This window comes from Methylobacterium sp. R2-1 (assembly GCF_014191355.1).
Classification (GTDB): Bacteria; Pseudomonadota; Alphaproteobacteria; order Rhizobiales; family Beijerinckiaceae; genus Methylobacterium.
This window is the reverse complement of sequence record NZ_JACHWM010000008.1, coordinates 1-113,683: the sequence shown is the minus strand read 5'-3', so window position 1 is coordinate 113,683 and position 113,683 is coordinate 1. Positions and strand designations below refer to the sequence as shown.

The following is a 113,683-nucleotide window of genomic DNA, read 5'->3' as shown; positions in this document are numbered from 1 at the left end:
GGCCAAAATCGGTTACCTGTTCGCGCGCCAAGCCTTCGCGGCTTTGCGCGAGAAGATGAACCCGAGCCGGGCCAATGGCGGCGTGTTCCTCGGGCTTGAGGGCATCGTCATCAAGAGTCACGGCTCGGAGAACGCGCAAGGGTTCGCGGCGGCGGTCGATCTTGCCCACGACATGGCGCGCTACGACCTGATGCGAACGATTCGTGACATGCTGGAGCAGACGCCGGCGGTCGCCACCGGTGTGAGCGCCGGGCTCGATGCCAGCTTGGCCCAGAAGTGAGCCCGGCACAGAAGTGAGAAAGGGACGGTTCTGATGGCGCATCGGCGCTCCGTCGTGGTCGGCTGCGGGGCGTACCTGCCCGAAACCGTCGTCACGAACACAGACCTCGCCGAGCGCGGGATCGAGACTTCCGACGAGTGGATCGTCCAGCGCACCGGCATCCGCCAGCGCCATATCGCGCGCGCCGACGAGACGACCTCGGTGCTCGGCACGCGGGCGGCGCTCGCGGCGCTCGACGACGCCGGGCTTTCGCCCGCCGACATCGATCTCGTGATCTGCGCGACCTCGACGCCCGACCACACTTTCCCCTCTTCCGCCACCCAGATCCAGGCAGCCCTCGGGATCGAGGGCGGCTTCGCCTTCGACCTCCAGGCGGTCTGCGCCGGGTTCGTCTATGCGGTGGCCACTGCCGACCGCTTCCTGACGACGGGGGGCGCCAAGCGCGCCCTGGTGATCGGCGCCGAGACCTTTTCGCGGCTGCTCGACTGGGAGGACCGCACCACCTGCGTCCTGTTCGGCGACGGCGCGGGCGCCATCGTGCTGGAGGCTTGCGACGGCCAGGGTACGAGTGCGGATCGCGGCGTGCTGTCGAGCTGCCTGCGCTCGGACGGGCGCCACCGCGCCAAGCTCTACGTCGATGGCGGCCCCGGCTCGACCGGTACCACCGGCAAGCTGCGCATGGAGGGTCGCGAGGTGTTCCGTTTCGCCGTCGGCTCGGTGACCGACGTGATCGAGGAGGCGTTCCGCGCCTCCGGCACCACGGCGGACGACCTCGCGTGGTTCGTGCCGCATCAGGCCAACCGGCGGATCATCGAGGCGTCGGCCGACAAGCTCGGCATCGCCCGCGAGAAGGTGGTGCTCACCGTCGATCGCCACGGCAACACCTCGGCCGCGTCGATCCCGCTGGCGCTGGACGCTGCCCGCCGCGACGGGCGCATCCGTGAGGGCGATCTCGTGATGATCGAGGCAATTGGCGGCGGCTTCACCTGGGGCGCCGCGCTCCTGCGCTGGTAGTCGAGGCTCCCCGCACAGGCTCGGGTTTTATGTCAACCGCAAGGTTCTGTTGACCGTCGTCCTTCTGCCGATTAGCCTGTGCGATCATAGAGATACACGGCGAGATCCCGTTTCGGGGGACTCACGCGACGTTTGAGCGGAGACAGCGTCCGCACGTCCCGAAAAGGACGGTGCGGAGGCGAAAAACTCGGCCAGAAGGGGGAGCGCATGGCAGGCAAGACGGTCACACGCGCGGATTTGAGCGAGGCCGTTTACCAGCAGGTCGGCCTGTCGCGAGCCGAATCGGCCGCCCTGGTCGAGACGGTGCTCGGTGAGATCTGCAACTGCCTGTCCTCGGGCGAGACGGTGAAGCTGTCCTCGTTCGGCTCCTTCGTGGTGCGCTCGAAGGGCAAGCGCATAGGCCGCAATCCGAAGACCGGCGTCGAGGTCGAGATCGAGCCGCGGCAGGTCATGGTGTTCAAGCCGTCGAACGTGCTCAAGGCGCGCATCAACGGCGGCCACGTCAACGGGCTCGACGCGGACGAGGATGAGTGATCCGGCCGGGCCTTCCCGGTTCGCTCCCGCACAGATCGGTTTGAGGCGCTGCCATGGGGCTGCCGATGGGTTTACCGCTGGAATCCCCCACCCTTGACTCCGTCGCCGGCGAGGAGCGGAGCGAGAAGAGCCCCGGCGCCTTCCGCACCATTACAGAAGTGTCCGAGGAACTCGGCGTACCCCAGCACGTCCTGCGCTTCTGGGAGAGCCGGTTCAGCCAGATCAAGCCGATCAAGCGGGCGGGCGGGCGGCGCTACTACCGGCCGGAGGATATCGACCTTCTCCGGGGCGTGAGCTGTCTGCTGCGCGGAAAAGGCTACACCATCCGCGGGGCGCAGCGCGTCCTCAAGGAGAACGGCGTGCGCTTCGTCCAGGCGCTCGGCCGCGGCGAGGCGGAGGTCGGCGCGCCGACCGGCTCCGATCGGGACGAGGAGAGCGTCGAGGCCGCCGCCTCGGATCGCCGGGCTCTGGAGGGGGCGCTCGCCGAACTGCGCGCCTGCCGGGCCCTGCTCGCGGGCCTCGACGAGGCGGATCACGAGGCCGCCTAAGACCTACCGCAACTCGCTTGCGCGCAAGGCATTGACTCGCCTCACGGATTTCCGCGCGCTCCGGCCTCGCCATGCGCAGATGTAGGCTGAACTTTACCGGCGGACCGGCGTTGAGGCGCCATGGCCCCCCCTCGCTCCCGGATGTCTCCGACCCAGGAACTCATCGCCCGCGTGATGCGGATCGTGCGCGCTTGCCCGGAGGCCGCCAACGAGGTTCTGGAATTGATGTTTCTCGTCAGCCAGATCGAGGCCTCGACCACGGTGGATCGCGAGTATCGCGACGCGCGGCGGGTCATCAGCCGGCTGCGCGCACCGCTCTGGGACATGGGGCCGGCCGATCGGGAGACCCTGCTCAAGGCTGCCGACACCATCCGCCGGGTCTGCGACCTCGCCGATGGTGACATCCCGTCCGCGCCCTTCGCCGATCTCGGCGAGCGTGAGCGCGTCGAGAAGGCACTGACCCAGGCGTTGGCGGGCCAGCTCGATGAGGCCCAGATCGCCCGCGTGGCCGGCACGGTTGCTGCTGCGCTGCAGCACTGAGCGGGCATCGCATCCGACAAGATTCGAGGCGGCAAGCCTCGACGCGGGCCTCCGACCTCCCCACATCCTCGCTTGCGCCCTGCGGCGCCGAGGCCGGATCGCCCGGCCGCTCGCCGACAGGGCGCGCGACGACGCTCAAGGAAACGCCGATGGATCTGCCGACCTCTGCCGCGAAACCGATTGCGGCCCTGCCCGCCGCCCTCGCCACCGCCGTTGCAGCCTCCTGGCTCTGCCTCGCCGGGCCGGCCCTTGCGCAGACCACCGTCACCCGCAGCGAGACCGTGCCCGCCGGCAAGCAGGCCCGCCTCGTCATCGTGCCGAACCTGAAGAAGGACTGCTCGCTCGGCCCAATGCCCGAGATCAAGGTGGTGACGCCGCCGACATCCGGCTCGCTCATCACCAAGGCCGGCAAGCTGAAGACCCCGTCCAAATACCGTTGCCCGAACAAGGACGCCGAGGTCCAGGCGATCTTCTACCAGCCCAACAGCGGCTATACCGGCTCCGATGGGGTCGTTGTCGAGATCAAGAATGCCGATGGCGAGGTCGAGAAGCGCGATATCCGCATCACCGTCGACAAGGGCGACAAGTCCAAGGACGAGAAGAAGAGCGGCACCGATCTCTGATCAGAGAGACAGTCGTAAACGCGGTCACGCTGCATCGCAGCAATTTCGACTGATTTTAGAAGCCTCCGACATCGAGCCGGAGGCCGCCGTCCCATATCGGACGCCGGTTAAGCTCGCGCTAAATCCCGGCCAACTTTGAGTGTGTCCCGTTTCACACGCAGGACGGCCCTCCTGTGGGCGGTGCGACAAAACCCGCAATGTCGGTTGCGTTCGACCCGAGACAGGATGAAGCTGTCATCAGCCTGAAGGGGGTGTTCGAATGCCGCTGCACTCGACGAACGACCTGTTCCAGAGCTTCGCTCGCGGCTATGAAGCGCGCCGCGATACGGAGATGACCCTCTCCGAATATCTTGAGGCGTGCCGCGACAACCCGCTGATGTACGCCTCGGCCGCCGAGCGCATCCTTGATGCGATCGGCCAGCCGGAGATGGTGGACACCGCCCGTGACGCGCGCCTCGGCCGCGTGTTCATGAACCGCACGATCCGGGTCTATCCGGCCTTTGCCGAGTTCTACGGCATGGAGGAGACGATCGAGCGGATCGTCTCGTTCTTCCGCCATGCCGCTCAAGGGTTGGAGGAGCGCAAGCAGATCCTCTACCTGCTCGGCCCCGTCGGCGGCGGAAAGTCGTCGCTCGCCGAGCGACTCAAGGCGCTGATGGAGGTCCACCCGATCTACGTGCTGAAGGCGGGCGACGAGGTCTCGCCGGTCTTCGAGAGCCCGCTCGGCCTGTTCGACCCCGAAATCATGGGCCGGGAGATCGAAGAGCGCTTCGGCATTCCGCGCCGCCGCCTCACCGGCCTGATGAGCCCCTGGGCCTTGAAGCGCCTCGACGAGTTCGACGGCGACATCTCCCGCTTCAAGGTGATCAAGGTGCGGCCCTCGCGCCTGCGCCAGATCGCCATCGCCAAGACCGAACCGGGCGACGAGAACAACCAGGACATCTCCTCGCTCGTCGGCAAGGTCGATATCCGCCGGCTCGAGACGCTTTCCCAGGCCGATCCGGATGCCTACTCCTACTCGGGCGGGCTCAACCGGGCGAACCAGGGCGTTCTCGAATTCGTCGAGATGTTCAAGGCGCCGATCAAGATGCTGCATCCCCTGCTCACGGCGACGCAGGAGGGCAACTATGTCGGCACCGAAAATATCGGCGCGATCCCTTTCACCGGTGTGATCCTGGCGCACTCGAACGAGGCCGAGTGGCAGTCGTTCAAGACCAACAAGAACAACGAAGCCTTCATCGACCGCATCTACGTCATCAAGGTGCCCTACTGCCTCCGGGTCACGGAGGAGCAGCGCATCTACGAGAAGCTGATCTCGGGCTCGGAGCTGTCCACGGCGGCCTGCGCCCCGGGCACGCTGGAGATGTTGGCCCGCTTCTCGGTGCTGTCGCGGCTCCGCGAGCACGCCAACTCCAACCTGTTCTCGAAGATGCGGGTCTACGACGGCGAGAGCCTTCGTGAGGTCGATCCCCGCGCCCGCTCGATGCAGGAGTACAAGGACACGGCCGGCGTCGACGAGGGCATGGACGGGATCTCGACCCGCTTCGCCTTCAAGGTGCTGGCGGCGACCTTCAACCATGACACGACGGAAGTCTCTGCAGACCCGGTTCACCTGATGTACGTGCTGGAACAGGCGATCCGGCGCGAGCAACTGCCGCCGGAGATCGAAAAGCGCTACATCGAGTTCATCAAGACCGAACTCGCGCCGCGCTACGCCGAGTTCATCGGCCACGAGATCCAGAAGGCCTATCTCGAATCCTACCACGATTACGGCCAGAACCTGTTCGACCGCTACATCGACTACGCCGACGCCTGGATCGAGGATCAGGACTTCAAGGACGCGGAGACCGGCCAGCTTCTCAATCGCGAGCTCCTGAACCAGGAGCTGACCAAGATCGAGAAACCCGCCGGCATCGCCAATCCGAAGGATTTCCGCAACGAGGTGGTGAAGTTCGCGCTGCGCTCGCGGGCGCAGCACGGCGGCCGCAACCCGTCCTGGACGTCTTACGAAAAACTGCGCGAGGTGATCGAGCGGCGGATGTTCTCCCAGGTCGAGGAACTGCTGCCCGTGATCTCGTTTGGCTCAAAGAAGGACAGTGAGACCGAGAAGAAGCACGGCGAGTTCGTCGACCGGATGACCGACCGGGGCTACACCGAGCGGCAGGTCCGGCGGCTGGTGGAATGGTACATGCGCGTGAAGCAGGCGGGGTGAGGCGGGCTCCGGCCCTCCGGCATCCGCCGCACTTTCGCACCTTTGTCCCTCGACCAGGGACGTGAAACTAGGCGCTGAGCGACCCCGGATGCACATCGTCGACCGTCGGCTCAATCCAGGTGGGAAGAGCCTCCCGAACCGCCAGCGCTTCCTGCGCCGGGTCAAGGACGTCGCGCAGCGCGCGGTTCGGGAGTCCGCCCGAGAGAAGGACATCAAGAACCTCGGCAAGGACGGGCGCATCTCCGTGCCCGGCGACGGGGTGCGCGAGCCGCGCTTCTCGCGCCAGCCGGGTACGGGGCATCAGGACTATATCCTGCCCGGCAACAAGACCTACGTGGAGGGCGACCGCATCGAGCGCCCGCCGGGCGGCGGGGGCGGGGGCGGCTCCGGGGAAGGTGGCGACGGAGGCGAGAACAGCGAGGACGCTTTCCACTTCGTCCTGACGCGGGAAGAATTCCTCGACCTCTTCCTCGAGGACCTCGAACTGCCCGATCTCGCCAAGCGCCGCCTCGCGGTGGTGGAGACGGAAGGCTTGCGCCGGGCCGGCTACACCGTCTCGGGCTCGCCGGCGAACCTCGCGCTGTCGCGGACGCTGCGCAACTCGATGTCCCGGCGCATCGCCCTCAAGCGCCCCAAGCTCGAGGAGGTCGCGGCGCTTGAGGCGGAGATCGCCGAGGCCGAAGCCGCGAACGATCCGCGCCTGCCCGACCTGGAGCTCAAGCTGCTCGGCTTGCGCGAGCGCTCCAAGCGCATCCCCTACGTCGACCCGATCGACCTGCGCTTCCGCCGCTTCGAGCCCTATCCGAAGCCGATCGCGCAAGCCGTGATGTTCTGCCTGATGGACGTCTCGGGCTCGATGACCGAGCACATGAAGGATCTGGCCAAGCGCTTCTACATCCTGCTGCACATCTTCCTGACGCGCCGCTACAAGCACGTCGAGATCGTCTTCATCCGCCACACCGACAAGGCGACGGAGGTGGACGAGGAGACCTTCTTCGGCTCCCGCGAGACCGGCGGCACGCTGGTCTCCTCCGCGCTCATGGAGATGAAGCGCATCGTCACCGAGCGCTACTCGCCCGACGACTGGAACATCTACGCGGCGCAAGCCTCGGACGGTGACAACGTCTCCTCCGACGGGCCGACCTCGACCGAACTGTTGCGCGCGCACATTCTGCCGGCCTGCCAGCACTTCGCCTATCTGGAAGTCGGCGATGAGAATGGCCCGCGCGCCGGCTTCGTTGAGCACCGCACCACCCTGTGGCGCACCTACGAGGCGCTCGCCAAGGCCGGCGAGCCGCTCGCCATGCGCAAAGTGAATCACCGCCGCGACATCTACCCCGTGTTCCGCGAGCTGTTCGGCCGCAAGGACGCGCGGGCGGAGGCGTAGCGATCGGCCTCCCCGCGAGGGGAGGAGAGACAGCGTCGAAGAGAAGGGCCGACATGGTCGCGAGCCTGAGCCGCACGAAGTCCACAGCCCCGAAGCCGGGCGAGTTGCTGTTCTCCGGCAATGACTGGGATTTCGAGACGATCCGGCGCATCCACGACGCCTGTGAGGCCGTGGCCGGGCCGGAACTCGGCCTGTCGTGGTACCCGAACCAGATCGAGATCATCACTGCCGAGCAGATGCTCGACGCCTATGCATCGATCGGCATGCCGCTGTTCTACAAGCACTGGTCCTTCGGCAAGCATTTCGCTCAGCAGGAGGCGAGCTACCGCCGCGGCCTGATGGGGCTCGCCTACGAAATCGTCATCAACTCCGATCCGTGCATCTCCTACGTCATGGAGGAGAACACGGCGACGATGCAGACGCTGGTGATCGCCCATGCCGCCTTCGGGCATAACCACTTCTTCAAGAACAACTATCTGTTCCGCCAGTGGACGGATGCGGAGGGCATCCTCGACTATCTCGATTTCGCCAAGGGCTACATCGCCCGTTGCGAGGAACGCTACGGGCATGAGGCGGTCGAGCACGTACTCGACGCCGCCCATGCCCTGATGAGCCAGGGCGTCCACCGCTATCCCCGCAAGAAGCGTCCGGATCTGGCGAGCGAGCAGCGGCGCGAGCGCGAGCGCGAGGAGCACGGCGAGCAGATCTACAACGACCTCTGGCGCACCCTGCCGGCCAAGGCCGGCGGGCAGAAGGGCGACCCGGCGCTGGAGCGCCGCCGGGCGCTGTTGGAGTTGCCCCAGGAAAACATCCTCTACTTCCTGGAGAAGGTTGCGCCGCGGCTGCGGCCCTGGCAGCGCGAGATTCTTCGGATCGTCCGGCTGGTCGCGCAGTACTTCTACCCGCAGCGCCAGACCAAGGTGATGAACGAGGGCTGCGCCACCTACTGCCACTACCGGATCATGAACGCGCTCTCGCAGAAAGGTCAGCTGAGCGAGGCGGCTTATCTCGAATTCCTGACCTCGCACACCAACGTCATCCGCCAGCCGAACTTCGACGACCGCTCCTTCGGCGGGCACAATCCCTACGCCCTGGGGTTTGCCATGATGCAGGACATCGCCCGCATCGTGGAGCAGCCGACGCAGGAGGATCGCGAGTGGTTCCCCGACATCGCCGGCCGCGGTGACGCCATGGGGGTGCTCCGCGATTGCTGGGAGAACTACCGCGACGAGAGCTTCATCGCGCAGTTCCTGAGCCCGAAATTGATGCGCGGCATGCGCCTGTTTCACGTCGTGGACGATCCCGACGAGCCGGAGATGCGCGTCGAGGCGATCCACGACGAGCGCGGCTACCGCAAGATGCGCCGCTCCTTCGCCCGGCAGTACGACGTGGCGTGGCTCGACCCCGATATCGAGGTGGTGGATGTCGATCTGGAGGGCGACCGCCGGCTCATCCTCCACCACAAGGCGCTGAACCGCATCACCCTGCAGCGGGACGACGCACGACGGGTGCTCCAGCACCTCGCCGACCTCTGGGGCTACGACGCCGTGCTCAAGGAAGTCGATCCGTCGACCGGCGCGGTGCTGGTCGAGCATTCCGCAAGCGCGCGGCCGATTTTCTTCTGATTTTCAGCGGCCTGCTCGGCTGCTCCCATCCGCATCCTGATCCTGAGGTGGCGGCGCGTCGCGTCGCACTCGAAGGATCTTCAGGGATCACGCGAGAGCCGGGGCACCCTTCGAGACCGCTTTGCGGCACCTCAGGATGAGGTTGCGGGATGGAGCAGGCCGATCGGATTGGTGTTCAGAGCGACAGGATTGCCGCCCCCGTGTCGCGCTCCTGCGCCGAGAAGCGTACGCGGCCCCCGTCCAACGCGGCGCCGCCGCCCGCGATCAGGGCGAGCGCCGCCGGGTAGAGCCGGTGCTCCTGAACGATCACCCGGGCGCTCAGCGTATCGGCATCATCGCCCGGCAGCACGGGCACGGCGGCTTGCGCCACGATCGGCCCGGCATCGAGCTCCGGCACGACGTAGTGCACGGTGCAGCCGTGCAGGCGCACCCCCGCTTCCAGGGCCCGCTCGTGGGTGTGGGTGCCCTTGAACAGCGGCAGCAGTGAGGGATGGATGTTGATCATCCGGCCCGCCCAGGCTTCCACGAAGGCATCGGTGAGGATGCGCATGAAGCCGGCGAGCACGATCAGCTCGATCCCGGCGCCGTCCAGTTCCGCCTGAAGCGCCGCATCGAAGCGGGCCCGGTCCGGAAATGCCTTGTGGTCGATGGCGCGGGCCGGGATGCCCGCCTCCCGCGCGCGGTCGAGACCGGCGGCGTCGGGACGGTTCGAGAGCACGAGCACGATCTCGGCCGGATAGTCCGGCGCGCGCCCCGCCTCGATCAGCGAGACCATGTTCGAGCCGCGGCCCGAGATCAGGATCGCGACGCGCTTCTTCGTGACCGGCGTGCTCACAGGGCAAGTTGCCCCGTGAAGGTCACCGGCTCCGCGCCCCGCTCGGTGATGTGCCCGAGCCGGACCGGCGCCTCGCCGGCCTCGGTCAGCGCGTCCGCCACGGCATCCGCCGCGTCGGCGGCGGCGACCACCACCATGCCGATGCCGCAGTTGAAGGTGCGCAGCATCTCGGATTCGGCGACGCCGCCCTCGCGCGCCAGCCAGCCGAAGACTGGCGGCACGGCAATCGCCGAGAGGTCGATCTCGATGCCGACGCCGTCGGGCAGGACGCGGGGGAGGTTGTCGGGAAAGCCGCCGCCGGTGATGTGGGCGAGCGCCCGGATGCCGCCGGCCCGCTTCAGGGCGGCGAGCAGCGGCTTCACGTAGATCCGGGTCGGCTCCAGCAGTGCCTCGCCGAGGCTGCGGCCGGGGGCGAAGGGCGCGTCGGCGTCGTAAGCGAGGCCGGTCTTGGCCACGATCCTCCGCACCAGCGAGAAGCCGTTCGAGTGGACGCCCGAGGAGGGCAGGCCGAGCACGACGTCGCCGGGTAGGATGCCGGGCCGCGGCAGCAGCGTGCCGCGCTCGGCTGCGCCCACGGAGAAGCCGGCCAGATCGTAGTCGGAGCCGTCGTAGAGGCCCGGCATCTCGGCGGTCTCGCCACCGATCAGCGCGCAGCCCGCCTGCCGGCAACCCTCGGCGATGCCGCGCACGATGTCGGCACCGACACCGGGCACAAGCTTTCCGGTGGCGTAGTAGTCGAGAAAGAACAGGGGCTCGGCGCCCTGCACGATGATGTCGTTGACGCACATCGCCACGAGGTCGATGCCGATCGTGTGGTGGCGTCCGGTCTCGATGGCAATCTTCACCTTGGTGCCGACGCCGTCGTTGGCGGCCACCAGGATCGCGTCCTTGAAGCCCGCCGCCTTGAGATCGAACAGGCCGCCGAAGCCGCCGATCTCGGCATCGGCGCCCGGCCGGCGCGTGGCGCGCACCAGCGGCTTGATCGTCTCGACGAGCGCGTTGCCGGCGTCGATGTCGACGCCGGCCTGCGCGTAGGTGAGTCCGTTCTCGTCCTGCGCCGTCATCGCCGCCCCGTCGTCCGGTATTCGCTGATCATGCGGAAACCCGCTGCCACATCGCGGCGCGATTGACCACCGTCACCGGTGCGGGGCGGCGGGTTCGGCACAGCATCATGTTTCGCCGGGCGCGAAAAGGGCCGGGCACGAGGCCGGCGGGTTCCTTGTAAACCTCGCCTTGACCCGGATCGCCACGCTTCCCACTGTCCGTGCCGGACCGGGGGAAGGAAGGAAGCCTTGATGCGCAGCAGAGCAATCATCGGGCTCTCGATCCTCGCGGTTCTCATCTTCCTGCTCTACGAGCTGCGCGAGGTGATGCTGCCCTTCGTGGCGGGGCTGGCGCTGGCCTACCTGCTCGATCCGCTGGCAGACCGGTTGGAGCGGCTCGGTCTCGGCAGGCTCGCCGCGACCCTGCTGATCCTGGCCGGCTTCGTTATCGGGCTGGTGGTGGTGCTCATCATTGCCGTGCCGCTGGCCGCCGGGCAGATTGCCTCCCTCGTCAATTCCCTGCCGACCATGGTCGGACGGCTGCAAAGCATCCTCGTGGAGCGGGCCGGGCCGCTGCTCCAGCGGATCGGCGGCACGGAGGTGGTCAACGAACTGCAATCTTCCGTCGGCACGCTGGTGGGACAGGGCGGTGCGTGGTTCCTGGCCTTCCTCAAGTCGCTCTGGACGGGGAGCCAAGCCCTCATTTCCATCGCCTCGCTGCTCGTCGTGACGCCGGTCGTCGCCTTTTACGTGCTGCACGACTGGGACCGGATGATCGCCGCCCTCGACGGCTGGGTGCCCCCGCGCCACCGCCCGACGGCACGGCGGCTCGCGGGCGAGATCGACGGGGCGGTGACCGGCTTCGTGCGCGGCCAGAGTCTCGTCTGCCTGATCCTCGGCTCGTTCTACGCGGTCGGCCTGTTTCTCGTCGGGCTGAACTTCGGCGTGTTGATCGGGATGATCTCCGGCTTCCTCACCTTCATCCCCTATGTCGGCACCCTCACCGGCTTCATGCTCTCGGTCGGCGTCGCCCTGGTGCAGTGGTGGCCCACCGGCGATTGGCTGCATATCGGGCTGACCGTCGGCGTGTTCCTCGTCGGACAGTTCCTTGAGGGCAACGTGATCTCGCCCAAGCTCGTGGGTGACTCAGTCGGCCTCCACCCGGTCTGGCTGATGTTCGCGCTGCTCGCCTTCGGCTCGCTGTTCGGCTTCCTCGGGCTTCTCCTCGCCGTGCCGGTCGCCGCGTCCATCGGCGTCGTCGTGCGCTTCGGCATCGAGCGCTACCTGGAGAGCAAGATCTACCGGGGCGACGGTCCGGTGCTGATCGGGGATTCCGGGAGCCCCTCGCTGCCCCCCCGCGATTGATCGCGCGCGTCGGTGTATGGTGTCCCGATGCGCGACAACGCCCCCCCGAAGCAGCTCGCCTTCGATCTGCCGCTCGATCCGCGCTACGGCGCCGAGGATTTTCTGGTCAGCCCCTCGAACGAGGAAGCCTATGCCCTGATCGAGGCGTGGCCCGACTGGCCGGACACCGTATTCCTGCTCCGTGGTCCGCCCGGAAGCGGCAAGAGCCATCTCGCCTCGATCTGGGCGACGCGGGCGCAAGCCTGGACGGTCTCCGCCTCGGACGTCTCTATGGAGCGGGTCTCCCACCTCATCTCCAACGGCGCCCTCGTGGTCGAGGATGTCGAACGCGAGGCTGGCCGCGACGAGGCGGCTCTGTTCCACCTGCTCAACCTCGCCCGCGAGCGGCGCTTTCCGGTGCTGCTCACGGCCTGCGGACCGGTGGACGGTTTCGGATTGAGGGTCCCCGATCTGCGCTCACGGCTGCGGCTCGCGCCCGGCGCCGAGATCGGCTCGCCGGACGACGCGCTCCTGAAGGCGGTCATCGTCAAGCTGTTCGCCGACCGGCAGCTCGGCATCGATACCTCGGTGGTCGATGCTCTGGCCCTGCGCATCGACCGCTCCCTCGCCCGCGTCCGCGAGGTCGTGGCCGAACTCGACCGCGATGCACTGGGCCGCCGCCGCCGCATCACCCGGCCGCTGGCGCTCGCCGTCCTCGAGCGGATGGCGGCCGATGACGGTCCGAGGGAGACGGAGGAGGGGGACGAGGCTGACGCCGATACGGGAGCGTCGTGAACCGCCATTCGTTGTCATGAAACCGTCAAACGGGTCCGGCCGACCCGTGCTAGAGCGCTTTCCGATGCAGTGGATGCCGGTTCATTGAACGAAAGCGCGTCACCACGAAAACCTTGAGCCGGGCCGGATCGGAACCGAAGGGAGCCATCGCGTTGTCGGAAGTGGAGTCGGATGTCGTCGCCCGGGACGCGGAGGCGACCGAGGCCGAAGAGACGAGTCTCGCCACCGAGCGGGGCGTGCGCAGCGAATCCGCCCGCGCCCGCACCGCCCGCGCCGCCCGCATCCTCGCCGCGGAGAAGGCCGCCGAGAAGCCGGCCGAGCCCGATGCGGAGAGGGAAGGCGCCGCGGCCGAGGCCGCCCGCGAGCCGGTGCTGGAGGCCGGCCGGTCGCTGCGCCACTCGCCCGAGCGCTTCGTGAACCGCGAGCTGTCCTGGCTCCAGTTCAACCGCCGGGTGCTGGAGGAATCCGCCAACCCGAACCATCCGCTCTTGGAGCAGCTGCGCTTCCTCTCGATCTCGGCCAACAACCTCGACGAATTCTTCATGGTGCGCGTGGCCGGCCTGCACGATCAGGTCCGCGCCGGCCTCGTCGTGCCCTCGCAGGATGGTCTGACCCCCTCGGAGCAGTTGTCGCGCATCGGCAACGAAGTCTCGCGCCTCGCCCTCGACCAGCAGGACCGCTGGCGGGCCTTGCGAGAGGAGCTGAACGCAAACGGCATCCACCTCGCGGAGCCGGCAGAGCTGTCGGACGAGCACCTCGCCTGGCTCGACGACTACTTCCTGTCCTACATCTTCCCGGTGCTGACGCCGCTCGCCATCGATCCGGCCCACCCCTTCCCGTTCATCCCGAATCTCGGCTTCACCGTCGCGCTGATGATGGTGCGGCCCCGCGACGGGCGTACCCTCCGCGCACTGATCCGCTTGCCGGCTCTGCTCGACCGCTTCGTGCGACTGCCCGACGTGGCCGGCGACGGCACGGCCCGTTTCATCGCCATCGAGCAGGTGATCGCGAAATACGCGAGCCGGCTCTTCCCCGGCTACTCTCTCAAAGGGCAGGGCGCCTTCCGCGTCGTGCGCGACTCCGATCTGGAGATCGAGGAGGAGGCGGAGGATCTCGTCCTGCACTTCGAATCGGCGATCAAGCGCCGCCGCCGCGGCGTCGTCATCCGCCTGGAGATCGAGGCGGGCATGACGGAGGAGCTGCGCGCCTTCGTCGCCGACGAACTGGAGATCGCTCCCGATTCCATCTTCGTGGTCGAGGGCATGCTGGCGCTCAACGAGCTGTCGCAGATCGTCGGGATCGACCGGCCCGACCTCAAGTTCAAGCCCTACAACCCACGTTTCCCCGAGCGCATCCGCGAATCGGGCGGCGACGTCTTTGCTGCGATCCGGCAGAAGGACTTCATCGTCCACCACCCCTACGAATCGTTCGACTCGGTGGTGCAGTTTCTGGCCCAGGCCGCCCGCGACCCGAACGTAGTGGCGATCAAGCAGACGCTCTACCGCACCTCGTCGAACTCGCCGATCGTCGCCGCGCTCGCGGAAGCGGCGGAGGCCGGCAAGTCGGTCACGGCGCTCGTCGAGCTGAAGGCCCGGTTCGACGAAGAGGCCAATATCCGCTGGGCGCGCAACCTTGAGAAGGCGGGCGCGCAGGTGGTGTTCGGCTTCGTCGAGCTGAAGACCCATGCCAAGCTGTCGATGGTGGTGCGCCGCGAGGGCGATCGCCTCGTCACCTACTGCCACGTCGGCACCGGCAACTATCACCCGATCACAGCGCGCATCTACACGGACCTGTCCTTCTTTACCGCCGACCCGGCCATCGCCCGGGACGTTTCGCGCATCTTCAACTTCATCACCGGCTACGCCGAGCCGGCGGAGCTGGAGCGCATGGCCGTGTCGCCGCTGACCCTGAAGCCGCGTCTGCTCCAGCACATCGAGGAGGAGATCGCCCACGCCAAGGCCGGGCGTCCGGCGGCGATCTGGATCAAGTGCAACTCGCTGGTCGATCCGCAGATCATCGACGCGCTCTACGACGCGAGCCAGGAGGGCGTGCAGATCGACTGCATCGTGCGTGGCATCTGCTGCCTGCGGCCGGGCATTCCGGGCCTGTCCGACACGATCCGGGTGAAATCGATCGTCGGGCGCTTCCTCGAGCACGAGCGCGTCTACGCCTTCGGCAACGGCGCCGGGCTGCCGCACCCGAAGGCCACCGTCTACATCTCCTCGGCCGACCTGATGCAGCGCAATCTCGACCGGCGTGTCGAGTCCCTGCTGCCGATCACCAACCCGACTGTGCATCAGCAGGTGCTCGACCAGATCATGCTGGCCAACCTCCTCGACAACCGGCAGAGCTGGCGTGTACTGGCATCGGGTGCGAGCGAGCGGATCAGCCCCGCGGAAGGGGAGGAGCCGTTCAACGCGCACAAGTACTTCATGACGAATCCGAGCCTATCCGGGCGCGGCAAGTCGTCGAAGAAATCGAGCCCGCGGGCGCTCAGCCGACGCGCCCAGCGGTCCTGATCGCAGGGTCGGCCTCTCGGCCCCACTTCATCGTGAGCGTCCCGTCCGCGGGGCGCCTCCCTGACACGGGGGCTACATGGGTCCGACACGTCCTCACCTGACGCTCGCCCACTCCGTCGAACGGCCGGCTCCGATGATCACTGGCATGGCGTTCGAACCCGTCGCGATCATCGATATCGGCTCGAATTCCGTGCGGCTCGTCGCCTATGACGGGCTCCAGCGCGCCTCGACGCCGCTCTACAACGAGAAAGTCTTGTGCGGGCTCGGCCGCAGCGTCTTCTCCACGGGCCGCCTCAACGAGGATTCCGTGCAGCGGGCGCTCACGGCCCTGCGCCGCTTCCGCATCCTGTGCGAAACGATGAAGGTTTCGCGCATCTTCGTTCTGGCCACCGCCGCCGCGCGGGACGCTGCCAACGGCCCGGCTTTTCTGGAGTCGGCGCGCGAGGCGCTCGGTCAGGACATCCAACTTCTCTCCGGTCGGCGCGAGGCGGAACTGTCGGCGCTCGGTGTGGTCTCCGGCTTCTACGCGCCCGACGGGGTGGTCGGCGACCTCGGCGGCGGCTCGCTCGAACTGGTCGACGTCAACGGCACCATGACGGGTCAGGGCGTGACCATGCCGCTCGGCGGGCTGGCGCTGCAGGATCTCTCCGAAGGCTCGCTCAAGAAGGCGCGCAAGATCGCCCGCGAGCATCTGAAGAAGGCCGAGCCGCAGCTCGATACCTTACGCGGGCGCACCTTCTATGCGGTCGGCGGCACGTGGCGGGCGCTCGCCCGGCTGCATCAGGCTGCTCGGGACTATCCGCTCCACGTCATGCACGGCTACACGGTGGAGCCCTCCGACGAACTGAGCTTCCTCGAAATGGTCGAGGCGAGCGACGCCGCGACCTTGCAGGAGGTCGAGAGCATCTCCGAGGCGCGCCGGCCGCTTCTGGCCTTCGGCGCAGTCGTGCTCGAAGAGATCATCCGGCTGGGCCGGCCCCGCGAGATCGCCATTTCCGCCTTCGGTGTGCGCGAGGGCCTGCTGTTCGAGCAGCTCGATCGCGAGACCCGTCTCACCGACCCGCTGATCGTCTCGGCCCAGGAACTGAATGTGCAGCGTGCCCGCTCGCCCGCTCACGGCGAGGAGCTGCGCGACTGGACCGACCACTTCATCACCACCCTCGACGGCCCCGAGACCGCGGGCGAGCGGCGGTTACGGCACGCCGCCTGCCTGCTCTCGGATATCGGCTGGCGGGCCCATCCCGACTATCGTGGCGAGCAGAGCCTCAACGTGCTCGCCAACGCGGCCTTCGCCGGCATCGACCATCCGGGTCGCGCCTATCTCGCTCTCTCGGGCTATTTCCGTCACGAGGGCGTGGCCCCGGAGAAGGCCAGCCCGACTCTGCGCATGCTCGCCGGTCCGCGCCTGTTCGATCGCGCCCGCCTCGTCGGCGCGCTGATGCGCGTCGCCTTTCCGGTCTCGGCCGGCATGGCCGGGCCACTCACGCGGATGCCGATCGCGGTGGAGGACGGCAAGGTGGTGCTGCGTCTGCCCGCCGATCGAGCCGACCTCAACGGCGAGCGCCTCCTGAGCCGCGTGCGTGGGCTTGGCCGAGTGGTCGGGCTGGACGGGCGGGTCGAGGTCGTCTGATCTGGCCGTTTCGAGGCACCGCTGCAGCTGGTTCCTGAAACGGGGGCATGTGGCGCGCAATGCCCTTATCAACCGATTCAGCCCGACAGGCGGGTATGAGCGATCGCGATCTCGCGCTCCGCATCAGCCATGAGATAGGCGATGCGCGGCCCGTCGAGCTTGGCGTCGGCAAGGCGTTGGCGCAGCTCGACCTCGTATTTCTTCTCCTCGGCACGCCGGGGCGGCGGGAGCAGGCGCAGCAGCATCGGACTGGCGATCTCGCCGCGGACGAGACCGCGGTGATTGGCGAGACGCCGCAGGCTGCTCGCGAGGTCTTCCAGCTTCGATTCCGGCAGGTACTGACGGGCGGAAACGCGGGCTCTGCCGGATTGAGACATGGCGTAACCTCTCTGCGACGACGGGCCGGGAGATTGCACGCTGCCGGTTCGTTTTCCCTTGCGAAAGACCGTTAACGGTTCCCGCACGAGCCCTGAAAGACCATCCCCGATCCGGGGTCGACCCGGGCCGGGGAGAAATCGGGGATTCGGGTGGGCCATGCGCCGGAATCGCGGTTCCTGTTCCCCGCGCTCCCGACGCACCTGCAGCCGCTCGGCCCACTGAGCGTCACAGGAACGGCGCAGAGAACTGGTCCGCACCGCCCCGTCACTGCCGGCCCCGCCGCCACGCAGGCCCGAGAGGGCTCGCGAAACCGTCAGGCGCATCGGCCGCGGGGAGGGCCGATGTAGAGGTCCGCGCCGCCGCGGGCAACCGCGCCGTGACGCCGCTGCCCTTCCGGCAATGCATTGCGCGAAGCGCCGCTTACCGCAGCGAGCCGCAGAAACGCTGGATCCGCCGGCAGGCCTCCTCCAGGGTCTTGTTGGAGGTGGCGTACGAGATGCGCAGGTTCGGACCCAGACCGAAGGCCGAGCCGTGGACCGCGGCGACGCCCTCGGCCTGGAGCAGCTCGGTGACGAAGTCCTCGTCCGAGCCGATGGTCTTGCCGGTCTCGGTGGTCTTGCCGATCAGCTCGGCGCAGGACGGGTAGACGTAGAACGCGCCCTCCGGCACCGGGCACTTCAGGCCCTTCGACTGGTTCAGCATCGAGACCACGAGATCGCGTCGCTCCTGGAAGGCGGCCTTGAAGCGGGCGAGGTGCTCCTGCGTGCCGTCGAGTGCCGCCACCGCCGCCCATTGCGAGATCGAGGATGCGCCCGAGGTCTGCTGGCCCTGTACGAAGTCCATCGCCTTGATGAGCGGCTCCGGGCCCGCGGCGTAGCCGATGCGCCAGCCGGTCATGGCATAGGCCTTCGAGACGCCGTTCATGGTGAGCGTGCGCTCGTAGAGGCCGGGCTCGACCTGGGCCGGGGTGACGAACTCGAAGTCGCCGTAGGTCAGGTGCTCGTACATGTCGTCGGTGAGCACCCAGACATGCGGATGGCGCATCAGAACGTCGGTGATCTTCTTCATCTCGTCGCGGGTGTAGGCGGCGCCCGACGGGTTCGACGGCGAGTTGAGGATGATCCACTTCGTCTTCGGGGTGATGACGCGCTCGAGATCCTCCGGCTGGAGCTTGAAGTCGTGCGCCATGTCGGTGTCCGCGAAGACCGGTGTGCCGCCGCACAGAATCACCATTTCAGGATAGGAGACCCAGTACGGGCGCGGGATCACGACTTCGTCGCCGGGGTTCAGGGTGGCGAGCAGGGCGTTGTAGATGACGTGCTTGCCGCCGGTGCCGACGATGGTCTGCGAGACCTTGTAGTCGAGCCCGTTCTCGCGCTTGAACTTCTTGACGATCGCCTCGCGCAGAGGGTTGATGCCGGAGACCGGCGGATACTTCGTCTCGCCGCGGCGGATCGCATCGATCGCCGCCTCCTTGATGTGATCGGGCGTATCGAAGTCCGGCTCTCCCACAGAGAGGCTGATGACGTCGACGCCCGAGGCTTTCAGCTCGCGCGCCTTCTGGGTCATCGCGATGGTCGCGGACGGCTTCACCCGTGAGAGGGCGTCGGCGAGAAAGCCCATGGGAGATCTCCGAAAAGTCTTCGAGTGTCGGGCGGCCCGAAAGGTGTTCCGGGCATCGGGGCCCTCGTAATCATGCGCCGCGGCACGGGCAAGCGCAGTGAGTGGGAGGCTGCCTCCCGGTGCGCGACCTCGGTGAACGACGCGCGGTGGCGCCCCAGGCGGCCAGCCGACGACGAAAGATCTGCAATTTTTCTCAAGCGGGAAGGAAGAGTTTTTCAGGCGTGCGCGGCTGAGGGTTTCGGGTATTGTATCAAGCAAGACAGGCAGTTTCTTGCGGTGCATCAGCATAACTGTGCACTGCAATGACAAATGCATGCAGAATTCAATCGGCTCAGCGACGCGGAAACCTTTCCGGTGTTGCCGGGCCGGATGACGGCATGGTCAATAACGGCGGCGAGAGGCGGGCGACACCGCCCCGGCCAAGCAAGCGGAGGACGGCGGCGCCCATGAAAAAGAACAAGGTCATCTCGGCGGACGAAGCGATCGCACTGATCCGCGAGAACGACGTTCTGACCACCACCGGCTTTGTTCAGAGCTGCATTCCGGAGGCGCTGCACGCGGCGCTGGAGAAGCGCTTCGTCGAGACCGGCTCGCCGCGCGGCCTCACCCTGATCATGACCGCGGGCGCGGGCGACTCGAAGGGGCTCGGCACCGGCCGCCTGCACCATGACGGGCTGCTCACGCGGGTCATCGCCGCCAATTTCGGGCGCATGCCGAAGGTGGCGCAGGCCGCGCAGGCCAACCTGATCCGCGGCTACAACCTGCCCCAGGGCGTGATCTCGCAGCTCTACCGCGCCTGTGCCGCCGGCCAGCCGGGTCTGTTCTCGAAGGTGGGTCTGAAGACCTACGTCGATCCGCGCCACGGCGGGGCCAAGGTCAATGAGCTGACCACCGAGGATATCGTCAAGCTCGTCGAAGTCGATGGCGAGGAGTGGCTGTTCTACACCGCCACCAAGATCGACGTGGCCTTCATCCGCGCCACCTCCGCCGATCCATCGGGCAACCTCTCCTTCGAGAAGGAAGCGTTGACCCTCGACTGCCTCGCCCAGGCCATGGCCGCCCGCAACAACGGCGGCATCGTCATCGCCCAGGTCGAGCGCATCGTCGACGACGGCTACCTGCTGCCCAAGGACGTGCGCGTACCCGGCATCCTCGTCGATTGCGTCGTGGTCGCCGAGCCCGAGATGCACCGCATGAATTACGGCGTGATGTACGACGCCGCGCTCGCGGGCGAGATCCGCGTGCCGGTCACCGGCATCAAGCGGATGGCGCTCAACGAGCGCAAGATCATCGCGCGGCGCGCCGCCTTCGAACTGCCGCCCAACGGCGTGGTCAATCTCGGCGTCGGTGCGCCCGAGGGGATTTCCTCCGTCGCGAACGAGGAGAAGATCACCCCCTACATCACCCTGACCACGGAAGCCGGAGCGGTCGGCGGCGTGCTGGCCTCGGGCTCGAGCTTCGGTGCGGCGACGAATGCCGACTGCATCATCGATCAGAACCAGATGTTCGACTTCTACGACGGCGGCGGCCTCGACATGACCTGCCTCGGCATGGCCGAGTGCGACGCGGCCGGCAACGTCAACACCTCGAAGTTCGGGGGCAAGCTCAACGGCTGCGGCGGCTTCATCAACATCTCGCAGAACGCCCGCTCGGTGGTCTTTGCGGGCACCTTCACCGCGGGCGGCCTGGAGATCGCCGTGCAGGACGGGCAGGTGAAGATCGTCACCGAGGGCCGGGCCCGCAAATTCGTGACGGAGGTCCAGCAGAACACGTTCTCCGGCCCCTACGCCGTCGAGCGCTCGCAGCCCGTGATCTACGTGACCGAGCGCTGCGTCTTCCAACTCACCAAGGAGGGGCTCGAACTGATCGAGGTGGCGCCCGGCATCGACATCGAGCGCGACATCCTCGCTCACATGGATTTCGCGCCCGTCGTGCGCAATCCGGTGCCGATGGATGCGCGCATCTTCCGCGAGGAGCCGATGGATCTGATCTCGGATCTGCTCAACCTCGACCTGAAGTCGCGCGTCAGCCTGGATGCCGAGCGCAACATCCTCTTCATCAACCTGGAAGGCTGGTACTGCCGGGTGAAGAGCGACATGGACGAGCTGCGGATGACCATCGTCGAGGCCTGCCGCCAAGCCGGCCAGCGGGTCAACGCCGTGATCAATCACGACGGCTTCCGGCTCAACGAGAACCTCTACGACGATTATGCCGGGATGATCCAATATCTCCAGGCCAACTACTACGCGACGACGACCCGCTACGCGACCAGCGCCTTCCTCCGCCTGAAGATGGAGGAGGCCCTGACCAAGCGCGGTGTCGCCCCCCACGTCTTCGAGCGCAAGGAGGAGGCCCAGGCCTTCCTCGGCAGCACCGAGGACAAGAAGGCCCGGAAAATGATCTCGCCGGCGGTGGCCTCGGCGGCGTGAGGAGCTCTGGGGCGAAGAAGCGTTTCGCGTCTCGGTCTTGAGGGCCGAGATGCGAGGTCGGCTGCTCAAAGCCATATCAAACGGCTCAGACGCCACTGCCCATAGCGGCCCTGAAATCTTTGCCTAAATTCGGGGAATTGATAACCGAGTTCATCACCGTCTCGCCGAGCCGGCGATAGGATTCGAAATCGCTTTCCGTGAAGAACTGATTGCCCGTTGACTCGTGTGGAAAGCTAGGTTTGCGAACCTGAAACGCTGTCACTTCGAGCGGTGTCTCTTCGGTGATCATCCAGGGCTTCACGTAGAGCAGGCGCCCTGTCGCCCGCTGCTTCTGCTCGTCCGTGGCGTCGGGAGGGGTGGGATAGCTGATCGTCGCCCAGGCGCCCTCGGTACGGAGCTCCTTCGCCGCGATGCGGATCATGGGATCGAAGACGATTTCCAGGCCCGCCATATCGATCCGGGCATTCTGGATCGTGCGGCTGAGGTCCTCGTAGCCATAATCTTTATCTTGGCTGGCATCGATGACGAGGATGAAGCGGCACCGTCGCCGCAGCATCTCGTAGAGGCCGAGATTGTCGAAATGGCCGCCATCTGAGAGATAGACATAGTCGCTGTCGCGATCTGAGCGGCCCAACATTTCAAGCAGGAGAGCGGGCAGGCTGTTGACCGGGCCGGAGCTTTTGAGCTGCTTGTGCGTCAGACGTCTCGCGCCGGGATTAGGAAGCCATGCGCCGAGGCGGACATTGAAGAGCGTCATCACGAAGGCGACGAGCGGCGAGGAATGATAGCCCATGTTCGGGCTCGCCGCCGCTCCGGAGATCGTTATCGCCGTTCCCAGGCTGATGCCGTTCGGCCCCTCGCCAGGGCCGGTCTGTCTCTCGTCGCCGGCGTAGTCGGCCGTCGCGATGAAGGCGCCGGCCGGTTCCTGCCCTGCAAAGCCGTCGGAGGCGCGAAGATCCAGCGTCGCCGCCCCGCAGCGAAGGGGCGTGATCGTGAAGGATTCCGCCTTGCGCTCGGCCCGCGCGGTATCCTTTCCGCTCGTGCGGTTGAGGGCGACGTTGATGACGGGGAACAGGACTTTCGGCGACCGGTCCTTGAAGGCGTCCGCCATCCTCACATTGTCGAAGACGTCGAAGCTCGTGGCATGGTCCGGGTGGCTGTCGGCCTCACGCCGCGCTGAGCCGAGGAATCCGCGCACGATACGGTTGCGATAGACCGCGTGCATGGAGAAGCGGTTGATGTTGATCAGGCTTCCGAGCCACCATGCCAAGATGACCGCACCGAGGCCGATCAGGGCCACGAGGAGCGCGATCGTGAGGAACGGCGGCTCCGCCCGACTGTCGGTGAATCCGACGGCGAGCGCTCCGGCCAGAACCGCGATGAGGCGCCCGATCAGGGCCAGGAGGATCGCGCCGAACAGCACGATGCCGACCTGGATCAGGAGGGTGACGGGGATGTGTGCCAGAAGGGCGAGAGGTGAGCTGCCGGAAGCGGGGGCGGGTCGATACTGCGTCTGGGCGCTCTTGCCGAGTTGGGTCGCGAGCCAGCCCGCGGCGAGCCCGCCGGATGTCAGCCCTGACAGTTCCAGCCCCTCGAGGCGGCCGACCAAAACGCCCCCGAGCACGACCACCGCGCCTGTCGCGGCGAGTGTCAGGATGACGAGGACCTTGATCGCGTTCAGGCGTGCCAGCCATTCCCGGTCGAGATCGGCGCGGATGCCCTTCCGCCGGAACGCGACGTAGAGGGTACTGCGCAGGACTTCCGAGAGCGCGACCCAGGCAGGTCCGGCGAGAGCGAGCCAGAAGACATCGAGATCCCGTACGAGCCAGGTTCCGTACCAGATCAGCGCAGCCGAGGCCGCGCAACTGGCCAGCCAAGCCAGGGTGCTGTTCCGGAACGGTGCGAGGTGAGCCTTGCGGTTCTCCTCCGTGGGGTAGGCACGGCGCTTGAGGTTCAGGTAGGCGGCGCCGTAGGCCAGGAGCGAGGCAACGAAGCTAGCTGCCGCCAGAACCCAGAGATTGGACGGCGACCAGAACGGATTGTCATCGCTCGCCGGTCCCGACTCGATGGCGGCCGTGATCACGCAGGGCGCCTCGACGAGCGGGCATGATTTCGAGCGGTTGGTCGCGGCATCGCTGGCCGGGATGAAGACGGCGCGGCCTTCCTCCATTCCGTCCGCACGGCTCAGGCCGCCCGTGACGGCCAGAGGCGACAGGAGGCACCAGAGCAGCATCGGCAACACGATGCGATAGGCCGCTTGGCGGCCGGTCCAGCCCACCTTCGCCCCCGGACCCAACCTTTGCAACTTTTGGATGTCATCTTCATGGCTATGGCTCGGCAGGCCGAGGATGGTCTGATAGCAGGCGACGGAGAGGCCCAGCACGGCGATGACACCCGCGAGAATATCGAAGTCCATGCGGATCTCGGACGCAACGAGCGCACTGCTCAGGGCGAAGTAGAACAGCGGTACGGCGACCACCGCCGTGAAGGCGGGAAGGAGCAGCAGCCAATTGATGAGCGTGTTCCGAACCCATAGGACGATGCCGGCCCAGGTATCCAGGGAGGCGAAGCCGGGATGAGGAGTGAGGAAGTTGCTGAAGCGGCGCAGCCGCCGCACCGCCTCGGCCTCCCGGGTGCCGTCACGGCTGGCGATCAGACTCTCGGTCGCCCCGATATGGATGGGTTTCTCCCCCCGATCCGCTTGGCTGCTGATCAGGCGGGTGAGCCAACCGCCGATATATCCCCCGCCTGAGACCGTCGAGAGATAGTGGAACTCCTTGAGCAGCCCGTGCTTGGCTAAGGCTTGGATGGCTCCCAGGCAGAACGTGGCGCTACGGATTCCGCCTCCCGACAGGCAGAGTGCCGTCGGTTGCTCGTTCTCGGCGAGCCCGAGACATTTCCATTCCTCCTCCAGCGCCGCCTGGGTGTCGATGACGGACACGTCGTCCTTTCGGGCCCCCGATGTGACCTTCGCTTCGGCATTGGTGTCGTCACGTGTACCGGTCATGGCGTGCTTCCCCCGCCGATCCGTTTCTGCAGTTCCATCGGTCCGTTGGCTCGGTCCTTGGCGTTTCGCGCAGACACCGAACGCGGTCAGGTATGCGTGTCAGGCGCCCTTCAGGGCGTAGCGCAGGCCGTTTTCGAGCACGCGCTTGCAGAAGCGGAGATCGAGGATCTCATTGTCGCTGTAGGGAAGCCGCGTGCGGTCGTGGCGGCTGATGCAGGCGACGAGCATGGCCGAGAGCGTGGCGCGGCGTCCGGCATCGGCCGTCGCCGCCGCGGTCGGCGTCTTGCCGACCAGGGCAACCAGCAGCGTGCCGTACTGGCTCAGGATCATCGCGTAGGCGTCATGGCCGATGACGCCGTTGGCGTAGCTCTGGCAGGCGGCGTAGAGGCCGTCGCGGAGCGCCAGCACCGCCGCCTCGCGCCCGGTCTGAGTCGTGACCGTTTCCGTCTGCGAGAAATCGCCCGCGCCATCGACGGTCGGTCCCTGCGGGACGACGATATTGGCACGGACGCTCTGCTTGCCGGCGAAAGCAATCGCGTAATCCGGGCTGGGCTCGGTGCAGACGATGGGCATCAGCGATCCGTCCTCGCCCGGTCTTGGCCGCTCGGTCACCAAGCGAAGACTTCCCGTCGTCGCGAGCGTCCGTGACGTGCCGAACTGCGACTGCGTTGTTCTGAAGCTTGGTGAGTCGCAGGCCGAGAGGGCACAGGCCAAGAGGCAGGCAAAGACAACGCGCATGATGTGCCCCCCCCCCCGCGCAGCATCTCCCGGCCATGACACGTTTCGTGCCAGACTCAAGGCAAATCGCTGATATGTGTTCTGTCGGATTTGCCAGAATCGTTTCTTCTAAGTTGCAGTAATGCACCGGATACTGATTTTGAAAAGAGGGGTTCCGAAAATAATCTGTGTCTGATCCGTTTGCGCCGAGGGCGAGGAGCGGTCCCGCGGCGGCGGGCGCGCTTGGCCTTGCCATCCCACCCCGTCTCTGCTAACGCCCCGCCCATCCCACACGCGGAGCCGGCCTCATGCCTGAATGAGGCGTTTCCGGTGGCTGGCTGATTGGCCGGCTACTTCTTCCGCGGCGGTATCAACCGGAGAGAACAAAAGTCATGGCCGTCGATTTCTCTATGCGCCAGCTCCTCGAGGCCGGCGCCCATTTCGGGCACCAGTCGCACCGCTGGAACCCGAAGATGCAGCCCTACATCTTCGGCACCCGTAACAACATCCACATCATCGACCTCGCCCAGACCGTGCCGGCGCTGCGCGCTGCCCTCCAGGCGGTGAGCGACACCGTGGCCCGCGGCGGCCGCGTGCTGTTCGTCGGCACCAAGCGCCAGGCGGCGGACGCCATCGCCGAGGCGGCCAAGCGTTCAGCCCAGTACTACGTCAACTCCCGCTGGCTCGGCGGCATGCTGACCAACTGGAAGACCATCTCCGGCTCGATCCAGCGCCTGCGCAAGGTCGACGAGACGCTCGAGGGCGGGGCCGTCGGCCTCACCAAGAAGGAGCGTCTCATGCTGACCCGTGAGAAGGACAAGCTCGAGAAGGCGCTCGGCGGCATCAAGGACATGGGCGGCGTGCCCGACCTGCTGTTCGTGATCGACACCAACAAGGAGCAGTTGGCGATCAAGGAGGCCCAGCGCCTCGGCATCCCGGTCGCCGCCATCGTCGACACGAACTGCAACCCGGACGGCATCTCCTACATCGTCCCGGCCAACGATGACGCCGGCCGCGCCATCGCGCTGTATTGCGACCTGATCGCCCGCGCGGCGATCGAGGGCATCGGCCGCGGCCAGGGCGCGCTCGGCATCGATGTCGGCGCCTCCGAGGAGCCCACCGCCGAGGAGCTGCCGGCCAACGACGACGTCGTGGCCTCCGTTGCCTCCGATGCGATCGCCCCGGCCGACGTCGCGGCGCTGGCCGAGTCGACCGAGCACTTCGAGCAGCTCGTGGCGCCCCGCGGCGCGCCCGACGACCTGACCAAGCTCAATGGCGTCGGCCCGCAGCTCGTGCAGAAGCTCAACGATGCCGGCGTATGGCACTACTGGCAGATCGCCGCCATGCAGCCCGACGACGTGGCCAAGCTCGACGCCGACCTGAAGCTCAACGGCCGCATCGGCCGCGACGGCTGGATCGAGCAGTCCCGCGCCTTCGTCGAAGCCGCCGCGGCCTAAGTCGCACATCCGCCGCCGGGATTTTTGCCCGGCGGCCCGATTGTCATCACCCTGCAAAGCCCGGTGCTTTCAACGAGCGCCGGGCTCGTTCACTTCAAGACCTGCACTTCAAGCCCTGCACTTCAGCCTCAAGAGGATCGCCATGGCCAACATCACCGCCGCACTCGTGAAGGAGCTTCGCGAAAAGACCGGCGCCGGCATGATGGATTGCAAGGGCGCGCTCAACGAGACCAATGGCGACCTCGAGGCGGCGGTGGACTGGCTGCGCAAGAAGGGCCTCGCCAAGGCTGCCAAGAAGGCCGGCCGCGTCGCCGCCGAGGGCCTCGTCGCCGTCGAGTCCGCCGGCCACCACGCTGCCATCGTCGAGGTGAACTCCGAGACCGACTTCGTCGCCCGCAACGACAGCTTCCAGGCGTTTGCCCGCGAGGCCGCCAAACTCGCGCTCAACACCGACGGCACCCTGGAGGGTCTCCAGGCCGCCACCTTCCCCGGCTCGTCCGAGACGGTCCAGGAGAAGCTCTCGAACCTGATTGCCACCATCGGCGAGAACATGACTCTGCGCCGCGTCACCAAGCTCGACGTGAGCAAGGGCGTGATCGCCTCCTACGTCCACGGCCAGATCAGCGAAGGCCTGGGCAAGATCGGCGTGCTCGTCGCGCTCGAATCCGAGGGTGACGTCGAGGTCCTGTCGGCGCTCGGCCGTCAGATCGCCATGCACATCGCCGCCACCAGCCCGGTGGCTCTGGACGCCTCCGGCGTCGACCCGGCCGTGGTCGAACGCGAGTCGAACATCCTGCGCGAGAAGAACGCCGGCAAGCCGGACCACGTGATGGCCAAGATCGTCGAGAGCGGTCTGAAGAGCTACTACAAGGAGGTCACCCTCCTGGAGCAGCCCTTCGTCCATGACGGCTCCAAGACCATCACCCAGGTGCTCAAGGAAGCCGCGGGCAAGGCCGGCGGCGAGGTCGCGATCAAGGGCTTCGTCCGCTACGCGCTGGGCGAGGGCATCGAGAAGGAAGAGGGCCCGGACTTCGCCGCTGAAGTGGCGAGCATGTCGCGCTGATCTTCACCGATCATCACAGGGTACCCAGCGAGGGGCGGCGGCAGCGATGCCGTCGCCCCTCGACGTTCCGGCCCCCGTATTGCTAGAAGCCGCGGCGCTATCAGCCCGAGCCGACGAGGATCCGATGCCGGAGACGACGCCCTACCGCCGAGTCCTCGTGAAGCTGTCCGGCGAGGCTCTGGCCGCTCCCGACGGATTTTGGCTCCACCCGCCGATGCTGGCGGCTTTGGCCGAAGACATCGCCGCCACGATCTCCCATGGGACTCAGATTGCGGTGGTGGTCGGCGGTGGTAACCTGATCCGCGGTGCGCGCATCTCCCAGGCCGGCTGGATCGACCGGGCGACGGGCGACTCGCTCGGCATGATGGCGACTGTGATGAACTCGCTCGCGATCGAGACCGCGCTCAACGCCGCGGGCGTGCAGGCGCGGACCATGTCGGCGGTCTCGATGCCGACGATCTGCGAGACCTATGCCCGCCAGCCGGCGCTGCACCATCTCGACAAGGGGCAGGTCGTGGTGCTCGCGGGCGGCACCGGCAATCCGTACTTCACCACCGACACGGCCGCGGTCCTGCGGGCGGCGGAGCTGCGCTGTGACGCCGTGCTGAAGGCGACGCAGGTGGACGGCGTCTACTCGGCCGACCCGAAGCGCGATCCGGAGGCGATCCGCTACGACCGCATCACCCACGACGAGGCCATCGCCCGCGATCTCAAGGTGATGGACACCGCCGCTTTCGCGCTCGCCCGCGAGAGCCGGCTCACCATCGTGGTGGGCTCGGTGCACGCGCCGAGCTCGATCAATGCGATCCTGACGGGCGCTTCGGTTTCGACCCGCGTGGTGCCGTAAGCGGCGGCTTCCTGCTTGGAACCCCCTCTCCTCCCAGGGCGGGAGGAGAGGGAGCTCGGTGTCAGGCCGGCGCGGCCGATAAGCAAACCTGCGGCCCGCTTCTGTCACCGGAAAAGAATCAGCCGCCCTTCTTGGCCTTCGCGCGCTCGATGCCTTCGAGGATCAGGCGCTGGGCCTCCGCCTTGTCGCCCCAGCGCACGACCTTCACCCACTTGCCGGGCTCCAGATCCTTGTAGTGCTCGAAGAAGTGCTGGATCTGGCTGACCGTGATCTCGGGCAGGTCGGTATAGTTCTCGACCCGGTTGTAGCGCTGGGTCAGCTTGCGCGAGGGCACGGCGATGATCTTCTCGTCCTCGCCGCCGTCATCCTCCATCACCAGAACGCCGACGGGGCGCACGGAGATGATCGCGCCCGGGATGATCGCGCGGGTGTTGGCCACCAGCACGTCGCAGGGATCGCCGTCGCCGGAGAGGGTGTGGGGGATGAAGCCGTAATTGCCCGGATAGAACATCGGCGTGTAGAGGAACCGGTCGACGACGAGCGTGCCGGCGTCCTTGTCCATCTCGTACTTGATCGGCTCGCCGCCGAGCGGAACCTCGACGATGACGTTGACGTCCTCCGGCGGGTTCTTGCCGATCGAGATGGCGTTGATGTCCATAGGCCTATGCTCTCTGAAATCCGGCCGTCGGACGCGTCGCCCCGTCCGGCGGATGCATCGTGCGGAGGCGGCTCACGATGCCGCACCCATCGATGGATGTCTTAGATTGTGCGGGCGGGAAATGAAATCGCTCCTCCGGCCGAGTCGTATCCCTGCGTCCATCCGGCCGCGGAAAATGCTGTTTCGCAGCACTCGGCGGTGACGCTGGCCCGATCCTCGGCCGATTTTTCCAGGAACACGGTGCGCCGATCCCGCGTCCTCGCAGCGGATCGAGTTGGGAACACCCGCTTCGTTCAAGCGTAACCACAAGCCGCAACCGAGCGCGGGGGTTGCTCGAGCCCGCGCAACGCAAGGGCATGATATGAAGCGCATCGCCATCATCGCCGTCGGTGCACTGGCATTGGGGATGGGATCCCTCGCCGGCACGGCTCCCGCAGCGGCGGACGAGGAGGCAGGGTACGGCCGCAGCGTCGATCGGGGCTCCAGGGTCGTCCGGCGCTACGTCGTCCGCCAGCCGCGGCGCATCGTCCGCGAGGTCATCGTCGAGCGGCCCGTCTACCGGACCCGGATCGTGCGCCGGATCGTGGTTGAGCGCCCCATCTACCGGACCCGGATCGTGCGCGAGGAGTTCGATGAGCCCTTCGATATCGAGCCGCCGCCCTTCGCCTACGGGCCGCCGCGGTTCGCCTACGGGCCGCGCTTCGTCCGGCCGCCGCTTCGTCCGGTCGCTTACGATCCGGACTTCGGCCCAGGCTTCGGCTACGGCCCGTTCTTCTAGGGCATCATCCCGAACGTGTGTCTCCGCATCGTCTGAACAGGCAGGCGGCGTGGAAGGCCGTCGTTGATGGCGCGTGCGGCCCCGTGCGGTCGCGGTCAGGCGAACAGGTAGCCGATCTTCGGCAGGCAGATGCCGGAGACGCGCTCGACGGATTCGGGACCGGCCACGCCGCCCAGGCCCTCGTAGAAGCCGCGGGCACGGGGATTGTCGGCCAGCGCCCAGACGCCGATGCGATTGAGCCCGCGGTCGATCAGGTCGTTGCGCACGGCTCGGAACAGGCGGGTGCCGAGCCCGAGGCCCTGGAATTCGGGGGCGATGTAGAGTTCGTCGATCTCGCCGTCCGCCCGCATGGTGCGGTCCCGCACCTGGCCGTAGGCGGCGTAGCCCGCGACCTGCTCGCCGAAGGCGATGACGGCGAGGCCCCGCCCGCCGCCGATCATGCTGCGCCACGTCTCCGGCCCACGGCGGGCGAGGAAGCGCTCCAGGGCGATGCCTGGGATAATTCCCTGATAAGCTTCGCGCCAAGCGGCATCGAACACCGCCGAGAGGCCGGCGGCATCCGCGGCGCGGGCGCGGCGCAGGCTCACCGTGTTCGTCGTCATCGCGGGCTCCGATTGCCAACGGGCCGCGCATGATGCTGGCAAAGGGACCGGTTCGGCAACGGCCTGAGGCTGTTCGCGTTGTCGCCCGAATCGCGGGCTGGTAGAGGAGCGCTCCGACAGGCCTCTCGCAGCGATCCGTGTTCAACCGCTTCCTTCCCCCCGAGACGCGCTACGCGCGGCGCATGGCCCGCATCGCGAAGTTCGAGCGGCCGATCAACGGCTCCGTCTCCCGGGCGAAGGCCTGGGCGAACATGCTGCTCGTCGACCACGGGATCTTCCGGCTCGCCTATCTCAACCGGCACCGGATCGGCACCGGGCTGGTCTGGCGCTCGGCCCAGCCGACGCCGCACCAACTCGCATGGTTCAAGCGCCAGGGCGTGCGCACGATCGTGTCGCTGCGCGGCGGGCGCGAACACGGTTCCTGGCCTCTGCAGCGCGAGGCCTGCGAGCGGCAAGGGCTGACCCTGGTCGAGTTCGTGCTGCGCTCGCGCGAGGCACCCTCCCGCGAGACTCTGCTTGCGGCCCGCGACTTCTTCGCCAGCCTGGACTATCCGGCGGTGATGCACTGCAAGTCGGGCGCTGACCGCGCGGGGCTCGCCGCCACCCTGTTCCTGATCCTGCACGAGGACCGGCCGGTGCGCGAGGCCCTGCGCCAGCTCTCGCCGCGCTACGGCCACTTCCGCTTCGCCAAGACCGGCATCCTGGACGCGTTCTTCGCGACCTATCTCCGCGAGGGCGAGGCGCGCGGCCAGAGCTTCCTGGAATGGGTCGAGCACAGCTACGATCCGCAAGCCGTGACGCGGAACTTCCGCGCCGGCTTCTGGTCCGACCTCGTGGTCGATCGCCTGCTGCGGCGCGAGTAGGCGCTCCGCCTTGGCCCTGCGGCTCTCCCGTGTCCTGAGGCGCGCGCGCCTGTTCCCGGAAGGCCGCGATGCGGCCGAAGCGGTGACCGGCGGTCCGCTGATCGCGGTGATCGGCAATTGCCAGGCGAAGGGCGTGGCCGAGGCCGTGCGCATCCTCGTGCCGGGCGCGCGGGTGCGGCTGATTCCGATGAGCACGCTGGGCAAGCGCAGGCAGGGCCTCGACACCTTCGCAGCCACGCTCGGCGATTGCGATCACGTCTTCTCCCAGCCCTTCCCGACGGGCTTCTTCTCTGAGGGCGGCTCGGAGGCTCTGCGCGAGCGGCTGCCGCGGATGCGGCTGTTCCCCTCGATCGTCTTCACGGCGTTCCATCCGGACGCCGTCTATGTCGGCGATCTCGCCTCGGTGGCGCAGGTGAAGCTGGTGCCGTCGCCGCTCGGCACCTACCACTCGGCGATTACCCTGTTCGGCTTCCTCCGGGGCCTCCCGCCGGAGCGGATCGTCGGGCTGTTCCGCGAGGAGGTGTTTTCGCGATTGGGCTATCTCGACGCCTGGGACCTCGCCGCGGCGGACCTGATCGCGTCGAGCCGGGCGATCGGCTTCGACCTCTCGGACGATCTGCTGCGCTGGTCGCGGAGCGGCCTGTTCATGCACAACATCAATCACCCGCGCCTGAACGTGCTCGGCGACATCGCCGCCCGGCTGCTGCGCGAGGCCGGGCTCGCGCCGCGGCCGATCGCGGTCGAGACCTACGCCCCGGACGCGCTCCTCGATGACCCGATCTGGCCGGTCTATCCGCCGGTGGCGATGCTGTACGGCGTGCCGGGCTCAACGGTGTTCAAGCGGCGCCAGCGCCGGGGCGCCCCACCCGAGACCCTCGGCCTCGAGGCTTTCGTCACGGAAAGCCTCGCGATCTATCGCGGGCAACCACGGGAAACCCTGACCTGTCACCGGGTCGAACACTGGGCCACGTCACTCGAGATCCGCAGGCTGTTCGAAGCGGCTTGAGGCCGGTCAGGGGTTCCCAAAGGGCAAGCCGGCGGGTCTCAGAGGGGAGCCCTGAACCTCATGCCTCGTCCTTGCCCGAGCGCTCGGCGAGGCGAGCCAGCGTCGTCATCTCGCGAAACCACGTCCGCACGGGCTTGGCCGGCGTGCCGCCCCAGCGCGAGCCTGGGGGAACGTCGCGGTTGACGTTGGAGGAGCCGGCGATCTGCGAGCCCATGCCGATGCGCAGGTGGCCGACGACGCCGACCTGGCCGCCGAGCACCACGTAATCCTCCAAAGTCGTCGAGCCGGAGATGCCGACGCCGGAGACGATCACGCAGTGGCGGCCGATCACCACGTTGTGGGCGATCTGCACGAGGTTATCGATCTTGGTCCCCTCGCCGACCACCGTGTCGCGCGAGGCGCCCCGGTCGATGGTGGTGTTGGCGCCGATCTCGACATCGTCCTGGATGATGACGCGGCCGACCTGCGGCACCTTGAGGTGGCCGCCCGCGCCCATGGCGAAGCCGAACCCGTCCTGGCCGATCCGGGCGCCGGGATGGACGATGACGCGGTTGCCGACGAGCGCGTGGGTCAGGGTAGCGCCCGCGCCGATGGAGCAGTCGCGGCCGACCCGTACGTTTGGGCCGATCACGGCGTTGGGGCCGAGCACTGTGCCGGACCCGATCTCGGCGCCGGGGCCGACCACGGCGCCCGGGTCGATCCGTACCCCGTCCTCGAGCCGCGCCTGCGGATGGACATGGGCGCCGGGGGAGATGCCGGCGGCGGCAAACAGCGAGCCCGGCCGCATCGCCTCCTCGTAGAGGCGCGCCAGCAGCCCGGCATAGGCGCGGTAGGGATCGCGCGTGACGAGGGCAATCGTGCCGGACGGAACGCGCGGGGCGAAGCGCGGCGAGACGAGGCAGGCCAGCGCCCGCGTCGTGCCGAGCGCGTCGCCGTAGCGGGCGTTGTCCATATAGGCGAGTTCAGTCGGACCCGCTGTCTCGAGGGGAGCTGCCCCGGTCACCGCCTGCGCCGGGTCGGCGCCCTCCGGGAGCGGCACGCCGCATGCCTCGGCGACGGCGCCGAGGGTCAGGCCGCCTTTCGGCGCGATGAAGACGGGATCTGACATGAGGTTCGATGGCGCCGGCAGGGGAGGGGTCCGAGCGCCGCTATAGCGCTCTTCGCCGGAGGGAGCACCCGCGCGGGGTGGAACGGACGGATCGTCACAAAGCAAAAGAGCCGTGCCCGACCGGGACACGGTCGGGCACGGCTCTTTTAAGCAAGTCTGTCGGGGATCAGAAGCGCGAGCCGCCGGAGAAGCGGAACGCCTGGAGCTGATCCTTGCCGACCTTGCCCAGAGCCGTCTGGACACCCTCGTCCTTGGACAGCGCGTAGGCATAGTCGAAGCGGATCGGGCCGAGCGGCGAGTTCCACAGGATCGAGGCACCGACCGAGGAGCGGATCGTCGGCTTGTCGCGGACGTTCACGCATTCGGGCTCGACCTTGATCGCGTTGGCGCCGAAGTTCGTGTAGTTGCAGCCCGATCCCGGTGCAAAGCCGTTGATGAAGTTGTCGCCGTTCACGTCGAAGTTGCGGCGGCCATCGTAACCGAACAGCGTACCGGCATCGGCGAAGACCGCGCCCTTCAGGCCGAGATCCTTCGGCAGACCCCAGATCGGGAACTGAACCTCGACCGTAGCGCCGAAGTAGGTGGTGCCGCCGATGGCGTTGGAGCGGGCATCGGCGATGCCGACGTCGCGCGGACCGAGGCCGTTCGGAGCGAAACCGCGCACCAGCGACGGGCCGAGGAAGAACTGGTCGGTGATGCGAAGAGGCTGGTTGTCGAGGGCCGAGATGTGACCGCCCTGGACACGCACGAAGCCGACCACGTCCTCCCACAATTCCTTGTAGTAGCGGGCGTCACCCGTCACGCGGAAGAACTTGGAATCACCGCCGATGCCGGCGATGTCGGGTTTCAGCTCGCCGTAGAAGCCGTTCGAGGGCCGCTGCAGGTTGTCGAGGGTCGAGTAGGCTAGGGTGACGCCCGCGAGCGAGGTCAGGACGTTGCCCTGTTGACCCTTGAGCGCGATCGACGCTTCACCGTCATAAGCGCAGTTCGGATAGGCCGGCAGGCCGCCCACATTACGCCCCAAAGACGGATCGAACGTTCCGGCAGGATTGAGGGCGGTGTAGCCCGGGATCGCCACCGAGCAGTCGTTGTAGGGGCGCTTGATGGTGTTCGGGACCCGCAGCTCGGTGTTGTAGAGCGAGTAGCGGAAGGTGACGCCGAACTCCTCGGTGATCGGCAGGCCGAGGCGGAGCTGACCACCGTAGACCGTCGTCTCGTAACGCGAGTACCGGGTCAGGTCGGAGTACTTGTAGAAGGCGTCGAAGCCGGCGGCGAGGCGGTAGCCGAGGAAGTACGGCTCGGTGAAGGAGAAATCGATGCCGCGGGCGTACTGGCCGCCCTGCACCGCGAGGCGCACGTACTGGCCGCGACCGAGGAAGTTCGACTCGGAGACCGAGACCTCGCCGATGATGCCGTCCTGGGTGGAGTAGCCGCCCGCCACCGAGAACGAACCCGTGGGTTGATCCTCGACGTCGATGTTGACGACCACCCGGTCCGGTGCCGAGCCCGGCTCGTTGGAGAAGCGGACCTTCTTGAAGAAGCCCAGACCGTTCAGCCGGCGCTCGGCCCGATCGACCAGCACGCGGTTGTAGGCGTCGCCCTCCGCCAGGTCGAGCTCGCGGCGAATGACGTAATCGCGGGTGCGGGTGTTGCCGCGGATGTTGATGCGCTCGACGTAGACGCGCGGGCCGTCCTCGACGACGAAGCCGAGAGCCACCTGATGGGTGGCGCGGTCGCGCTGGCCGGTGGGGCGCACCTGGGCGAAGGGGTAGCCCTGGCGGTTGACCTCGTTGGTGACGCCCACGAGCGTCTTCTCGACATCCTCGGCGTTGTAGACGTCGCCGACCTGGGCGCGGATCTGCCCGTCGAGAGCCTCGCGGTCGATGCCGGCGATGCGCGGATCCACGGCCACCGCGCCGACAGTGTATTGCTCGCCCTCCTCGACGGTGACGGTGATGACCCAGCCGGTCTCCTCGCCGCCCTCGACGTAGCGGGCATCGGCATTCACGACGCGGAAGTCGGCGTAGCCGTTCTTGAGGTAGTAGCGGCGCACGACGTCGAGGTCCGCGGAGATCCGGTCGGGATCGTAGACGTCGGACGTCTTGATGAACGACAGGAAGTTCATCTCGGAGGAAGACATCAGACCCTTGAGGGTCGATTCCGAGAAGACGTTGTTGCCGACGAAGTTGATGGCGCGGATACCGGTCTTGTCGCCCTCGTCGATCGTGTAGACGACGTCGGAGCGGCCGGTGGGCAGGTCGACGAGACGGTAGCTCACCTTCGCGGTGCCACGACCCGAGCGCTTGTATACGTCGCGGATTCGCTCCACGTCGGCGGCGATGACCGCCTGGTTTAGGGCGCCGCGATCCTTGGTCTCGACGACGCTCTCGAGGGTCGCCTTTTCGATCTTCTTGTTGCCCTCGAAGAAGACGCGGCCGACGACGTTGTTCTCACGCACGCGCACCACGGTGGTGCCGCCGCGGCCGGAGACCTGCACGTCGGAGAAGAGGCCGGTGGCGAGAAGATTGCGCCGCGCTTCCTCGGGCGAGCCGGAGGCCGAGCCGGTGACGTAGGAGCGGATCGTGTCGGCATCGACACGGCGGTTGCCTTCAACGACGATCTGCTGCGCCTGTGCGGCCGCGCCGCCGAGGATCACGCTGGCGGCGGTGGCGACCAGAACGATGGCACGCTCCGCCGACTTTCGCCGGCGCTTTCCCGTCATCGACATCATGTAATCGCCCGTCTCTTTTTATCTCAGCACGGGTTCGCACCCGCAGGCGGCCGCCCTTAAGGCTCGCCGCCCTCTGGTCCCAGCCACGCTTGTATCGGGATTCCCCCGCGAAGCAAACGCGAGGGCCGTCCGACATACCGGGATTTTGGGGGGTCGTGGCCTTCGCGCCACTTAACGGCGCGACGCCTTTACGATCGTTCTGAGATTAGCGTGAATAGGGCGTAAATATGGTCGCAAGCACGACTTTCCGAAGCGCATCTTCATTGCGGTAAGTCGGCATTCACCACAAACGCGAACGGCCCGGCGCGGTCGCCGGGCCGTCGATTCGGGGAGGGGAGGGGGCCCTGCGTCACGTGCCGCGCTGGCTCAACGAGGCGCCGAGATTGAGGATGTCGTTCCAGGCCGCGAACAGCATCAGCATCAGCACGAAGGCCAGTCCGATGCGGAAGCCGATCTCCTGTGCCCGTTCGCTCAAGGGGCGGCCGCGCACCGCCTCGAAGGCGTAGAACAGCAGGTGGCCGCCGTCGAGGAGCGGGATCGGGAACAGGTTGAGGAGCCCGATCGAGACCGACAGCAGCGCGATCAGCCCAATCAATCCGCCGACGCCGCCGACGCGCGCCACCTCGCCCGAGACCCGGGCGATTCCGATCGGTCCGGAGAGCTGGTCCGCGGATTCACGGCCGGTAACGAGCTTGCCGATGTAGTCGAAGGTGCGCTCCACCACGAAAGCCGTCTCGTGGACGCCCAACTTCAGGGACTCGAAGGGCCCGTAATGCACCAGCTTGGCCGCGCTGGCGTTCGGCCCGTTGATGCCGAGCCGGCCGAAGCGGTGGCGACCGAAGGGCGTGCGCTCCTCGATCATGTCGGGCACGGCGGTCAGCGTCTGGACCTCACCGCCGCGATCCACGGTGACCGCCAGAGAGGAGCCGGCGGCGGCCGAGACGACGCGCTGCATCTCGTTGAAGGTCTGGACCGGCTTGCCGTCGATCGTGCGGATCACGTCGCCGGGCAGGAAGCCCGCCCGTGCCGCGGCACTGTTCGGCTGCACCGCCTCGACACGGGCCGGTGTCTCGTAGCGGCCGCTGAAATAGATCGCGCCCGCGAAGACGGCGATGGCCAGGATGAAGTTGGCGACAGGACCGGCGGCGACGATGGCCGCGCGCTTGGCCACCGGCTGGGTCGGAAAGCTGACCGCCCGCTCGTGCGGACTCATGCGGGCGACCGCCTCCGGATCGGGCACGCTGGCGCCGTTGGCGTCGCCCACGAACTTGACGTAGCCGCCGAGCGGGATCGCCGAAAGTTTCCAGCGGGTACCGCGCCGGTCGGTGAAGCCGACGACCTCCGGGCCGAAGCCGATGGAGAAGGCGGTGACGCCGACCCCGCACCAGCGCCCGACCAGGAAATGGCCCATCTCGTGCACGAACACGACGATCGTCAGCACGATCAGGAACGGGATCACCGCGCCGAAGAAGCCGGCGGCGTTTCCGCCCATGCCGCTCAAGAATTCCATGGCCATCATCCTTCAGGCCGCGACACGCGTAGGAGATCCGCGCACGTCAGGCGCGAATCTGGTCTTGACCGCCCGCCCTGACAGAACGAGCCCCCGGCCGGCAAGTCGCGGATCGTCGCACGCCTTACGTTCGAGCGCGAGATCTAATCACGTCCACGGCACGTGGGGGCCGGCTCTCCGTCCCCGATAAGAGTTCGTAAAGGTTAATTGCGCCTCAGCCCACGGCGCGGGCGGCCGGCACCGCCTCCAGGCTCCAGGCGCGCACTCGTGCGTCGATCGCAAGTGCCTCTTCCACGTCCTCCGGGGCGCGACGGAACTCGGCGGCGAAGTGCTCGACCGCCCGCTCCACCAGTTCGGCGATGCCGTAGAAGGGGATCGCGCCGCCGATGAAGGCGGCGACCGCGATCTCGTTGGCGGCGTTCATCACGGTCGGCGCCGCGCCGCCCTCGCTGAGCGCCGCCCGTGCGACGCGCAGGCAGGGGAAGCGCGCCTCGTCCGCGGGCTCGAAGGTGAGGCTACCGGTGGCGGCCAGATCGAGCGGACGGCCGCGGGCGATTTCCAGCCGGTCGCCGAGCCCGAGGCAGTGGGCGATCGGCACGCGCATGTCGGGCATGGCGAGCCCGGCCGTCACCGCCCCGTCGCGCCACGCGATGAGCCCGTGCACGATCGATTGCGGATGGACGATCACGTCGAGCCGTTCCGCTTCGATCGCGAAGAGGTGGTGGGCCTCGATCAGCTCCAGCCCCTTGTTCATCAGCGAGGCGGAATCGATGTTGATCTTCATGCCCATCGACCAGGTCGGGTGGGCGGCGGCTTCGGTCGGGCTCGCAGCAGCGATGCGCTCGCGGGTCCAGGTGCGGAACGGACCGCCCGAGGCGGTCAGCGTCATCTTGGCGATGTCAGCGACGCGGCCGTCGCCCATGGCCTGGGCAAGCGCGTTGTGCTCTGAATCCACCGGCAGGATGCGGGCGCCGTAGCGCTGAGCGTCGCGCATGAAGGCGTCGCCGGCGCAGACGAGGCTTTCCTTGTTGGCGAGCGCGATGGTGCGGCCGAGCCGGAGCGCGGCGTGGGTGGGTTTCAGGCCCGCCGCCCCGCTCACCGCCGCGACGACGATGTCGGCCTCGCGGGCGACCGCCTCCAGCACGGCGTTCTCGCCGGCCCCGTTCGGAATGCCGGAGCCCGACAACGCCTCGGCCAAAGCCGGGCCGGCGCTCTCATCGGCGAGCGCGGCGAAATCCGGCTTCAGCTCCAGGGCCAGCTTGGCCAGGGCCGCGGCATCCTTGCCGCCGACCAGCGCGCCAATGCGAAAGCGGCCCGCATGCTGGGACAGGAGGTCCGTGGTCGAGCGGCCGATCGAGCCGGTGGCGCCGAGGACGGTGACGGTGAGGCTCACGGGATCAGTTCCGTTCAGGCATTCAGGAGTCGCAGGGCGGCGAGGCACAGGCCGGCGAGGAGCGCGACGGCGAAGAAGCCGTCGAGCCGGTCCATGACGCCGCCATGGCCGGGAATCGAGCGGCCGGAATCCTTGACGCCGTAGCGCCGCTTGAGGGCGGACTCAACGAGGTCGCCCCCCTGCGACAGGATCGAGGCGAGCCCGCTCAGCACCGCAACCAGGGCGGGAGAGAGGCCGGGCAGAGCGTCCCAGCCCTGCGCGCGGGCGACGAGCAGGGTCGCGCTTCCGCCGATCACGCCGGCGGCGAGGCCGCCGAGCGCGCCGGACCACGTCTTCTTCGGGCTGACCCGCGGCATCAGCTTCGGCCCGCCGATCAGGCGGCCGGTGAAGTAGGCGACGCTGTCGGTGGACCAGACCACCGCGAACATCCAGGCTGGCCCGACCACGCCGATCGCGGGATCGATCCGCAACAGCGTCGGCACCAGGGCAACCACCGCACCACCGAGCAGGCCCCAGATCGGCTTGCGCCGGCCCGAACCGTGCCCAAGGGCGAACAGGCCGAGGCTTCCGGCCAGCAGGATGAGGAGCGGCGCCCAGAGGGGTGCGCCGACGAGTACGGCCGTGAGCACGCCGAACAGCGTCGCGCCGGTGAGGCCCAGGAGCGGCAGGAGCGGCTCGGAACGGGTCATGGCGAGCCACTCGGCCGCGCCGACGATGCCGGCGATCAGCCAGACCGCGGCGAAAGCCCAGCCGCCGACCACCAGGCTCCCGAGCACCGCCGCACCGAGCACCAGGGCCGAGGCCACGCGCAGACCGAACTCACGGGTGGCGAAGGGTGCCCGCTGGGCGGGCGCAGGGGGAGCCGCCTCGTCCCGCGCCATCAGCCCGCCCCGGTACCGAGGCCGCCGAAGCGGCGGTCGCGGCGGTGAAACTCGCTGACGGCGGCGAGGAAGGCGTCGTGATCGAAATCCGGCCAGAAGCCCGGCTCGATCACGTACTCGGCATAGGCCGTCTGCCATGTCAGGAAGTTCGAGAGCCGCTGCTCGCCGGAGGTGCGGATGACGAGATCCGGGTCGGGGATGCCGGCGGTGTCGAGCGCCGCCGTGACCGTCGAGAGGTCGATCTCCTCCGGGCGCAGCCGACCGTCCGCAACTGCCGCCGCGATGCGGCGCATCGCGCGTACGATCTCCTGGCGTCCGCCGTAGTTGAAGGCCACGACCAGGGTGAGGCCGGTATTGGCGCGGGTGCGCGTCTCCGCCTCGTCGAGCAGTCCGGCGATGTCCGCCGAGAGATCGGTCCGATCGCCGATCACCCGGACGCGGACATTGTTGGCGTGCAGATCGGCGAGATCACTGCGCACGAACAGCTTGAGCAGGCCCATCAGCTCGGAGATTTCCGAGGGCGGCCGGCGCCAATTCTCGGAGGAGAAGCTGTAGACGGTGAGGTAGTCGATGCCGAGGGTGATGGCGGAGCGCACGGCCCGGCGGACGGCCTCGACGCCGCGGCGGTGCCCCTCGAAGCGGGGCAGACCCCGGTTCGCGGCCCAGCGGCCGTTGCCGTCCATGATGATGGCGACGTGCCGCGGCGCAGGCTGCGCCGCTCCCTCGGGCGCGGCGCCCGCCGCGTCTCCGATCTGCCGCGCGCCTTCCGAGCGAACCAACGCAGCCTCCCCGTCCTGGCGCACCCTTTGCCGCCTCCTTGGCTGCCCCCTTGCCACCGCGGTCCGGCGCGGCTCCGACACCTGTCCTGTTCGATACAGGCCGGAGGCGTCAGACCTGCATGATTTCCTTCTCCTTGCTCGCCAGCACGCTGTCGATCTCGGCGATCGCGTCGTCGGTGGCCTTCTGCACGTCGCCGGCCTGACGCTTCTCGTCGTCCTGGCTGATGGCGCCGTCCTTCTCGAGCCGCTTGAGGATGTCGAGCCCGTCGCGGCGGACATGGCGCACGGCGATGCGGGCCTCCTCGGTGTACTTGTGGGCGACCTTGACCATCTCCTTGCGGCGCTGCTCGTTCATCTCGGGGATGCGCAGGCGGATCGTCTGGCCCTCCGTCATCGGGTTGAGGCCGAGATCGGATTCGCGGATCGCCTTCTCGACATTCGTGACCATCGAGCGGTCCCAGACCGAGATCGAGAGCAGGCGCGGCTCCGGCACACTCACGGTGGCGACCTGTGCCATCGGCATCGATGCGCCATAGGCCTCGACCTGGATCGGATCGAGCAGGCTCGGTGTCGCGCGGCCCGTGCGCAGCGATCCCAAATCCTTGCTCAGAGAACTGACGGCGCCCTGCATGCGGCGCTTAATGTCGCCGAGGTCGAATTCCGGTGTGGCCATAGGTTCAACGTCCCGATGCGTTCGGGTGGCAGATCGGCGCGCTCGGGATACCCCCGGAACGCGGTGCCGCTACATGAACGAAAAACCGGGTGGCCGCAAATGCCGTTGGCCCGAGGCCGGCCTCAAGCGTCGTCGGTCCCCCACGGCACCGGCGCAGTTCGGCAAGCCTGACGTTGGCCGCCCGGATTACCGCGCGTCATCGCGGTTTCAGCCCCGCTTCAGAGGGCCTCGCCCCGCAGCAGGCGCGGGCTCTCGCCTCGCAGGGCCGAGGCTTGACCGATGAAGAAGCGCTTCAGTCCCGGCATCCGGTCGACGAGGCCCAGTCCGAGATCGCGGGTGAGGCGCAGGGCCAAGCTGTCGTTGGAGAACAGGCGGTTGAGTCCGTCGGTCGCGGCCGCCATCGCCACGCTGTCGAAGCGGCGGGCCTGCTCGTACTCGCGAAGCACCGCATCGGCGCCGGGATCGAGCCCGAGCCGCAGGGCGCCAGTCACCGCCTCGGCGAGCGACGCCGCCCCGGCGAGCCCGAGATTGAGCCCCTGGCCCGCCAGCGGGTGGATGACGTGGGCGGCGTCCCCGAGGAGCGCGAGGCGCGGCGCCCGGAAGCTGCGGGCGATGCCCAGATGCAGCGGGTGGGCGCTCGGCCCGTGCTCCAGGGCGATGCGGCCGAGTTCGGGTCCGAACCGGCGCTCGATCTCGGCCAAGGTTTCGGCGGCGTCCCCACCGAGCAGGGCCGGCACGTCGGCGCTGCGCTCGGTCCAGACGATGGAGGAGCGGTGGCCGAGGGCGCCCCCCGCCTTCAGCGGTAGAATCGCGAAGGGGCCGCTCGGCAGGAAGTGCTCGAAGGCGCGGCCCTCGTGGTCGCGGGCGTGCCCGATCGTCGCAACGATGCCCGATTGCGGGTAGGACCAGCCGACCCAGCCGATGCTGGCGGCCTCGCGCAGGGCCGAGCGGGCGCCATCGGCGGCGACAACCAGCGCAACCTCCTCCGTACTGCCGTCGCTCAAGGTCACGCGGGTCGCGCGCGGACCCGGCACGGCGGCGCGGACACCCGCGGTGACGAGCCGGACGCCTGCCTCCCGCGCAGCGTCGAGCAGCACGCCGACCATCGGTTCGGCCTCGACCATGTGCGCGAAGGGCTCGCCCGCCTCCCCTGCGTCGTGGCGTGCCTCCTGCCGCGCCTCGGTTCCGTCGCCGAAGGTGAGGAAGACCGGCCGCACCGGATCGCCGACGCGGCTGTCGCTGATGACGAGCCGGCGCATCGGTTCCGCTGCCGGTTCGATCCGGGGCCATAACCCGAGCCTCTCGAACATTCGCCGCGGTCCCGCCGCCACGGCGTAGGCGCGCCCGCGGTGGCGCGCGGCGCCCGCCTCCAGGCCGGGATCGCAGACCACGACCTCGAGGGCAGGGCCGTGTGTCCGCTTCAGGGCGACCGCCAGGGTGAGGCTGGCGATGCCCGCCCCGGCGACGAGCAGGCGGCGGCTTCCGGGACGGCTGCCGAGATGGGCTCCGGGATGGCGATCCGTTGTGCTCATCGGCGTTCCTCTTCCTCGGTTCCGGTGCCGCCTCCGATGAGGCGTTCCCGGCCGCTCCACATAGACCCTGCGCCGCCCGCGCGCGATCCCGTGCAGGCGTTCCGGAACATGTCTCAGGGATCTGTCTCGAAGCGCGCCCGCCCCGCATGGCATAGCCGGGCCAAGCCGCTATGTGCGTCGGGCGCGTTCCGAGCCGGGGCCGTCCGTCCCTCGTCGTCACCCGTCGTCCCAGATCCGCGAAAGCCGCCATGTCCGAAACCCTCAGGCCTGATCCCGTCGACGCGCTTCTGGCGATCCTCGACCTGGAGCGCCTGGAGACCGACCTGTTCCGTGGCGTCAGCCCGCGGATCGGTTGGCCGCGGGTGTTCGGCGGACAGGTCGTCGCCCAGGCTCTGGTCGCGGCCTCCCGTACGGTCGAGGCGTCCCGCCCGCCCCACTCGCTGCACGCCTACTTCCTCCTCGGCGGCGACCCCGCGGTGCCGATCATCTACGAGGTGGAGCGCATCCGCGACGGGGGCAGCTTCACCACCCGTCGGGTCAAGGCGATCCAGAAGGGGCAAGCGATCTTCGCCATGTCGGTCTCGTTCCACGTCACGGAGGAGGGCGTCGATCACGCCGCGGAGTTGCCCGACGTGCCGGGCCCGGACGATCTGACCGATGCGCGGATCCTCGCCCGCGAGGGAGGCAGCATCGTGCCCGAGCCGATGCTCGCCTACTTCACCCAAGCCTGGCCGATCGAACTGCGGCCGGTCGAGGCCGAGCGCTATCGCGACCGCGCGCCGAGACCCGCCCGCTACCACGTCTGGATGCGGGCGACGAAGCCCCTGCCGGACGATCCCTCGGTGCATCGGGCGGTGCTTGCCTACGCCTCGGACATGACGCTGCTCGACGCGACGCTGATCCCCCACGGCCGCACCGTGTTCGATCCGGAGGTCCAATCGGCGAGCCTCGACCATGCCCTCTGGTTCCACCGGCCGTTCCGGGCTGATTCCTGGCTGCTCTACGCGCAGGACAGCCCGAGCGCCTCGGGTGCCCTGGGCTTTGCCCGCGGCACGTTCCACGACGAGGAGGGGCGCCTCATCGCATCCGTCGCCCAAGAGGGTCTGATCCGTCAGCGCCGCCCCTGACACGGGCAGCAAGAGCAGGTTCTGCCGATGAAGTAGGCTGATTGCCTAAGGTTGGAGCAGTTTTCGCGCCGGAGCTGCTCGACACGGCGTCAGCCCGCGCTCACGTTCTGGGCAGAAGAGCGACATCGAAAATGGTTCCGCTTGGCACGGTCCTTGAATGAAGGCGCGCGGTCGCAGGGTCATCCCGATCCCTGCAGAACCGCTGGGTCTCGGCCGGTGCGCGGCCGGCGGTGAGAAGGCAGAACAAAGGGGGCGCCGCCCATGAAAATCGTGATGGCGATCATCAAGCCGTTCAAGTTGGAGGAGGTCCGCGACGCCCTGACCGGGATCGGCGTCCACGGCCTGACCGTGACTGAGGTCAAGGGCTATGGCCGGCAGAAGGGCCATACCGAGATCTATCGCGGTGCCGAATATGCCGTGAGCTTCCTTCCGAAGCTCAAGATCGAGGTTGCGGTCGCGGCCGATCTCGTGACGAACGTGATCGACACGATCGCCGGCGCCGCGCGCACCGGACAGATCGGTGACGGCAAGATCTTCGTGATGCCGCTGGAAAAGGCGGTCCGCATCCGCACCGGCGAGACCGACGCCGACGCGCTCTAAGAGCCCGTCCCGCATCGATTTTCCCTCCGATTTCCCGGCGGCTCATCGCCCGTTCCGGCGGAACGCGTCCGGCCGCGCCGCCTCCTCCACCCTCCTCAATGCGTGACGCACTGCGATCAGGAGCTTCCTGTCCATGAAACCTCGTAACCTTCTCGCGCTCGGGCTGGGAGGAGCCGCCCTCGGCCTCCTCCTCGTCGAGCCGTCGCTCGCGCAGGCGCCGGCGGTCGAGCCCGCCGTAACCGCCGCCGCCCCGGTGCCCAACAAGGGCGACACCGCGTGGATGCTGGTCTCGGCGGTCCTCGTCCTGCTGATGACGGTGCCCGGCCTCGCCCTGTTCTACGGCGGCCTCGTGCGCACCAAAAACATGCTCTCCGTGCTGACCCAGGTCTTCGCGATCGCCTCGATCGTCTGCCTCCTGTGGGTCGCCTACGGCTACAGCCTCGCCTTCACCAACGGCGGCGGCCTCAACGACTTCGTCGGCGGCTTCTCGAAGGCCTTCCTCAAGGGCGTCGATCCCAACTCCGTCGCGGCCACCTTCTCCAATGGCGTCGTGATCCCCGAATACGTGTACATCTGCTTCCAGATGACGTTCGCGATGATCACTCCCGGCCTCATCGTCGGCGCCTTCGCCGAGCGGATGAAGTTCTCGGCGTTGGTCGTGTTCACGATCCTCTGGGTCACGCTGATCTACTTCCCGATGGCCCACATGGTCTGGTACTGGGGCGGTCCGGACGTCTTCGCCGACGCGGCCCGCAAGCTCGCCGCCGCCGGTGGCGAGGCCAACGCCGCGGCCAAGGCCGAGTACGATGCGGTGCTGGGTGATGCCGGCATGCTGTTCAAGTGGGGCGCCCTCGACTTCGCCGGCGGCACCGTCGTGCACATCAACGCGGGCATCGCCGGCCTCGTCGGCTGCCTGATGCTCGGCAAGCGTATCGGTTACGGCCGCGACCTGCTCGCCCCTCACTCGCTGACCATGACCACGATCGGCGCCTCGCTCCTGTGGGTCGGCTGGTTCGGCTTCAACGCCGGCTCAAACCTCGAAGCGAACGGCACCACGGGTCTGGCGATGATCAACACCTTCGTCGCCACCGCCGCCGCGGCCGTGTCCTGGCTGTTCGTGGAATGGGCCGCCAAGGGTAAGCCGTCGCTGCTCGGCATGCTCTCGGGCGCCATCGCCGGCCTCGTCGCCGTTACCCCGGCCGCGGGCTTTGCCGGCCCGATGGGCTCGATCGTGCTGGGTCTCGCCGCGGGCGCCGTCTGCTTCGTGATGTGCTCCACCGTGAAAAACGCGCTCGGCTACGACGATTCCCTCGACGTGTTCGGCGTGCACTGCATCGGCGGCATCATCGGCGCTCTCGCCACGGGCATCCTGGTCTCGCCCGACCTCGGCGGCGCCGGTATCCCCGACTACACCACCAAGCCCGGCGAACTCACCCTCGGCGCCTACGACATGGTCGCCCAGCTCATCATCCAGGCGAAGGCGGTCGGCTTCACCATCCTCTGGTCGGGCATCGGCTCGGCGATCCTCTACAAGCTCGTCGACCTGACGATCGGCCTGCGCGTCACGCAGGAAGAGGAGCGCGAGGGCCTCGACATCGCCGATCACGGCGAGCGCGCCTACAACTACTGAGGGGCGGCCCGCCGTCCCGGCGGGCACCCGGACAACCGGCCTCGGCGCATCGCGCCGGGGCCTTTTCTATGGGCTGATCGTGTGAGTCGTGCTCGGCAACTTCCGCGTCCGACTGCTCAATTCGTAAAGCAATCGTGAAGAAGGCGGCAGCTTTTCGAGGGAAAGTTAACGCGTGAGAAGCCCAAAAATGTTGCCTCTGTGCAACACTTTCTGCCCTCAGGTTGATGTGGCTCAAAATTGGCTAAAAATTAGGCACTTGCGTAAAACTTCATTTTGCGGGGCGACGTCCGGTTCGGCACCTTGGCCGTATCGAATTTGGGGCTGACCGCAATGACAATCAAAACAAAGCTTCTGGCCGCGGGCGCGGCGCTGACCACGCTGAGCGCCACCGCGTTGCCGGTTCTCGCCGCCGACATGCCCGCCGCTGCACCGGCGCCTGTCGTCGTCGAGGAGCATTGCAAGGCCGCAATCTCGACCCCGACCTTCGGCGGCCTCATCAAGGCGAATCCGAATCCGGCCTGCTTCGTCACGGGACTGGGCGACATCTATGTCGGCGGCGCAATCACCGGCTTCGCCTACTCCCAGACCAACGCCTTCGGCATCCTCTCGCCGAGCGTTGAGCAGGATCGCTACGGCCGAGTCGATTTCACGAACCTCCAGGGCTGGATCCAGAAGGCGGACGGCCCGCTGCAGTTCTACGTGCATGCCGGCCTCTACTCGATCCCGGCGCTTGGCCTGCCGCTCTACTCCTCGTTCGAGCAGACCCAGTCGCTATTCGGCCCGGTGCCGGTCGCCTTCGGCAAGTGGCAGATCAACGACGAATGGTCGATCCAGGCCGGCCGGATGTTCACCAACATCGGCTCCGAGTTGCTGTTCTCCTACCAGAACCTGAACATCTCCCGCGGTCTGGTGTTCAACCAGGAGAACTTCATCAACCAGGGCGTTCAGGTGAACTACGCGAGCGGTCCGTTCGCGGCGGCGGTCTCGGTGAACGACGGCTTCTACTCGGGCGAGCTGAACTGGGTGACGGGCTTCGCCACCTACAAGCTGGACGATTCGAACACGGTCGGCATCAACGGCGGCACGCATTTCAGCGACTTCGATGCCTCGACCCGCAGCCCGCGCTTCCAGTTCGCGACGATCAACTCGCTGCAGAACAGCAGCATCATCAGCGTGAACTACACCTACGCCAACGGCCCGTGGATCATCTCGCCGTACTTCCAGTACACCACGGTCGATCGCAAGGATAACTACTTCAGCCCGATCATCGGCGGCGAGACCTGGGGCGGTGCGCTGCTCGCCGGCTACGCCTTCAACGAGAACTTCGGACTAGCCGGCCGTGTCGAGTACATCACGCAGTCGGGCACGCGGGGCGACACCCTGAGCGCGACCAGCCTCCTGTACGGCCCGGGCAGCTCGGCCTTCTCGTTCACGATCACGCCGACCTTCACCTGGGACCGCTACTTCGTCCGCGGCGAGTTCGCGACGGTGCAGGCCTACGACGTCACCCCCGGCTTCGGCTTCGGCCGCGACGGCACCAAGCGGTCGCAGGAGCGCTACCTCGTGGAGACCGGCTTCACGTTCTGAGGGCCGGGCCGGTCCGCCGGCGGAAAACGGACGTGATTTGGGAAGCCTCGGAGGAATCCGGGGCTTCCTGCATTTGGGAGCGGGACCAAAGGATTTCCCGACGAATTCCATCGCTGCCGCCGCAGCGATCCAAGCGCGATTCGAACGCGACCGAGCCACGGCCGCTTTGTGGGACACACTTAGCCCGCCGTTAACCGCCCCGCATTAGCCTTACCGGATCGTTGACACCGGACCGGTTTGCGCATGCGTTCCTTCCGCCGTTCCGCGTCGCCCTACGAGACCTTCGTCGACAGCCTGAGGCCCTTCCTGGCCAAGCGGCTGACGGAGTGCGGCGGCCTGATCCTCTTCACCGGCGCGGTCGCCTTGACCGTCGCCCTGGCGACGTGGTCGATCGACGACCCGAGCCTCAACCACGCCACCGACCAGCGGGCGCATAACGTGCTCGGGCGCCCCGGTGCCGTCGTGGCCGACCTTGCCATGCAGCTTCTCGGTCTCGGCTCGATCATGCTCGCGCTGCCTCCCGTGCTGTGGGGCATGCGGCTGATGCGCGAGCGCGACCTGCCGCACGGGGGCGTGCGTCTTGCCCTGTGGATCGTCGGCGTGCTCTGCGCGAGCGCGGTCGCGAGTGCCGTGCCGCCCACGGCCCGCTGGCCGCTGCCCACCGGAATGGGCGGTGTGGCGGGCGACGCGCTGCTTGCCGGCACGCGGATGCTGGTCGGGCCGCTGGCGAGCTTCGCCGGCTTCCTGTTCGCTGCGGTCGCCATCCTCAGCCTCACGGCGGCCTGCCGCGTGACCAAGCCGGACTTCGAGGAGGACGAGGAGGTGTCCTACGGCGCTCCGCGCTCGGCTCCGCGCGCCGTCCGTGCCTCGGGCCACGAGGAGCGCCATGATGCGGACGAGCCGAGCCTCGGCATCCTGTCGCTGGGTGCGCTTGCGCAGGCTGTCATGCGGGGCCGGGCTTCGCTCCGGACCAAGCTCGAATCCTGGCAGGCTCCGGCCGACGAGGGGGAGGGGCTCGCTTATGCCGGCGCCTCGCCAGCGCTCGCCGCGCGCCGCGCCTTCGCCGACGCTGAGGACGCGCCCTGGGCGCCGCAGGCTCGCGAGCGCACCGTCTCGGGCCGCCGCGAACCGCAATTCGAACCGGAGGACGATGAGGCGGACGACGCGCCCATCCGTACCAACCCGCCGCGGCCCGCACCGATCACCGGCGAAGCGGACGAAGCCGCTGTCGAGCCGTCCACCCGCGTCTCGCGCCCGCTGCCGCAGCCACCGGCGGCACGTCCGCGCCCGGTCGAGCCCCGCCCAGAGGCCGGCGAGTACCGGCTGCCTGCCCTGGAGCTTCTCGCCCGCCCACGCGAGGCGGCGCCCGGCTCCGAGGTCTCGGCGGAGGCGCTGGAGCAGAATGCCACCATGCTGGAGGCAACGCTGCAGGATTTCGGCGTGCGCGGTGACATCCTCGCCGTGCGCCCCGGTCCCGTCGTCACCCTCTACGAGCTGGAGCCGGCGCCCGGCACCAAGTCCAGCCGCGTCATCGCGCTCGCCGACGACATCGCCCGCTCGATGTCCGCCGTCTCCGCCCGCGTCGCCGTCGTCCCCGGCCGCAATGCCATCGGCATCGAGCTGCCGAACGCCAAGCGCGAGACGGTCTTCCTGCGCGAGTTGCTGGCCTCGGTCGACTTCGTCGAGACCAAGCACAAGCTCGCCTTGTGCCTCGGCAAGAACATCGGCGGCGAGCCGATCATCGCCGACCTCGCCCGCATGCCGCACCTGCTGGTCGCCGGCACCACGGGCTCGGGCAAGTCGGTAGCCATCAACACCATGATCCTGTCGCTGCTCTACCGGCTCAAGCCGGAGGAGTGCCGCCTGATCATGGTCGATCCCAAGATGCTGGAGCTGTCGGTCTACGACGGCATCCCGCACCTGCTCTCCCCCGTCGTCACCGACCCGAAGAAGGCGGTCATCGCCCTCAAATGGGCCGTGCGCGAGATGGAGGAGCGCTACAAGAAGATGTCCAAAGTCGGTGTCCGGAACATCGACGGCTTCAATGCACGCCTCGAAGAGGCCCGTGCCCGCGGTGAGACCCTGACTCGCACGGTCCAGACCGGCTTCGACCGCACCACCGGTGAGGCGGTCTATGAAGACGAGGTCATGGACCTCAACCCGCTACCCTACATCGTGATCGTGGTCGACGAGATGGCCGATCTGATGATGGTGGCGGGCAAGGACATCGAGGGGGCGATCCAGCGGCTGGCGCAGATGGCGCGCGCGGCGGGCATCCACCTGATCATGGCGACGCAGCGTCCGAGCGTGGACGTCATCACCGGCACGATCAAGGCGAACTTCCCGACCCGGATCTCCTTCCAGGTGACGAGCAAGATCGATAGCCGCACCATCCTGGGCGAGATGGGCGCGGAGCAGTTGCTGGGTCAGGGCGACATGCTGTTCATGGCCGGCGGCGGGCGCACGACGCGCGTGCACGGGCCGTTCTGCTCGGACTCCGAGGTCGAGAGTGTGGTGGCGCATCTCAAGCGCCAGGGTCGGCCGTCCTACCTCGAGGCGGTGACGGCGGAGGAGGGCGAGATCCCGGCCGGCGCCGCCGCATCCGAGGACGGCCCTGTCTTCGACGCCGGCCAGTTCGGTGGCGGGGAGGGCGGCGACCTCTACGAGCAGGCGGTCGCGGTCGTGCTGCGGGACAAGAAGGCCTCCACCTCCTACATCCAGCGCCGCCTGCAGATCGGCTACAACCGCGCCGCCTCGCTGATGGAGCGGATGGAGACCGAAGGTCTCGTCGGGCCGGCCAACCACGCCGGCAAACGCGAGATCCTGGTGGAGGCCGAAGCGCAGGATTACTGATCCGCCGCCTCACCGATCAAACCGAACATCGCTCCGGCGCGCCGCTCTCGATCGAGGGCGGCGCGCTTTCGCGTTCCGGCCACGCGTTCCGGCTCGACAACGGCCACGCTCGAAATTATAGCATTAGCTATAACTAAGAGGGCGAGGTTTTATGTCGAGAAAGCGCTATGGGCTTGGCTGTTGGGCCGGGATCGGCATCGCCGGTCTCGTCGGAGCGCCGCTCCAGGCCGAGGAAGTGTCTCTGGACGAGATCAGCGTGGTCTCGGACAAGCCGGGTCGGCGCGAGGGCGCAGCGGCGGGACCGACGCCGAACCCGGCCGGTTCGGTAGACGTGCTGCCGGTGGTGACCGACCGCTTCTCGACGGTGACCGTCGTCTCGGGTGGCGAACTGGCCCGCTCGCAGCCGACCTCGCTCGGCGAGGCTCTGTTCGACAAGCCGGGCCTGTCGGCGACCACCTTTGCACCGGGCTCGGCCTCGCGGCCGATCATCCGCGGCCTCGACAATCACCGCGTCCGCATCCTCGAGAACGGCACCGGCGTGCAGGACATGTCCGATCTCGGCGAGGACCATGCCGTCCCGATCAACCCGCTGATCAACGACCGTATCGAGGTGATCCGCGGGCCCGCCGGCCTGCGCTACGGTTCCCAGGCGGTCGGTGGCGTCGTCTCGGTCGAGAACAACCGCATCCCGACGAGCATCCCGCCCGGCGGCATCGCGGGACGGGTGACGACCGGCTATTCGGCCGTCGATAACGGCCGCAACGGGGCCGCGACCGTCGATGCCGGCAGCGGCAACGTCGCTGTCCATGCGGACGCCTTCAAGAGCGTGGCGGACGACTACAACACGCCGCTCGGCATCCAGCGCAACTCCTTCAACGAGTCGCAGGGTGGAGCCTTCGGCACCTCCTACCTGTTCGACCGCGGCTTCGTCGGCCTGTCCTTCAGTCACTTCGATTCGGTCTACGGCATCCCCGGTCTCAGCGCCGCGGCGCAGCGCACCCGCCTCGATCCGGTGCAGGACAAGCTCCAGGCGCGAGGGGAGTACCGGCCGCTGGACGGACCGTTCGCGGCGATCCGGTTCTGGGCGGGAGGCTCGAACTACCGGCACAACGAGTTCGGCACCGACGCGAACGGCGTCGAGGAGATCGCGGCGGTGTTCAAGAACCGGGCGGCGGAGGGACGGATCGAGTTCGACCACGTGCCGGTCGAGACGGCGTTCGGCACCCTGAGCGGCCAGCTCGGCGTCCAGGCCGACCGGCGCAAGCTCCGCATCTCGGGAGCGGAAGGGGGGCTGCTGCGTCCCACCGACACGCGGGTTCAGGCGGCCTATCTGTTCGAGGAACTGGCGCTCGGCGGCGGCCTGCGGTTCCAGGCGGCGGGTCGGATCGAGGGCAACCGCGTCGCCGGCACCCAGGCGCTGTTTCCGTCGGACTTCCTGCCCGACGGTCCCGGCGATGAGCCGGTGGAATCACGCCGCATCCGCCGCTTCGCCCCGAAGAGCGCCAGCTTCGGTGCGCTTCAGGACCTGCCCTACGGCTTCGTCGCGAGCCTGACCGGCTCCTATGTCGAGCGCGCCCCGACCTCGCCCGAGCTGTTCTCGCGCGGGCCGCACGAGGCGTCCGCGACCTTCGAGATCGGCGACCCGAATCTCAAGCTGGAGCGCGCCCGCACCGTCGAGCTGGCGATCCGGCGGGCGGACGGGCCGTTCCGCCTCGACGCCACCGGCTACGTCACCCGCTATACCGGCTTCGTCTACAAGCGCCTGACCGGCTTCACCTGCGGCGACACCTTCGATAGCTGCGGCCTCCGTGGCGGCGATCTGCGGCAGGTCGTCTACTCGCAGGCCGGCGCCACCTTCGCCGGCGCCGAGATCGCCAGCCAGATCGACCTTGTGCCGGTCGGCGACGGTTTCGCCGGGATCAGCGCCCAGTACGACTTCGTACGGGCGCAGTTCGATGACGGCAGCTTCGTGCCGCGCATCCCGCCCCACCGCGTCGGCGGCGGCGTCTTCCTGCGGGCGGACGGCTGGTTCGCCCAGGTGAGCCTGCTGCACGCCTTCGCACAGACCCAGACGGGGGCGCTGGAGACGCCGACCCCTGGCTACAACGACCTCAAGGCGGAGGTCGCCTATAGCCGCCCGCTCGATCCGGCGGTCCACGGCCTGAGCGAGGTGACGCTGGGCCTGCGCGGCACGAACCTCCTCGACGATGTGATCCGCAACGCCGCCTCCTTCCGTAAGGACGAGGTGGTCCTGCCGGGCCGCAACGTGCGGCTCTTCCTCACGGCGCGGTTCTGAAGACCGGAAAGCCGCCTGTGCTCGAAGCGATCTAGGCGCACCGTCCAAGCGGCGCTCCTATCGCCTCGGGCCTTCCGGCCTCGGCCCTCCCGGCTTCGACGTCGGGGGCAGCGGTCCGGCCGAGCCACAGGTCGCGGAACGATGGATGGAAGCCGTTTGCGACTTCCGCTCAGTTTTAGCGTTCTGGAGCCTGAAAGACTCGGGCAGCGGCCATGATCATTCAGACATCATAAATGATGTTTTCTGAGTGCAGCGCAGAGTGGTCGTATCTACGGATGCGATGCGAAATTGTTGGAGGTAGGAGGCCGGACGCATTGATTCCATCTATTGCCAGCCTGAGGAATTCCCGTAACGATCTCGGTGAGACTGCGGGCCGTGCCGCCCGTTCCGTCTGCGGAATACGGTGCGGAAGGCTGTGCGAAGGTACGGGATGGATGGGAGCGGCATTCCACCTGCCCGATCGGATCGTGGCGAGATGGCCGAGCGGATCCGGACCTATGACTGGTCGGCGACGGCGCTCGGCGCCGCGGAGACATGGCCGCCCAGCCTGAGGGCCACGATCAGCCTGCTCCTCGGCTGCGGCTTCCCCATGATCGCGCTGTGGGGCCCGGACCTGATCCAGATCTACAACGACGGCTTCCGTGATCTGATGGGATTGAAGCACCCGGCCGGGCTCGGTCAGCCGTCACGCGACTGCTGGCCCGAGGTCTGGCACATCAACGCGCCGATCTACGAGCGGGTCTGGAACGGCGAGACCTTCACCTTCGAGGACGCGCTCTATCCCCTGTCTCGGGCGGGCCGCGTCGAGGATGCGTGGTTCACGCTGACCTACAGCCCGCTCCGGGATGAGACGGGAGACATCGCGGGCATCCTGGTCACCCTGCTCGAAACCACGGTTCGGGTGCTGGCGGACCGCGCCCTGCGCGAGAGCGAAGCACGTTTCCGGGCCGAACTGGAACGGCAGGTTCGGGAGCGGACGGCGGAGCTTCAGGCAAGCCGCGACCTGCTCAAGGCGACCATGGACAGCTCCATGGACATGATCCAGGTCTTCGAGGCCGTGCGCGACCCGGCCGGCGAGATCGTCGACTTCCAGTGGCTCCTGAACAACCATACCTCCGAGAGCCGATACGGTGAGGTGCGTGGGCAGAGCTTGCTCGAACGCAATCCTGGCGTGGTGCAGGAGGGCATCTTCGACACCTTCAAGCGCGTGACGGAGACCGGCCAGCCTGCGACCGCGGAGCGCCGCTACGTCCACGAGCAGTTCGACGGTTGGTTCTTCCAATGCGCGGTCAAGCTCGGTGACGGGGTCGCTACCACCACCAAGGAGATCTCGGCCTGGAAGGCGGCGCAGGAGGAGGTGCTGCGGCTTCGCGATAACATCGCGCAGGCGGCCCTGCGCGAGAGCGAGGAACGCTTTCGCGCGCTGGCCAGCCTCATTCCCGTCCTGCTGTGGCGCTCCGATGAGAGCGGGCAGCACAACTCGCTCAACGAGGCTTGGCTCACCTATACCGGTCAGAACCTGCAGCAGTCTCAGGTCGGCGGTTGGCTCGAGGCGGTCCACCCGGACGACCGCGATGCGGCGCGCGAGGCTTTCCGCGTCGGACGCGAGCGGCAGCGGCTGATCGAGGTACAGCAGCGTATCCGCCGGCATGACGGGGAGTACCGCTGGTTCCTCGTACGGCAGGCGCCGATCGTCGATGCCGAGGGGCAGGTCACACAGTGGATCGGCGCCGCCATGGACATCCACGACCTGCACGATCTGCAGGAGCGTCAGGCCGTTCTCGTCGCCGAATTGCAGCACCGCACCCGCAACCTGCTCGGCGTCGTGCGTTCCATCGCCCACCAGACCATGGTGCAGACCGGCCCGACCGAGCGCTTCCGCGAGCAGTTCAACGACCGGCTGGCTGCCCTGTCGCGGGTTCAGGGATTGCTGTCGCGCTCGGAACAGGAGCCGATCACCCTCCGCACCCTGATCCGGACCGAGTTGGAGGCGCTCGGAGGCGGCGACTTCGCGGACCGGATCCATATCGCCGGCCCGCCGGTGCACCTGCGCAAGGCGTCGGTGCAGACCCTTGCGCTCGCCATGCACGAACTGGCCACCAACGCCCGCAAGTACGGTGCCCTGACGACCGAACACGGCCGCCTCTCGGTGACATGGCGGGCCGCTCGAGACGATCAGGGCGGCGGGAGCCTGCTGATCGAGTGGATCGAGGAGGGCATCAGCCGGCCGCGCGAGGAGCGCAGTCCGACGCGCCGTGGCTACGGACGCGAACTGATCGAGCGGGCGATGCCCTACGCGCTCAACGCCAAGACCCGTTACGAACTCGGCGAGACACGGCTGCGCTGCGCGATCGAATTGCCGCTGGATGAGCGGTTCGGCGAGATGAGCACGGCCTGACGGTTGCCCCGACGAGCGTGGTTCAGGCGGCAAGCGCCGTCAGCATCGCGCTGCCGGTTGCACTCGCCTCATAGCGGGTGCGCTGGGTGCGGCCATCGCGGGCGGTCACGGTGAGGAGAGCTTCGCTGGCGAGGCCCTCCACCGCGCGCAGCACCAGGGCGTGCTCGACGCCGAAGATGCGGGCGAAGCTCCGGCTGTCCGCGGCCAGCCCGAGATGCAGGCCGGCAAGGATGCCGGCCTCCAACAGGTTTAGTTCCGGACGCAAAGCCGCGATTGTGTCGGTCGCGGCGAGAAAGGTCTCGGCATCGGCGGGGGGCTCGCTCACGCGGCCTTGCCCACGGCGTTCGCGGCGCGGGCACGCACCTGGACCAGAACCGACTTCGAGGTTGGTGTGTCCGAGAACTCGCCGAAGGCCGAGAGCGGCACCAGCACATTGAGTTCCGGGTAGTAACCGGCGAGCGAACCGCGCGGCATGTCGAAGGGCACGAGGCGAAAATCCTCCGCCACCCGCTCGACGCCATCCTCGGCGTGGACGCAGACGAGATCGACGCGCTCGCCCGCCCGCGCCTTCAGCTCGGCGAGATCCTCCGGGTTGGCGAACACGACGCGGCGCTCGCCATAGACGCCGCGGTAGCGGTCATCGAGGCCGTAGATCGTGGTGTTGTACTGGTCGTGGCTCCGGAAGGTTTGCAGCACGAAGGTATCGCCCTGGAGGCTCGCGCGCTGGTGCTCGGTCGCCACCGGCAGCGGTCCGCTCGAAAAACCCGCTCGGCCGGTCGCGGTCTCGAACACCCGCTCGGCGGCGAGATTGCGCAGCATGAAGCCGCGGGGCCGGCGCACACGGGTGTTGAAGCCGGCAAACCCCGGGATCGTCCGCTCGATGAGATCGCGGATGAGGTCGTAATCGTCGGCGAGCGCGGCCCAGTCGATCCGCTCCGAGCCGACGGCGGCAGCGGCCATGCCGGCGATGATACCGATCTCCGAGCGCAGATGCGGCGAGGCCGGCTTGTTGATGCCACCCGAGCCGTGGACCATGCTCATCGAATCCTCGACGGTCACGATTTGCACCTTGCCCCGGCTGTTGCGGTCGATTTCGGTGCGCCCGAGGCAGGGCAGCAGGTAGGCGACCCGGCCCGGCACGAGGTGCGAGTGATTGAGCTTCGTCGCGATGTGGACGGTGAGTTCACAGCCTGCGAGCGCCTTCTCGACCAGCTTGGTGTCCGGCGTCGCGCGCACGAAGTTGCCGCCCAGGCCGATGAAAGCCTTGGATGAGCTATCGAGCATCGCACCGATGGCGCCGAGCACGTTGTGGCCTGCTTTACGCGGTGCGTTGAGGCCGAACTCGCGATCAAGCGCTTCGAGGAGCGCGACCGGTGGCTTCTCGTTGATGCCGACGGTGCGATCGCCCTGCACGTTGGAATGGCCACGCACCGGGCACAGGCCCGCGCCGGGGCGGCCGATGTGGCCGCGAAGGAACAACAGGTTGGCAATCTCGCGGATCGTCGCGACCGAGTGGCGGTGCTGAGTCACGCCCATCGCCCAGGTCGCGATCACCTTGTCGGCGCCGAGATAGACGTCGGCTGCGGTCTCGATCTCCTCGCGGGTCAGGCCGGACTGGTCGAGGATTGCCTCCCATTCCGTCGCCTCGACCGCCGCGCGGTAATCGACGAACGCGCTCGTATGTGCGGCGATGAAGGCGTGGTCGAGGAGCGAGGGTTTGCCCGCCTCAATCGCCGCCGCGTCGCGGGCGAAGACGACCTTGGCAATGCCGCGGAAAGCGGCCATGTCGCCACCGGGCTTCGGCTGGTAGTAGTGGCTGGCGATCGGGCGGCTTGCGCCCCGCAGCATCTCGACGCTGTTCTGCGGATCGGCGAAGCGCTCCAGCCCGCGCTCACGCACGGGGTTGAGCACCACGACCCGCGCGCCGCGCTCCGCGGCCCGGCGCAGGTCGCCCAGCATGCGCGGATGGTTGGTGCCGGGGTTCTGGCCGACGACGAAGATGGCGTCCGCCTTTTCGAAGTCTTCGAGCAGCACCGTGCCCTTACCGATGCCGATGGCCTGGACGAGGGCGATGCCGCTCGCCTCGTGGCACATGTTCGAGCAGTCGGGAAAGTTGTTGGTGCCGTAGGCGCGGGCGAAGAGCTGGTAGAGGTAGGCCGCCTCGTTGGAGGCGCGGCCGGAGGTGTAGAACTCGACGCGGTCGGGATGGTCGAGGCCGCGCAGGGTCGCGCCGATCTCGGCGAAGGCTTCGTCCCACTCCACGGCGTGGTAGGTATCAGTCTCGGCGTCGTAGCGCATCGGATGCGTGAGGCGGCCCTCGCTCTCCAGCGCGTAGTCGGTCCAGCCGCGCAGCTCCGAGACCGGATGCTTGGCGAAGAAGCGCGGCGTCACACGCTTGTCGGTCGCCTCCCACGAGACCGCCTTTACACCGTTCTCGCAGAACTCGAAGGAGGAGCCGTGGGCCGGGTCGCCCCAGGCGCAGCCCGGACAGTCGAAGCCGTCGGGCTGGTTGGCACTCAGCAGGGCGCGCGCACCGGAGAGCGGGGCACGGCTGCCCAAGAGGAATTTGCCGCAGCTCTTCAGTGCACCCCAGCCGCCCGCGGCGGAAGAACGCTTGGGTAAGCCTTGCGAACGGTCCATCCGAAAGCCCGGTCTTCGCGATGTGGGAGATGTCTTCGGCGATCCGCGTCCGCCGCTTCGCCCCCTGGCGGGTGAGCGGTCTCAGATCCCGTAACCTGGGAAGTAACATCTCGCAGATGCGAGTTGATGCGTGGCCGATGATGGGGGAGGCATTCCCACCGCGCAGGGCAATTTAATACAATTCCATAAGATGCCTGTTTCTGGAATGGCTCGAGTGTATTTCCAACGAGCTTGCGAGACCGCAGCTCGGCATTTTGATGCGTTGCAACAAAGTGCCGGGTGCAAGAAATTGCGCTGCGGCCGGGCGCCGTGTGGCGGGGAGCGGACGGAGATTCCGCTGCTGGTGCCCTGTCACTTCGCCGATCTTGCGCAAGGCTCGCCGCAAAGTTGGCCCTGGGCCGGCTCAGGCACCCCGTGCGATCTCCGCCGCGTCGCGCCCGACGACAGGGGCGAGGCTTGTCAGTCCCTCCGCCCGCAGCCGCTGGCTCAGGCCGCGCTTGATCGTTCCGACCAGCCCTGGCCCCTCATAGACGAGGGCGGAGTAGAGCTGGACGAGGCGCGCACCGGCCCGGATCTTGGTCCAGGCGGCCTCCGCCGAATCGATGCCGCCGACACCGACCAGCGGGATCCGGTCGCCGACGCGCAGATAGGTCTCGGCCAGGAGCCGCGTCGCCGGTCCGAACAGGGGCCGGCCGGACAAGCCGCCGGTCTCCCTCGCCACAGCGGACTCTGTGAGGGTCGCGGGCCGCGCGATCGTCGTGTTCGAGACGACGAGGCCCTGGATGCCGCGCCGGAGCGCCGTCGCCGTCATCGCGTCGAGCCCTTCGAGCGCGATGTCGGGCGCGATCTTGAGCAGCACCGCGGCGCTCGATCCGCTGGCGTCGCGGGCGGCGACGACGCGCGCCAGCAGGTCGTCGAGGAAGGCTTCGCCCTGAAGGTCGCGCAGGCCCGGCGTGTTGGGCGAGGAGACGTTGACGGTGATGAAGGCGACATGCGGCGCGAGCCGTTCGGTGCAGGCGACGTAGTCGGCGAGCCGATCCTGCGACTCCTTGTTGGCGCCGATATTGACGCCGACGATCCCATCACGGCCGGTGCGGGCCTTGAGCCGGTCAGCCACCACGTCGAGCCCCTCGCTGTTGAGGCCGAAGCGGTTGATCACCGCCCGGTCGCGCGGAAGCCGGAACACCCTTGGGCGCGGATTGCCGGGCTGCGGCTGCGGCACGACTCCGCCGACCTCGACGAAACCGAAGCCGAGGCCCAGCAGCGCATCGGCCACCCGAGCGCCCTTGTCGAACCCGGCGGCGAGGCCGACCGGGTTGGGGAAGCGCCGCCCGAACATCTCGACCGCCAGCGCCGCGTCGTCGGCCGGCGGCTGGCGCGGTGGCAGCAGCGAGAGGCCGCGAATCGTCAGGTCGTGCGCCGTCTCGGCGTCGAGCCCATGCAGCAGCGGCCGGGCGAGGGGGAAGAGCGCGTCGATCATGCCTGCGGTATCTCCGCCGGGAAGGCGTGCCGCCCGTCCGCTCCGAGGGGCAGGTCGGCTACGGAGCGCACGGCGCTCAAGGGAAGGTCACCGTAGAGGTGCGGGAACAGCGCGCCGCCCCGCGACGGCTCGAAGCGGAGCGCCGGCCCGAGATCCGCGGCCTCGACTGCCACGAGCAGCAGACTCTCCTGCCCGGAAAAATGACGGGCGGCCGTCTCGGCGACCTGCTCGGCGGTCGAGAAGTGGATGAAGCCGTCGGCGTGATCGACGGGTGCGCCGGTGAAGCGACCGAGGGCCTCGGCTTCCCGCCAGAGGTCGCGCTGACAGATCTTGTAGACGAGGGCCATCCGGTCTCCGGGGGTAAACCTTCCGGAGCGATAGAACGCACGCTTCCGCGCGGCAACCGATGCCGTGTGTGACCTGATACGGAGTGCCGCGCCTTCACCGCAGGCCACTCAGATGCGACACTGGCCTCTCCGGATGCCCCGATTGCGTCCGGGTTCAGCGGGTTCTAGTTTCCTAACTTTAGGCCGTATGTCTCAACGGCACACGCGCCGGTTTGAGGCCGCTATGCTGTCGCACGAGCAGATTTGGACTGCGATCGACCGGTTGGCCGAGCGCCACGGCTTCTCCGCCTCGGGCCTCGCCCGGCGTGCGGGCCTCGACGCCACGAGCTTCAACCGCTCGAAGCGAGTCGGTCCCGATGGGCGCAAGCGGTGGCCCTCCACCGAATCGATCGCGAAGGTGCTCGCCGCCACCGGCGCCAGCCTCGACGACTTCCTGCACCTGGTCGGTTCGGAGCAGGCGCCGACCCGGACGATGGTGCCGCTGATCGGCCTGACCCAGGCCGGCTCGGGCCGCCTGTTCACCGAGGAAGGTATTCCAACGGGCGGCCCCGGCTGGGATGAGATCGAGTTCCCCGATCTCGGCGGAGATCACGCCTTCGCCCTGGAGGTGCAGGGCGATTCGATGCTGCCGCTCTACCGTGACGGTGATGTGCTGATCGTTGCCCCGAATGCCGGCATTCGCAAGGGTGACCGGGTCGTTGCCCGGCTCAACAGCGGCGAGGTGCTGGCCAAGGAGCTGCGCCGCCGCACCGCCCGCACCATCGAACTGGCTTCGCTCAATCCCGACCACGAGGATCGCATGGTGCCACTCACCGACGTCGCCTGGATGGCGCGGGTGATGTGGGTGCGGCAGTAGTCCTCGATTCCGGCGCCCGGGACTACAGGCCGGCTAGCCGGTGGGCCATGCCGAGAGCGATCTGGCCCGAGAGCAGGCTCCAGCCGCAGGCGATCATCGTCGCGACCATCACGAACGGGATCGGCCGCTGTTCGAAGCGACGGCCCCGCAGGGTGTTGCGCAGGATGATGAAGGGCGCGACCACCGCGATCATCGGCAGCGCGGCGAGCGCGGTGACGCCGCCGGCCTCCAGCAAGCGGAAGCTCGCCCGCCGGTTCGTGGCGTATTCGAAGGCACTCGCGAGCAGCCCCGCCAGCGCGAGGCCGACGATGAGCGCCTGAATGGATTCGAGGGAAGTGGGGCTCAGGGTCATGACGCGACGCTCCTTCTCAGGATGTGGCGCGCAGTCTGGCCGATGGTTTACGTCTTGTTAAGAAAGACGTTTCGTTAACGCTAACGCCGCCCACAGGTGCGATGCCCGGGACGGCGCGATGTTCCGTGATCGGACCCGTGATCGGAACGAGGCGAGCCTCAGGCCTCCTCTTCGAGGTCGATATCGAGGATCGCCATCCGGAAGGTGAAGGAATCGTCGCCGTCCTCCTTGTCGTCGGCGAGAACGCCGATCGACTCGTCGCCGATGAACACCTCGGCGGAGTCACCGGTCTTCATCGCGACCACGCGGATGTTGGCGTTGGCGAACTTGCGGCGCAGGTAGTCCTGCAGCTTGGCGACTTCGGTCTTGGTCACGCCGTCAACCTTCTTGCGAGGCGGTGCATGCCGGGACGCGCGATCCCGGCGGCAGCGCGGATGGGGCTTCGGATGGTCGTCGGCGGCTTGCCACGTCGCGGGAGGGCAGGCAACCCGCCGGAGGCAGGGAGCGGCTTCAGATTCCGCCGGCGATATCGACGAACTCGCTCATCGCCACGAGCTGGTCCATCGAGCGGGCCGGCTCGGCACAGCCGGCAGCACCCACGACACGCGCCGGCACGCCGACCACCGTGGTGTGCGGCGGCACCGAGCGGAGCACGACGGAGCCCGCCGCGACCCGGGCGCAGGCCCCGACCTCGATGTTGCCGAGGATCTTGGCGCCCGCACCGATCATGACGCCGCGGCGGATCTTCGGGTGGCGGTCGCCCCCATGCTTGCCCGTGCCGCCGAGCGTCACCGCGTGCAGGATCGAGACGTCGTCCTCGATCACCGCGGTGGAGCCGACAACGAGGCCGGTGGCATGATCGAAGAACACCCCGCGCCCGATCCGGGCCGCCGGGTGGATATCGGTCTGGAACACCTCCGACGACCGGCTCTGGAGGTAGAGCGCGAGATCGCGCCGGCCTTGGCCCCAGTACCAGTGGGCGAGACGGTGCGCCTGGATCGCGTGGAAGCCCTTGAAATAGAGCAGCGGCTCGAGCGCTCGGGTCGTCGCCGGGTCACGATCCATCACGGCGAGGATGTCGGCGCGCATGCTCTGGCCGATGCGGGCATCGTCCTGGAGCGCCTCGTGGAAGCCGTGGGCGACGAGTTCGGTCGAGAGCGAGGCGTGGCCGAGTCGGGTGGCGACGCGGTAGGCCACCGCCGCCTCCAGGCTCGGATGGTTGAGGATGGTCGCCACGAAGAACGAGGCGAGTTGCGGTTCGTCGCGCACCACCGACTCCGCTTCGGTGCGCACGCGCATCCAGAGCGGATCGACAATACCGGCGATCCCTTCGCGCCCGGAGGCCGGGCTGAGCGACGGACTGGCGGACATGCATTCCTCCTCGACGGATGCGCCGGCTGTCCATCCGGCCTGAGACCGCGACACGCGTCGCGGCCGGCAGAGTGTTCGAGCCCCGTCGCTTTGGCGGGACGGATTATGCCGCCGGGCAGGGCAAGTGGATACGACCCGTATCGCGCGTGCGGCGAGCGAGAGAAGTGTCTTCGCCCGCGCCGGCGCAAGCCTTACAGCTTGGTGTAACCCGGCGCCGCATCAAGAGGTCGTGCTTCACCCTGGGTGGCGCCGCTGTCACGCGGCCGGGCGCTTGCCGCCGTTGTCGTTGCCGCTGACGCGGGTTTCGATCACCTCGATCAAGCGCGCGGCCATGATCTCGACCGGGACGTCGGAGGTGTCCACGACGGCCGACGCCCGGGCATAGAGCGGCTCGCGGCTGAGCAGCACGGCGCGCAGGTCGTCCAGCACCCAGGCGGGGTCGCCCTTGCCCTCGACATGGCCCTGGTCACGCACCCGCTGAAGATGCTCCTCGGGCCGGGCCTGTAGCCAGATCGTGTAGAAGGAAGACAGGAGCAGGTCGTAGGTCAGCGGCTCGGCGACGATGCTGCCGCCGGTGGCGAGCACCATCGGGCCCGGCTGCTCGGCGAGGCCACGCAGGGCCTTCTGCTCAAGCCGCCGATAGCCTTCCTGACCGTAGATCGCGAAGATTTCGCGCACCGACAAGCCGTTCTCGCGCTCGATCTCGGTGTTGAGCTCCACGAAGCGCCAGCCGAGATGGGCGGCCGCCATCCGGCCGAGCGTCGATTTGCCGGCGCCACGCAGGCCCACCAGCGCCACGCGCCGCCGGACCGTGCGCGCTTCCGCGCCGGTTGAGCCCGCAAGCGCCGACTTGGCCAGGGCAATCTGGTCCGGGCTCGCCTGGTCGAGGAGGTCGCGGATGACGCGCCAGTCGGAGGAGGCTTCCTGGCTCGAAACGAGATCGTCGAGCCGCATCCCCATCGCGTTGGCGACACGCCGCAGCAGGATGATCGAAACGTTCCCCTGGCCGCTCTCGAGTTGGGCGATGTAGCGCTCGGACAGGCCTGAGGCCTGCGAGAGCAGCTTGCGCGACAGTCCGCGCACCGTCCGGGCGTGACGCACACGTCGGCCGAGTTCGTTGAGGAAACTCGCCTCTTGTTCGGCCGCGTCGGTCATGGCCTCACTCACCTCATCGTCCTTTCCGACGCCCGCCTCGATCCACATCCTTGCCGGGCGTCCCCGTCGAGGTCCCCACCTCCCGCTCAGGACACCGTCCGTTCGTCCGGTTTCCCGTCCGAGCGACACCCGCAGGAACACGCGGGCCAGAGCGCGCGGGTTATGGCGGGGAAGGCGCACATCTGGAGATTGGCAGGCTGCAGCGCAACCCACCTCCCAAGCGTGGCATCCATGCGCACTCGCCGGTGGATAATATATGCTATCCCGCAATGCGAGATACGGCACCGCAAAACATTACTCCGTCAACGTCACACCCTCGAACAGGGTGCGCCCGAGCGGATCTGTCCGGAAGCCGTTCACCGTGCGCCGGATCGCCATGTGGACGAGGGTGTGGGCGAGTGGCACCCAGGGGGCGGCCTCGCGGAAACGGACTTGCGCATCCCTGTAGAGCCGAGTGCGAACCTCACGATCGTCGGTCCGGCGGGCGGCCTGTACCGCCGCATCGTAGCCGGGATCGCACCAGCGGGCGAGATTGGCGCCTCCCGGTTCCGCGGCCCGGCAGCCGAGCAGCACGTTCATGAAGTTGTCTGGGTCGCCGTTGTCGCTGGTCCAGCCGTAGAGCATCATCGTCGGCTCGCCACCGTAGAGTGCGGCCCGGTATGCAGTCCAATCGCGGGTGACCAGCCGGGCGCGGACGCCGATGCGGGAGAGGTCAACGCGGATCATATCCGCCACGCGCCGTCCGTTGGGGTTGTAGGGCCGGCTGACCGGCAGGAACCAGAGATCGGTCTCGAACCCCTCGGCGAGTCCGGCCTCGGCGAGCAGGCGAGCGGCGGCCTCGCGGTCGAAGGGGGGCTCAGGCAGGTCGCGGTGGAAGGCCCAGCTCGACGGCGGCAAGGGGTTATGTGCCACCGTGCCGGCCGGTCCGTAGACGGCCTCGACGATGGCGCGCCGGTCAATGGCGAGGTTGATGGCGCGGCGCACGCGCGGATCGGTCATCGGCGGGCGCGCGGTATTGAGGGCGAGATAGGCGATGTTCAGTTCCTCGCCCGATACCAGTGCGAGGTCGGGGTCGGTCCGCACCGCATCGAGATCCGCCGTGCCGGGAAAGGCCATCACATGGCATTCGCCCGCCTTGAGCTTGGTCAGTCGCACGGCCGTGTTCGGCGTGATCGAGAAAACCAGCGCCTCGACGGTTTCCGCCTCGGCTGCCGCTGCCCGGCGCCAGTACTCCGGGAAGCTGCGATAGCGCACCGCCACGTCGGGGCGGTAATCGACGAAGCGGAACGGCCCTGTGCCGACCGGCGCGCGGGCCAGCTCTTCCGGCACACCTCGGCGGGCGAGTTGCTCGGCGTACTCCGCCGACAGGATGCTGCCGAAGGCCTGGGCGAGGTTGGGCAGGAAGGTCGCGTCCGGCTCCTTGAGCCGGAAGCGGACCCGGCGTTCGTCGAGCCGTTCGATTCCCTCGATCAGGCCGGCGAGGCCGAGATCGCGGAAATAGGCGAAGTCGCCGCCGACCCGATGATAGGGATGGTCCGGCTTCCACTGGCGGAGGAAGCTGAACAGCACGTCGTCGGCATTGAGCGGGCGGCTCGGCGTGAAGCCGGCATTGGCGTGAAAGCGCACCCCCGCCCGCAGGGTGAAGTCGTAGGTCCGCCCTCCGTCGGAGACCTGCCACGACTCGGCGAGCGCCGGCCGCAAATCGGTGGTGCCGGGGGCGAACTCGACGAGGCTGTTGAACATCTGCCACGCCGCACTCATCGCCGTCGTCGTGGTGACGAGGCCGGGATCGAGCGATTCCGGGTTTCCCTCCGAGCAATAGACCAGGGTGCGCGCCTGCCCCGGCGAGGCTCCGGTGACGGCGGCCAGCATGACGGCCACGGTGGCCGCGGCCCGGACGCGGTATCCGATGCGATCTCTCGCGCGGCGTCTCATGGTGCCTGCGCTCCGGCGGGCCGGCGGGCGGTGCCCGTCCGCTCGACCTCGCCGGGTGCCCGCGGGAATTCGAGCCGCACGAGCGTGCCCCGGCCCGGCTCGCTCTCGACGGCGATGCGGCCCTGGAGCTTAGCCGTTACGAGGTTGTGCACGATGTGCATGCCGAGCCCGGTGCTGCCGTGGGAGCGGGCGGTGGTGAAGAACGGGTCGAAGATCCGCCCGAGATGCTCCGGCGCGATGCCGCCGCCGTCGTCGCTCACCTCCAGCCGCACGAGAGATCCGGCATGCGAGACCCGCACCGTGATGGTTCCGGGCCGCTCGGCACCGGCGAAGCCGTGCACGACGGCGTTGGCGACGAGATTGGTGACGACCTGCGCCAGCACGCCGGGATAGGTGTCCACGACGATGCCGGATGGGTCGTCGCGCTCGATCCTGTGGCCGCCCTTGCGCAGCATCGGCTGGAGGCTCGCGAGCAATTCGCCGAGCCAGACGTCGAGATCAAAACGTCGGCGCTCGTCGCTCGCCCGGTCCACCGCCACCTGCTTGAAGCCGTGAACGAGGTCGGCGGCGCGGGTCAGGTTCGCGCAGAGCAATTGCGACCCTTCCCCGACTCGATCGACGAAATGGGTCAGGCGCGAGCGCGACAGCGTGCCCGCCGTGACCAAGCCCTGAAAGGCCCGCGTCTCGTCGCGTACCAGCGTCGCGGTGGTCAGCGCGATGCCGAGCGGCGTGTTGATCTCGTGGGCGACGCCGGCCACGAGCTGCCCCAGCGAGGCAAGTTTTTCCGCGCGGATCAGGTCGTCCTGGGCCTGATGGAGATCTTGAAGGGCATTGTCCGCCTGGTCCTTGGCCCGCCGCAATGCCCGTTCGCGCCGGCCGATCTCGGTCACGAAGAAATTCGTCGCCCGGGCGATGTCGCCGAGTTCGTCCGTGCGCTGCGTGCCGGAGAGCCCCTCCGCCTTCGGGTCGGCGGCGAGCGCGATCATGTCGCCCTGGAGCTGACGCAGCGGCACGAGGATCGAGCGGGCCACGGCCAGCGCGACCAGCGCTCCGAGCAGCAGGCCGACAGCCGCGCCGGCGAGGAGAAGCTGGCCCAGGAAGGTGCCGAACCGGTCGGCATCCTCGACGGCGTCGTCGTTCAGCGCGCGGGCGGCCTCGCTCAAGCCCGCAGCGAGACCGTCCATCTCGGCTATCATCGCGTTCTGCCGCTTGAGTCCGTCGACGGTGGTGGCGAGCCGCGCGCGCCAGCCGTCGATGGCCTCGATCATCTCGGACTGGATCAGCGGTGAGATCGGCAGCGCGGACGCGCTCGCCGAGAGCCGCTCGCCCTCGCCGAGCATGGCGGAGACGGCCTCCGCATCCCGGCGTGCCAGCGCCTCGGCGGTGCGCTGCCCAAGCTTGAGCGTCGTGATGCCGATGTTCTGCGTCGCCTGCTCCGTCGCGTTGGCCTCTCCTGCGTAGGTGAGGAGCTGTGCCACCTCGTCGTCGAGCGTGCGCTGCTCGGACGTCACGATCTTGAGGAGGCGCTCGCCCCACTCGGTCAACCGATCGCTCGCGGCCGAGTCGAGGGCGGTCAAACGTTCAGCTTCCGCGGCCTCGGTCTCGCGAGAGGTGGCGCGCAGGGCCGCCGCAAGGTCGCGGCCGGCATGAACGAGGCGGGTTCGCTCAGAGCGCTCGGTCCCAGGGGGGGCGCCGCGTTCCCTGGCGAGGGCGAGCTGCCACGCGGCGGCCAGCACGGCGTTGAGCCCCGTCACGGCGTCACGGGTCGCGCGCAGCCGGTTCACTTTTCCCGTCAGCGTCCAGGCAAGGTCGACGTTCGAGGTTTGCTGCCGCTCGCGGGCCTGCTCGGCGAGGTCGGTCAGGCGGCTCGCGCGCCGGCTCATCTCGGCGATGAGACCGTCATTCTCGCGGGCGACCGCGGAGAAATCGCGCATCCGCTCCACGTAGCGGTCGAGGGATTGGCGTGCGGCGGCGGCCCGCTCGGCCTGTCCCCGGGTGCGAGCTTGATTCTGAAGAGTGGCCAGGCCGCGGCCGGCTCTGTCGGTCAGGTCGAAGAACCGCGTCTCGAAGGCGGCGCGTGCATCGGCGCGGGCGGCGACGAAGTCGTCGCGGACCAACCGCGCCAGGGTGAGATCGTGATAGACGCGGGCGGCGAGCAGGGCGCCGGCCCGGGCCCGCTCGCCCTGGGTGAGCAGGAACCAGCCCGCCGCCGCGATGGCCGCGGCGACGAGGATCGGGACACCGCCGACCAGGGCAATCTTCCGGCCGACCCGCATCCTCGCCCCGTCGCGGGCTCCCTCGGGAGCGTCTTTCGTCGCGGCGGGATCGTCGCCGGAAAAGCGGCTCCGGACAAGGGCCTCGCCCCCGTCTTGGTGGGGATGGCCCCCGAAGCTGTCCTCATACCCCCGCCGTGGACGTGTGGCGCCGCTTGCGCTCCGGCGAGCCTCGGCCGCCGGAGGTGCCGAAACGCCCCTCCTTGGTCGGCGTCGTCTGCACGGTCCGGCCGGTGCGGCCGCCCTGCTGGCGCCCGTGCAGGATCTCCCGCAGGTTGGCCAGCGCCTCCGGCGAGGTCTCCAGGGCCTCCTTCGAGAAGTGCGGCATGGCGGCCTTCCTCAGCGTCCGGTGAGAGCAATGATGCGCACCTTGCGCCCATCGGCAGAGCAGGCCGCCGGCAGGTAGGGCCACGCGGCGGCACAGGGGGAGACCGTCATCGACGGACCGCTCTCGGGAGCCTCGACCGTGGGCGCCTCGATGGGCGCCGCACTCATCGCCAGCTTCGGACGGGCGGCGGCATCCGTCGCGGCCAAGCCGGCAACGAGGCCGGCGGACAGCACCGCACTCGCGGCAATCATTGAGACCAATCCCTGCATGACATCCCCTTGCGGCTTCGCCGTCGTCGATGGGGATGGTTGTAGGGAGAGGGCGTGTCCGGCGTTTTGCGTCACCGGTCACAGGATCACCGGATCAAGGGCGTTTGTTGCGTCGAAGACCGCGCCGACGAAACATTCGGCGGCGGATGCGCCCTCAATCCCCCTCGGGCCGGAAGATATAGCCGAGGCCGCGCACGGTACGGATGTAGCGCGGGTTGGCCGGGTCGGGCTCCACCTTCTTGCGGATGCGATTGATTCGCACGTCGATCGCCCGGTCGAAGGCGTCCGGATCGCGGGCATCGGCGAGGTCGAGCAGCCGCTCGCGGGACAAAGCCCGCTTCGGATGATCGGCGAAGGCCTTGAGAAGATCGAATTCCGAACGGGTGAGCGGCTGCTCCACGCCCGCGTCGTCGCGCAGGCGCAAGGCATCGAGTTCGAGCCACTTCGTTCCGAACCGGATGGTTCGCGAGGACACCGCCGGTTCGGGTGCCGGGGCCTTCGCCGACGCCAGGGTAGAAGCCGGGGGCGCACCTTGCGCCCGCCGCAACACCGAGCGCACCCGGGCGACGAGTTCACGCAGCTCGCAGGGCTTGGGCAGGTAGTCGTCCGCGCCGAGTTCGAGTCCCACCACCCGGTCGATCGGGCTGGCCGTCGCCGTCAGCATGATGATCGGGATCGGGCTGCGCGCCTTCAGGTCCCGCACGATGGAAAGGCCGTCCTCCTCGGGCATGTTGAGGTCGAGCACGATCAGGTCCGGTGTGCGGATCTGCAGATGCGCCCGCAGCGCCCGCCCGCCCTCGCACAGGGCCACGTCGAAGCCGTGCAGGCGCAGGTAATCGCCGACCATGGCGCGGGCATCCGCCTCGTCGTCGACGACGGCGATGTGGGGGCCGGTCACCGTCATGGGCGGTCGCCTGCCGGATTGGGTGAAGAGAACCGTGTCGTCACCTCGATCTTCCCTCGAATCGAAAAGCGCACACTTGGCCGAACGCGACAGCTTTCGCTCTCACCATGCCCGATCGAACCGGACTTGGCGACGCCGCCGAGGCGGCAATCAACGGCTCTTACGGAGCGTGTGACAGCGGTCGTGCACGCGATCATTGAAGCCACCCGACATGTGCCGGCGAGTGATGTGTTGAGACCATCCGCCTTTCGATAAGATTTCTTCGCAAGTTCTCGCTAAACATCGCCGTGTGTGATTTCGAACGGCACAACCGCACGCGCCGCCTCACCAAGAGTGACGAGAGAGCACTCGTTACGCTGATGCGGGCAGCAAAGGCAGGCGGGTGGCCTCGAAGAGCGCGAAAGGCCTTCACGCGATGAGTGACGCGATGGACGACGACTGGCTTGAACTCATCCCCGACGAGGCGGCGGAAGCGCCGGCCCGCGCCGGCACCTGGACGATCGCGGTGATCGACGACGACCCGGCTGTCCACGAGGGCACCCGTTACGCGCTCGCCGGCTACAGCCTCGACGGGCGGGGCCTCGATATCCTCTCCGCCCACTCCGCGCAGGAGGCGCGGGCGCTGCTCGCCGAGCGGCGCGACGTCGCCATCGTGCTCCTCGACGTGGTGATGGAGACCGACGATGCCGGCCTCAAGCTCGTCGACTACATCCGCCGGGACCTGAAGGAAGAGACCGTCCGCATCATCCTGCGCACCGGCCAGCCGGGGCAGGCGCCGGAACGGCGCGTCATCGTCGATTACGACATCAACGACTACAAGGCGAAGACCGAACTCACCGCCGACAAGCTCTTCACCAGCCTCACCGCGGCGCTCCGAGCCTACCAGCAGCTCCGGCGGCTCGACGAGACCCGGCGCGGCCTCGAAATCATCATCGACGCCGCGCCGATGCTGCTCGACCATAAGTCGATGCAGCGGCTCGCCGAAGGGGTGCTGACCCAGGTCGCCTCGCTCCTCAACGTGGATTGCGCCGGTATCCTCGTGCTGCGCGAGGATGAGCGCGAGGACAAGCGCGAGGCCGGAGACCGTCGCGAGGGCGGCTTCTGCGTGCTCGCCGGCTCAGGGCTCTACGGCGGCTATGTCGGCCGCGATCCCGGCTGGCCGCTCGACCCCGGCATCCAGCCCCTGGTCGAGCAGGCCTTCGCCGCGCGCCGCCACAGCTTCGGCGATCACCTCTCCACGCTCTACGTGCAGACCGCGAGCGGCAGCGAGATCGTCGCGCTGATCGACACCGACCGCCCGCTCTCCGATACCGACCGCGCGCTGATCACCCTGCTGGCGGGACGTCTCTCGGTCGCCTTCGACAACGTGATTCTCTACGAGCGGCTGCAGCGCGCCAACGTCACCCTGGAGCAGCGGGTGGTCGAGCGCACCGCCGAGCTCATCCGCGCCAACCGGCGCCTCGACATGCAGCGCTCGGACCTGCGCCGGGCCAACAGCCTCAAGACCGAGATCCTGGGCACCATCGCCCACGACCTGAAGAACCCGCTCTCGGTGATCCTGGGCCGGTCCGAGATGCTGACCGACCTGATCGGTCTCGACCAGGGGGAGACTTCCGGCTCGGAGAATGCGCGGGCTGCGATGCGGACCCAGGTCGATCACATCCGCACCTCGGCCACGCGCCTGATCGACATGATCGACAGCCTCATGGCCGACGCCATGAACGATGCCCTCGACATCACCCTGCGGCGCGAGCCCGTGGATCTGGCCGGTCTTGCCCGCGAGGTCTGCGAAGCCAACCGGCCGCTTGCCGAATCGAAGGGCCAGAGCCTGACCACGAATCTGGCTGCCCCGCTCCATCTCTGTGGCGACGCCGAGCGGCTGCGCGAGGCGCTCGACAACCTCGTCTCGAACGCGATCAAGTATTCCTATCCCGGCGGAGCGATCACGGTGAGCGTGCGGGAGGAGGGGGGCAACTACGTCTGCGCGGTGGCCGATCAGGGCCCAGGCCTGTCCCCGGAGGATGCCGGCCGCCTGTTCGGTCGTTATCAGCGCCTGTCGGCCAAGCCCACCGGCGGCGAGGGTTCGACGGGGCTGGGCCTCTCCATCGTCAAGCGCATCGCCGAACTCCACGGTGGCCGCGCCGAGGCGTTTTCCGATGGCGCGGGGCGGGGCGCCGTGTTCTCGATGCGGTTCCCGAAGGAGACGGTGGGATTGGTGTAGGCGTGGCTGTCAAGCGCCCTCAGCCGTGAGATGCGGCCACCGTCTTCCGGAAGGGGCCGATCAGGCGCTCGTACTCGGCTTCGGCGGGACCGTAGCTGTTGCCCGCCAGGTCGCAGAGCATGCCGCGGTCGCGGATGATGATCAGGGCGCGCCTGGCCTGAATCGCGCCGTAGCCCTCGAGCGCCTGGATCGCCAGCGTCACGGTCGATCGCTGCGTCGCCAGCATGATCGATAGGAAGTCATGGGTGAGCGCGAGTTCGTCGCCCTCGAGCCGGTCGTGCGCCATGAGGATCCAGCGGGCCAGCCGCTCCTCGACGGAGTAGGCGCCGTTCGACATGGCCGTTTGGCTCACGGTCATGATCATGGTGTGGGTGTAGCGCATCAACAGGTCGTGCAGGGCAGGGCTGATCCGGAGAGCGTCGCGGAAGGCTTCGGCCCCGATCCGCAGCCAGGGACCACCGACCTGGACCAGAAGCTCGTGCGGGGCGCGATCCACGTTCAAAACGCTGGCCGTGCTGACCATGCCCTCGTAGCCGAAGCAGCCAACCTCGATTCGCCGTCCCTCACCCGTCACGGCGACGTTCGACGAGAGACCGGCTTCCGGGAAATAGACGAAATCGAGCGGATCGCCGACAGACCAGAGGATGTCGCCTTTCTGGACCTCGACACGCTCGAACTGCGGCAGGAGCTGTTCCAGTTCTCCCGGCGGCAGCGCCTGAAGCAGGAGGTTTCGCGTTGATGTAACACCCATTTCCGGCCCCCAATCCCTCTCGTGTCTTTGCGAGAACCCCGGCCCGGAACCTGAGTTCGATGATCGCGGAGGCGCTGACGCGCCGTCATCCTCGTGCGGACGCCTCGGCCGGACGAGCTGAGCGGTCTGGAGCCCGTCGCCGCCCGGTCCGGCGCCGCAACGCGTAGAGCGTCAGCCCGGTGGCGAAGAAGCCGGGGAGCGCGAGCGCAGCAAGGCAGAACAGCAGGGCGGCGGGCGCGCCGAAGAAGCGGCCCCGATGCACCTCGAGCATGTTGTCGGCGATGCGCTGGCCGAGACCCGATTCAGCGGCGCGCTGGTCGTTGAGCGGGGCACCGGTGCGGGCGTCGTAGGTGGCCTCGTTGCGGAGCGTCGCATCCGGGGCGTACCAGCGAATGCGGATCGCTGCCGCCTCGGGTCCCGGCAGGGTCAGGGTCGCGAGGGCTGCCGCATGCGTGGCCGAGAAGTCAGCCCAGGCCGTGTCGATCGCCGGTGCGCCTTCGGGCGCGCTGCGATCAGGCGTGCGGTCGGCTGAGCGCCCCGCCGATCGTTCCTTCGGCGCGGGCCCCGTGACTTGCCCCGTGACTTGCCCCGTGAGGAGCCATGTCGCGCCCGCGCGATATCCCTCGTAGGACCACCACAGGCCCGACAGGGCGGTCACCGCGTAGACCGGCAGCAGCCACGTCCCCGCAACCGCGTGCAGCGACCACCAACGGGCCCGGCCAGGCCGGGCGAGGTTCGGCCGGAGCCAGACCCGCCAGCCGTGCCGTCCGGGCCAGCGCAGGTACAGCCCGCTGCCGAGGAAGATGAGGAGCGCGATGGCACAGGCTCCGGTGATCGTGCGGCCCCAGCCCTTGCCCTCGCCGGGAAGCAGCAGCCAGCGGTGCAGGGCCCGCACGGTGCCGAAGAACGCTTCGAGCCGCACGGGGCCGAGCACGGTTCCGTCGTTGGGGTCGGCGTAGACAGGGGAGGGCCGCTCGCCGCCGGCCCGGTTGCGGGCAAAGCGCGCCACGGCGCTCTGAACGGGATTGCCCGACAGGGTCAGCGCGGCGACCCGCTGCCCCTGAAGCTGCGCCTCGATCCGTGCTGCCAGGGCCGAGGGCGCGAGCGGCGGCCGATCCTGCGCAGCCGCGACCTGCACCCGGTCGCGGTTGGCCAGGGCGGTGATCGCGTCCTCGTAGCTCATGAGGGCGCCCGTCACTCCCATCAGCGCGAGCACGAGTCCGGCGGTGAGGCCGAGCGCCCAGTGCAGTCGGAACAACACGGTGCGGGTGGGAGAGAAGGCAGACGGCATGACGTTCCGAAAATTGAACTCGTTCGGTTCTTGAAGTGTCTCGCAAAGCTCCCGGGTCTCGGGAGCACTCTCTCTGGACGCGACGGCGCAGCGGGCGTTTTGTGAGAGACACTTAGACGAGCCGCCCTCAATAGCGCGCCGTCAAGCTGGCGAGCACCGTGAGCGGAGCGCCGGGCAGGTTGTTGAACTGGTTGAACGGCTGCTCGATGTAGCGCCGGTCGGTGAGATTGCGGCCGTTCACGGCGAAGCGCCAGGTCGGATCGATCTCGTAGAACACGGCTGCGTCGAGGCGGGCATAGGCGCCGACCTTGTAGGTGTTGGTGATGTCGCCGAAGCGCTCGCCGACATAGGTGAGGCCGCCGCCGAAGCCCCAGCCCCGCAGGGGGCCACCTTGGAACTGGTAGGTCGACCAGACGCTGGCGCTGAAGACCGGCGCCGCGGGCAGGCGATTGCCGACAGCGACGGTTGAATCCTTCGTGACCGTGGCATCGAGATAGCCGATGCCGCCGATGATCTTCCAGCCCGGCAGGATCTCGCCGGCAATGTCCGCCTCGAATCCCTGCGCGCGCTGCTCGCCGGTGATGATCGAGAAGCCGGTATTGACCGGATCGGAGGCGGCGACGTTTGCTCGCAGGATGCCGAAGGCGGCAGCACTGACCGTGAGCTGATCGGGGATCAGGTCGAAGCGCGCGCCGACCTCAACCTGCTCGCCGGTCTCCGGGGGCGGGCTCGCGACGTTGAGGACATTGGCGGTCTGCGGGACGAAGGAGGTGGTGTAGCTGCCGTAGAGCGTGAGCGGCTCCACCGGCCGCCAGACGAGACCGACCCGTGGCGAGACCCCGGTGAGGTTCTGCTCCGGCGGGATCGTCCGCGTGCTCGGCGTGCGCTGGAAATAGAGTTGGTCCGCTGTATCGAATCGCACCCCGAGCACGACTTGCAGGCCGGGGAAGAACTCGATCTGGTCCTGCAGGTAGAGGCCGAACAGGCTGAGCTTCTGCCGCAGATCGCTCTGCAGGGTCAGCGTGCCGATCTGCGGCACCGAGCCCCGGATCGGGTTGAGGAAGGAGACCGAGGTCGCGGTCCCCTGCGTCGTGTAGGGGTGGCGGTATCCGTCCACGATCTCGAAGCCGGCCAAAGCCGTGTGGCGGAACCCGAACGGATCGACGAAGCGCCCGACCGCCTCGGTCCGGCTGTCGATCGAGTGGTAGATCGAGTCGCCCTCGGTGAGGCGCCGCGTCACCGTGGTGCCGGCGGCGTTCACGCCCGTCGCCCGAGTCGCGAGGAGATCGAACGATCCCCACTGGCCGTTGATCGCCTGCCGCAGGGTCAGGTTCTCGTTGACGTCGTGCTCGGCGAGCAGCGTGATCGCGTTCGCTTCGCCGTAGTAGCGCGACCACGGCTCGCCGTAGAAGCGGCGGACATTGTCGAGCGGCACCCGGCCGCGGAAGGCGATCAGGCCCTCATCGTACTGGCTGTGCTGACGGGTGAACTCGGCGTTGAGGTAGACGCGCGTCGAAGGATCGGGCGTCCAGACGAAGGCCGGCGCGAAGAAGTGCCGCGAGTTTTCCGGACCGCCGAAATCGCGGAAGGTCTCCTCGTTCTGCGTGCCGAAGCTGAAGCGGGCGGAGAGCCCTTCGACGCTCGGGATCGCGCCCGAGACCGACCCCTGCACCCGCCGGAAACCGAACGAGCCGCCCTGGACGGTGACGTCGGCGGAGGGTGCGAGCGTGGGCTGGCGCGTGACGATGTTGATCAGGCCGCCGGGGTCGCCCTGGCCGTAGAGGACGGAAGCCGGACCTTTCAGAACCTCCACCCGCTCGACATTGGCGAGGTCGCGCTGCGCCGGCTGGAACGCGTTGGCCGGGTTCAGCACGAGGCCGTCGATGGCGTAGGTCTGGGTGCGGAAGCCGCGCAGGATGTAGGTGTCGGAGCGCCCTTGGATGGTGCCGCCGGGCTGGACGTTGCTGACATTGGTGAGCGCGTCGGTGAGGCGCACGTCCTGCTGATCGACCAGAACCTCGCGCGGGACGACCTGGATCGATTGCGGCGTGTCGCGAAGTGCCGTGTCCGTCCGCATCGCGGTGGCCGAGCGCGTGGCGCGGTATCCGACGACGGGTCCGCCCGCCCGCTCGCCGCTGCCCGTGACCGAGAGTTCGGACAGGACGGCCTCGGCGCCCTCGGGCGGGACGGTCTGGGCGTGAACGTCGAGGGGCCAGGACAAGGCAAGGGCGAACAGGGCTAAAGCGAACAGGGCAAAAGCGAACAGGACGCTTGAGGTGGCGGAGCGAGGCATCGCCCTCCCTCTGTCATGACGCCTTTTTCCCTGCGTTGCGTTGCACATTGCCGTTCCATATCGAGAGCCGGCGCGTCGAAACCGGTACGGCGCCTTTACCGATGCGGCTCCACCGGCGGCAAGCTTTTGCCGAGATCGTTTTCAGGACTTTGCCAATCGGCAGCATGTCGTGGCGGCGGCACAACATTTTATTCCAAGTCTAAAGTAAGAATACCTACGGGCCATCTCGCCGGTGCGGATGGTTTGACCTGTGATCGACCGCGTGAGCGCACGCGCCGTTCGGAGGCGGTTGCGTCCCGCTGGGAGCCGCTCGCGCTGTGTCCGCTTTCGTGTCTACAATCCACGGAGGTTTGCCGCGGCGGGGGCGCACCGGGATGCGACGCCTTCTCAAGTTCCTCCACACCATGGGGGCGGTCGGGCTGATGGGGGCGATGGCCTGCCTTATCGTCCTCCTGAGCCTCACTCCGCCGCCCGACGCGCTCGCCGGCTACGCCCTGATGCGCGGGGCAATGGGGGCGGTCGCGACGTGGATCTTCCTGCCCTCCCTCGCCTTGACGCTGGTGGCCGGGCTGCTGGCTGTAGCGTTCCATCCGGGTTTCCGGGAAGCGGGCTGGGCCTGGGTCAAGCTCGCCACCGGCGTGCTGGTGTTCGAGGGCGGCTTCGTCGGCATCCAGGGACCGATGCAGGAGGAGGCCCGGCGCAGTGCCGCCGCGCTCAGGGGCGAGATCGATCCCGCCACCCTCACGGGCGCACTGGCAGCCGAGCGTAATACCCTCTGGGTGATCCTCGCTGTCGCGGTTCTCAACGTCGTGCTCGGCATCTGGCGGCCGCGCATCCTGCGGCTTCCCCGCTCCGACCTGTCCCGGCCGGCCTGACCACATGCCTGGCATCTCGCGAATAAGCGTGGCGGTGGGGAACGCTTTCGGGCCAAGTCTCGTTGCCGCCCCCGGGGTTCGTGTCGGAAATGGGGGCGGTGTGCCGGCGCGGCTTCCGGCAGCAAGACGACCAAGCGAGACGGCGGAGGAGCGTGATGGCGACGCGAGGCTTTACCGGGCGGCCCCCTGCTGCGGCGACGCGCGAGCGGCTTCCGCCGGGCCAGTACCTCACCGACGACTTCCCCGTGCTCCAGCTCGGGCCGACCCCGCGGGTCTCGACCGACGGCTGGCGCTTCACCCTGCGCCAGGGCTCTCGGCCGCTGGCGAGCTGGAGCTGGGACGAGTTTTCACAGCTGCCGCGTACCCGCTGGAGCGGCGATATCCACTGCGTGACCAAGTGGTCGAAGTTCGACACCGCCTGGGAGGGCGTGAGCTTCGACGACATCCTCGTGGCGGCCGGCCTTGAGGCGCCGACAGGCTTCCTCTTGGCAGAGAGCCATGACGACTACACCACCAATGTCCCGGTCGCGGATCTCACCGGCGGCAAGGCGATGGTGGCGACCCTCTACGACGGCAAGCCGATTCCGCCCGACCACGGTGGCCCGGCGCGTCTCCTCGTGCCGCACCTCTACTTCTGGAAGAGCGCCAAATGGGTAAAGGGCCTGCGCTTCACGCAAGCGGACGAGGCCGGGTTCTGGGAACTGCGCGGCTACCACATGTACGGCGACCCCTGGCGTGAGCAGCGTTTCAGCGGCGACTGAGAGGATTGCCCGACGTGAACGGTGCCGCGTCCCCACCTTCGCCCTCGCCGTCACCCTGGCGGGCCACGGTGATCCGGGCGATCACGCCCGTGACGCCGCGGGTGAAGAGCTTCCGCTTCGATGCCCTCGATCGGCCGCACCGGGCCGGCCAGCATGTCGATGTGCGCCTCACCGCGCCCGACGGCTATCAGGCGCAGCGCAGCTACTCCATCGCCTCGGCACCGGGCGATCCCGCCGGCATCGAGCTGATGATCGAGGGGCTGGAGGCGGGTGAGGTTTCGGGCTTCTTCGACACCGTGGCCGAGGTCGGCGACGCGATCGAGCTGCGCGGACCGGTCGGTGCCTTCGCCTGGGGTTCGGAGGATGGCGGCCCGGTGCTGCTGATCGGCGGCGGCTCCGGCGTCGTGCCGCTGCTGGCGATGGTGCGCGAGCGGGCCCTGCGCGCGCCCGAGGTGCCGATGCTACTGATCTACTCGGTGCGCAATGCCGCCGAGGCCATCGCCCGCGCGGAACTCGCCGCCCGCTCGCGCGACGAGACCGGCTTCGACCTGACCCTGCTCCTCACCCGCGAGGGCGCGACCGCCGGCCGGCGCATCGACCGCGTGATGATCGACACGGCGATCGAGTGCCTCGGCATGCCGCGCCACGCTTTCGTCTGCGGCGGCAACGGCTTCGTCGGCACCGTGGCCGACCTGCTGGTGGATGCCGGCGTGAAGCCGGGCGTGGTCCGCACCGAGCGCTTCGGCGGCTGACCGGTTTCGATCCGCCGCCGGAAGGGAGGGCGTCAGCCCTCCTCGTCGCCGTCCGAGTCGTTGTCGATCAGGTCGGAGACGTCGTCGTCGCCGTCCTCTTCCTCCAGGAAGGTGTCGTCGTCCGTAGCGCTGGCGGCGTCGTCACCGCCCTCGTCGTCATCCACGCTGATATCGGCATCGTCCTCGCTGGCTTCGGCCTCGTCGAGGGAGACGATCTCCGGACCGCCCTTCTCGTCCTCGTCCTCGTCTTCATCCGCCGCGCGGCTGGCGACGGGCGGGGCGACGCGGGAGGTCGCGACTTGGTAGATCGTGCCGCATTTCGGGCAGGTCGCCGGATCACGGTCGAGATCGTAGAACTTGGCACCGCAATTCATGCACTGGCGTTTGACGCCGAGTTCCGGTCTAGCCACGGCTGCAAACCTCTGGGGACGGATAAGGGGGAAAGGATCCGGGAGAGCGGCCCCGTTAGTCGCAGCCTCAGCCCATGTCAAACGGCATGTCGCGCGCTGTGTCGCATCCCGCGCGGGAGGTTCGGCGAGGACGGCCGTGAACGGAGAGAGGAACCGCGTCAGGCGTAGCGCGACCACTTGTTCTGGCGCCGCTCGACGGTGAGGCGCAGGAGGCGGCTGAACGGCGTGTCGTTCACCCGACCGGCGCGGTCGAACTCATGCAGGACCGCTTCGAGAGCGACGATGCGCTCGCTGGGTCGGCGATAGGCGCTTTCCAGCTCATCCAGGGCTTGAAGAACGCGCTCGGCGGCCGTCGAATCGGCGACGGCGGAAGCATGATCGACCTTGCGCAGGCACTGGATCACGGGCGTCATGACCACCAGCATAAACTTATGTTGCGATTTGTCGAGCGGTCGATAGGCGTCAATGCCGGTCCGACACGCCTTTCGCACAGGATCCGTCCGACAGAGGCATGTCGTGTGCGCAGAGAAGGCCGATGAGCCGGAGCAGACGCATCCCGACCTGCAGCTTACCACTCGGTGCCAGCAGATTCGGAGCCAGGGTGCGAGACGCGACGGCTGCCGGACCTGAGGCGAGCGAAAGCGCCATGCCTCGCAACTCGGGAGGCTCGCAACTCGGGAGGCACGATCCTATCCCCGTCCGACTTCCGAATGATACGCGGATGACGCGCGGATGACGCGCGGATGACGCGGGCCGGCTCGCATGGTAACGGGCGCCCGTCGCGCCGGGCCCGTCCGGCGGGCGGCCTCGGCAACCTTTCGGGTGCCGACACGCCTCAGCGCAGCGCTCGAGTGAGACGTAAGATCCCCGTGTCGCACGATTCCGAACCGCAGCCCGTCACCGCGCATCCCGGCGGCCCCTTGAACGGGGCGCTGAAGCCGCCGGGCGACAAGTCGATCTCCCACCGGGCCATGATTCTGGGCCTGCTCGCCATCGGCGAGACGCGGGTCGAAGGGCTTCTGGAGGGCGACGACGTGCTGCGCACCGCCGCCGCCGCGAAGGCGCTGGGGGCTCAGATCACCCGCGAGGGCGAGGGCCGCTGGCGGATCATCGGCGTCGGTATCGGTGGAATGCAGGATCCTGCCGACGTGCTCGATTTCGGCAATGCCGGCACCGGCTCACGGCTGATGATGGGCGTCGTCGGCGGCCAGCCCGTCACCGCGACCTTCGACGGCGATGCCAGCCTCCGCAAGCGGCCGATGCGGCGCATCCTCGATCCGATCCTGAAGATGGGTGCGCAAGTCGTGTCCGAGGCCGAGGGCGGACGCGTGCCGCTGACCCTGAAGGGCCCGCGCGAGGCAATCCCGATCCGCTACGAGCTGCCGGTCGCCTCGGCGCAGATCAAGTCGGCGGTGCTGCTCGCCGGACTCAACGCGCCGGGCACCACCACCGTCATCGAGAAGGCCGCCTCCCGCGACCACACCGAGCGGATGCTGCGCCTGTTCGGGGCGGAGGTCAGCGTGACGCCGTCGGGTGAGGGCGGACATGGCCGCACCGTGACCCTGACCGGCCAGCCGACCCTGCGCGGCACCGACGTGATCGTGCCGGCCGACCCGTCATCGGCCGCTTTCCCGCTGGTGGCGGCGCTGATCGTGCCGGGCTCGGAGGTGACCCTACGCGGCGTGATGATGAACCCGCTGCGCACCGGCCTCATCACCACGCTGGTCGAGATGGGCGCCGATATCGAGCGCCTCGACGAGCGCGAGGAGGGCGGCGAGACCGTGGCCGACCTGCGGGTGCGCGCGAGCCGCCTCAAGGGTGTCGATGTGCCGGCCGAGCGGGCGCCCTCGATGATCGACGAGTACCCGATCCTCGCGGTCGCCGCGGCCTTCGCCGACGGAACGACCCGGATGAACGGCCTGCACGAATTGCGGGTCAAGGAATCCGACCGCCTCGCGGCAGTCGCCGCAGGGCTCGCTGCCAACGGCGTCACCTACGCGATCGAGGGCGACGACCTGATCGTGACGGGCAACGGCGGCGCACCCACGGGCGGCGGTACGGTCGCGACCCATCTCGATCACCGTATCGCCATGGCCTTCCTCGTCATGGGACTCGCCGCGGGGCAGCCTGTCACCGTGGATGACGGGGCGATGATCGCCACGAGCTTCCCGAGCTTCCGCCCGACCATGCTGGCGCTCGGCGCCCGCATTGAGGACGGGGCTGCCGCATGATCTCGGATGATGCCTCCGTGGATCGGGACGCCCGGCCCCTCGTCATCGCGATCGATGGCCCGGCCGCCTCGGGCAAGGGCACGCTCGCCAAGCGGCTCGCCCAACATTACGGGCTGCCGCATCTCGATACCGGCCTGCTCTACCGCGCGGTGGCCCTGACCCTGATCGACGGGGGGGGCGACCTCGACGACACGGCGGCGGCGGCGCGGGCCGCCTCCGCCCTGTCGGCCGAGCGCCTCTCCGACCCGCGCCTGCGGGAGCGGGCGATGGGTGAGGCGGCCTCGCGGGTCTCCTCGGTGCCGGAGGTGCGCGCCGCCCTACTGTCCTGGCAGCGGCGCTTCGCCGAAGGGGCGGAGGGTGCAGTGCTCGACGGGCGCGACATCGGCACCGTCGTCTGCCCGGAGGCGCGTGTGAAGCTGTTCATCATCGCCGCGCCCGAGGAGCGGGCGCGGCGGCGCCATCGCGAACTGCTCGGCCGCGGCGAAGAGACGACGCTCGCCGCGATACTCGCCGACATCCGCGCTCGCGACGCCCGCGATTCCAGCCGGGCCGCCGCCCCGCTGAAGGCCGCCGATGATGCCGTGGTGCTCGACACCACCGAACTCGATGCGGAGGCTGCCTTCGCCGAGGCGGTCGCCATCGTCGAGCGGCTCAAGGCCGCTTGAGGCGCGCCCGCTCCGGCGGGCCTAGCGCTCCGCCCGGGTTAACTCTCCGGCGAGCCAAGCTCTCACTCGCGTGGCGAGACCCTGCGGATCGCCCGAGAGATGCAGTCGCTTGGTGCGGGAGGTCTCGCCGGAGAGGAGCGTCACCTCGGCCTTGCGCAGCCCGAGGCTCCTGGCGACGAAGGCGATGAGGGCCGCGTTGGCGGCGCCATCGACCGGAGGCGCTGCCACGCGCAGGGACAGGATGGGACGCCCATCCGCCTCCGTGCGCACGCCGTCGAGGCCGGTGCGACTTGCCCGCGGTGTCAGCCGCACGGCGAGAACGAGGCCGTCCGTGTCGAGGGTGAAGGGGCTTTGCATCAGGAAGGCCTCGCCGACGCCTCCCTGCCTGATACCCCGGAACCGGTTCCTGAGGCAGCCTGACGGCAGCCGTTCCCATCCCTTCGTATCGGGAGGGCCATGACCGATGTAGGGAACGATGCTCTATGAATCGGATGGTTAGCGGGACTAGCTGCGAATGACGCGAAGCCGCCCCAGGCCGAATGCTTGAAATCGGCGGAGGAGCCGAAGGTCAGTTGCGCGCAATATACGGCTCACGGCCTATGAAAGCAGAGAGAGCCGCCCGGGATGCGCTTGCGCCGTCTGGGACAGGCTGATAGCGGATTGAGCGATGCCGGTTTAGCTCAGTTGGTAGAGCAACCGCCTTGTAAGCGGTAGGTCGCGAGTTCGAGTCCCGCAACCGGCACCATTGAGCTCCCGATCTGACAGCATGGTCAGGCCCAACCCGCCATCCCTGTCGTGCTCGGTGTTGGACCGCCTGTCCGAGATGCGATCGCGCCATTCGATCGTTATGCATCGCCTGAAAACGGTATCGAGCTCAAGACGCATGCGCTCTTTTCACGTCTCCTAGAGTCGTAACGAATGATAGTGCATTTGGGCGAGGTTTAAGGCTCTCTCGGTGTGCGGCGGACCTGCTCGACCACGGCGTGAGAGCAGTCATCCGGATGGGGCATTCGGACGTATGCGCAACTCGTTGAGTTTCACGCCGCCGGATCTGCAGGAGGCGCGGCTCGGAACGGTGCGCCACCGCTACGTCTTCTATATTCCCGGTTACGATCCAGAAGCGCGGACGCGCTACCGATTGCTGTTCGTGCGGGAATGGGCCCGCTACACGAAGCGGTTCGATGGCGGCAAGCGGGAGATCTCCCGCGCTCACCTGAGCCAGGACGGCCTGGTTCAGAGCTGGACCGTCACTGCGCCGGAGCAGGAGGACGGGGCGGAGACCCGATACGACGTGCTCCTGTGGGACGATATCGTCGCCCGCGACTTCGCCCGCTCCCGCTTCCTCAGCATCGCGCTCCTCGTCGCGGGCACGCTGCAGACGATCCTGAGCGGCCTGCTGTTCCGCTTCTACCGGCTGAATTGGAAGTACGGGAACGTCATCCTCTATCCGTTCGTGATGGTGATCCTCCTCACCGCGTTGTCCGTCGCCATCGGGGTGACGGTGCATGCCTATCTGGGTGACGGGTTCGGCCACAGCCTCGGACTGCCGCTCTGGGTCTCGCTGCCGCTGAGCGTCGTCGCGGGCATCGTCTGGATCAAGGCCATCGAGGTCTTCCTGAACCGCGTCTTCTTCTGGCAGCTCCTGAACGATTGGGTGTTCAACTGGCAGCACGGCCAGGGCTGGCGGCCGGATTACGAGCGGCGTCTCGATGCCTTTGCCGAGCACATCCTGTCCTCCCTTGCTGTGCGAGCCGAGACCGGGCAGCCGACCGACGAGGTGATGATCGTCGGCCATTCCTCCGGCGGGCTGACCGCGGCCGAGGTCGCGGCCCGGGTGCTTGCCCGCGACGCTTCGGTCGGCACCTCGGGTGCGAGCCTGTCGCTGGTGACGCTCGGGTCCGGGCTGCCGCTCGTGGCGATGCAGCCCGCGGCCGCGCGCCTGCGGGCCGAGATTGCGCGCCTCATCACGGAGCGGCGCGTCGTGTGGTGCGATTTCCACGCGCCGCAGGACTGGATGAACTTCCCGGGCTTCAATCCGCTGAACGACCTCAAGCTCCGCTTGTGTGGTCAGCCGGTCGCCAATCCTCTCGTGCGCTCGGCGCGCTTTCGCGAACTTCTTTGCCCGGAGACCTACCGGCGGGTGCGCTTCCGCCCGTTCCGGATGCATTTCCAGTTCCTCCTCGCGAACGAGCGGCCCGGCGCCTACGACTTTTTCGCGATGACCCTGGGCCCGCGGCGGCTGCGCGAGCAGGTGCTCGCCCCTGCCACGTGCCGCGAACGTGAGCCCGCCCTTCCACTCTGATCCGGACGCTCGTCCCCGCGGGTGACGAGCGCAAGCCAGCCGTGAGGTCGATGCGCGTTTTCATCGTTGCCGTCGGCAGCCACGGCGATGTTCTGCCGCTTCTCGCCATCGCGACCGAGCTGCGGCGGCGGGGGCACGCGGTCACATTGGCAGCACCCGCTCCCTTCGCCGCGATGGCCGCGCGGGCGAGCCTGCCGTTCTTCGCCCTCGGGACAGATGCGGATTACCGCCTCGCCGCGGCCGAGACCGAACTCTGGCGCCCCTGGCGCGGCGTCAGGACGATGTTCCGCCACGTCTCCGCCCTCACGGAGCCGACCTATGCTTGGCTCGCCGGCAACGCGCGACCCGGCGAGAGCATCGTGCTCGCCTCGACGCTGGCGCTCGGGGCGCGGGTGGCGCAGGAGAAACAGGGGCTCGACGTCGTCACGGTGCATCTCATGCCGCTGCTCGCCGGGAGCCGCACCGATCCCCCGGTTCTGCCTGGCCTGCCACTTCCCGAGCGCCTGCCGGCGCGCTTCCGGCACTGGATCGGACGCGGCGCGGACCGCTTCGTGATCGGGCCCGCCGCCCTGCCGGCCCTGAACGCGTTTCGGGCGAGGCTGGATCTTCCGCCGGTGCGCCGACTCCGCCGCTGGTGGAGCAGTCCGCAGCGCGTCCTTCTCACCTTTCCCAGATGGTACGCCGCGCCGCAGCCGCACCGGATGCCTCAGTCGCTGCAGGTCGGCTTCCCGCTCGCGGATCGCTTCGGCGACGTCGCCGAGCCGTCGCCTGTCGTCACGCGCTTCCTGAATGAGGGGGCACCGCCGCTCGCCTTCACCTACGGTTCGGCCATGTCCCGGAGCCAGGCCTTCTTCCGCACCGCGCTGAGGGTCTGCGCCGGACTCGGCCGGCGCGGAATCCTTCTGGCGCCGCAGGGCGGGCAGGTGCCGGCGGATCTGCCCGCGAGCGTGCTGCACGTGCCCTATGCCCCGTTCAGCCGCGTGCTGCCCCGCTGTGCGGCGCTCGTCCATCATGGCGGGATCGGCACCGTCGCGCAGGCGCTCGCCGCCGGTATCCCGCAACTGGTCGTCCCCGTTGCCTTCGATCACTTCGACGAGGCGCGCTGGCTGCGGCGGCTCGGCGTCGGCGCGGCCCTGAGCCGCCGCCGCTTCACGCCGGCTCATGCCGCGCCCACGCTGCGCCGGTTGCTGACCGACCCGCGCGTCGCTCAGGCCTGCACGGCGGCCAGGGCGCGGATGGCGCAGGAGGATGGCGTCGCGGAGGCCTGCGACGCTGTGGAAACCTTCATCCGAACGGTTCGGCGGCCGGGCAGCTGAAGTCCGCCGACGGCCACCCGTCCCTCAGGCGGTGAGAGGACGGATCGCTACAGCGAGAACCGATCCACCTCCTCCAGCAGCCGCACGAAGGTGCGCGCGCCGTGATCGAGTGCGGCCTCGCCGGCTTCCGCCGTGCCGAGGCGGGCGTCGCCCAGGGCGCCGGACGAGTGGAGGTCTTCCGTCTTCCAGGCGAATGCCGCTGGGCGACCGGCGCGCAACAGCGTGAAATCGCGCACCATCGCCACCGTGCGAGGCTCGAAGTTCTCGATCCGGTCCCGCCGCACGAGGTCGGGCCGCAGCGCCAGCATCAGCGCGGTCTCAATGCCGCCGGCATGGATGCCGTGGCGGATCTCTTCGTCCGGAAACAGCCCCTCGGGCAGGCCGAGGCGGCTCCACGAGGTCGTGACCGCGACCATACCGAAACGCCCGCGCAGCTCGCCTGCCACGAGATCGATGAGCGCGCTGTTGCCGCCGTGGGAGGAGACGATGACGAGCTTCGCGCAGCCCGCCCGGTGCAGGCTCGCGCCGATTTCGGTCCAGGCGGCGAGCGCGGTCGCTCCGGTCAGGGTCAGGGTTCCGGGAAAGGCATCGTGCTCGTCCGACTTGCCGATCGCCTGGACCGGCAGGAGCAGAACGTCGAGCGCCGCCGGCACGAGCCGCGCCACCCGCTCCAGATATCCTTCCGCGATCAGCGTGTCGGTGCCGAGCGGCAGATGCGGTCCGTGCTGCTCCACCGCGGCGACCGGGAGCACCGCGATTGTCCGGCCCATATCGCGGGCGCGGATCTCCGCCGTCGTGAGGTCGAGCCAGGATCGCGCCGGCATGCTGTCGTCTCCGTTGTCGCGGGCGTTCGGGCTCGCAGATCTCGGACGCTTCCGGTCTCAACCGCTCGTTAGTCAAGATGTACCAAGAGTTGTTGGATCGTCCCAGTGGCCAGTACCGAACGTCCGTGAACACGAATTCTCCGAACCGGCCCTCTGCGATGCTGCCCGCCCCCCGTGCTGCTGATGAGGAGCCGGACGAGGCGATGCGCCGGGAACTGGCCCGTCTGCGGGAGATGCTGGAGCAGAACTCGGACTGGATCTGGGAGGTGGATGCGCAGGGGCGCTACACCTACGCATCGCGCCAATGCGTCGCGCTGCTCGGCCGGGAGCCGGAGGAGGTGGTGGGGCGCACGCCCTTCGACTTCATGCCCCCGGACGAGGCCGAGCGGGTCGAGCGGATCTTCGGCGCCATCGCCGCCGAGCGGCGGCCCTTTGCCCAGCGTCTCAACCGCAACCTGCGCAAGGACGGTACACTGGTCATGCTGGAGACGAGCGGCGTGCCGCTGCTCGGCTCGAACGGCGAATTGTGCGGCTATCGCGGCATCGACCGGGACGTGACCGAGCGGGAGGCGGCGAACGAGCGGCTCCGCCACATCGCCCGACACGACGACCTCACGGGGCTGCCGAACCGGATGTACCTGCGCGAGCAACTCGCCGGGCGGCTGGCCGTCGGGCAGCGGCCAAGCGTGATCAGCCTCGATCTCGACGGCTTCAAACCGGTCAACGATCGCCTCGGCCACGCCGCGGGCGACCGCGTCCTAAGGGAAGTCGGCCGCCGGCTCGCGGATCTGGCGGCCGCGTATGGCCTATTCGCGGCACGACCCGGAGGCGACGAGTTCGTCCTGATCGTGCCCGAGGGTGCGGAAGTGGCACCCGAGGCGGTTCGCGCGGCCGTCGCCGCATCCATCACTCTGGAGGCCGGGATGGTGCGGGTGAGCACCAGCCTCGGCTCCGCCCGTTCGGAAGAACCGGACGATACGGTCGACGCCCTGCTCGCCCGAGCCGATCGCGCCCTCTACGAGGCCAAGAAAGCTGCCAAGGAAGCGGATCGGTAGGCCGCGTCAGTGGCGACGGCTGAGGAGTCAGCCGAGCCCGAAGGCCGTCGCGGCGACCAGGGCCAGTGTCGTTCCACGGTTCTCGTCGGCCCGCACGGCGAGTTCGCGGCCCCGTCGGTATGCCTCGTCGCGGAAGTGACGCCCGCGGGTGCGGGCCTCATCGTGCAGGTGCCGGCCACGCGAGACGGCCTCGTCGGCAAGGCGGTACCCATCCTCGTAGATGCCCTCGGCTTGGTCCCGGGTCCGACCATACGCCGCCTGCGCCACGCCCGCGACCTGCTCATAGGCGCCCTCGACCCGGGGGCGAGCGCGACCCGCGACGTCGCCGAACGCGGTGCGGCCGCGGCCCTTGAGGTTGCGCAGGCTGCCCTCGATCTGGTCGCTGTTCATGACAAATCCCCGTTGATCGCATCGGTTCTGCCGAGCCCACCTTTCGGCTGAGCCTTGAAATAAAGAAGCCGCACCCGGTCGGGTGCGGCTTCGGCGGTCGGCTCCCTGCTGGGAAAATCGCGACGAATTCAGCTCTCAGAGCTTGCTCTTCACCGCATCGGCAGCGTTCTTCACGCCCTCCTTGGCCTCGCCGACGGTCCGCTGGGTCTTGCCTTCCAGTTCCTGCGCCTTGCCCTCGGCCTGCAGCTTGTCGTTGCCGGTCACGTTGCCGACGCCCTGCTTGACGTTGCCGGTGACTTCGTTGGCGGCACCCTTGATCTTGTCGGTCGTGCTGCTCATCGCATCTCTCCGTTCGTTGGTTCTGCGCCGTCTCACGGCGTTCTCTGCAAGCTGAACGGATCGCTCAGGCGCTTGGTTCCACTCCTATGATAAGGATGCCCACCCCACACGGGCGGCAAAATGCATTCATTTCGCGAAGCCGTTCAAAAAATATCTGCGCAGCGGCCAAATATTTTCCTGTCAGAGCTCGGGTCACGAGCGGTTACGTATGCGGTATCCAAAATTCCATTATGGCTAAGCCGGGCAGCCGTCCCGGTCCGCCAAGAAAATGTGAGATCAGGGACCGCTCCATGGCCGTTCAAGCCGCCGATCCATTGCCCGGCGCCAGCACCTATTCCCCATCACGAGCCGATTCGCCCGTAGGTGGCCGCTGGGGACAGCTCATCCTCGGCGTGCTGTGCATGTCGATGATCGCCAACCTGCAGTATGGCTGGACGCTGTTCGTCAATCCGATCAACGACAAGTACCAGTGGGGCAAGCCGGCGATTCAGGTCGCTTTCACGATCTTCGTTCTCACCGAAACCTGGCTCGTTCCGATCGAGGGCTGGTTCGTCGACAAGTACGGCCCGAAGGTTGTCACATTGTTCGGCGGCATCCTCTGCGCCGTCGGCTGGGCGATGAACTCGGTCGCCGACTCTTTGTGGTTCCTCTACCTGGCCGCCGCCATCAGCGGCATCGGCGCGGGCGCGGTTTACGGCACCTGCGTCGGCAACGCCCTCAAGTGGTTCCCGGATCGCCGCGGGCTGGCCGCCGGCCTCACCGCCGCCGGCTTCGGCGCGGGCTCGGCGCTCACCGTGATCCCGATCGCCGCGATGATCCGCGATAGCGGCTACGAGCACACCTTCCTTGTCTTCGGCCTCGGCCAGGGCCTCGTGGTGATGGTTGCTGCCGTGCTGCTCTCCTCGCCGAGCGCCGCCTACAAGGACCGGATGCTCGCCGGCCGCGTCTCCCCCAACGCCACGAGCCGCCGCCAGTACTCGTCCGCCGAGATGGTGCGCACGCCGATCTTCTGGCTGATGTACGCGATGTTCGTGATGATGGCCGCGGGCGGCCTGATGGCCACGGCCTCGCTTGCGCCCATCGCCAAGGACTTCCACGTCGACACGATCCCCGTCTCGCTCATGGGCCTGACGCTGCCGGCGCTCACCTTCGCGCTCACCATCGACCGGGTGCTCAACGGCGTGACACGGCCGGTCTTCGGCTGGATCTCCGACCGGATCGGGCGTGAGAACACGATGTTCGTCGCCTTCATGATCGAGGGCGCGGGCATCTTGGCGCTCGGCATGTTCGCCCACTCGCCGATCGCCTTCGTGCTGCTCACCGGCCTCGTGTTCTTCGCCTGGGGCGAGATCTACTCGCTGTTTCCCTCGACCTGCGCCGACACCTACGGCGACAAGAACGCCACTGCCAATGCCGGCCTGCTCTACACCGCCAAGGGCACGGCCTCGCTGATGCTGCCGGCCTTCCTGGCGATCCAGACCGCCACCGGCTCCTGGCAGAACGTGTTCTATCTCGCCTCCGGCATGGCCTTCGTTGCCGGCTTCCTCGCGCTCTTCGTCCTGAAGCCGATGCGCGCCCGCTTCGTCGCCCGTAACCAGTGAGGAGAAGAGCCGTGACGCGCTGGATCGGCTTCGTTCACGACGGCAGGCACGGCTTCGGCCGGCTCGAGGCTGAGCGGATCGTGGTCTGCGAGGGCGATCTGTTCGGCGAGAACAGCCCGACCGGGCAGGTGCTGCCGCTCGCGGACGTTCGCGTCGACCTGCCCTGCCGGCCCTCGAAGATGATCGCCCTGTGGAACAACTTCGGGGCGCTCATGGAGAAGCAGGGTCTTTCGCGGCCCGAGGCGCCGCTGTTCCTGATCAAGCCCGCCAACACCTACCGGCCCTCCGGCGCAGTGGTGGCGGTGCCGGAAGCGTCAGGACGGGCGCTCTACGAGGGTGAACTCGGCATCGTGATCGGCAAAACGGCGCGCGATCTCACCGAGGAAGAGGCCGCCGATCACGTCTTCGGCTTCACCTGCGTGAACGACGTCACCTCCGCCGCGATCCTCAAGGCGGATGCGAGCTTCACGCAGTGGGCCCGCGCCAAGGGCCTCGACGGCTTCGGGCCGTTCGGGCCCGTCATCGCGACCGGGCTTGATCCGCAGGCGCTGAACGTGCGCACCTTGGTCAACGGGCGCGAGCGTCAGAGCTTTCCCATCAGCGACATGCTGATCCCGGTCCCCCGGCTCGTGGCGCAGCTCTCGCAAGGGCTCACACTGGAGCCGGGCGACGTGATCGCCTGCGGTACCTCGGTGGGGTCGGGTCCGATCCCCAAGGGCGCCACGGTCGACGTGGTGATCGAAGGCATCGGAACGCTCTCGAACCGATTTGATTAGAGGCACGCTCAAGCAAAAGTGGGCTCTGCGGGCCGGACGGAATCGGCCTCGAACGGCGTTTCAAGAACAAGCCGGCGGAGCCAAGAACGACAGTACGTACGGCAGCACGGGTGAGAGACATGAGCATCGCGATCGTCGGCGCTGGCGCCATCGGCGGATATCTCGGAGTGAGGCTGGCGGAGGCCGGCGAGGACGTGACCTTCATCGCCCGCTCGAATGCGGCGGCGATCCAGGCGGACGGCATGCGCCTGATCGAGGAGGACGGCACCGAGATCCACTCGAAATCCGTCAAGGCGACCCGCTCCATGCAGGAGGCGGGCGTGCACGAGGTCGTGCTGCTGACCGTGAAGGCGCACCAGGTCGGGCCCATCGCCGCCGATCTCAAGCACCTGATCGGCCCCGACACCGTCGTGGTGACGATGCAGAACGGCATCCCGTGGTGGTACTTCATGGGCGGCCACGGCGGCGAACATGCCGGCACGCGGCTGGAGAGTGCCGATCCCGGCGGACTCATCGCCGACAACCTCGACCCGAAGCACGTCATCGGCTCGGTGGTCTATCCAGCGACCGTGCTCACCGATCCCGGCACGGTGAAGGTGATCGAGGGCAACCGCTTCGGTCTCGGCGAACTGGACGGCTCGAAGTCGGAGCGGGTGCTCGCCCTGTCGCAGCGGCTGGCCAAGGCGGGCTTCCGCGCGCCGGTCACCAGCGACATCCGCGCCGAGATCTGGCTCAAGCTATGGGGCAACCTCAGCTTCAACCCGATCTCCGCGCTAACTCACGCGACGCTGGAGGACATCTGCCGCTTCCCCGATACCCGCGCGATCGCCGCCGAGATGATGCGCGAAGCGGAAGTCATCGCGAACCGGCTCGGCGTCACCTTCCGCCTCGGCATCGAAAAGCGCATCGCCGGCGCAGAGAAGGTCGGTCCGCATAAGACCTCGATGCTGCAGGACGTCGAGGCCGGCCGGCCGATCGAGCTGGAAGCGCTCGTCGGCTCGGTGATCGAGCTCGGCCGCCTCACCGGTACGCCAACCCCGCATATCGACACCGTCTTCGCCCTGATGCGGCTCCTGGCCCAGAGCCTGGAGCGCGCCAACGGTCGCCTCGCGATCCAGGGAGCGTGACGATGCTTCTGCCCGAGACTTCCACCCTTCCCCCCACCGACTCCAAGGAGGCCAGCGTGGCCGCGACGACTCTTCACGAGCTGATCCAGGCCGGCGCCGATGCGGCCCCCGCCCTGTCGAGCCCCGGCGGCGTGCCGCTGACGTTCCAGGCCCTGCGGGCGCTGACGGAACGCACCGTGGCCGACCTCAATGCCCGCGGCATCGGTCGCGGCGACCGGGTGGCGATCGTGCTGCCGAACGGCCCGGAGATGGCGGCAGCCTTCATCGCGGTCGCAGCCGGCACCACGTCGGCGCCGCTCAACCCGAGCTACAAGGCCGACGAGTTCGAGTTCTACATGAGCGACCTCGGAGCCAAGCTCCTGCTGGTCGCCGAGGGCTCCGACTCGCCCGCCATCGCTGTCGCGGAAAAGCTCGGCGTGTCGGTGGCCCGCCTGCGGCCGACGCCGGAGGAGGGCGCCGGCAGCTTCTCGCTTCATTTCGCCGATGGAAGCGCCACACCTGCCGAGAAGGGCGGTCCGGCCAGCGCGGAAGAGATTGCGCTCGTGCTGCACACCTCCGGTACGACCTCCCGGCCCAAGATCGTGCCGCTGACGCAGGGCAATGTCTGCGCTTCGGCACGCAACATTCGCACCGCGCTCGCCTTCACGGCGGAGGACCGCGGCCTCAACATCATGCCGCTGTTCCACATCCACGGCCTGATCGCCGGCATCCTCGCCCCGCTCTCGGCGGGTGGCCAGGTGTCCTGCACGCCGGGCTTCAACGCGCTGAAGTTCTTCGGCTGGATGGATGAGGTGAACCCCACTTGGTACACCGGCGTGCCGACCATGCATCAGGCGATCCTGGGCCGGGCCGCACGTAACCAGGAAATCATCGCGCGGAACCCGCTGCGCTTCATCCGCTCCTCGTCCTCGTCCCTGCCGCCGCAGGTGATGAAGGAGCTGGAGGAGACCTTCGGCGCACCGGTGATCGAGGCCTACGGCATGACCGAGGCCGCTCACCAGATGGCCTCGAACCCGCTGCCGCCGAAGCCTCATTACGCGGGCTCGGTCGGCATCGCGGCCGGCCCCGAGATCGCGGTGGTCGATATCGACGGCGAGCCGCTGCCCGCGGGCGAGACCGGCGAGATCGTCATTCGCGGCGACAACGTGATGAAGGGCTACGAGAACAACGAGAAGGCCAATGCCGAGGCCTTCACCAAGCAGGGCTGGTTCCGCACCGGTGACCAGGGCGTGCTCTCTCCCGAGGGCTACCTCTCGATCACCGGGCGCCTGAAGGAGATCATCAACCGTGGCGGCGAGAAGATCTCGCCGCGCGAGGTCGACGAGGTTCTGATGGACCATCCGGCTGTGTCGCAATGCGTCACCTTCGCGGTGCCGCACGACAAGCTCGGCGAGGATGTCGCAGCCGCGATCGTGCTGCGCGAGGGCGTCGAGGCGGTGGAGAAGGAGATCCGCGGCTTCGCCTCGGAGCGGCTCGCCGCCTTCAAGGTGCCGGCCAAGATCCTGATCCTCGACGAGATCCCCAAGGGCGCCACCGGCAAGCTCCAGCGCATCGGACTGGCGCAAAAGCTCGGGCTCGCCTGAGGTTTTCGCCCGATTCGGGTGCCGTCGCGGTGCCTGGATCGTTTCGCTGACGCTCGCGATGACAGTGAGATTTTATCTCCTGTCATCGCGACGCGGAGCCGTAGCAACCCGGCAGCGCTACACTGCGGATTGGGGCTCCGGCATTCGCTTCAGGGATGAGGGCACGGAACGAGAAAGGGCCGGCGGATGTACCGCCGGCCCTTTCTGTTTGATTGAACTGAGAAGAATCAGTTCCGCGCGGCCATCATGTCGTGGGAGAGCACCGTGAGCTTGCCGATCAGGCTCGCCACATCGCCGTGGGCGCAGGACCACTGCGTGCCGATGGCACTGCCGTCGTTCGAGACCGACACCACCGCGACCGAGCGTAGCTTGCCCTCGCGGGCGAGCTTGAGCTGGTCCTGAAGCACCTCGATGATCGAGGCGACGTTCTCGTCGGCGACCGCCTCGGTGGCGGCGGCGGGGAAGGGGACTACGGTGGCGTCGCTGAGGGCGCGATCGAACTTGGACATTCAGGCAACTCGACGATGCTTGAGGGAGGTGCGGCCGAGAGGTCCGGCCTGGAGACGATCCACGAGGAAGGCGAGGCGATCGGGCAGGGCGCTGTCCTTGTCGACGGAGAGGCGCTTGCCGATGGCGGAGGCGACACCCTTGGTCACCCGGCTGACGGCGGGCCGCTCGAGGCGGGGCACCGTCTGCAGTCGGTCCGTTCGGTTCGGGTCGGCGCTCGGATCAGCCATCGCTTCCTCGCTCTCGGACGATTGCACGAGGCTGATCCTGCGCGCCGCATCGCGTCATGAAAATGGCACCGGACCGGTCACGCTTGCGCATTTCCCTGGCTGTGGCGTGAAAGCGACAGTCCCGGCGGCCAGCCCGATCCGGGCTCAGCGCGGGTCCTGCCAGCCCGAGCGAAGCGGCGCTGCGCTGCCCGTGCCGCCCGTGGTCATGGCGCGGGGCGCCTCGGAACGGATGGCGGCCGGCTCGGCCATGGCCGCGCGGCGGGGGGCACGGACCGACCGGCGCAGGGCGGCGCGGCGTTTGCGGGCGGAGCGGGGACGCGCGCCGCTGTTCGAGCCGATGACACCGCCGGCCACCGCACCCACCACGGCACCGACCGGCCCGGCCACGAGCGCGCCGGCCACGGCACCGGCGCCGACGCCCATCGCGGTCCGGTTCTCGGCCTGCGCCGGAGCGGACAATCCCGCGAGCAACGCGAGGCCGGCGCAGGCGCCAAGGCAGGTGTTTCGCATCCGGTTCGTCCCTTCGAAAAGCAGTTCGGGGACGCCCTTGGCCTTCGATCTTGACGAAAGGTTGACCTGATTCGGTGGCGTGACTTGGCCGTACAAAGAAAATCGGGCCCTAAAGTCGCGCTTGTTCTTGTTCAGCCTCGCGCTCGATCCGGGCGAGTGGCCGGCGCAAGCAAAGCACGAGCGGAACAATGGTGAGCGCCGTGGCAGCGGCCGCCAAGAGACCGACTCCCGATCCCATTCGATCGCCCAGCGCCCCGTAGGCGATCGGCGCGAGCCCGCCCGATCCGATCACGGCGGTATAGAACAGAGCGAAGGCCCGGCCGACGTCGCCGCGCGGCGCGAGGTCCGGCACCGTGCCGTAGAGCACCGAGGAGGTGCCGTTGAGGACCAGTCCGACGAGGGGCAGCACGACCAGGGTCGGCCCGAGCGGCAGCAGCAGTAGCGCGGCGACCAGCAGGGCGGTGGCGGTCTCCGTCGCGAGGACGCAGGTCACGACACCCAGGCGCTCGCCGAGCCAGCCGCATACCGCCTTGCCGAAGGCGCCGCCGGAAAAGACCAGGGCGAGGGCGAGCCCGGTGGTCGTGCCCGTGCCGCCCTTCGCTTCCAGAAGGAAGGGCAGGAACAACAGGGTGCCCATCCGCGTGGCCGTGTCGAGGGCGCCGACCGTCATCAGGAGGGAGAAGCCCCGGCCCTCGCCGCCGATTCGATGGGCCCGCGCCGGTGCCGCGTCGAGCGATCCCCGCGGCAGGACGAGGACGAGCGCCAAAGCTGCGGCAAGGCCGACCCCTGCCATCAGCCCGGCGACCGGACGCCAGGCGAGAATACCGAGCAGCAGCGCGACGGCGACCGGAAACAGGGCCTTCCCGAGATCGCCGGCAAAATTGTAGATCCCGAGGGGTCCACGCGCCGAGCCGCCATAGGCCTGCGCGACGAGGTGCGAGGCGCGCGGATGCTGGATGCTCGCGCCGACCCCGGCGAGCACCAACCCGGCGCAGAGCCCGGCCAGGCTAGCGCTCAGCGCCATCACGCAGAAGCCCGCGGCGGCAACCAGGGTCGAGACGGCGAGGCCAGCGCGGATCGGCCATCGCGCCGCCAGCCGGTCGGCAGGCACCTGCAGCCCGCCCATGGTCGCGTAGTAGAGGCTGCGCAGAACGGCGAGCCCGGCATAACCGAGGCCGAATTCCGCCTGCCAGACCGGCAGCATCACGTAGAGCAGATCGGTGTAGCCGTCGTGCAGGGCGTGGGCGAGGCACGCCCCGCCGAGGCTGCGTCGCTTGAGATCGAGGCGCGCGCGATCGCCGTGCATCGATCCATCGAGTCGGACGGCTTGGTTCACACGAAAGGTCCTCGCTGACGCTTGCGCGGGGAACTTAGACTCGTGAGTTTGGCTGGATGAGAGCCTCTCTCCGCACGGGTTCTGTGCGGTTTTCTCACGGATAGAAGGGTGGGGGAGATGCGCCGGTTGCCGCCGCTCCACGCACTGCAAGTGTTCGAGGTCGCGGCCAGGGCTGGCAGCTACGCTCAGGCCGGTCTCGAACTCGGTCTGACGCACGGGGCGGTGAGCCGGCAGATCGCCGCCCTTGAGGCGTGGCTCGGGCAGCGGCTGTTCGTGCGGGTCGGGCGGCGGATGGTGGCGACGCCGGCGGCCCGCGTCTTCGCCGAGGAAATCAGCCTGTCGTTCGACCGGCTCACGGCAGCGGCGGATGCCTGCGGGCGGCCCCAGGCACCGCGGGTCCTGCGGGTCAGTGCGCCCGCGACCTTCGCCATGCGCTGGCTGATCCCACGCCTCGACGACTTCCACGCGGCCCGTCCCGGCACGGAAGTCAGGGTCACGACCACGACGACCCTGCAGGACGCGCTGCGCGGCGGGTTCGATCTCGCGGTCCGTCGCGGTCCCGAGCCGTGGCCGCAGCACCGCGCGGTGCTCTTCCTGACAGAAACGGATACCCTGGTGGCAAGCCCCGCCCTGTTGCGGAGCAAGCCGCTCGCGACCTTGCGCGATCTCGAGAGCCACGTCCTCCTCGGCACCGAGACCCGGCCGGGCGATTGGATCGACTGGCTCGCCGCAGCCGGCCTCGTGCTTCCCGGCGGCGTGCGCCGCCGGGTGTTCGACCACTTCTTCGTAACCCTGCAGGCGCTGGAGGACGGCGCCGGCCTCGGCATCGGGCCGTTCCCAACCCTCGACAGGATGGTTGCCGCGAACCAGCTCGTGGCGCCGTTCCCGGAGATCTACGTCGAGCGGGCCGCCTACTTCGCCCTGACGCCCTTCGACGTCGACAAGTCGCCCGCGCTCACCGCCCTCATCGACTGGCTGGTGGCGGAGGGCAGGCGGCCGGAGCTTACAATTCTCCGGTGAGGAACTGCGCCCGGCCGTGCCCGAACGACCAATCCTCGTCGGTGTTCTCCACCGTCGAGACCATCACGTCGGCGGGAGCGATGCCGCAGGCCGCCTGCAGCTTCTCGGTCAGCAGTCGGTAGAATAGCTCCTTCTTCTCGCGTCCGCGCGGCCGGGTGATCATCTGCACCACCACCACGTCCCGTGTGCGGGGGATGTCGAGGCCGGTATCCTCGACGATCATCCGTGACGGCTTGTGCTCGGTCACGATCTGGTAGCGGTCGCCCGGTGGTACCTGGAAGGCTTCGAGCATAGCCTCGTGCGCGGCGTCGAGCAGAGCCTTCAACTCCGCGTCACTGCGGCCCTCGATCAGGTCGAAACGCATCAAGGGCATCGGACACTCTCCAAAACACCGCGGGGAACGCGCCCTCTGGCGGTTGCCGGGCACCCGCGTTTAAGTAGCCTCGCTTCCGGCCGCTTCCAACCGATCGGGATCATCCGTATTATGCATTCAAATGAGGGTGGGAGGCGGCGCGCGGCGCCACTCACCGGCTCCCGGGAGGAGACGAGACATGTCCGATTTGCGGTTGCGCCGCAGCGTTCTCTACATGCCGGGATCGAACCAGCGCGCGCTTGAGAAAGCGAAGACGCTGCCCGCCGACTCGCTGATCCTCGATCTCGAGGACGCCGTCTCCATGGAAGAAAAGGAGCTGGCCCGCGAGCAGGTCTGCGCCGCGGTGAAGAGTGGAGGCTACGGTCATCGCGAACTCGTGATCCGGGTGAACGCGCCGCAGACACCCTGGGGGGACGGCGACTTGCGCGCCGCGATCCAGGCCAAGCCGGACGTGATCCTGATGCCCAAGGTTTCGTCGCCGGCTGTGCTGGAGAGCGTGGCCGACGCGCTGGAAGCGCTTGAGGCGCCCGATTCCATCGCTGTCTGGGCGATGATCGAAACCCCGGCGGCGATCCTCAACATCCACGAGATCGCCAAGGCGCGCCGCGACCGCCGCAACCGGCTGACCGGATTCGTGCTCGGCACCAACGATCTGGCCAAGGACACCTGGGCGCAACTGGTCCGCGGACGCGTGCCGATGCTGCCGTGGATGATGCTGACCCTGGCTGCCGCCCGCGCCGAAGGGCTGATCATCCTCGACGGCGTGTGGAACGACATCGCCGATCCGGAGGGCTGCCGCGAGGAGTGCCGGCAGGCGCGCGACCTCGGCTTCGATGGCAAGACGCTGATCCATCCCAACCAGATCGAGCCCGCCAACACCTCGTTCGCCCCGACGGAGGAGGAGGTGCGCCGTGCCCGCCTCGTGATCGAGGCTTTCAACCTTCCGGAGAACGCCAAGCGCGCGGCGATCAAGGTCGAGGGCCGCATGTACGAGCGCCAGCATATCGGCATGGCGCGCCGCGCTGTGGTCTGGTCCGAGACTATCGCTGCCCGCGATGCCGCGGCCTGAATTGCGAAAACGGCCGCGCCCGGATGGGGCGCGGCCGCGTCGTCATAAGTGCCGATGACGGCGGAGAGACTTACCAGCCGTAGCCGTAATCGTAGGCCGGACCACCCCAGGAATAGCCGCCATAGGCGCGGCGCGGGGCGTAGTAGCCGCCGTCGTAGTAGCCGACGCTGCGGTAGCCATAGGCGGGACGGGCGTAGCCGTACCCATAGTTGGCGACCGGGCGGGCATAGCCGTAATCGTACCCGTAACCACCGCCGTAGCCGTAACCGCCGTAGCCGTAGGCGTTCGAAGCGGCCGCACCCACGAGCGCGCCAGCCGCAAGGCCGCCGATCACACCGGCCGCGATAGCGCCACCACCGCCACGGCCGCGCCAACGGGCCTCGGCATCGGTCGAGGACAGGACGCCCACGCCGAGGACGGCCACCGCGGACAGAATCGCAAGCTTTTTCATCAAGTCTCTCCGAAAGAGGTGGATCGCCGATCCATTGGCACCCCAACGAGCGCGTCATGGTTTCGGTTCACTCTCAATGTGCCGAAGCTCACGTTGCATCCTGTCGCATGAACGAAGGTGCAAGCAGCCGTTCATCCAGTTGTCAGGATTGCTTCATGGGCTGACAGACCGCGTTAGGCAGCGTGGCCGCCGGGCTCAACTTGGCCGCATCGCCTCCGTCGCGTTCAGCGCCGGCCGCCGACCTCGTCGAGATGTTCCAGAAGCATGGCGGGATCGTCGTAGACCCTGACGGCGCCGGAGCGTTCCAGCTCCTCCGTGCCGTACCCGCCCGAGAGCAGGCCGACCCCGAGTCCGCGGCAGCGGCGGGCCGCCAACATGTCCCAGATCGAATCGCCGACGATCACCGCATGCTCGATCGGCGCGTTCAGCCGCTCGGCGGCTGCGAGGAACAGGTCGGGATCGGGCTTGGCGTATTTCACGAGGTCTCGAGTCACCACCGGCACCTGAGCGGGATCGACTCCGAGAGCCACGAGGTTGTGGCCGGCCGTCTCCATCCGCCCGCTGGTGGCGATCGCCCAGGGAATGCGATTGTCGGTGAGCGTCGCGAGCAGCGCCTTGGCGCCGGGCAGTGGGACGACGCCCTTGGAGAGGCGACCATAAGCCTCCGCATGCAAGCGCCGCAGCCGATCGATCCGCTCCGGGTCGATGTCGAGCCCGGTCTCGCGCAGGAGCTGGTTGGTGAACAGCCCGCCGCTCATCCCGATTTTGCGGTGGATGCGCCAGACCGAGAGCGGAATCCCCTCCTCATCAAGTGCCTCCTTCCAGGCGAGCACGTGCTGGTAGACGCTGTCGACCAGCGTGCCGTCGAGATCGAACAAGAACACGGTTTCGATGCGCATGTTATGACAACTCCATCGGGTGCCGGCCGCAGGGACAACGGGTGCATGTCCCGCTCGATGCATAAGGGGATGGAGCGGCACGAGCATTGACCGGCGGTGGCGGAGCAGGTTGTGGTCGTGATCGTCCCATCATGCTGTTCACTCACCTCGCCGACGACCTCTTCCGCCCGCTCGCCTCGCCGAGCCGCGCCTTCAACGCGGCCCTGCTGCTGCACCTGCATGCGCGCGTATTCGGCGACGCCGCCGAGCCTCTGCGCAAGAGCGAGCTGCTGGCCGCGATCGGCGACTTTTCCGCCGGCTGGAGTCAGGCCGAGATCGCCGACGACGAGGCCACGCCCGTCGATCCGATCGAGCGGCGCTCGGCGGTCTTCCGGCGGCTGATCGAGGCGGGCTGGCTGGTGGAGCGGCGCGAGCGCTACGTGCCGGTGGTCGATTTCGACCCCGACGCACGGCTCTTGATCGAGGAGCTGGCTCGGATCGAGCGCGGCGAGACCCGCTCCTACGGCGGCGCCGTGCTTGAAGTCCTGAGCGCGCTGGAAAGCGCCATCGCCAGCCCCGCCGACCGCTCGGAGGCGCTGCGCAACGCGGCCAAGGCCTCGCGCACCTTCCTCGGCCACCTGCGCGGGCTGGCCGGCGCCATGCGCAAGCTCGAAGAGCGAATCCTGCGCGAGCCGGATCTCGGCGCGGCCTTCCGCCTCTACTTCGAGGAGTTCGTCGAGCGCCACCTCGTCTCCGATTACCGGACGCTGCACACCCGCTTCAACCCATTCCGCTTCCGCTCCGGCATCGTACGCGAGGCGAGCCGCGCCCTGCGCGATCCATTGACGCTCAGGGCGCTGGCGGAGGGTAATCTGCGGGAGGGCCGCGCCGCCGACATCACCGCGGCCGAACGCATGGTGCGCACCGACCTCGTCGAGATCCTCTCGATCTTCGAAGGGCTCGACCCGCATCTCGACGCCGTGGCCGAGGTGGTGGCGCGACTGGAGCGGCGCATCTCGGCCGCGCTCCGCTACCGCGATCCGCGCGATTCCGCCCGGATCGAGCGGGCGGCGGCGGCGCTTCGCGCGATCGGAGCGGGCGAGGACGACCTTGCCGGGCTGCCCTTACCCCAGGTGTCGCTGCTGCGTCCGCCGATCGGACCGCCGCAGCTCACCAACCCGCGCATGCCGCGCCGGATCATCGAGTACGAGCCGCTGCCCGAGATCGACGTCGATCCGGCGATCGAGGCGTTCATCGCCGCCAAGGACGAATTCCGCCGCCGCATCACGGTGACGCCGGAGCGCATCGTCGCCTATCTCGATGCCCGGCTCGTGCAGATGAAGGCGTTGCGCGGCTCCGACATCCAAGTGGATGACGTCGATGCCTTCGTCGTGTTCCAGCGCCTGCGCGAGATCGACGTGCTGTTCGACGGCATGCTGCGCAGCCGCTACCGCGTCGCCCGGATCGAGGGCCGCGTCTCTAACGGCTGGCTCGACTGCCCGGACTTCATGATCGAGCGCGTACCGCCCCCCGCCGCCCGGCGCGGAGCCGGCAAAGCAGGCTGAACGGACAAGACGATGCTCGAACCCTTCCGCGCCATCCTCGACGGCGAGGAAATGCCCCCACCCGGCAGTTCCGCGCCGAGCGAGGAGGAACTGATCCGCGCGCTTCAGGTGATGCTGAAGAGCCAGTGCATCTACGCCGCGACCACCGGCATCGGCCGGTCCTATGAGCTCGCCCGGCACTACGCGCCGTTCTTCCGCGATTACTTCGCCTGTCTCGGCTACCGTTTCGAGGTCGCCCATCGCGACCAGATGGTGTTCCTCGCCCTGCCGCCGGACGGCGTGCGCCACGACGCCCAGGGTGAGCGCCTGCGCAAGGACGAGACGCTGGTGCTGCTGGCGCTCCGGCTCGCCTACGAGGAGGGCCTGCGCGACCACCGCGTCTCCACCGACGGCACGGTGGAATGCACCACCGACGACATCGCCGACGCGATCCGCTCTGCCGCGCGGACAGAACCGCCCGACGAGGCACGCCTGATCGAGATCCTGCGCCTATTCGCCCGCAAGGGCGCCCTGCGGCTGGGCGAGCGCGACCGGGCTGAGCGGGTGACACCGCTGATGGTGATGCCGGGCATCACCGTGCTCTCGCCGGATGCTTGGATGGATCAGGTTCGCGCCTGGGCCTCCGCCGGGGAGGGGAGGGGCGCCTGAGACCGAACGGCGATGAGCCCGTCTCATCGCCGTTCGCCCACGCGAATGCGTGGCGGCTTTCGTCCGCCGTGCGCGTTGATCCCGACCGAGGGGCGGGATCAACGCAAACCGATCTGAGGCGAAGCCTCTTCCTGCGCCCAGGGCGCGGTGGAGAAAGCCCGCTCCAGGAAGGCGATCAGCGCCGTGACCCGCGCCGGCCGCGGAAGGCCCGGTGGCATCACGAGGTTGAGGGCGATCGGCGGCGGCTGCCAGTCCGGCATGACTCGTTCGAGGCGACCTGACTTCAGATCCTCCCAGATCGTGAAATCCGGCTGCACCGCCAGCCCGAGCCCGGCGCGCAGGGCTGGCGCCAGGGCGTCGGCGTTGTTGGCCCGTAAGGGGCCTTCGGGAACGATGGTGACCGTCTCACCCGCGGCGTTGGTGAAGGGCCATCGGTCCGGCGTCGGCAGGTAGGCGTAGCCGAGGCAGGCGCGGGCCTTCAGATCCTCCGGATGCTGTGGCGGTCCGTGCCGCTCGAGATAGGCGGGCGTGGCCACGAGCGAGCGACGCACGCCGCAGAGCCGCCGCACCCGCAGCGAGGAATCGGGCAGCGCCGCGATCCGCAGGCCGAGATCGAAGCCGCCGCCGACGAGATCGACCAGCGCGTCGGACAGGTGCAGGTCGACCGAGACCTCGCGGTGCGAAGCCAGAAATTCCGGCAGCACCGGCGCGAGATGGGCGACGCCGAAGGACATCGGTGCCGCGAGCCGCACCCGGCCCCGCGGCACGCCGTTGGCGTCAAGGGCGCGGGCCTCCGCCGCCTCTCCGGCGGCGAGCAACCCCGCCGCGTCTTCCCGAGCCGCGCGCCCGGCCTCCGTCAGGGCGAGGCGGCGGGAGGTGCGGTGGAACAGCCGCGCGCCGAGCCGGGTCTCCAGCCGCGCCACCGCCTTCGAGACCGTCGCCTTCGACAGCCCCAGTTCCTCCGCCGCGCGGGCGAAGGAGAGGCCGTCGGCTACCACCGCGAACACGGCCCAGGCCTCGAAATCGGGGAGCTTCGCCATTGATCAAATCCAGAAACGATACGTTTCAATCGTTTCCATTTTCACGGGCTTAGGCAAGGGCCAGATTGGGCTCACACCGATCGCAGCCCGGACCGAACACGGATCCCCGCGGCGATTACTACCGACAGGAGATCCGCACCATGAGCACGCACGGCATCCACCACGTCACGGCATTTGCGAGCGATACGGCCCGCACCATCGACTTCTACACGCGCGTGCTCGGCCTGCGGCTGGTGAAGAAGACCGTCAACTTCGACGATCCGGGCACCTACCACCTCTATTTCGGCGACGAGGTGGGCGCGCCCGGCACGATCCTGACCTTCTTCCCCATCGCACAGGCCGCCCCCGGCCGGGTCGGCATCGGGCAGGTCTCGGAGACTGCCTTCCGCGTGCCGCGCGCCGCGATCGGCACCTGGACGCACCGCTTCGTCTCGCTGAACGTCTCTCATGAGGCGCCGGTGACGGTCTTCGGCGAGACGGTGCTGCGCTTCCGCGATCCCGACGGGATGCCGCTGGCGCTCGTTGGGGTCGAGGGGGCGGAAGCCGAGCCGGCCTGGGTCCCCGGTGACATCGCGCCGGAGGCCGCGATCCGCGGCTTCCACGGTGTCACCCTGCTGCTGCGAGGGGCGGAGACCACCGCCGCGATCCTCACCGACGTGCTCGGCTTCGAGGAGGCCGCCCGCGAGGGCAGCCAGATCCGGCTGACGAGTGGGGCGGGGCTCGGTGGGTTCGTGACGCTCCGGGCGGTCGGCGACTTCCTGCCCGGGCGGCAGGGGGCGGGCTCGGTCCACCACATTGCCTTCCGCGCCGCCGACGACGCGGCGCAGGCGGCGATGACGGAGCGGCTGAGCGATCGGCACGGCCTATCCGTGACCGAGCAGCGCGATCGGCAGTACTTCCGCTCGGTCTACTTCCGCGAGCCCGGCGGTGTGCTGTTCGAGATCGCCACCGACGCGCCCGGTTTCGCCGTCGATGAGCCGGCGGCGGAACTCGGGACCGGGCTGAAGCTGCCGCCCTTCCTCGAGCCGCATCGCGGGCAGATCGAGGCGGTGCTGCCGAAGGTCGCCTGACCCCGCCGCACGCCCCCGCGACCGCCCGGATCATTTCCGGGCGGTCGCATCACCCTCAGTAATGAACGGAGACAGCCATGACGAACGGCGTCACCTTCGACTTTGTCCACCGCTTCGAGCCCGGCACCGACGGGAGCGCGCCGCCGCTCCTGCTGCTGCACGGTACGGGTGGCGACGAGACCGACCTGCTTCCCCTCGGCCGCACCCTGTCGCCCGGCTCCGCGCTGCTCTCGCCCCGCGGGCCGGTTCTGGAGAACGGCATGCCGCGCTTCTTCCGCCGTCTCGCGGAGGGCGTGTTCGACGAGGCGGATGTCCGTCGCCGGGCCGGCGACCTCGCAGCCTTCGTCGCGCAGGCGCGGGCAGCCTACGGTCTTACGGCGCCGGTGGCGGTCGGATTCTCGAACGGAGCCAACATCGCAGCCGCGACACTCCTGTTGCATCCGGAGGTGCTCGCGGGTGCGGTGCTGCTGCGGGCGATGGTGCCGCTCGCCGAGAGTCCGCCGGCCGATCTCGCCGGCCGCCCGGTACTGCTGCTCTCGGGCGCCCTCGACCCGATCGTGCCCGCCGACAATGCCGAGCGGCTCGCCTCCAGCCTCCGGCTGGCGGGCGCCTCGGTGACTCACACGGTCAATCCGGCCGGGCACGGGCTGTCCCAGGCCGACCTCGCTGCCTCCGGGGCGTGGCTCGCCAAGAATTTTGGCGGGTGAATGGTCCTCGCGGCACCGCTGCCCGATGCGACCGCCGGAGAAACCATGATCAGGTGCTCTGCGAGATGCTCGTAAGACGTGGCGGGGGCAGCGCCCCCGTCACGCGGCCCGCCCCGGTCCCTCCACCGGCTCGCCCAGGGGCAGCACCCAGATTTCGCCCTCGACCGGCATGCCGAAGGCGGTATGGGTCGCGGTCTCAACGCAGGCGAAGCCGTGGCGGGCATAGATACGCCGGGCGCTTTCCAGAACCGTGTGGGTCCACAGCGTCAGGCGGGCATAGCCCGTCTCGCGGGCGAACCCGATGCAGGTCTCGACCAGCGTATCGCCAATGCCGCGGCGGCGTGCGAAAGGCTCGACATAGAGGAGGCGCAGCCGCGCGGTACCGTCGCCTTCATCGGTGAGGAAGACGGACCCCGCCAGCACGCCGTCGATCTCCGCGATCCAGCACTGTTCGCGCCCCGGCTTATAATTCCGCAGGAAGTTGGTGGTGGCCTCGCCCTCGACGATTTCCAGGCCGCGGCCCCAATCGTGGCTCTGGGCGTAGAGCATCGATTGCCGAGCCGCGATCAAGCCCATATCGCCGGTGCGGAACGGGCGGATCGTGAAGCCTGGAACAGAGTCGGGTTGCAGTAAGAGGCGCACGCGCGCCATCGCCTCCGCCAGATCCGCTTTCTGGACGGAATCGAGTCCCCCGACGAGGCTTGCGACGGCCGCGCGCTGCCGTCCGTCCACCTCCTCGAACGCCCTGCGCCCGGCTTCGGTCAGCTGGATCGGCCGGGCGCGCGCATCCGCGCCGCGGGCACGGGTGATCCAGCCCCGCTGCTCGAAACGGGCCAGGATCCGGCTGACATAGCCCGCATCCATGCCGAGCGTCGCCTGCACCGCGCGCGCGGTGATCAGCTCCTCCGCTGGGTCGTGCGTGGCGATCTCGAACAGCAGGCGTGCGTCCGGAAGCGTGACGTCGCAGCCGAGGAACTGATCGTCGAGCGCGCCGACGAGCCCCGTGTAGAACCGGTTGAAGCGGCGGACTCTGGCGATGACGTCTTCGGCGCTGGCATCGGTCATGGCCTCAGCATCAACGAGAAAGTTGACGGAGTCAACTAAAGGCTCGGATGGGCTGAACGGATCGGCACCGCGACCGGAGAAGCCGTGGATACCCGAGGCGTACCAGGGGGACGACCCATGCGCCTCCGAAGCTTGCCGGGTATGCTGATGCGCAGGTCGATACGACGAAGCGCCATGGCGGCGCACCCCTGGCCAGACACCCATCCTCAGGGTGATCGGTTCGTTAACGATGCCGTCCGATAAAGGGAAACCTGCAAAATCCGCCTAGTTTTACGCCACGCGTCCCTTTGCGTGCAGTCCGGTGCGACGATAGCCTAAGGAAAGATCTCCACGAAAAGGCTCTCAGATGCCGATCCGGCAGGATAGGGGCATGGTCCAGTGTTAGCGATCCCGCTTTTCGTCATCGCCGGCTTGCTGATCGGCCTGTTCTATCACTGGGGAATGCTTGCCGTCGCGAGTTCCTTTATTATTGTTGTACGGACTCTTTATCACCTTCACAGCGGCCAGTTTGTGCTGCCTGACCTTCTAATGATCGCCGCCTCCCTCTGCGCGCTGCAGGGAGGTTATGTATTCGGAGGGTATATCGCTTACAAGAAAGATATCTGAACCGACTTCAGACCCAAATGATGGTGCCTGCCATCCACGATGCTGTGCCCCACAGCACAATCGAAGCGACAATGAAAAGAACCCCGTAAGTTAGGCGAGGACGGCGGGCGGGCATTTCGACGATCGATGTTCTGGACAGATGCGGAACGCATCCCACCGTATGGCATGGATCGTATTGAGTTTTTGTCAAAATTGATGGTTCTCGCATGTGGCAGAGTACGCATAGGGTGGTCGAAAAGCAGTAATCGACCGGCCTTCGTGAACCTGCCGTTGAAGGCAAGCTGAAGCAGTTGTTCAAAGCGTCGAGCGCTGTCCCACGTCCGGCCAGATCTGGTCTCGAATCGGTGTTGCTTCGTCAAATCACGGGTCGGTGATTGTTGTAGCGTCGCCCCGGCCGCTCGAATAAATCGAGACCCCGGTTTTTGGCGCCTTCGGGCCGTGTCCATCGACGCGCCCACGCCATCGGACGACCCCGCCCTTGCGTGAGCGGGGCGCAGCGTCCATTGCCCTGTCTCTCGTTCAATCTCGGGGACAGGCGGCCGGGCCGGTGTACCGTCTCACCGACATCGCGATCTCGAATTGGTACCTCATCCGGCGCGAGCAGATCCGGATCCGGGGCGCGGCGGCGCTCGTCGGTCCTACGGGGGCGGGCAAGTCCACGATCTTCGACGCGGTCGGTACCGTGCTCGCGGGCAACAACGCGAGCCGTCTGGCACTGAATGCCTCCGCCTCGGGCCGCAGCGCTCGCACCGTGCGCGACTACTGCCTCGGCTGGATCAGCGACCCGGCCGAGGGCGGGCGTCCGACGCGGGAGGCCTGCGAGACCCTCATCGCGCTCGTGTTCGAGAATCCCGCGAGCGGGCGGATCGTTACGGTGGGGCTGGCACTCGCCGCCCGCTCGGAGGAGCCGAAGGAGGAGACACTCTCCCGCTTCGTCGCTATCGGTCACCGTTTCGAGATCGCCGATTACGTGCGGGAGACGAGCGAAGGCAGCTTCGTCGCTCCCTGGACCGAGGTCGCTGCGGATCTTCGCCGCCGCGCTGACAGCTTCGAGGAGTTCCGCACCTCCGGCGAACGCTTCACCGCCGCCGTTCTGGCGACCCTGCGCGAGGGCGCGGCGGTCCCCGACCCGCGCCAGTTCCTGCGCACCTTCTCCAACGCAGTGGCGTTCAAGCCGATCTTCGACACCAGCGCCTTCGTGCGCAGCTTCGTGCTGGAGGCCGAGCCGCTCGACGTCGCCCGCATCCGCCAGTCGATCGAGACCTGGCGGCGGCTTCTGGAGACCATCGAGGAATTGGAGAAGCGCCTCGCGCATCTCTCGCGCATCTGCGAGCGCTACGAGAACTGGGCGCGCGCGAGCCTCACCGCTGCCCTCGACGAGATGCGCGCCGCCGGGGCCGACCTGCGCCGCCGCATCCTCGATCATGCGGAGGCCCGCGGCCTGCTCTCCGAGACGAGCGAGCGCCTGCGCATCGCCCGCGAGAGTGTGGCGACGAGCCAGAGCTTCGTGCGCGAGATCGACGCCGAGATCGCCGCCCGTAAGGCGCTGATCGTCGGAAGTGCGGCGGAGGCGCGGCTCGCCGCCTCCCATGCCGGCCTCGCCATGGTCGCTCGCGACCGGCGCGACCTGACGAACCGCGTCGCCGCCATCGTCGGCCTCGTACAGGATGCCGGCCGCCTCAGTGCGATCAGTGGCCCCTTGCGCCGGATCGATCTGGGGGCGGCACGTATCGTCGAGGCCTGCGCCCGCTCGGGGCTCCGCCGCGAGGCGCCGCCGGAGGACATTTTACGCGCGGACGGGCCGTTGAAGGGTCTGCTCGACGGGCTGGCGCAGATGCCCGACGTGTCTGACGCTCTGGAAGAGGAAGCGGAAGAACTCGCCCTCAAGGCCCGCGAGCGCGAGAACGAGGTCCGGGGGCTCGACGTGCAGGTCGGGGCCGGCCGCGCCTCGGCCGCGCGCCTGTCCTCGGACACGGAGGCCTTTCGCGAGGAGTTGGGCCGGCTCGGGATCGAGGCGGCGCCGATCTGCGAACTTGCCGAGATCGTCGATCCGAAATGGGGCCCGGCGCTGGAAGGGCTCTTGGGCCGCGCCCGCGAAGCCCTGGTGGTCGAGCCCGACCGCCTCGACCGCGCCTTCGCCCTGCTCGAATCGCGAAAGAACCAGTTCTTCCGCTGCCTGCTGGTGAAGACCACCGACACCGCCCGCCGCGCGGCGCGCCGCTTCGATGACGGGCCGATGGGCCTGATCGAGACCGACAGCGATCACGCCGAGGCGTTTCTCGCCGCCCGGCTCGGCGGCTACGACCTCGCGCCCGACGACGCGGCGCTCCGGACCATGAGCCGTGCGGTGGCGCCGAGCGGGCGCTCGACCTCGGGGATGGCCTATTCGGTGGTGCGTCCCGTGCCGCTGATGATGACACGCGGCCAGCGCGGGCCCACCGCCGAGACCCGCCGTCGCCTGGACGAGGCGCGCGAGGAGGCGCGGACCCTGCGGGCCGAGGCAACGGTGATGCGCGAGGCTGCCCGGATCGCTGCGCTGCTGCGGAGCCGGCTCACTGAGGCACCTGTCGATCTTGGGGCCCTGCGCGAAGAGGCTGACGCCATCGAGGGCCGCCGCCGCAGCCTCGCCACCGAGCAGGAAACCGTCGCCCGCGCCGATGCCGGCGTGATCGAGGCGGAGCTGAAGGAGCTTCAGAAGGAGCGCTCCGCCTACCTGACCGAACTGGTGCAGGTGCTGGAGCCCAAGCGCGACGGCCTGCTCGCTGAGGAGGCAGGGCTGAAGGCTCGGGTCGCACAGGGAAGGGAGGCGGCGCGCGCCGCATTCCTGGCCTACCGCACGGCGCTCAAGCGCTGGACCTCCGGCGACACGGTGCGCATCCGCCTCACCGGCACCGTTCCCGCCGACGTCCCGGATACGGTGGCCGGCATCGCCGGAGCCCGCGCCGACCGCGCCGCGCTCGACACCAAGGCGTTGGCCTCCCTCGCCTCGCAGGCCCGTGCCTCCGCCCGCGAGGCAGCGGACAGCGTACGCAACCAGGGCCGTGCCGCCGAGCGCGACCTGGCCGAGTACTGCGCCGCCTGGCGCGTCGAGAATCCGCTGGGGTCGGGCGAGCAGCCGGCCTCCTTCGGTTATGCCTGGGCCGTGCGCGAGCGGGACGAGGTGGCCGGCCATGAGCTGCGCCGCTACCGCGACCAGTCGCTCCGGGCGGAGGCCGAGATGCGCCGCCTGATGACGGAGGATCTGCTGACCCGGCTCGCCGACAAGTTCGAGCGGATGCGCGCCAGGCTCGACGCGCTCAACGAGCGCCTCGCCTCGCAGACTTTTACGGGCCAGACCTACGCCTTCGAGGCGGAGGTGGACCGCCGCTACGCCGCCGTCCACGCGCTCGCCACCGAGGTGGCCCGTTCGCCCGACGCGGCGCAGGCCGTGCTGCCAAGCCTCGATCATGCGCCCGAGGACGGCCCGGACAAGAACCCGCTCGCCGCGGCGCTTGCCGAGATCACCGCACTGATCGAGGGTGAGGAGAGCGCGGCGCGATTGGCCGACTACCGCAACTACTTCGTCTACGAGATCGGCATGCGCGACCGGGCGGGCAATCGCACCACTCTGTCGAGTCGTGCGCTCCGTGGCTCCGGCGGCGAGGCGCAGGCGCCGTTCTACGTGGCGATCGCCGCCTCCATGTCCTCCGCCTACTATCCCGGCGACCGACCCGGCGACGAGACGCCGGGGCTCGGTCTCTGCCTCTTGGACGAGGCGTTCTCCAAGCTCGACGTGCGCAACAGCCAGTCGCTCGTCGATCTTTTCCGCGCCTGGGGCCTGCAGCTTCTGATCGCAGCGCCGGAGGACAAGCGCACCACCCTGACCGAGGTGATGGACACCGTCGTCACCGTCTACAAGAGCCCCGATCTCGCCTCCGTCCGAATCGAGGCGGAGCATCCATTGGAAACCGCGAAGCGGGCGCTCGCCGAAATCAACCCGGAGCGGCGCGGAATCGAGGCGTTTCGCCTTTCAGACGCGGCCGAATAGCGGTGTTCCAGCCGAGAATTAGCTTGGCCGAAGATCGACCGCCCGTTCATCGAACTTTATCCTCTCCGGCCATTGACGGCGCCGACCCTCCCGCGTAGAAGCGCGCCACTCCGGTGGATCGAGAGTCGCTTTCGGGTCGAAGCCAGGGGCTTCGGCAACCGTCGTCAGACCGATACCGGCATCACACCCTGACGTACTCGTCAGATCAGCGGGTAAGAACGCGTCGTTTCACGGCGTGATCCTCTGCCTCACCATCGCCAAAGGCCTTTATCGGCCTCTGGCGCTATTCGTTTTGCCGCGGGTTCGCTCGCGGACCGACCGCTCCGCAAGGGGCTTCGACAGGTTTCAGACGGTGGCCGCCCCGTGCGGCCGGATGAAGAGGGCACAGGATGCCGACGATCAACCAGCTGATCGCCCAGCCGCGCAAGGCGCAGAAGGCGCGCAACAAGGTGCCGGCGCTCAACGCCTGCCCGCAGAAGCGCGGCGTCTGCACGCGCGTCTACACCACGACCCCGAAGAAGCCGAACTCGGCTCTGCGTAAGGTCGCCAAGGTGCGCCTGACCAACGGCTTCGAAGTGATCGGCTACATCCCGGGCGAGGGCCACAACCTTCAAGAGCACTCCGTGGTCATGATCCGCGGCGGCCGCGTGAAGGACCTTCCGGGTGTGCGCTACCACATCCTGCGCGGCGTGCTCGACACGCAGGGCGTCAAGAACCGCAAGCAGCGCCGTTCGAAGTACGGCGCCAAGCGTCCGAAGTAATCTTTTCGGACCGAAGGCTTTCCACGGCCTCGTAAGGATGTCGCCGGCGATCAGCTCAAGGCGGCCTGCGCGAGGTGCTTAAGACCATATTTTTCGAGAGTCGAAAAAATGTCCCGTCGTCACTCAGCCGAGAAGCGCGAGATCATCCCGGACGCCAAGTACGGCGACATCGTCCTCACCAAGTTCATGAATTCGATCATGTACGAGGGCAAGAAGTCGACGGCTGAGCGGATCGTCTACGGCGCCTTCGACCTCGTCGAGAGCCGCGCCCGCGCCAACCCGATCGAGGTGTTCCGCGCCGCGCTCGACAACGTCGCCCCGGCGATCGAGGTCCGCTCCCGCCGCGTCGGCGGCGCGACCTATCAGGTCCCCGTCGAGGTCCGCACCGAGCGCCGCCAGGCTCTCGCCATCCGTTGGCTGATCCAGGCCGCCCGCGGCCGCAACGACCGGACCATGGTCGAGCGTCTCTCCGCCGAGCTGCTCGATGCCGCCAACAACCGCGGCAACGCCGTCAAGAAGCGCGAAGACACCCACCGGATGGCCGAGGCCAACCGCGCCTTCTCGCACTACCGCTGGTAATTCGCCTGTCGAGCGCGGCCACCGGGCTGCGCTCCAAGCCTGCTTTCTCCCGGAGAGACCCCGATGCCCCGCACGCACGCGATCGAGGACTACCGCAACTTCGGCATCATGGCCCACATCGATGCCGGCAAGACCACGACGACCGAGCGGATCCTCTACTACACCGGCAAGTCCCATAAGATCGGCGAAGTCCATGAGGGCGCCGCCACGATGGACTGGATGGAGCAGGAGCAGGAGCGTGGCATCACGATCACCTCGGCTGCGACCACCTGCTTCTGGCGCGACAAGCGTCTGAACATCATCGACACCCCCGGCCACGTCGACTTCACGATCGAGGTGGAGCGCTCGCTCCGCGTGCTCGACGGAGCCGTGTGCGTGCTCGACGGCAACCAGGGCGTCGAGCCCCAGACCGAGACCGTGTGGCGTCAGGCCGACAAGTACGACGTGCCGCGCGTCGTGTTCGTCAACAAGATGGACAAGATCGGCGCCGACTTCTTCAAGTGCGTTGCCGACATCATCAGCCGTGTGGCCGGCAAGCCGGTTTGCCTGCAGCTGCCGATCGGTGCCGAGTCAAGCTTCAAGGGCGTGATCGACCTCATCAAGATGAAGGCGATCGTATGGTCGGGTGAGGCGCTCGGCGCCAACTTCTCCGAGGAGGAGATTCCGGCTGATCTCGCCGATCAGGCCGCCGAATACCGCACCAAGATGATCGAGGCCTGCGTCGAGCTCGACGACGACGCGATGACCTCCTATCTCGACGGCGTCGAGCCGGACGAGGAAACCCTGCGCAAACTCGTGCGCAAGGCGGTGCAGCTTCGTGCCTTCCATCCGGTGCTGTGCGGCTCGGCCTTCAAGAACAAGGGCGTGCAGCCGCTCCTCGACGCGGTTGTCGATTACCTGCCGTCTCCCGCCGACCGCGGCGAGATCAAGGGCCTCGACTTCAAGACCGAGGAAGAGGTGGTTCGCCACCCGTCCGACAGCGATCCCTTCTCCATGCTCGCCTTCAAGATCATGGACGATCCCCACGTCGGCACGATCACCTTCTGCCGCGTCTATTCCGGCAAGGTCGAGTCGGGCGCCAACGTCATCAACTCGTCGCGCGACAAGAAGGAGCGCGTCGGCCGCATGCTCCTGATGCACGCCAACAACCGTGAGGACGTCAAGGAGGCCTTCGCTGGCGACATCGTCGCGCTGGCCGGTCTCAAGGACACCCGCACCGGTGACACCCTGTGCGATCCGAACAAGGCTGTGATCCTCGAGAAGATGGAGTTCCCCGAGCCCGTCATCGAGATCGCCGTCGAGCCGAAGTCGAAGGCCGACCAGGAGAAGCTCGGCATCGCGCTCTCGAAGCTCGCTGCCGAGGACCCGTCCTTCCGCGTCTCCACGGACCAGGAATCGGGCCAGACCATCCTCAAGGGGATGGGCGAGCTCCACCTGGACATCAAGGTCGACATCCTGCGCCGCACCTACAAGGTCGACGCGAATATCGGCCAGCCGCAGGTCGCCTACCGCGAGAAGCTGACCCGCCGTCAGGAGATCGACTACACCCACAAGAAGCAGACCGGCGGTACCGGTCAGTTCGCTCGGGTGAAGTTCGTGGTCGAGCCGAACGAGCCGGGTGCCGGCTTCTCGTTCGAGTCGAAGATCGTCGGTGGCGCGGTGCCGAAGGAGTACATCCCTGGCGTCGAGAAGGGCCTCAACTCGGTCCTCGGTGCGGGCGTGCTCGCCGGCTTCCCGGTGGTCGACGTGAAGGTCGAGCTGATCGATGGCGCCTACCACGACGTCGACTCCTCGGCGCTCGCCTTCGAAATCGCCTCCCGCGCTGCCTTCCGTGAGGCGCTGCAGAAGGGCGGCTCGGTGCTGCTCGAGCCGGTGATGAAGGTCGAGGTCGTCTCGCCGGAAGAGTATACCGGTTCGGTCATCGGCGACCTCAACTCCCGCCGCGGCCAGATCCAGGGCCAGGACATGCGGGGCAACGCCAACGTCATCAACGCGATGGTGCCGCTGGCCAACATGTTCGGCTACGTGAACCAGCTGCGCTCCTTCTCCCAGGGCCGCGCCAACTTCACGATGCAGTTCGACCATTACGAGGAAGTGCCGCGCGGCGAGGCCGACAAGGTCATCGCCAAGTACGCCTAAGGGCGCGGGCGTCACGCTTCTTCGATCAACGACACAGACGATTAGGAGGCCCTGATGGGTAAGGAAAAGTTCTCCCGTACGAAGCCGCACTGCAACATCGGCACGATCGGACACGTCGATCACGGCAAAACGTCGCTGACGGCAGCGATCACGAAGGTTCTGGCGGAGTCGGGC

At 68.2% G+C, this 113,683-nt stretch carries 100 protein-coding genes and 1 tRNA gene (1 of these 101 cut by a window edge); 54 read left to right on the top strand and 47 right to left on the bottom strand.

Annotated elements, in window-relative coordinates; genetic code table 11:
- The 9 genes from plsX to FHU13_RS13000 all read left to right on the top strand — a co-directional run.
- Positions 1–280, top strand: the 3' portion of a protein-coding gene (plsX, locus tag FHU13_RS13040) for a phosphate acyltransferase PlsX (protein ID WP_183436304.1). It extends 791 nt beyond the left edge of the window; the window shows 280 of its 1,071 coding nt (coding positions 792–1,071); its start codon lies off the left edge, out of view; it ends in the stop codon at positions 278–280.
- A 33-nt stretch (positions 281–313) separates the two neighbouring features.
- The gene (locus FHU13_RS13035; protein WP_183436303.1) at positions 314–1,294 is read left to right on the top strand and encodes a beta-ketoacyl-ACP synthase III; all 981 of its coding nucleotides are present in this window, start codon (positions 314–316) and stop codon (positions 1,292–1,294) included.
- Positions 1,295–1,501: 207 nt separating this feature from the next.
- On the top strand, positions 1,502–1,828 hold the full coding sequence (locus tag FHU13_RS13030; protein ID WP_012453923.1) for an integration host factor subunit alpha: 327 nt from the start codon (positions 1,502–1,504) through the stop codon (positions 1,826–1,828).
- A 65-nt stretch (positions 1,829–1,893) separates the two neighbouring features.
- Entirely contained in the window at positions 1,894–2,376 is a 483-nt protein-coding gene (locus FHU13_RS13025) for a MerR family transcriptional regulator (RefSeq protein ID WP_183436302.1), read from the top strand.
- A gap of 120 nt (positions 2,377–2,496) precedes the next feature.
- Positions 2,497–2,916, top strand: a complete 420-nt coding sequence (locus FHU13_RS13020; protein ID WP_183436301.1) for a hypothetical protein — start codon at positions 2,497–2,499, stop codon at positions 2,914–2,916.
- Between the two features lie 149 nt (positions 2,917–3,065).
- Positions 3,066–3,539, top strand: a complete 474-nt coding sequence (locus FHU13_RS13015; RefSeq protein WP_183436300.1) for a 4-aminobutyrate aminotransferase — start codon at positions 3,066–3,068, stop codon at positions 3,537–3,539.
- A gap of 259 nt (positions 3,540–3,798) precedes the next feature.
- Positions 3,799–5,751: a PrkA family serine protein kinase gene (locus tag FHU13_RS13010; RefSeq protein WP_183436299.1), complete on the top strand. Its 1,953-nt coding sequence runs from the start codon at positions 3,799–3,801 to the stop codon at positions 5,749–5,751.
- A gap of 88 nt (positions 5,752–5,839) precedes the next feature.
- On the top strand, positions 5,840–7,138 hold the full coding sequence (locus FHU13_RS13005; protein ID WP_183436298.1) for a YeaH/YhbH family protein: 1,299 nt from the start codon (positions 5,840–5,842) through the stop codon (positions 7,136–7,138).
- Between the two features lie 53 nt (positions 7,139–7,191).
- Positions 7,192–8,763, top strand: a complete 1,572-nt coding sequence (locus tag FHU13_RS13000) for a SpoVR family protein (protein WP_183436297.1) — start codon at positions 7,192–7,194, stop codon at positions 8,761–8,763.
- Positions 8,764–8,938: 175 nt separating this feature from the next.
- Here FHU13_RS13000 and purN read toward each other — a convergent pair whose 3' ends face one another.
- Together purN and purM are read right to left on the bottom strand one after the other, a co-directional pair.
- A complete protein-coding gene (gene purN / locus FHU13_RS12995; RefSeq protein ID WP_183436296.1) occupies positions 8,939–9,598 on the bottom strand; it encodes a phosphoribosylglycinamide formyltransferase in 660 nt (219 codons plus the stop codon).
- Positions 9,595–10,662 carry a phosphoribosylformylglycinamidine cyclo-ligase gene (gene purM / locus FHU13_RS12990; protein ID WP_183436295.1) on the bottom strand — a complete coding sequence of 356 codons (1,068 nt, stop codon included), beginning with the start codon at positions 10,660–10,662 and terminating at the stop codon, positions 9,595–9,597. The genes purN and purM overlap by 4 nt, the downstream gene beginning before the upstream one ends.
- A 231-nt stretch (positions 10,663–10,893) precedes the next feature.
- Between purM and FHU13_RS12985 the strand changes: the two genes are divergently transcribed.
- The 4 genes from FHU13_RS12985 to ppx all read left to right on the top strand — a co-directional run bounded on the left by FHU13_RS12985 (position 10,894) and on the right by ppx (position 16,929).
- Positions 10,894–12,006: an AI-2E family transporter gene (locus FHU13_RS12985; RefSeq protein ID WP_183436294.1), complete on the top strand. Its 1,113-nt coding sequence runs from the start codon at positions 10,894–10,896 to the stop codon at positions 12,004–12,006.
- 27 nt (positions 12,007–12,033) lie between these two features.
- On the top strand, positions 12,034–12,780 hold the full coding sequence (locus FHU13_RS12980) for a hypothetical protein (protein WP_183436293.1): 747 nt from the start codon (positions 12,034–12,036) through the stop codon (positions 12,778–12,780).
- A 152-nt stretch (positions 12,781–12,932) separates the two neighbouring features.
- Positions 12,933–15,299, top strand: coding sequence for an RNA degradosome polyphosphate kinase (locus FHU13_RS12975; protein WP_183436292.1), 2,367 nt, complete (start codon positions 12,933–12,935; stop codon positions 15,297–15,299).
- 76 nt (positions 15,300–15,375) lie between these two features.
- A complete protein-coding gene (ppx, locus tag FHU13_RS12970; protein WP_183436291.1) occupies positions 15,376–16,929 on the top strand; it encodes an exopolyphosphatase in 1,554 nt (517 codons plus the stop codon).
- 77 nt (positions 16,930–17,006) lie between these two features.
- Here the strand turns inward: ppx and FHU13_RS12965 are convergent, their stop codons facing one another.
- Positions 17,007–17,306 carry a hypothetical protein gene (locus FHU13_RS12965; protein ID WP_183436290.1) on the bottom strand — a complete coding sequence of 100 codons (300 nt, stop codon included), beginning with the start codon at positions 17,304–17,306 and terminating at the stop codon, positions 17,007–17,009.
- A gap of 421 nt (positions 17,307–17,727) precedes the next feature.
- On the bottom strand, positions 17,728–18,930 hold the full coding sequence (locus FHU13_RS12960; RefSeq protein ID WP_183436289.1) for a pyridoxal phosphate-dependent aminotransferase: 1,203 nt from the start codon (positions 18,928–18,930) through the stop codon (positions 17,728–17,730).
- Positions 18,931–19,376: 446 nt separating this feature from the next.
- Between FHU13_RS12960 and FHU13_RS12955 the strand changes: the two genes are divergently transcribed.
- Positions 19,377–21,359, top strand: a complete 1,983-nt coding sequence (locus FHU13_RS12955) for an acyl CoA:acetate/3-ketoacid CoA transferase (RefSeq protein ID WP_183436288.1) — start codon at positions 19,377–19,379, stop codon at positions 21,357–21,359.
- A gap of 85 nt (positions 21,360–21,444) precedes the next feature.
- Here the strand turns inward: FHU13_RS12955 and FHU13_RS27375 are convergent, their stop codons facing one another.
- Complete coding sequence (locus FHU13_RS27375; RefSeq protein WP_210287623.1) at positions 21,445–24,366, bottom strand: patatin-like phospholipase family protein; 2,922 nt, start codon at positions 24,364–24,366, stop codon at positions 21,445–21,447.
- A gap of 99 nt (positions 24,367–24,465) precedes the next feature.
- Positions 24,466–24,939: a hypothetical protein gene (locus tag FHU13_RS12945; protein WP_183436287.1), complete on the bottom strand. Its 474-nt coding sequence runs from the start codon at positions 24,937–24,939 to the stop codon at positions 24,466–24,468.
- Between the two features lie 536 nt (positions 24,940–25,475).
- Between FHU13_RS12945 and FHU13_RS12940 the strand changes: the two genes are divergently transcribed.
- The 3 genes from FHU13_RS12940 to pyrH all read left to right on the top strand — a co-directional run bounded on the left by FHU13_RS12940 (position 25,476) and on the right by pyrH (position 28,450).
- Positions 25,476–26,540: a 30S ribosomal protein S2 gene (locus FHU13_RS12940; RefSeq protein WP_183436286.1), complete on the top strand. Its 1,065-nt coding sequence runs from the start codon at positions 25,476–25,478 to the stop codon at positions 26,538–26,540.
- A gap of 142 nt (positions 26,541–26,682) precedes the next feature.
- Complete coding sequence (gene tsf / locus FHU13_RS12935) at positions 26,683–27,603, top strand: translation elongation factor Ts (RefSeq protein ID WP_183436285.1); 921 nt, start codon at positions 26,683–26,685, stop codon at positions 27,601–27,603.
- Positions 27,604–27,727: 124 nt separating this feature from the next.
- Entirely contained in the window at positions 27,728–28,450 is a 723-nt protein-coding gene (pyrH, locus tag FHU13_RS12930; protein WP_183436284.1) for a UMP kinase, read from the top strand.
- Positions 28,451–28,568: 118 nt separating this feature from the next.
- On the opposite strand, the gene ppa is transcribed toward pyrH, so the two are convergent.
- Complete coding sequence (ppa, locus tag FHU13_RS12925) at positions 28,569–29,108, bottom strand: inorganic diphosphatase (RefSeq protein ID WP_183436283.1); 540 nt, start codon at positions 29,106–29,108, stop codon at positions 28,569–28,571.
- Positions 29,109–29,469: 361 nt separating this feature from the next.
- Between ppa and FHU13_RS12920 the strand changes: the two genes are divergently transcribed.
- Positions 29,470–29,886 (top strand): hypothetical protein, encoded by a 417-nt coding sequence (locus tag FHU13_RS12920; protein ID WP_183436282.1) that lies wholly within the window; start codon positions 29,470–29,472, stop codon positions 29,884–29,886.
- Positions 29,887–29,981: 95 nt separating this feature from the next.
- Here the strand turns inward: FHU13_RS12920 and FHU13_RS12915 are convergent, their stop codons facing one another.
- Positions 29,982–30,488 carry a GNAT family N-acetyltransferase gene (locus FHU13_RS12915; RefSeq protein ID WP_183436281.1) on the bottom strand — a complete coding sequence of 169 codons (507 nt, stop codon included), beginning with the start codon at positions 30,486–30,488 and terminating at the stop codon, positions 29,982–29,984.
- Positions 30,489–30,625: 137 nt separating this feature from the next.
- Between FHU13_RS12915 and FHU13_RS12910 the strand changes: the two genes are divergently transcribed.
- Together FHU13_RS12910 and FHU13_RS12905 are read left to right on the top strand one after the other, a co-directional pair.
- Positions 30,626–31,351, top strand: a complete 726-nt coding sequence (locus FHU13_RS12910; RefSeq protein WP_183436280.1) for a fused DSP-PTPase phosphatase/NAD kinase-like protein — start codon at positions 30,626–30,628, stop codon at positions 31,349–31,351.
- A gap of 10 nt (positions 31,352–31,361) precedes the next feature.
- Positions 31,362–32,357, top strand: coding sequence for a WcbI family polysaccharide biosynthesis putative acetyltransferase (locus tag FHU13_RS12905; RefSeq protein WP_183436279.1), 996 nt, complete (start codon positions 31,362–31,364; stop codon positions 32,355–32,357).
- Between the two features lie 58 nt (positions 32,358–32,415).
- On the opposite strand, the gene lpxD is transcribed toward FHU13_RS12905, so the two are convergent.
- The 8 genes from lpxD to FHU13_RS12865 all read right to left on the bottom strand — a co-directional run bounded on the left by lpxD (position 32,416) and on the right by FHU13_RS12865 (position 42,964).
- On the bottom strand, positions 32,416–33,465 hold the full coding sequence (gene lpxD / locus FHU13_RS12900) for a UDP-3-O-(3-hydroxymyristoyl)glucosamine N-acyltransferase (RefSeq protein WP_183436278.1): 1,050 nt from the start codon (positions 33,463–33,465) through the stop codon (positions 32,416–32,418).
- A gap of 166 nt (positions 33,466–33,631) precedes the next feature.
- Positions 33,632–36,196, bottom strand: coding sequence for an outer membrane protein assembly factor BamA (gene bamA, locus FHU13_RS12895; RefSeq protein WP_183436277.1), 2,565 nt, complete (start codon positions 36,194–36,196; stop codon positions 33,632–33,634).
- Between the two features lie 349 nt (positions 36,197–36,545).
- Complete coding sequence (rseP, locus tag FHU13_RS12890; RefSeq protein WP_183436276.1) at positions 36,546–37,706, bottom strand: RIP metalloprotease RseP; 1,161 nt, start codon at positions 37,704–37,706, stop codon at positions 36,546–36,548.
- A gap of 214 nt (positions 37,707–37,920) precedes the next feature.
- Entirely contained in the window at positions 37,921–39,099 is a 1,179-nt protein-coding gene (gene dxr / locus FHU13_RS12885; protein ID WP_183436275.1) for a 1-deoxy-D-xylulose-5-phosphate reductoisomerase, read from the bottom strand.
- A 14-nt stretch (positions 39,100–39,113) separates the two neighbouring features.
- Positions 39,114–39,980: a phosphatidate cytidylyltransferase gene (locus tag FHU13_RS12880; protein ID WP_183436274.1), complete on the bottom strand. Its 867-nt coding sequence runs from the start codon at positions 39,978–39,980 to the stop codon at positions 39,114–39,116.
- A complete protein-coding gene (locus FHU13_RS12875) occupies positions 39,980–40,759 on the bottom strand; it encodes an isoprenyl transferase (protein ID WP_183436419.1) in 780 nt (259 codons plus the stop codon). Before FHU13_RS12875 ends, FHU13_RS12880 begins: the two co-directional genes overlap by 1 nt.
- Positions 40,760–40,868: 109 nt before the next feature.
- Positions 40,869–41,432, bottom strand: a complete 564-nt coding sequence (frr, locus tag FHU13_RS12870; protein ID WP_183436273.1) for a ribosome recycling factor — start codon at positions 41,430–41,432, stop codon at positions 40,869–40,871.
- A 218-nt stretch (positions 41,433–41,650) separates the two neighbouring features.
- Positions 41,651–42,964 carry an FAD-dependent monooxygenase gene (locus FHU13_RS12865; protein WP_183436272.1) on the bottom strand — a complete coding sequence of 438 codons (1,314 nt, stop codon included), beginning with the start codon at positions 42,962–42,964 and terminating at the stop codon, positions 41,651–41,653.
- A gap of 248 nt (positions 42,965–43,212) precedes the next feature.
- Here FHU13_RS12865 and FHU13_RS12860 point away from each other — a divergent pair, with 248 nt between their 5' ends.
- From FHU13_RS12860 to FHU13_RS12830, 7 genes are all read left to right on the top strand, one after another.
- Positions 43,213–44,091, top strand: a complete 879-nt coding sequence (locus tag FHU13_RS12860; RefSeq protein WP_183436271.1) for an acyl-CoA thioesterase — start codon at positions 43,213–43,215, stop codon at positions 44,089–44,091.
- 261 nt (positions 44,092–44,352) lie between these two features.
- Positions 44,353–44,691 (top strand): P-II family nitrogen regulator, encoded by a 339-nt coding sequence (locus tag FHU13_RS12855; protein ID WP_026105669.1) that lies wholly within the window; start codon positions 44,353–44,355, stop codon positions 44,689–44,691.
- 133 nt (positions 44,692–44,824) lie between these two features.
- Positions 44,825–46,321 carry an ammonium transporter gene (locus tag FHU13_RS12850; protein WP_183436270.1) on the top strand — a complete coding sequence of 499 codons (1,497 nt, stop codon included), beginning with the start codon at positions 44,825–44,827 and terminating at the stop codon, positions 46,319–46,321.
- A 330-nt stretch (positions 46,322–46,651) separates the two neighbouring features.
- Positions 46,652–47,908, top strand: a complete 1,257-nt coding sequence (locus FHU13_RS12845; protein ID WP_183436269.1) for an outer membrane beta-barrel protein — start codon at positions 46,652–46,654, stop codon at positions 47,906–47,908.
- A 243-nt stretch (positions 47,909–48,151) separates the two neighbouring features.
- Complete coding sequence (locus FHU13_RS12840) at positions 48,152–50,761, top strand: DNA translocase FtsK (RefSeq protein WP_183436268.1); 2,610 nt, start codon at positions 48,152–48,154, stop codon at positions 50,759–50,761.
- Positions 50,762–50,912: 151 nt separating this feature from the next.
- Complete coding sequence (locus tag FHU13_RS12835) at positions 50,913–53,057, top strand: TonB-dependent receptor (RefSeq protein ID WP_183436267.1); 2,145 nt, start codon at positions 50,913–50,915, stop codon at positions 53,055–53,057.
- A gap of 430 nt (positions 53,058–53,487) precedes the next feature.
- Positions 53,488–55,455 carry a PAS domain-containing sensor histidine kinase gene (locus tag FHU13_RS12830; protein WP_183436266.1) on the top strand — a complete coding sequence of 656 codons (1,968 nt, stop codon included), beginning with the start codon at positions 53,488–53,490 and terminating at the stop codon, positions 55,453–55,455.
- 22 nt (positions 55,456–55,477) lie between these two features.
- On the opposite strand, the gene FHU13_RS12825 is transcribed toward FHU13_RS12830, so the two are convergent.
- From FHU13_RS12825 to FHU13_RS12810, 4 genes are all read right to left on the bottom strand, one after another.
- On the bottom strand, positions 55,478–55,780 hold the full coding sequence (locus FHU13_RS12825; RefSeq protein WP_183436265.1) for a hypothetical protein: 303 nt from the start codon (positions 55,778–55,780) through the stop codon (positions 55,478–55,480).
- Complete coding sequence (locus tag FHU13_RS12820; protein WP_183436264.1) at positions 55,777–58,095, bottom strand: FdhF/YdeP family oxidoreductase; 2,319 nt, start codon at positions 58,093–58,095, stop codon at positions 55,777–55,779. The genes FHU13_RS12825 and FHU13_RS12820 overlap by 4 nt, the downstream gene beginning before the upstream one ends.
- 403 nt (positions 58,096–58,498) lie before the next feature.
- Positions 58,499–59,575, bottom strand: coding sequence for a quinone-dependent dihydroorotate dehydrogenase (locus FHU13_RS12815; protein WP_183436263.1), 1,077 nt, complete (start codon positions 59,573–59,575; stop codon positions 58,499–58,501).
- A complete protein-coding gene (locus FHU13_RS12810) occupies positions 59,572–59,922 on the bottom strand; it encodes a DUF952 domain-containing protein (protein WP_183436262.1) in 351 nt (116 codons plus the stop codon). The genes FHU13_RS12815 and FHU13_RS12810 overlap by 4 nt, the downstream gene beginning before the upstream one ends.
- Positions 59,923–60,145: 223 nt before the next feature.
- Here FHU13_RS12810 and FHU13_RS12805 point away from each other — a divergent pair, with 223 nt between their 5' ends.
- The gene (locus FHU13_RS12805) at positions 60,146–60,778 is read left to right on the top strand and encodes a helix-turn-helix transcriptional regulator (RefSeq protein ID WP_183436261.1); all 633 of its coding nucleotides are present in this window, start codon (positions 60,146–60,148) and stop codon (positions 60,776–60,778) included.
- 22 nt (positions 60,779–60,800) lie between these two features.
- On the opposite strand, the gene FHU13_RS12800 is transcribed toward FHU13_RS12805, so the two are convergent.
- The 9 genes from FHU13_RS12800 to FHU13_RS12760 all read right to left on the bottom strand — a co-directional run bounded on the left by FHU13_RS12800 (position 60,801) and on the right by FHU13_RS12760 (position 69,365).
- Entirely contained in the window at positions 60,801–61,130 is a 330-nt protein-coding gene (locus tag FHU13_RS12800; protein WP_183436260.1) for a DUF6949 family protein, read from the bottom strand.
- Between the two features lie 158 nt (positions 61,131–61,288).
- Positions 61,289–61,504: a DUF3126 family protein gene (locus FHU13_RS12795; RefSeq protein ID WP_183436259.1), complete on the bottom strand. Its 216-nt coding sequence runs from the start codon at positions 61,502–61,504 to the stop codon at positions 61,289–61,291.
- 136 nt (positions 61,505–61,640) lie between these two features.
- Complete coding sequence (gene cysE, locus FHU13_RS12790) at positions 61,641–62,501, bottom strand: serine O-acetyltransferase (RefSeq protein WP_183436258.1); 861 nt, start codon at positions 62,499–62,501, stop codon at positions 61,641–61,643.
- Positions 62,502–62,756: 255 nt separating this feature from the next.
- Positions 62,757–63,704 carry a helix-turn-helix transcriptional regulator gene (locus tag FHU13_RS12785; RefSeq protein WP_183436257.1) on the bottom strand — a complete coding sequence of 316 codons (948 nt, stop codon included), beginning with the start codon at positions 63,702–63,704 and terminating at the stop codon, positions 62,757–62,759.
- A 246-nt stretch (positions 63,705–63,950) separates the two neighbouring features.
- A complete protein-coding gene (locus FHU13_RS12780) occupies positions 63,951–65,591 on the bottom strand; it encodes an ABC transporter substrate-binding protein (RefSeq protein ID WP_312889584.1) in 1,641 nt (546 codons plus the stop codon).
- The gene (locus tag FHU13_RS12775; RefSeq protein ID WP_183436256.1) at positions 65,588–67,867 is read right to left on the bottom strand and encodes a sensor histidine kinase; all 2,280 of its coding nucleotides are present in this window, start codon (positions 67,865–67,867) and stop codon (positions 65,588–65,590) included. Before FHU13_RS12775 ends, FHU13_RS12780 begins: the two co-directional genes overlap by 4 nt.
- A gap of 121 nt (positions 67,868–67,988) precedes the next feature.
- The gene (locus FHU13_RS12770; RefSeq protein ID WP_183436255.1) at positions 67,989–68,192 is read right to left on the bottom strand and encodes a hypothetical protein; all 204 of its coding nucleotides are present in this window, start codon (positions 68,190–68,192) and stop codon (positions 67,989–67,991) included.
- 11 nt (positions 68,193–68,203) lie between these two features.
- Complete coding sequence (locus FHU13_RS12765; RefSeq protein ID WP_183436254.1) at positions 68,204–68,443, bottom strand: hypothetical protein; 240 nt, start codon at positions 68,441–68,443, stop codon at positions 68,204–68,206.
- 172 nt (positions 68,444–68,615) lie between these two features.
- On the bottom strand, positions 68,616–69,365 hold the full coding sequence (locus tag FHU13_RS12760) for a response regulator (protein ID WP_183436253.1): 750 nt from the start codon (positions 69,363–69,365) through the stop codon (positions 68,616–68,618).
- A gap of 427 nt (positions 69,366–69,792) precedes the next feature.
- Between FHU13_RS12760 and FHU13_RS12755 the strand changes: the two genes are divergently transcribed.
- Positions 69,793–71,586 carry a DUF3369 domain-containing protein gene (locus tag FHU13_RS12755; RefSeq protein WP_183436417.1) on the top strand — a complete coding sequence of 598 codons (1,794 nt, stop codon included), beginning with the start codon at positions 69,793–69,795 and terminating at the stop codon, positions 71,584–71,586.
- 19 nt (positions 71,587–71,605) lie between these two features.
- Here FHU13_RS12755 and FHU13_RS12750 read toward each other — a convergent pair whose 3' ends face one another.
- From FHU13_RS12750 to FHU13_RS12740, 3 genes are all read right to left on the bottom strand, one after another.
- On the bottom strand, positions 71,606–72,337 hold the full coding sequence (locus FHU13_RS12750) for a Crp/Fnr family transcriptional regulator (RefSeq protein ID WP_183436252.1): 732 nt from the start codon (positions 72,335–72,337) through the stop codon (positions 71,606–71,608).
- A gap of 85 nt (positions 72,338–72,422) precedes the next feature.
- Positions 72,423–73,628 carry a PepSY-associated TM helix domain-containing protein gene (locus FHU13_RS12745; RefSeq protein WP_183436251.1) on the bottom strand — a complete coding sequence of 402 codons (1,206 nt, stop codon included), beginning with the start codon at positions 73,626–73,628 and terminating at the stop codon, positions 72,423–72,425.
- 127 nt (positions 73,629–73,755) lie between these two features.
- Positions 73,756–75,969, bottom strand: a complete 2,214-nt coding sequence (locus FHU13_RS12740; RefSeq protein ID WP_183436250.1) for a TonB-dependent siderophore receptor — start codon at positions 75,967–75,969, stop codon at positions 73,756–73,758.
- A 326-nt stretch (positions 75,970–76,295) separates the two neighbouring features.
- On the opposite strand from FHU13_RS12740, the gene FHU13_RS12735 reads away from it, so the two are divergent.
- From FHU13_RS12735 to FHU13_RS12725, 3 genes are all read left to right on the top strand, one after another.
- Entirely contained in the window at positions 76,296–76,796 is a 501-nt protein-coding gene (locus FHU13_RS12735; RefSeq protein WP_183436249.1) for a hypothetical protein, read from the top strand.
- Positions 76,797–76,951: 155 nt separating this feature from the next.
- Positions 76,952–77,557 (top strand): sulfite oxidase-like oxidoreductase, encoded by a 606-nt coding sequence (locus tag FHU13_RS12730; RefSeq protein WP_183436248.1) that lies wholly within the window; start codon positions 76,952–76,954, stop codon positions 77,555–77,557.
- A gap of 14 nt (positions 77,558–77,571) precedes the next feature.
- Positions 77,572–78,309 carry a ferredoxin reductase gene (locus tag FHU13_RS12725; protein ID WP_183436247.1) on the top strand — a complete coding sequence of 246 codons (738 nt, stop codon included), beginning with the start codon at positions 77,572–77,574 and terminating at the stop codon, positions 78,307–78,309.
- Between the two features lie 32 nt (positions 78,310–78,341).
- Here the strand turns inward: FHU13_RS12725 and FHU13_RS12720 are convergent, their stop codons facing one another.
- Both FHU13_RS12720 and FHU13_RS12715 read right to left on the bottom strand, forming a co-directional pair.
- Entirely contained in the window at positions 78,342–78,719 is a 378-nt protein-coding gene (locus FHU13_RS12720) for a TIGR02300 family protein (RefSeq protein WP_183436246.1), read from the bottom strand.
- Between the two features lie 158 nt (positions 78,720–78,877).
- Positions 78,878–79,144, bottom strand: coding sequence for a hypothetical protein (locus FHU13_RS12715; protein ID WP_183436245.1), 267 nt, complete (start codon positions 79,142–79,144; stop codon positions 78,878–78,880).
- Positions 79,145–79,588: 444 nt separating this feature from the next.
- Here FHU13_RS12715 and aroA point away from each other — a divergent pair, with 444 nt between their 5' ends.
- Both aroA and cmk read left to right on the top strand, forming a co-directional pair.
- On the top strand, positions 79,589–80,950 hold the full coding sequence (gene aroA / locus FHU13_RS12710) for a 3-phosphoshikimate 1-carboxyvinyltransferase (RefSeq protein WP_183436244.1): 1,362 nt from the start codon (positions 79,589–79,591) through the stop codon (positions 80,948–80,950).
- Entirely contained in the window at positions 80,947–81,615 is a 669-nt protein-coding gene (cmk, locus tag FHU13_RS12705) for a (d)CMP kinase (protein WP_183436243.1), read from the top strand. Before aroA ends, cmk begins: the two co-directional genes overlap by 4 nt.
- Positions 81,616–81,636: 21 nt before the next feature.
- On the opposite strand, the gene FHU13_RS12700 is transcribed toward cmk, so the two are convergent.
- Positions 81,637–81,975, bottom strand: coding sequence for a DUF167 family protein (locus FHU13_RS12700; RefSeq protein WP_183436416.1), 339 nt, complete (start codon positions 81,973–81,975; stop codon positions 81,637–81,639).
- Positions 81,976–82,284: 309 nt separating this feature from the next.
- Between FHU13_RS12700 and FHU13_RS12695 the strand changes: the two genes are divergently transcribed.
- From FHU13_RS12695 to FHU13_RS12685, 3 genes are all read left to right on the top strand, one after another.
- Positions 82,285–82,360 (top strand) — tRNA-Thr (locus FHU13_RS12695).
- A 273-nt stretch (positions 82,361–82,633) separates the two neighbouring features.
- Positions 82,634–83,917: an alpha/beta hydrolase gene (locus tag FHU13_RS12690; RefSeq protein ID WP_183436242.1), complete on the top strand. Its 1,284-nt coding sequence runs from the start codon at positions 82,634–82,636 to the stop codon at positions 83,915–83,917.
- 50 nt (positions 83,918–83,967) lie between these two features.
- Positions 83,968–85,233: a glycosyltransferase gene (locus FHU13_RS12685; protein ID WP_183436241.1), complete on the top strand. Its 1,266-nt coding sequence runs from the start codon at positions 83,968–83,970 to the stop codon at positions 85,231–85,233.
- A 47-nt stretch (positions 85,234–85,280) separates the two neighbouring features.
- Here FHU13_RS12685 and FHU13_RS12680 read toward each other — a convergent pair whose 3' ends face one another.
- Positions 85,281–86,057, bottom strand: coding sequence for a creatininase family protein (locus tag FHU13_RS12680; RefSeq protein WP_183436240.1), 777 nt, complete (start codon positions 86,055–86,057; stop codon positions 85,281–85,283).
- Between the two features lie 125 nt (positions 86,058–86,182).
- Between FHU13_RS12680 and FHU13_RS12675 the strand changes: the two genes are divergently transcribed.
- Positions 86,183–87,112 carry a diguanylate cyclase domain-containing protein gene (locus FHU13_RS12675; protein ID WP_409518500.1) on the top strand — a complete coding sequence of 310 codons (930 nt, stop codon included), beginning with the start codon at positions 86,183–86,185 and terminating at the stop codon, positions 87,110–87,112.
- A gap of 27 nt (positions 87,113–87,139) precedes the next feature.
- Here FHU13_RS12675 and FHU13_RS12670 read toward each other — a convergent pair whose 3' ends face one another.
- A complete protein-coding gene (locus tag FHU13_RS12670; protein WP_183436239.1) occupies positions 87,140–87,502 on the bottom strand; it encodes a CsbD family protein in 363 nt (120 codons plus the stop codon).
- 135 nt (positions 87,503–87,637) lie between these two features.
- Positions 87,638–87,841: a CsbD family protein gene (locus FHU13_RS12665; RefSeq protein WP_183436238.1), complete on the bottom strand. Its 204-nt coding sequence runs from the start codon at positions 87,839–87,841 to the stop codon at positions 87,638–87,640.
- Between the two features lie 290 nt (positions 87,842–88,131).
- Between FHU13_RS12665 and oxlT the strand changes: the two genes are divergently transcribed.
- From oxlT to FHU13_RS12645, 4 genes are all read left to right on the top strand, one after another.
- Positions 88,132–89,442, top strand: coding sequence for an oxalate/formate MFS antiporter (gene oxlT / locus FHU13_RS12660; RefSeq protein ID WP_183436237.1), 1,311 nt, complete (start codon positions 88,132–88,134; stop codon positions 89,440–89,442).
- 11 nt (positions 89,443–89,453) lie between these two features.
- Positions 89,454–90,218, top strand: coding sequence for a fumarylacetoacetate hydrolase family protein (locus FHU13_RS12655; protein WP_183436236.1), 765 nt, complete (start codon positions 89,454–89,456; stop codon positions 90,216–90,218).
- Positions 90,219–90,337: 119 nt separating this feature from the next.
- Entirely contained in the window at positions 90,338–91,345 is a 1,008-nt protein-coding gene (locus FHU13_RS12650) for a 2-dehydropantoate 2-reductase (RefSeq protein WP_183436235.1), read from the top strand.
- Between the two features lie 2 nt (positions 91,346–91,347).
- Positions 91,348–92,928 (top strand): acyl--CoA ligase, encoded by a 1,581-nt coding sequence (locus tag FHU13_RS12645; RefSeq protein ID WP_183436234.1) that lies wholly within the window; start codon positions 91,348–91,350, stop codon positions 92,926–92,928.
- A gap of 227 nt (positions 92,929–93,155) precedes the next feature.
- On the opposite strand, the gene FHU13_RS12640 is transcribed toward FHU13_RS12645, so the two are convergent.
- The 4 genes from FHU13_RS12640 to FHU13_RS12625 form a co-directional block, all read right to left on the bottom strand.
- Entirely contained in the window at positions 93,156–93,437 is a 282-nt protein-coding gene (locus FHU13_RS12640; RefSeq protein WP_183436233.1) for a hypothetical protein, read from the bottom strand.
- Entirely contained in the window at positions 93,438–93,665 is a 228-nt protein-coding gene (locus FHU13_RS12635; protein WP_210287621.1) for a hypothetical protein, read from the bottom strand.
- 144 nt (positions 93,666–93,809) lie between these two features.
- Positions 93,810–94,175, bottom strand: coding sequence for a hypothetical protein (locus FHU13_RS12630; RefSeq protein WP_183436231.1), 366 nt, complete (start codon positions 94,173–94,175; stop codon positions 93,810–93,812).
- A 109-nt stretch (positions 94,176–94,284) separates the two neighbouring features.
- Entirely contained in the window at positions 94,285–95,511 is a 1,227-nt protein-coding gene (locus FHU13_RS12625) for an MFS transporter (RefSeq protein ID WP_183436230.1), read from the bottom strand.
- 117 nt (positions 95,512–95,628) lie between these two features.
- Between FHU13_RS12625 and FHU13_RS12620 the strand changes: the two genes are divergently transcribed.
- A complete protein-coding gene (locus tag FHU13_RS12620) occupies positions 95,629–96,531 on the top strand; it encodes a LysR substrate-binding domain-containing protein (protein ID WP_183436414.1) in 903 nt (300 codons plus the stop codon).
- Here FHU13_RS12620 and FHU13_RS12615 read toward each other — a convergent pair.
- Positions 96,515–96,904, bottom strand: coding sequence for a tautomerase family protein (locus FHU13_RS12615; protein ID WP_009864586.1), 390 nt, complete (start codon positions 96,902–96,904; stop codon positions 96,515–96,517). The two genes, FHU13_RS12620 and FHU13_RS12615, sit on opposite strands and share 17 nt — an antisense overlap.
- A 178-nt stretch (positions 96,905–97,082) precedes the next feature.
- Between FHU13_RS12615 and FHU13_RS12610 the strand changes: the two genes are divergently transcribed.
- Positions 97,083–97,973 carry a CoA ester lyase gene (locus FHU13_RS12610; RefSeq protein ID WP_183436229.1) on the top strand — a complete coding sequence of 297 codons (891 nt, stop codon included), beginning with the start codon at positions 97,083–97,085 and terminating at the stop codon, positions 97,971–97,973.
- A gap of 70 nt (positions 97,974–98,043) precedes the next feature.
- On the opposite strand, the gene FHU13_RS12605 is transcribed toward FHU13_RS12610, so the two are convergent.
- Positions 98,044–98,424: a hypothetical protein gene (locus tag FHU13_RS12605; protein WP_183436228.1), complete on the bottom strand. Its 381-nt coding sequence runs from the start codon at positions 98,422–98,424 to the stop codon at positions 98,044–98,046.
- Between the two features lie 224 nt (positions 98,425–98,648).
- Positions 98,649–99,323 (bottom strand): HAD family hydrolase, encoded by a 675-nt coding sequence (locus FHU13_RS12600; RefSeq protein WP_183436227.1) that lies wholly within the window; start codon positions 99,321–99,323, stop codon positions 98,649–98,651.
- A gap of 131 nt (positions 99,324–99,454) precedes the next feature.
- Here FHU13_RS12600 and FHU13_RS12595 point away from each other — a divergent pair, with 131 nt between their 5' ends.
- Both FHU13_RS12595 and FHU13_RS12590 read left to right on the top strand, forming a co-directional pair.
- Entirely contained in the window at positions 99,455–100,867 is a 1,413-nt protein-coding gene (locus FHU13_RS12595) for a Wadjet anti-phage system protein JetA family protein (protein ID WP_183436226.1), read from the top strand.
- Between the two features lie 12 nt (positions 100,868–100,879).
- Entirely contained in the window at positions 100,880–101,515 is a 636-nt protein-coding gene (locus tag FHU13_RS12590; RefSeq protein WP_183436225.1) for a DUF4194 domain-containing protein, read from the top strand.
- Positions 101,516–101,613: 98 nt separating this feature from the next.
- Here the strand turns inward: FHU13_RS12590 and FHU13_RS12585 are convergent, their stop codons facing one another.
- Positions 101,614–102,555 carry a LysR family transcriptional regulator gene (locus FHU13_RS12585; RefSeq protein WP_183436224.1) on the bottom strand — a complete coding sequence of 314 codons (942 nt, stop codon included), beginning with the start codon at positions 102,553–102,555 and terminating at the stop codon, positions 101,614–101,616.
- A 140-nt stretch (positions 102,556–102,695) separates the two neighbouring features.
- Between FHU13_RS12585 and FHU13_RS12580 the strand changes: the two genes are divergently transcribed.
- Positions 102,696–103,625, top strand: a complete 930-nt coding sequence (locus FHU13_RS12580) for a ring-cleaving dioxygenase (RefSeq protein ID WP_183436223.1) — start codon at positions 102,696–102,698, stop codon at positions 103,623–103,625.
- Positions 103,626–103,702: 77 nt separating this feature from the next.
- Positions 103,703–104,332, top strand: a complete 630-nt coding sequence (locus tag FHU13_RS12575) for an alpha/beta hydrolase (RefSeq protein WP_183436222.1) — start codon at positions 103,703–103,705, stop codon at positions 104,330–104,332.
- Positions 104,333–104,431: 99 nt separating this feature from the next.
- On the opposite strand, the gene FHU13_RS12570 is transcribed toward FHU13_RS12575, so the two are convergent.
- The gene (locus FHU13_RS12570) at positions 104,432–105,397 is read right to left on the bottom strand and encodes a helix-turn-helix domain-containing GNAT family N-acetyltransferase (RefSeq protein WP_183436413.1); all 966 of its coding nucleotides are present in this window, start codon (positions 105,395–105,397) and stop codon (positions 104,432–104,434) included.
- 378 nt (positions 105,398–105,775) lie between these two features.
- On the opposite strand from FHU13_RS12570, the gene FHU13_RS12565 reads away from it, so the two are divergent.
- The 6 genes from FHU13_RS12565 to FHU13_RS12540 all read left to right on the top strand — a co-directional run.
- Entirely contained in the window at positions 105,776–106,003 is a 228-nt protein-coding gene (locus tag FHU13_RS12565) for a hypothetical protein (protein WP_183436221.1), read from the top strand.
- Positions 106,004–106,550: 547 nt separating this feature from the next.
- Positions 106,551–110,030 carry an SbcC/MukB-like Walker B domain-containing protein gene (locus tag FHU13_RS12560; protein ID WP_183436220.1) on the top strand — a complete coding sequence of 1,160 codons (3,480 nt, stop codon included), beginning with the start codon at positions 106,551–106,553 and terminating at the stop codon, positions 110,028–110,030.
- A gap of 389 nt (positions 110,031–110,419) precedes the next feature.
- The gene (gene rpsL, locus FHU13_RS12555) at positions 110,420–110,791 is read left to right on the top strand and encodes a 30S ribosomal protein S12 (protein ID WP_004447775.1); all 372 of its coding nucleotides are present in this window, start codon (positions 110,420–110,422) and stop codon (positions 110,789–110,791) included.
- 108 nt (positions 110,792–110,899) lie between these two features.
- The gene (gene rpsG, locus FHU13_RS12550; RefSeq protein ID WP_017485508.1) at positions 110,900–111,370 is read left to right on the top strand and encodes a 30S ribosomal protein S7; all 471 of its coding nucleotides are present in this window, start codon (positions 110,900–110,902) and stop codon (positions 111,368–111,370) included.
- Positions 111,371–111,433: 63 nt separating this feature from the next.
- Positions 111,434–113,509, top strand: coding sequence for an elongation factor G (fusA, locus tag FHU13_RS12545; protein ID WP_183436219.1), 2,076 nt, complete (start codon positions 111,434–111,436; stop codon positions 113,507–113,509).
- Positions 113,510–113,563: 54 nt separating this feature from the next.
- Positions 113,564–113,683, top strand: a 120-nt coding sequence (locus FHU13_RS12540; RefSeq protein WP_246714651.1) for a GTP-binding protein, incomplete at its 3' end; no start/stop codon positions are given.

Excerpts from the sequence above, each read along its gene's own strand:
- FHU13_RS12940 (WP_183436286.1), top strand. The coding sequence starts at position 25,476 with ATGGCCGTCGATTTCTCTATGCGCCAGCTCCTCGAGGCCGGCGCCCAT.
- pyrH (WP_183436284.1), top strand. The coding sequence starts at position 27,728 with ATGCCGGAGACGACGCCCTACCGCCGAGTCCTCGTGAAGCTGTCCGGC.
- oxlT (WP_183436237.1), top strand. The coding sequence starts at position 88,132 with ATGGCCGTTCAAGCCGCCGATCCATTGCCCGGCGCCAGCACCTATTCC.
- FHU13_RS12775 (WP_183436256.1), bottom strand. The coding sequence starts at position 67,867 with ATGCGGGTCGGCCGGAAGATTGCCCTGGTCGGCGGTGTCCCGATCCTC.
- FHU13_RS12735 (WP_183436249.1), top strand. The coding sequence starts at position 76,296 with ATGCGACGCCTTCTCAAGTTCCTCCACACCATGGGGGCGGTCGGGCTG.
- FHU13_RS12600 (WP_183436227.1), bottom strand. The coding sequence starts at position 99,323 with ATGCGCATCGAAACCGTGTTCTTGTTCGATCTCGACGGCACGCTGGTC.
- FHU13_RS12985 (WP_183436294.1), top strand. The coding sequence starts at position 10,894 with ATGCGCAGCAGAGCAATCATCGGGCTCTCGATCCTCGCGGTTCTCATC.
- FHU13_RS12605 (WP_183436228.1), bottom strand. The coding sequence starts at position 98,424 with ATGAAAAAGCTTGCGATTCTGTCCGCGGTGGCCGTCCTCGGCGTGGGC.
- ppx (WP_183436291.1), top strand. The coding sequence starts at position 15,376 with ATGGGTCCGACACGTCCTCACCTGACGCTCGCCCACTCCGTCGAACGG.
- FHU13_RS12980 (WP_183436293.1), top strand. The coding sequence starts at position 12,034 with ATGCGCGACAACGCCCCCCCGAAGCAGCTCGCCTTCGATCTGCCGCTC.
- FHU13_RS12685 (WP_183436241.1), top strand. The coding sequence starts at position 83,968 with ATGCGCGTTTTCATCGTTGCCGTCGGCAGCCACGGCGATGTTCTGCCG.
- purM (WP_183436295.1), bottom strand. The coding sequence starts at position 10,662 with ATGACGGCGCAGGACGAGAACGGACTCACCTACGCGCAGGCCGGCGTC.
- FHU13_RS12755 (WP_183436417.1), top strand. The coding sequence starts at position 69,793 with ATGGACGACGACTGGCTTGAACTCATCCCCGACGAGGCGGCGGAAGCG.
- FHU13_RS12960 (WP_183436289.1), bottom strand. The coding sequence starts at position 18,930 with ATGGGCTTTCTCGCCGACGCCCTCTCACGGGTGAAGCCGTCCGCGACC.
- FHU13_RS12750 (WP_183436252.1), bottom strand. The coding sequence starts at position 72,337 with ATGGGTGTTACATCAACGCGAAACCTCCTGCTTCAGGCGCTGCCGCCG.
- cmk (WP_183436243.1), top strand. The coding sequence starts at position 80,947 with ATGATCTCGGATGATGCCTCCGTGGATCGGGACGCCCGGCCCCTCGTC.
- FHU13_RS12640 (WP_183436233.1), bottom strand. The coding sequence starts at position 93,437 with ATGTCCAAGTTCGATCGCGCCCTCAGCGACGCCACCGTAGTCCCCTTC.
- ppa (WP_183436283.1), bottom strand. The coding sequence starts at position 29,108 with ATGGACATCAACGCCATCTCGATCGGCAAGAACCCGCCGGAGGACGTC.
- FHU13_RS12615 (WP_009864586.1), bottom strand. The coding sequence starts at position 96,904 with ATGCCCTTGATGCGTTTCGACCTGATCGAGGGCCGCAGTGACGCGGAG.
- FHU13_RS13010 (WP_183436299.1), top strand. The coding sequence starts at position 3,799 with ATGCCGCTGCACTCGACGAACGACCTGTTCCAGAGCTTCGCTCGCGGC.
- bamA (WP_183436277.1), bottom strand. The coding sequence starts at position 36,196 with ATGATGTCGATGACGGGAAAGCGCCGGCGAAAGTCGGCGGAGCGTGCC.
- tsf (WP_183436285.1), top strand. The coding sequence starts at position 26,683 with ATGGCCAACATCACCGCCGCACTCGTGAAGGAGCTTCGCGAAAAGACC.
- FHU13_RS12765 (WP_183436254.1), bottom strand. The coding sequence starts at position 68,443 with ATGATTGCCGCGAGTGCGGTGCTGTCCGCCGGCCTCGTTGCCGGCTTG.
- FHU13_RS12855 (WP_026105669.1), top strand. The coding sequence starts at position 44,353 with ATGAAAATCGTGATGGCGATCATCAAGCCGTTCAAGTTGGAGGAGGTC.
- FHU13_RS12630 (WP_183436231.1), bottom strand. The coding sequence starts at position 94,175 with ATGCGAAACACCTGCCTTGGCGCCTGCGCCGGCCTCGCGTTGCTCGCG.
- FHU13_RS12965 (WP_183436290.1), bottom strand. The coding sequence starts at position 17,306 with ATGTCTCAATCCGGCAGAGCCCGCGTTTCCGCCCGTCAGTACCTGCCG.
- cysE (WP_183436258.1), bottom strand. The coding sequence starts at position 62,501 with ATGTCCGCCAGTCCGTCGCTCAGCCCGGCCTCCGGGCGCGAAGGGATC.
- FHU13_RS12650 (WP_183436235.1), top strand. The coding sequence starts at position 90,338 with ATGAGCATCGCGATCGTCGGCGCTGGCGCCATCGGCGGATATCTCGGA.
- FHU13_RS13035 (WP_183436303.1), top strand. The coding sequence starts at position 314 with ATGGCGCATCGGCGCTCCGTCGTGGTCGGCTGCGGGGCGTACCTGCCC.
- FHU13_RS12635 (WP_210287621.1), bottom strand. The coding sequence starts at position 93,665 with ATGGCTGATCCGAGCGCCGACCCGAACCGAACGGACCGACTGCAGACG.
- FHU13_RS12955 (WP_183436288.1), top strand. The coding sequence starts at position 19,377 with ATGAAAAAGAACAAGGTCATCTCGGCGGACGAAGCGATCGCACTGATC.
- FHU13_RS12840 (WP_183436268.1), top strand. The coding sequence starts at position 48,152 with ATGCGTTCCTTCCGCCGTTCCGCGTCGCCCTACGAGACCTTCGTCGAC.
- rseP (WP_183436276.1), bottom strand. The coding sequence starts at position 37,706 with ATGGAATTCTTGAGCGGCATGGGCGGAAACGCCGCCGGCTTCTTCGGC.
- FHU13_RS13020 (WP_183436301.1), top strand. The coding sequence starts at position 2,497 with ATGGCCCCCCCTCGCTCCCGGATGTCTCCGACCCAGGAACTCATCGCC.
- FHU13_RS13000 (WP_183436297.1), top strand. The coding sequence starts at position 7,192 with ATGGTCGCGAGCCTGAGCCGCACGAAGTCCACAGCCCCGAAGCCGGGC.
- FHU13_RS13005 (WP_183436298.1), top strand. The coding sequence starts at position 5,840 with ATGCACATCGTCGACCGTCGGCTCAATCCAGGTGGGAAGAGCCTCCCG.
- FHU13_RS12715 (WP_183436245.1), bottom strand. The coding sequence starts at position 79,144 with ATGCTGGTGGTCATGACGCCCGTGATCCAGTGCCTGCGCAAGGTCGAT.
- FHU13_RS12815 (WP_183436263.1), bottom strand. The coding sequence starts at position 59,575 with ATGATCGACGCGCTCTTCCCCCTCGCCCGGCCGCTGCTGCATGGGCTC.
- FHU13_RS12770 (WP_183436255.1), bottom strand. The coding sequence starts at position 68,192 with ATGCCGCACTTCTCGAAGGAGGCCCTGGAGACCTCGCCGGAGGCGCTG.
- FHU13_RS12860 (WP_183436271.1), top strand. The coding sequence starts at position 43,213 with ATGTCCGAAACCCTCAGGCCTGATCCCGTCGACGCGCTTCTGGCGATC.
- FHU13_RS12880 (WP_183436274.1), bottom strand. The coding sequence starts at position 39,980 with ATGGCGCGGGACGAGGCGGCTCCCCCTGCGCCCGCCCAGCGGGCACCC.
- FHU13_RS12820 (WP_183436264.1), bottom strand. The coding sequence starts at position 58,095 with ATGGACCGTTCGCAAGGCTTACCCAAGCGTTCTTCCGCCGCGGGCGGC.
- FHU13_RS13025 (WP_183436302.1), top strand. The coding sequence starts at position 1,894 with ATGGGTTTACCGCTGGAATCCCCCACCCTTGACTCCGTCGCCGGCGAG.
- FHU13_RS12745 (WP_183436251.1), bottom strand. The coding sequence starts at position 73,628 with ATGCCGTCTGCCTTCTCTCCCACCCGCACCGTGTTGTTCCGACTGCAC.
- lpxD (WP_183436278.1), bottom strand. The coding sequence starts at position 33,465 with ATGTCAGATCCCGTCTTCATCGCGCCGAAAGGCGGCCTGACCCTCGGC.
- frr (WP_183436273.1), bottom strand. The coding sequence starts at position 41,432 with ATGGCCACACCGGAATTCGACCTCGGCGACATTAAGCGCCGCATGCAG.
- FHU13_RS13030 (WP_012453923.1), top strand. The coding sequence starts at position 1,502 with ATGGCAGGCAAGACGGTCACACGCGCGGATTTGAGCGAGGCCGTTTAC.
- FHU13_RS12665 (WP_183436238.1), bottom strand. The coding sequence starts at position 87,841 with ATGAGCAGCACGACCGACAAGATCAAGGGTGCCGCCAACGAAGTCACC.
- FHU13_RS12945 (WP_183436287.1), bottom strand. The coding sequence starts at position 24,939 with ATGCCCATCGTCTGCACCGAGCCCAGCCCGGATTACGCGATTGCTTTC.
- FHU13_RS12915 (WP_183436281.1), bottom strand. The coding sequence starts at position 30,488 with ATGACGACGAACACGGTGAGCCTGCGCCGCGCCCGCGCCGCGGATGCC.
- FHU13_RS12575 (WP_183436222.1), top strand. The coding sequence starts at position 103,703 with ATGACGAACGGCGTCACCTTCGACTTTGTCCACCGCTTCGAGCCCGGC.
- FHU13_RS12730 (WP_183436248.1), top strand. The coding sequence starts at position 76,952 with ATGGCGACGCGAGGCTTTACCGGGCGGCCCCCTGCTGCGGCGACGCGC.
- FHU13_RS12845 (WP_183436269.1), top strand. The coding sequence starts at position 46,652 with ATGACAATCAAAACAAAGCTTCTGGCCGCGGGCGCGGCGCTGACCACG.
- FHU13_RS12805 (WP_183436261.1), top strand. The coding sequence starts at position 60,146 with ATGCTGTCGCACGAGCAGATTTGGACTGCGATCGACCGGTTGGCCGAG.
- FHU13_RS12590 (WP_183436225.1), top strand. The coding sequence starts at position 100,880 with ATGCTCGAACCCTTCCGCGCCATCCTCGACGGCGAGGAAATGCCCCCA.
- FHU13_RS12780 (WP_312889584.1), bottom strand. The coding sequence starts at position 65,591 with ATGAGACGCCGCGCGAGAGATCGCATCGGATACCGCGTCCGGGCCGCG.
- rpsL (WP_004447775.1), top strand. The coding sequence starts at position 110,420 with ATGCCGACGATCAACCAGCTGATCGCCCAGCCGCGCAAGGCGCAGAAG.
- FHU13_RS12835 (WP_183436267.1), top strand. The coding sequence starts at position 50,913 with ATGTCGAGAAAGCGCTATGGGCTTGGCTGTTGGGCCGGGATCGGCATC.
- FHU13_RS12595 (WP_183436226.1), top strand. The coding sequence starts at position 99,455 with ATGCTGTTCACTCACCTCGCCGACGACCTCTTCCGCCCGCTCGCCTCG.
- FHU13_RS12670 (WP_183436239.1), bottom strand. The coding sequence starts at position 87,502 with ATGAACAGCGACCAGATCGAGGGCAGCCTGCGCAACCTCAAGGGCCGC.
- FHU13_RS12810 (WP_183436262.1), bottom strand. The coding sequence starts at position 59,922 with ATGGCCCTCGTCTACAAGATCTGTCAGCGCGACCTCTGGCGGGAAGCC.
- FHU13_RS12830 (WP_183436266.1), top strand. The coding sequence starts at position 53,488 with ATGGATGGGAGCGGCATTCCACCTGCCCGATCGGATCGTGGCGAGATG.
- FHU13_RS12570 (WP_183436413.1), bottom strand. The coding sequence starts at position 105,397 with ATGACCGATGCCAGCGCCGAAGACGTCATCGCCAGAGTCCGCCGCTTC.
- FHU13_RS12850 (WP_183436270.1), top strand. The coding sequence starts at position 44,825 with ATGAAACCTCGTAACCTTCTCGCGCTCGGGCTGGGAGGAGCCGCCCTC.
- FHU13_RS12680 (WP_183436240.1), bottom strand. The coding sequence starts at position 86,057 with ATGCCGGCGCGATCCTGGCTCGACCTCACGACGGCGGAGATCCGCGCC.
- FHU13_RS12785 (WP_183436257.1), bottom strand. The coding sequence starts at position 63,704 with ATGTGGATCGAGGCGGGCGTCGGAAAGGACGATGAGGTGAGTGAGGCC.
- FHU13_RS12800 (WP_183436260.1), bottom strand. The coding sequence starts at position 61,130 with ATGACCCTGAGCCCCACTTCCCTCGAATCCATTCAGGCGCTCATCGTC.
- FHU13_RS12610 (WP_183436229.1), top strand. The coding sequence starts at position 97,083 with ATGTCCGATTTGCGGTTGCGCCGCAGCGTTCTCTACATGCCGGGATCG.
- FHU13_RS12920 (WP_183436282.1), top strand. The coding sequence starts at position 29,470 with ATGAAGCGCATCGCCATCATCGCCGTCGGTGCACTGGCATTGGGGATG.
- FHU13_RS12690 (WP_183436242.1), top strand. The coding sequence starts at position 82,634 with ATGCGCAACTCGTTGAGTTTCACGCCGCCGGATCTGCAGGAGGCGCGG.
- FHU13_RS12580 (WP_183436223.1), top strand. The coding sequence starts at position 102,696 with ATGAGCACGCACGGCATCCACCACGTCACGGCATTTGCGAGCGATACG.
- FHU13_RS27375 (WP_210287623.1), bottom strand. The coding sequence starts at position 24,366 with ATGACCGGTACACGTGACGACACCAATGCCGAAGCGAAGGTCACATCG.
- rpsG (WP_017485508.1), top strand. The coding sequence starts at position 110,900 with ATGTCCCGTCGTCACTCAGCCGAGAAGCGCGAGATCATCCCGGACGCC.
- FHU13_RS13015 (WP_183436300.1), top strand. The coding sequence starts at position 3,066 with ATGGATCTGCCGACCTCTGCCGCGAAACCGATTGCGGCCCTGCCCGCC.
- fusA (WP_183436219.1), top strand. The coding sequence starts at position 111,434 with ATGCCCCGCACGCACGCGATCGAGGACTACCGCAACTTCGGCATCATG.
- FHU13_RS12740 (WP_183436250.1), bottom strand. The coding sequence starts at position 75,969 with ATGTGCAACGCAACGCAGGGAAAAAGGCGTCATGACAGAGGGAGGGCG.
- FHU13_RS12865 (WP_183436272.1), bottom strand. The coding sequence starts at position 42,964 with ATGAGCACAACGGATCGCCATCCCGGAGCCCATCTCGGCAGCCGTCCC.
- FHU13_RS12620 (WP_183436414.1), top strand. The coding sequence starts at position 95,629 with ATGCGCCGGTTGCCGCCGCTCCACGCACTGCAAGTGTTCGAGGTCGCG.
- FHU13_RS12645 (WP_183436234.1), top strand. The coding sequence starts at position 91,348 with ATGCTTCTGCCCGAGACTTCCACCCTTCCCCCCACCGACTCCAAGGAG.
- FHU13_RS12760 (WP_183436253.1), bottom strand. The coding sequence starts at position 69,365 with ATGACGGTGACCGGCCCCCACATCGCCGTCGTCGACGACGAGGCGGAT.
- FHU13_RS12585 (WP_183436224.1), bottom strand. The coding sequence starts at position 102,555 with ATGGCGAAGCTCCCCGATTTCGAGGCCTGGGCCGTGTTCGCGGTGGTA.